The organism is bacterium (assembly GCA_035308905.1).
Taxonomy (GTDB): Bacteria; Sysuimicrobiota; Sysuimicrobiia; order Sysuimicrobiales; family Segetimicrobiaceae; genus DASSJF01.
In genome coordinates this window covers 1-113,631 of the sequence record DATGFS010000030.1, presented here as the reverse complement: position 1 = coordinate 113,631, position 113,631 = coordinate 1, and the positions used below count along the sequence as shown (strand labels likewise).

120 protein-coding genes, 1 tRNA gene, 1 pseudogene and 1 riboswitch (1 of these 123 only partly in view) are annotated in these 113,631 nt (G+C 71.3%); of the genes and pseudogenes, 107 read left to right on the top strand and 15 right to left on the bottom strand.

The window, feature by feature from the left end:
• From VKT83_08995 to VKT83_08915, 17 genes are all read left to right on the top strand, one after another.
• Positions 1-263, top strand: the 3' portion of a protein-coding gene (locus VKT83_08995; protein HLY22590.1) for a YlxR family protein. The gene continues 61 nt to the left of window position 1, outside the view; the window shows 263 of its 324 coding nt (coding positions 62-324); its start codon lies off the left edge, out of view; its stop codon occupies positions 261-263.
• 58 nt (positions 264-321) lie between these two features.
• Positions 322-2,838: a translation initiation factor IF-2 gene (gene infB, locus VKT83_08990; protein ID HLY22589.1), complete on the top strand. Its 2,517-nt coding sequence runs from the start codon at positions 322-324 to the stop codon at positions 2,836-2,838.
• 12 nt (positions 2,839-2,850) lie between these two features.
• Positions 2,851-3,132 carry a DUF503 domain-containing protein gene (locus tag VKT83_08985; GenBank protein HLY22588.1) on the top strand — a complete coding sequence of 94 codons (282 nt, stop codon included), beginning with the start codon at positions 2,851-2,853 and terminating at the stop codon, positions 3,130-3,132.
• A gap of 68 nt (positions 3,133-3,200) precedes the next feature.
• Complete coding sequence (rbfA, locus tag VKT83_08980) at positions 3,201-3,566, top strand: 30S ribosome-binding factor RbfA (protein ID HLY22587.1); 366 nt, start codon at positions 3,201-3,203, stop codon at positions 3,564-3,566.
• Entirely contained in the window at positions 3,563-4,531 is a 969-nt protein-coding gene (locus VKT83_08975) for a DHHA1 domain-containing protein (protein ID HLY22586.1), read from the top strand. The genes rbfA and VKT83_08975 overlap by 4 nt, the downstream gene beginning before the upstream one ends.
• Before the next feature lie 8 nt (positions 4,532-4,539).
• On the top strand, positions 4,540-5,583 hold the full coding sequence (locus VKT83_08970; GenBank protein HLY22585.1) for a tRNA pseudouridine(55) synthase TruB: 1,044 nt from the start codon (positions 4,540-4,542) through the stop codon (positions 5,581-5,583).
• On the top strand, positions 5,558-6,487 hold the full coding sequence (locus VKT83_08965) for a bifunctional riboflavin kinase/FAD synthetase (GenBank protein HLY22584.1): 930 nt from the start codon (positions 5,558-5,560) through the stop codon (positions 6,485-6,487). The genes VKT83_08970 and VKT83_08965 overlap by 26 nt, the downstream gene beginning before the upstream one ends.
• A gap of 127 nt (positions 6,488-6,614) precedes the next feature.
• Positions 6,615-7,037: a transcription antitermination factor NusB gene (nusB, locus tag VKT83_08960; protein HLY22583.1), complete on the top strand. Its 423-nt coding sequence runs from the start codon at positions 6,615-6,617 to the stop codon at positions 7,035-7,037.
• Positions 7,038-7,049: 12 nt separating this feature from the next.
• Positions 7,050-7,316 carry an acylphosphatase gene (locus tag VKT83_08955; protein HLY22582.1) on the top strand — a complete coding sequence of 89 codons (267 nt, stop codon included), beginning with the start codon at positions 7,050-7,052 and terminating at the stop codon, positions 7,314-7,316.
• Between the two features lie 6 nt (positions 7,317-7,322).
• Positions 7,323-8,237 (top strand): farnesyl diphosphate synthase, encoded by a 915-nt coding sequence (locus VKT83_08950; GenBank protein ID HLY22581.1) that lies wholly within the window; start codon positions 7,323-7,325, stop codon positions 8,235-8,237.
• The gene (locus VKT83_08945; protein ID HLY22580.1) at positions 8,234-9,091 is read left to right on the top strand and encodes a TlyA family RNA methyltransferase; all 858 of its coding nucleotides are present in this window, start codon (positions 8,234-8,236) and stop codon (positions 9,089-9,091) included. Before VKT83_08950 ends, VKT83_08945 begins: the two co-directional genes overlap by 4 nt.
• Positions 9,088-9,987 carry an NAD(+)/NADH kinase gene (locus tag VKT83_08940; protein HLY22579.1) on the top strand — a complete coding sequence of 300 codons (900 nt, stop codon included), beginning with the start codon at positions 9,088-9,090 and terminating at the stop codon, positions 9,985-9,987. Before VKT83_08945 ends, VKT83_08940 begins: the two co-directional genes overlap by 4 nt.
• A 58-nt stretch (positions 9,988-10,045) precedes the next feature.
• The gene (locus VKT83_08935) at positions 10,046-11,764 is read left to right on the top strand and encodes a CTP synthase (GenBank protein ID HLY22578.1); all 1,719 of its coding nucleotides are present in this window, start codon (positions 10,046-10,048) and stop codon (positions 11,762-11,764) included.
• Between the two features lie 75 nt (positions 11,765-11,839).
• Entirely contained in the window at positions 11,840-12,739 is a 900-nt protein-coding gene (gene ilvE, locus VKT83_08930) for a branched-chain-amino-acid transaminase (GenBank protein HLY22577.1), read from the top strand.
• Positions 12,740-12,779: 40 nt separating this feature from the next.
• Positions 12,780-13,322: an NUDIX hydrolase gene (locus tag VKT83_08925; protein ID HLY22576.1), complete on the top strand. Its 543-nt coding sequence runs from the start codon at positions 12,780-12,782 to the stop codon at positions 13,320-13,322.
• Positions 13,319-14,500: a phosphopentomutase gene (locus tag VKT83_08920; GenBank protein HLY22575.1), complete on the top strand. Its 1,182-nt coding sequence runs from the start codon at positions 13,319-13,321 to the stop codon at positions 14,498-14,500. The genes VKT83_08925 and VKT83_08920 overlap by 4 nt, the downstream gene beginning before the upstream one ends.
• A complete protein-coding gene (locus tag VKT83_08915; protein HLY22574.1) occupies positions 14,497-15,381 on the top strand; it encodes a purine-nucleoside phosphorylase in 885 nt (294 codons plus the stop codon). Before VKT83_08920 ends, VKT83_08915 begins: the two co-directional genes overlap by 4 nt.
• On the opposite strand, the gene VKT83_08910 is transcribed toward VKT83_08915, so the two are convergent.
• Complete coding sequence (locus VKT83_08910; GenBank protein HLY22573.1) at positions 15,296-15,778, bottom strand: GNAT family N-acetyltransferase; 483 nt, start codon at positions 15,776-15,778, stop codon at positions 15,296-15,298. The genes VKT83_08915 and VKT83_08910 overlap by 86 nt on opposite strands.
• A 230-nt stretch (positions 15,779-16,008) precedes the next feature.
• On the opposite strand from VKT83_08910, the gene VKT83_08905 reads away from it, so the two are divergent.
• The 8 genes from VKT83_08905 to VKT83_08870 all read left to right on the top strand — a co-directional run bounded on the left by VKT83_08905 (position 16,009) and on the right by VKT83_08870 (position 24,829).
• Positions 16,009-17,313, top strand: a complete 1,305-nt coding sequence (locus VKT83_08905; protein ID HLY22572.1) for a thymidine phosphorylase — start codon at positions 16,009-16,011, stop codon at positions 17,311-17,313.
• A gap of 51 nt (positions 17,314-17,364) precedes the next feature.
• On the top strand, positions 17,365-18,228 hold the full coding sequence (locus tag VKT83_08900) for a 3-hydroxybutyryl-CoA dehydrogenase (protein HLY22571.1): 864 nt from the start codon (positions 17,365-17,367) through the stop codon (positions 18,226-18,228).
• Complete coding sequence (locus VKT83_08895) at positions 18,225-19,610, top strand: serine hydrolase domain-containing protein (GenBank protein ID HLY22570.1); 1,386 nt, start codon at positions 18,225-18,227, stop codon at positions 19,608-19,610. The genes VKT83_08900 and VKT83_08895 overlap by 4 nt, the downstream gene beginning before the upstream one ends.
• Positions 19,611-19,662: 52 nt before the next feature.
• Positions 19,663-20,811 (top strand): acyl-CoA dehydrogenase family protein, encoded by a 1,149-nt coding sequence (locus VKT83_08890; GenBank protein HLY22569.1) that lies wholly within the window; start codon positions 19,663-19,665, stop codon positions 20,809-20,811.
• The gene (locus VKT83_08885) at positions 20,808-21,581 is read left to right on the top strand and encodes an electron transfer flavoprotein subunit beta/FixA family protein (GenBank protein HLY22568.1); all 774 of its coding nucleotides are present in this window, start codon (positions 20,808-20,810) and stop codon (positions 21,579-21,581) included. The genes VKT83_08890 and VKT83_08885 overlap by 4 nt, the downstream gene beginning before the upstream one ends.
• Entirely contained in the window at positions 21,578-22,642 is a 1,065-nt protein-coding gene (locus VKT83_08880; protein ID HLY22567.1) for an electron transfer flavoprotein subunit alpha/FixB family protein, read from the top strand. The genes VKT83_08885 and VKT83_08880 overlap by 4 nt, the downstream gene beginning before the upstream one ends.
• Positions 22,642-24,246, top strand: coding sequence for a methylmalonyl-CoA mutase family protein (locus VKT83_08875; GenBank protein HLY22566.1), 1,605 nt, complete (start codon positions 22,642-22,644; stop codon positions 24,244-24,246). The genes VKT83_08880 and VKT83_08875 overlap by 1 nt, the downstream gene beginning before the upstream one ends.
• 100 nt (positions 24,247-24,346) lie before the next feature.
• Complete coding sequence (locus VKT83_08870; protein HLY22565.1) at positions 24,347-24,829, top strand: hypothetical protein; 483 nt, start codon at positions 24,347-24,349, stop codon at positions 24,827-24,829.
• 97 nt (positions 24,830-24,926) lie between these two features.
• Here the strand turns inward: VKT83_08870 and VKT83_08865 are convergent, their stop codons facing one another.
• Positions 24,927-25,745, bottom strand: coding sequence for an MBL fold metallo-hydrolase (locus VKT83_08865; protein ID HLY22564.1), 819 nt, complete (start codon positions 25,743-25,745; stop codon positions 24,927-24,929).
• A gap of 75 nt (positions 25,746-25,820) precedes the next feature.
• On the opposite strand from VKT83_08865, the gene VKT83_08860 reads away from it, so the two are divergent.
• The 4 genes and pseudogenes from VKT83_08860 to VKT83_08845 all read left to right on the top strand — a co-directional run bounded on the left by VKT83_08860 (position 25,821) and on the right by VKT83_08845 (position 28,147).
• Positions 25,821-26,234: a cobalamin B12-binding domain-containing protein gene (locus tag VKT83_08860; protein ID HLY22563.1), complete on the top strand. Its 414-nt coding sequence runs from the start codon at positions 25,821-25,823 to the stop codon at positions 26,232-26,234.
• Positions 26,231-26,452, top strand: coding sequence for a MoaD/ThiS family protein (locus VKT83_08855; GenBank protein HLY22562.1), 222 nt, complete (start codon positions 26,231-26,233; stop codon positions 26,450-26,452). The genes VKT83_08860 and VKT83_08855 overlap by 4 nt, the downstream gene beginning before the upstream one ends.
• Positions 26,452-27,408, top strand: a complete 957-nt coding sequence (locus tag VKT83_08850) for an ATP-binding protein (protein ID HLY22561.1) — start codon at positions 26,452-26,454, stop codon at positions 27,406-27,408. The genes VKT83_08855 and VKT83_08850 overlap by 1 nt, the downstream gene beginning before the upstream one ends.
• 34 nt (positions 27,409-27,442) lie before the next feature.
• Positions 27,443-28,147: pseudogene (locus tag VKT83_08845) on the top strand (tRNA (adenine-N1)-methyltransferase).
• 114 nt (positions 28,148-28,261) lie between these two features.
• On the opposite strand, the gene VKT83_08840 reads toward VKT83_08845, so the two are convergent.
• Positions 28,262-28,396 (bottom strand): DUF3096 domain-containing protein, encoded by a 135-nt coding sequence (locus VKT83_08840; GenBank protein ID HLY22560.1) that lies wholly within the window; start codon positions 28,394-28,396, stop codon positions 28,262-28,264.
• Between the two features lie 87 nt (positions 28,397-28,483).
• Here VKT83_08840 and VKT83_08835 point away from each other — a divergent pair, with 87 nt between their 5' ends.
• The 8 genes from VKT83_08835 to VKT83_08800 all read left to right on the top strand — a co-directional run bounded on the left by VKT83_08835 (position 28,484) and on the right by VKT83_08800 (position 36,041).
• Positions 28,484-29,659, top strand: coding sequence for an acetyl-CoA C-acyltransferase (locus VKT83_08835; protein ID HLY22559.1), 1,176 nt, complete (start codon positions 28,484-28,486; stop codon positions 29,657-29,659).
• Between the two features lie 130 nt (positions 29,660-29,789).
• The gene (gene lysA, locus VKT83_08830) at positions 29,790-31,121 is read left to right on the top strand and encodes a diaminopimelate decarboxylase (protein ID HLY22558.1); all 1,332 of its coding nucleotides are present in this window, start codon (positions 29,790-29,792) and stop codon (positions 31,119-31,121) included.
• Between the two features lie 25 nt (positions 31,122-31,146).
• Complete coding sequence (locus VKT83_08825; protein HLY22557.1) at positions 31,147-31,764, top strand: site-2 protease family protein; 618 nt, start codon at positions 31,147-31,149, stop codon at positions 31,762-31,764.
• 140 nt (positions 31,765-31,904) lie between these two features.
• Entirely contained in the window at positions 31,905-32,672 is a 768-nt protein-coding gene (locus VKT83_08820) for a segregation/condensation protein A (GenBank protein HLY22556.1), read from the top strand.
• Positions 32,669-33,382, top strand: coding sequence for an SMC-Scp complex subunit ScpB (gene scpB / locus VKT83_08815; GenBank protein ID HLY22555.1), 714 nt, complete (start codon positions 32,669-32,671; stop codon positions 33,380-33,382). Before VKT83_08820 ends, scpB begins: the two co-directional genes overlap by 4 nt.
• 4 nt (positions 33,383-33,386) lie before the next feature.
• On the top strand, positions 33,387-34,694 hold the full coding sequence (locus VKT83_08810) for a D-alanyl-D-alanine carboxypeptidase family protein (protein ID HLY22554.1): 1,308 nt from the start codon (positions 33,387-33,389) through the stop codon (positions 34,692-34,694).
• A 28-nt stretch (positions 34,695-34,722) separates the two neighbouring features.
• Complete coding sequence (locus tag VKT83_08805) at positions 34,723-35,604, top strand: CoA ester lyase (GenBank protein ID HLY22553.1); 882 nt, start codon at positions 34,723-34,725, stop codon at positions 35,602-35,604.
• Positions 35,605-35,627: 23 nt separating this feature from the next.
• Positions 35,628-36,041, top strand: a complete 414-nt coding sequence (locus VKT83_08800; GenBank protein HLY22552.1) for a PspC domain-containing protein — start codon at positions 35,628-35,630, stop codon at positions 36,039-36,041.
• Between the two features lie 26 nt (positions 36,042-36,067).
• On the opposite strand, the gene VKT83_08795 is transcribed toward VKT83_08800, so the two are convergent.
• The gene (locus VKT83_08795) at positions 36,068-37,549 is read right to left on the bottom strand and encodes a glycosyltransferase family 39 protein (protein HLY22551.1); all 1,482 of its coding nucleotides are present in this window, start codon (positions 37,547-37,549) and stop codon (positions 36,068-36,070) included.
• Positions 37,550-37,644: 95 nt separating this feature from the next.
• Here VKT83_08795 and cmk point away from each other — a divergent pair, with 95 nt between their 5' ends.
• Together cmk and VKT83_08785 are read left to right on the top strand one after the other, a co-directional pair.
• A complete protein-coding gene (cmk, locus tag VKT83_08790; GenBank protein HLY22550.1) occupies positions 37,645-38,346 on the top strand; it encodes a (d)CMP kinase in 702 nt (233 codons plus the stop codon).
• A gap of 12 nt (positions 38,347-38,358) precedes the next feature.
• On the top strand, positions 38,359-38,964 hold the full coding sequence (locus VKT83_08785; GenBank protein HLY22549.1) for a lysophospholipid acyltransferase family protein: 606 nt from the start codon (positions 38,359-38,361) through the stop codon (positions 38,962-38,964).
• On the opposite strand, the gene VKT83_08780 is transcribed toward VKT83_08785, so the two are convergent.
• Positions 38,961-40,361, bottom strand: a complete 1,401-nt coding sequence (locus tag VKT83_08780) for an HD domain-containing phosphohydrolase (GenBank protein HLY22548.1) — start codon at positions 40,359-40,361, stop codon at positions 38,961-38,963. The two genes, VKT83_08785 and VKT83_08780, sit on opposite strands and share 4 nt — an antisense overlap.
• Before the next feature lie 134 nt (positions 40,362-40,495).
• Between VKT83_08780 and VKT83_08775 the strand changes: the two genes are divergently transcribed.
• Positions 40,496-41,836 carry an MEDS domain-containing protein gene (locus tag VKT83_08775; GenBank protein HLY22547.1) on the top strand — a complete coding sequence of 447 codons (1,341 nt, stop codon included), beginning with the start codon at positions 40,496-40,498 and terminating at the stop codon, positions 41,834-41,836.
• Here the strand turns inward: VKT83_08775 and VKT83_08770 are convergent.
• Positions 41,833-44,121, bottom strand: a complete 2,289-nt coding sequence (locus VKT83_08770; protein ID HLY22546.1) for an HD domain-containing phosphohydrolase — start codon at positions 44,119-44,121, stop codon at positions 41,833-41,835. The genes VKT83_08775 and VKT83_08770 overlap by 4 nt on opposite strands.
• Positions 44,122-44,371: 250 nt before the next feature.
• Here VKT83_08770 and VKT83_08765 point away from each other — a divergent pair, with 250 nt between their 5' ends.
• The 7 genes from VKT83_08765 to VKT83_08735 all read left to right on the top strand — a co-directional run bounded on the left by VKT83_08765 (position 44,372) and on the right by VKT83_08735 (position 51,693).
• The gene (locus VKT83_08765; GenBank protein ID HLY22545.1) at positions 44,372-45,640 is read left to right on the top strand and encodes an MEDS domain-containing protein; all 1,269 of its coding nucleotides are present in this window, start codon (positions 44,372-44,374) and stop codon (positions 45,638-45,640) included.
• Between the two features lie 28 nt (positions 45,641-45,668).
• Positions 45,669-46,511 carry a 4-hydroxy-3-methylbut-2-enyl diphosphate reductase gene (gene ispH, locus VKT83_08760; GenBank protein ID HLY22544.1) on the top strand — a complete coding sequence of 281 codons (843 nt, stop codon included), beginning with the start codon at positions 45,669-45,671 and terminating at the stop codon, positions 46,509-46,511.
• Positions 46,512-46,573: 62 nt separating this feature from the next.
• Positions 46,574-47,914, top strand: a complete 1,341-nt coding sequence (gene der, locus VKT83_08755) for a ribosome biogenesis GTPase Der (GenBank protein ID HLY22543.1) — start codon at positions 46,574-46,576, stop codon at positions 47,912-47,914.
• 2 nt (positions 47,915-47,916) lie between these two features.
• The gene (gene plsY, locus VKT83_08750) at positions 47,917-48,513 is read left to right on the top strand and encodes a glycerol-3-phosphate 1-O-acyltransferase PlsY (GenBank protein ID HLY22542.1); all 597 of its coding nucleotides are present in this window, start codon (positions 47,917-47,919) and stop codon (positions 48,511-48,513) included.
• On the top strand, positions 48,513-49,589 hold the full coding sequence (locus VKT83_08745; protein ID HLY22541.1) for a 2-dehydropantoate 2-reductase: 1,077 nt from the start codon (positions 48,513-48,515) through the stop codon (positions 49,587-49,589). Before plsY ends, VKT83_08745 begins: the two co-directional genes overlap by 1 nt.
• Before the next feature lie 25 nt (positions 49,590-49,614).
• Positions 49,615-49,691 (top strand) — tRNA-Pro (locus VKT83_08740).
• Between the two features lie 1,144 nt (positions 49,692-50,835).
• A complete protein-coding gene (locus VKT83_08735; GenBank protein ID HLY22540.1) occupies positions 50,836-51,693 on the top strand; it encodes a phosphatase PAP2 family protein in 858 nt (285 codons plus the stop codon).
• Between the two features lie 187 nt (positions 51,694-51,880).
• On the opposite strand, the gene VKT83_08730 is transcribed toward VKT83_08735, so the two are convergent.
• Together VKT83_08730 and VKT83_08725 are read right to left on the bottom strand one after the other, a co-directional pair.
• Positions 51,881-52,108 (bottom strand): hypothetical protein, encoded by a 228-nt coding sequence (locus VKT83_08730; protein HLY22539.1) that lies wholly within the window; start codon positions 52,106-52,108, stop codon positions 51,881-51,883.
• A gap of 155 nt (positions 52,109-52,263) precedes the next feature.
• The gene (locus tag VKT83_08725) at positions 52,264-53,028 is read right to left on the bottom strand and encodes a GAF domain-containing protein (GenBank protein ID HLY22538.1); all 765 of its coding nucleotides are present in this window, start codon (positions 53,026-53,028) and stop codon (positions 52,264-52,266) included.
• Between the two features lie 337 nt (positions 53,029-53,365).
• Between VKT83_08725 and VKT83_08720 the strand changes: the two genes are divergently transcribed.
• The 26 genes from VKT83_08720 to VKT83_08595 all read left to right on the top strand — a co-directional run bounded on the left by VKT83_08720 (position 53,366) and on the right by VKT83_08595 (position 79,434).
• Positions 53,366-55,003: a thiamine pyrophosphate-requiring protein gene (locus VKT83_08720; protein ID HLY22537.1), complete on the top strand. Its 1,638-nt coding sequence runs from the start codon at positions 53,366-53,368 to the stop codon at positions 55,001-55,003.
• A 264-nt stretch (positions 55,004-55,267) separates the two neighbouring features.
• Positions 55,268-56,128 carry a lytic transglycosylase domain-containing protein gene (locus VKT83_08715; protein ID HLY22536.1) on the top strand — a complete coding sequence of 287 codons (861 nt, stop codon included), beginning with the start codon at positions 55,268-55,270 and terminating at the stop codon, positions 56,126-56,128.
• Between the two features lie 115 nt (positions 56,129-56,243).
• Positions 56,244-56,630 carry a hypothetical protein gene (locus tag VKT83_08710; GenBank protein HLY22535.1) on the top strand — a complete coding sequence of 129 codons (387 nt, stop codon included), beginning with the start codon at positions 56,244-56,246 and terminating at the stop codon, positions 56,628-56,630.
• A 107-nt stretch (positions 56,631-56,737) separates the two neighbouring features.
• Positions 56,738-57,553, top strand: a complete 816-nt coding sequence (gene lsrF, locus VKT83_08705; GenBank protein HLY22534.1) for a 3-hydroxy-5-phosphonooxypentane-2,4-dione thiolase — start codon at positions 56,738-56,740, stop codon at positions 57,551-57,553.
• A complete protein-coding gene (locus VKT83_08700; protein ID HLY22533.1) occupies positions 57,550-58,617 on the top strand; it encodes an alcohol dehydrogenase catalytic domain-containing protein in 1,068 nt (355 codons plus the stop codon). The genes lsrF and VKT83_08700 overlap by 4 nt, the downstream gene beginning before the upstream one ends.
• A 79-nt stretch (positions 58,618-58,696) precedes the next feature.
• Positions 58,697-60,304, top strand: a complete 1,608-nt coding sequence (locus VKT83_08695) for a carboxyl transferase domain-containing protein (protein HLY22532.1) — start codon at positions 58,697-58,699, stop codon at positions 60,302-60,304.
• A 5-nt stretch (positions 60,305-60,309) separates the two neighbouring features.
• On the top strand, positions 60,310-61,848 hold the full coding sequence (locus tag VKT83_08690) for a biotin carboxylase N-terminal domain-containing protein (protein HLY22531.1): 1,539 nt from the start codon (positions 60,310-60,312) through the stop codon (positions 61,846-61,848).
• Positions 61,841-62,386, top strand: coding sequence for a biotin/lipoyl-containing protein (locus tag VKT83_08685; protein ID HLY22530.1), 546 nt, complete (start codon positions 61,841-61,843; stop codon positions 62,384-62,386). Before VKT83_08690 ends, VKT83_08685 begins: the two co-directional genes overlap by 8 nt.
• Positions 62,386-63,354, top strand: coding sequence for a hydroxymethylglutaryl-CoA lyase (locus VKT83_08680; GenBank protein HLY22529.1), 969 nt, complete (start codon positions 62,386-62,388; stop codon positions 63,352-63,354). Before VKT83_08685 ends, VKT83_08680 begins: the two co-directional genes overlap by 1 nt.
• Before the next feature lie 75 nt (positions 63,355-63,429).
• On the top strand, positions 63,430-64,437 hold the full coding sequence (locus VKT83_08675; protein ID HLY22528.1) for an LLM class flavin-dependent oxidoreductase: 1,008 nt from the start codon (positions 63,430-63,432) through the stop codon (positions 64,435-64,437).
• 25 nt (positions 64,438-64,462) lie between these two features.
• On the top strand, positions 64,463-65,827 hold the full coding sequence (locus tag VKT83_08670) for a dihydroorotase family protein (GenBank protein ID HLY22527.1): 1,365 nt from the start codon (positions 64,463-64,465) through the stop codon (positions 65,825-65,827).
• A 17-nt stretch (positions 65,828-65,844) separates the two neighbouring features.
• On the top strand, positions 65,845-66,297 hold the full coding sequence (locus tag VKT83_08665; GenBank protein HLY22526.1) for an SRPBCC domain-containing protein: 453 nt from the start codon (positions 65,845-65,847) through the stop codon (positions 66,295-66,297).
• 15 nt (positions 66,298-66,312) lie between these two features.
• On the top strand, positions 66,313-67,407 hold the full coding sequence (locus VKT83_08660; protein ID HLY22525.1) for a quinone-dependent dihydroorotate dehydrogenase: 1,095 nt from the start codon (positions 66,313-66,315) through the stop codon (positions 67,405-67,407).
• A gap of 10 nt (positions 67,408-67,417) precedes the next feature.
• Positions 67,418-68,791, top strand: a complete 1,374-nt coding sequence (locus VKT83_08655; protein ID HLY22524.1) for a glutamate-1-semialdehyde 2,1-aminomutase — start codon at positions 67,418-67,420, stop codon at positions 68,789-68,791.
• 1 nt (position 68,792) lies between these two features.
• Complete coding sequence (locus VKT83_08650; GenBank protein HLY22523.1) at positions 68,793-69,731, top strand: LLM class F420-dependent oxidoreductase; 939 nt, start codon at positions 68,793-68,795, stop codon at positions 69,729-69,731.
• On the top strand, positions 69,728-70,270 hold the full coding sequence (locus VKT83_08645; GenBank protein HLY22522.1) for a GNAT family N-acetyltransferase: 543 nt from the start codon (positions 69,728-69,730) through the stop codon (positions 70,268-70,270). The genes VKT83_08650 and VKT83_08645 overlap by 4 nt, the downstream gene beginning before the upstream one ends.
• Before the next feature lie 71 nt (positions 70,271-70,341).
• Complete coding sequence (locus VKT83_08640; protein ID HLY22521.1) at positions 70,342-71,571, top strand: amino acid ABC transporter substrate-binding protein; 1,230 nt, start codon at positions 70,342-70,344, stop codon at positions 71,569-71,571.
• 13 nt (positions 71,572-71,584) lie between these two features.
• Complete coding sequence (locus VKT83_08635) at positions 71,585-72,472, top strand: branched-chain amino acid ABC transporter permease (GenBank protein ID HLY22520.1); 888 nt, start codon at positions 71,585-71,587, stop codon at positions 72,470-72,472.
• The gene (locus tag VKT83_08630; GenBank protein HLY22519.1) at positions 72,469-73,503 is read left to right on the top strand and encodes a branched-chain amino acid ABC transporter permease; all 1,035 of its coding nucleotides are present in this window, start codon (positions 72,469-72,471) and stop codon (positions 73,501-73,503) included. Before VKT83_08635 ends, VKT83_08630 begins: the two co-directional genes overlap by 4 nt.
• Entirely contained in the window at positions 73,503-74,255 is a 753-nt protein-coding gene (locus VKT83_08625) for an ABC transporter ATP-binding protein (GenBank protein HLY22518.1), read from the top strand. The genes VKT83_08630 and VKT83_08625 overlap by 1 nt, the downstream gene beginning before the upstream one ends.
• A complete protein-coding gene (locus VKT83_08620; protein ID HLY22517.1) occupies positions 74,252-74,995 on the top strand; it encodes an ABC transporter ATP-binding protein in 744 nt (247 codons plus the stop codon). Before VKT83_08625 ends, VKT83_08620 begins: the two co-directional genes overlap by 4 nt.
• A gap of 12 nt (positions 74,996-75,007) precedes the next feature.
• On the top strand, positions 75,008-76,054 hold the full coding sequence (locus VKT83_08615; protein HLY22516.1) for a GTPase: 1,047 nt from the start codon (positions 75,008-75,010) through the stop codon (positions 76,052-76,054).
• Positions 76,047-76,802, top strand: coding sequence for an SDR family oxidoreductase (locus VKT83_08610; protein HLY22515.1), 756 nt, complete (start codon positions 76,047-76,049; stop codon positions 76,800-76,802). The genes VKT83_08615 and VKT83_08610 overlap by 8 nt, the downstream gene beginning before the upstream one ends.
• Positions 76,803-76,863: 61 nt before the next feature.
• The gene (locus VKT83_08605; GenBank protein ID HLY22514.1) at positions 76,864-77,307 is read left to right on the top strand and encodes an SRPBCC family protein; all 444 of its coding nucleotides are present in this window, start codon (positions 76,864-76,866) and stop codon (positions 77,305-77,307) included.
• A 76-nt stretch (positions 77,308-77,383) separates the two neighbouring features.
• Positions 77,384-78,508, top strand: coding sequence for a DegT/DnrJ/EryC1/StrS family aminotransferase (locus VKT83_08600; GenBank protein HLY22513.1), 1,125 nt, complete (start codon positions 77,384-77,386; stop codon positions 78,506-78,508).
• Positions 78,505-79,434 (top strand): Gfo/Idh/MocA family oxidoreductase, encoded by a 930-nt coding sequence (locus VKT83_08595; protein ID HLY22512.1) that lies wholly within the window; start codon positions 78,505-78,507, stop codon positions 79,432-79,434. The genes VKT83_08600 and VKT83_08595 overlap by 4 nt, the downstream gene beginning before the upstream one ends.
• A gap of 3 nt (positions 79,435-79,437) precedes the next feature.
• On the opposite strand, the gene VKT83_08590 is transcribed toward VKT83_08595, so the two are convergent.
• Positions 79,438-79,674, bottom strand: a complete 237-nt coding sequence (locus VKT83_08590) for an Lrp/AsnC ligand binding domain-containing protein (GenBank protein HLY22511.1) — start codon at positions 79,672-79,674, stop codon at positions 79,438-79,440.
• 36 nt (positions 79,675-79,710) lie between these two features.
• On the opposite strand from VKT83_08590, the gene VKT83_08585 reads away from it, so the two are divergent.
• From VKT83_08585 to hslO, 14 genes are all read left to right on the top strand, one after another.
• Positions 79,711-80,721, top strand: a complete 1,011-nt coding sequence (locus VKT83_08585) for an AIR synthase family protein (protein ID HLY22510.1) — start codon at positions 79,711-79,713, stop codon at positions 80,719-80,721.
• Positions 80,718-81,008, top strand: a complete 291-nt coding sequence (locus tag VKT83_08580) for a hypothetical protein (protein ID HLY22509.1) — start codon at positions 80,718-80,720, stop codon at positions 81,006-81,008. The genes VKT83_08585 and VKT83_08580 overlap by 4 nt, the downstream gene beginning before the upstream one ends.
• Positions 81,009-81,016: 8 nt before the next feature.
• Complete coding sequence (locus VKT83_08575) at positions 81,017-82,048, top strand: dipeptidase (GenBank protein HLY22508.1); 1,032 nt, start codon at positions 81,017-81,019, stop codon at positions 82,046-82,048.
• Positions 82,049-82,107: 59 nt separating this feature from the next.
• A riboswitch (TPP riboswitch) is annotated at positions 82,108-82,226 on the top strand.
• Positions 82,227-82,283: 57 nt separating this feature from the next.
• On the top strand, positions 82,284-83,027 hold the full coding sequence (locus tag VKT83_08570) for an ABC transporter ATP-binding protein (GenBank protein HLY22507.1): 744 nt from the start codon (positions 82,284-82,286) through the stop codon (positions 83,025-83,027).
• Positions 83,024-83,923, top strand: coding sequence for an ABC transporter permease (locus VKT83_08565; GenBank protein HLY22506.1), 900 nt, complete (start codon positions 83,024-83,026; stop codon positions 83,921-83,923). Before VKT83_08570 ends, VKT83_08565 begins: the two co-directional genes overlap by 4 nt.
• 26 nt (positions 83,924-83,949) lie before the next feature.
• Positions 83,950-84,903, top strand: coding sequence for an ABC transporter substrate-binding protein (locus VKT83_08560; GenBank protein ID HLY22505.1), 954 nt, complete (start codon positions 83,950-83,952; stop codon positions 84,901-84,903).
• Entirely contained in the window at positions 84,900-86,192 is a 1,293-nt protein-coding gene (locus VKT83_08555) for an acetylornithine deacetylase (protein ID HLY22504.1), read from the top strand. Before VKT83_08560 ends, VKT83_08555 begins: the two co-directional genes overlap by 4 nt.
• On the top strand, positions 86,189-86,854 hold the full coding sequence (gene tenA / locus VKT83_08550) for a thiaminase II (GenBank protein ID HLY22503.1): 666 nt from the start codon (positions 86,189-86,191) through the stop codon (positions 86,852-86,854). The genes VKT83_08555 and tenA overlap by 4 nt, the downstream gene beginning before the upstream one ends.
• Positions 86,851-87,360, top strand: coding sequence for an energy coupling factor transporter S component ThiW (thiW, locus tag VKT83_08545; GenBank protein ID HLY22502.1), 510 nt, complete (start codon positions 86,851-86,853; stop codon positions 87,358-87,360). Before tenA ends, thiW begins: the two co-directional genes overlap by 4 nt.
• Positions 87,360-88,256 carry a hydroxyethylthiazole kinase gene (thiM, locus tag VKT83_08540; protein HLY22501.1) on the top strand — a complete coding sequence of 299 codons (897 nt, stop codon included), beginning with the start codon at positions 87,360-87,362 and terminating at the stop codon, positions 88,254-88,256. The genes thiW and thiM overlap by 1 nt, the downstream gene beginning before the upstream one ends.
• On the top strand, positions 88,253-88,927 hold the full coding sequence (thiE, locus tag VKT83_08535) for a thiamine phosphate synthase (GenBank protein HLY22500.1): 675 nt from the start codon (positions 88,253-88,255) through the stop codon (positions 88,925-88,927). The genes thiM and thiE overlap by 4 nt, the downstream gene beginning before the upstream one ends.
• Positions 88,911-89,999, top strand: coding sequence for a thiamine-phosphate kinase (thiL, locus tag VKT83_08530; GenBank protein ID HLY22499.1), 1,089 nt, complete (start codon positions 88,911-88,913; stop codon positions 89,997-89,999). The genes thiE and thiL overlap by 17 nt, the downstream gene beginning before the upstream one ends.
• 19 nt (positions 90,000-90,018) lie before the next feature.
• On the top strand, positions 90,019-90,858 hold the full coding sequence (gene thiD, locus VKT83_08525) for a bifunctional hydroxymethylpyrimidine kinase/phosphomethylpyrimidine kinase (GenBank protein HLY22498.1): 840 nt from the start codon (positions 90,019-90,021) through the stop codon (positions 90,856-90,858).
• 125 nt (positions 90,859-90,983) lie between these two features.
• Complete coding sequence (gene hslO, locus VKT83_08520; protein HLY22497.1) at positions 90,984-91,892, top strand: Hsp33 family molecular chaperone HslO; 909 nt, start codon at positions 90,984-90,986, stop codon at positions 91,890-91,892.
• A 6-nt stretch (positions 91,893-91,898) separates the two neighbouring features.
• Here hslO and rpmB read toward each other — a convergent pair whose 3' ends face one another.
• A complete protein-coding gene (gene rpmB, locus VKT83_08515; protein ID HLY22496.1) occupies positions 91,899-92,090 on the bottom strand; it encodes a 50S ribosomal protein L28 in 192 nt (63 codons plus the stop codon).
• Positions 92,091-92,246: 156 nt separating this feature from the next.
• On the opposite strand from rpmB, the gene recG reads away from it, so the two are divergent.
• From recG to coaD, 3 genes are read left to right on the top strand one after another with little or no spacing between them, the layout of a single operon-like run.
• Positions 92,247-94,457 (top strand): ATP-dependent DNA helicase RecG, encoded by a 2,211-nt coding sequence (gene recG, locus VKT83_08510; protein HLY22495.1) that lies wholly within the window; start codon positions 92,247-92,249, stop codon positions 94,455-94,457.
• The gene (rsmD, locus tag VKT83_08505) at positions 94,454-95,017 is read left to right on the top strand and encodes a 16S rRNA (guanine(966)-N(2))-methyltransferase RsmD (GenBank protein ID HLY22494.1); all 564 of its coding nucleotides are present in this window, start codon (positions 94,454-94,456) and stop codon (positions 95,015-95,017) included. Before recG ends, rsmD begins: the two co-directional genes overlap by 4 nt.
• A complete protein-coding gene (gene coaD / locus VKT83_08500) occupies positions 95,014-95,529 on the top strand; it encodes a pantetheine-phosphate adenylyltransferase (GenBank protein HLY22493.1) in 516 nt (171 codons plus the stop codon). Before rsmD ends, coaD begins: the two co-directional genes overlap by 4 nt.
• A 51-nt stretch (positions 95,530-95,580) precedes the next feature.
• Here coaD and VKT83_08495 read toward each other — a convergent pair whose 3' ends face one another.
• Positions 95,581-95,778, bottom strand: coding sequence for a hypothetical protein (locus VKT83_08495; protein ID HLY22492.1), 198 nt, complete (start codon positions 95,776-95,778; stop codon positions 95,581-95,583).
• 5 nt (positions 95,779-95,783) lie between these two features.
• On the bottom strand, positions 95,784-96,065 hold the full coding sequence (gene rpoZ / locus VKT83_08490; protein HLY22491.1) for a DNA-directed RNA polymerase subunit omega: 282 nt from the start codon (positions 96,063-96,065) through the stop codon (positions 95,784-95,786).
• 263 nt (positions 96,066-96,328) lie between these two features.
• Here rpoZ and VKT83_08485 point away from each other — a divergent pair, with 263 nt between their 5' ends.
• From VKT83_08485 to VKT83_08410, 16 genes are all read left to right on the top strand, one after another.
• Complete coding sequence (locus VKT83_08485; GenBank protein ID HLY22490.1) at positions 96,329-96,853, top strand: DUF177 domain-containing protein; 525 nt, start codon at positions 96,329-96,331, stop codon at positions 96,851-96,853.
• Between the two features lie 40 nt (positions 96,854-96,893).
• The gene (rpmF, locus tag VKT83_08480; protein HLY22489.1) at positions 96,894-97,091 is read left to right on the top strand and encodes a 50S ribosomal protein L32; all 198 of its coding nucleotides are present in this window, start codon (positions 96,894-96,896) and stop codon (positions 97,089-97,091) included.
• Between the two features lie 115 nt (positions 97,092-97,206).
• Positions 97,207-98,238 carry a phosphate acyltransferase PlsX gene (gene plsX / locus VKT83_08475; GenBank protein ID HLY22488.1) on the top strand — a complete coding sequence of 344 codons (1,032 nt, stop codon included), beginning with the start codon at positions 97,207-97,209 and terminating at the stop codon, positions 98,236-98,238.
• A 16-nt stretch (positions 98,239-98,254) separates the two neighbouring features.
• Positions 98,255-99,253 (top strand): beta-ketoacyl-ACP synthase III, encoded by a 999-nt coding sequence (locus VKT83_08470; GenBank protein ID HLY22487.1) that lies wholly within the window; start codon positions 98,255-98,257, stop codon positions 99,251-99,253.
• Positions 99,250-100,227: an ACP S-malonyltransferase gene (fabD, locus tag VKT83_08465; protein HLY22486.1), complete on the top strand. Its 978-nt coding sequence runs from the start codon at positions 99,250-99,252 to the stop codon at positions 100,225-100,227. The genes VKT83_08470 and fabD overlap by 4 nt, the downstream gene beginning before the upstream one ends.
• On the top strand, positions 100,224-100,970 hold the full coding sequence (gene fabG, locus VKT83_08460) for a 3-oxoacyl-[acyl-carrier-protein] reductase (protein HLY22485.1): 747 nt from the start codon (positions 100,224-100,226) through the stop codon (positions 100,968-100,970). Before fabD ends, fabG begins: the two co-directional genes overlap by 4 nt.
• Before the next feature lie 105 nt (positions 100,971-101,075).
• The gene (gene acpP, locus VKT83_08455; GenBank protein ID HLY22484.1) at positions 101,076-101,324 is read left to right on the top strand and encodes an acyl carrier protein; all 249 of its coding nucleotides are present in this window, start codon (positions 101,076-101,078) and stop codon (positions 101,322-101,324) included.
• 32 nt (positions 101,325-101,356) lie between these two features.
• Positions 101,357-102,598 carry a beta-ketoacyl-ACP synthase II gene (gene fabF / locus VKT83_08450; protein ID HLY22483.1) on the top strand — a complete coding sequence of 414 codons (1,242 nt, stop codon included), beginning with the start codon at positions 101,357-101,359 and terminating at the stop codon, positions 102,596-102,598.
• A gap of 1 nt (position 102,599) precedes the next feature.
• On the top strand, positions 102,600-103,334 hold the full coding sequence (rnc, locus tag VKT83_08445; GenBank protein ID HLY22482.1) for a ribonuclease III: 735 nt from the start codon (positions 102,600-102,602) through the stop codon (positions 103,332-103,334).
• Entirely contained in the window at positions 103,331-103,834 is a 504-nt protein-coding gene (locus VKT83_08440; protein ID HLY22481.1) for an HIT domain-containing protein, read from the top strand. Before rnc ends, VKT83_08440 begins: the two co-directional genes overlap by 4 nt.
• A 29-nt stretch (positions 103,835-103,863) precedes the next feature.
• Positions 103,864-104,682 (top strand): FtsX-like permease family protein, encoded by an 819-nt coding sequence (locus VKT83_08435; GenBank protein ID HLY22480.1) that lies wholly within the window; start codon positions 103,864-103,866, stop codon positions 104,680-104,682.
• A 4-nt stretch (positions 104,683-104,686) separates the two neighbouring features.
• Positions 104,687-105,895 (top strand): FtsX-like permease family protein, encoded by a 1,209-nt coding sequence (locus VKT83_08430; protein HLY22479.1) that lies wholly within the window; start codon positions 104,687-104,689, stop codon positions 105,893-105,895.
• Complete coding sequence (locus VKT83_08425; GenBank protein ID HLY22478.1) at positions 105,892-106,635, top strand: ABC transporter ATP-binding protein; 744 nt, start codon at positions 105,892-105,894, stop codon at positions 106,633-106,635. Before VKT83_08430 ends, VKT83_08425 begins: the two co-directional genes overlap by 4 nt.
• Entirely contained in the window at positions 106,632-108,209 is a 1,578-nt protein-coding gene (locus tag VKT83_08420) for a hypothetical protein (protein ID HLY22477.1), read from the top strand. Before VKT83_08425 ends, VKT83_08420 begins: the two co-directional genes overlap by 4 nt.
• Positions 108,206-108,910: an HAD family hydrolase gene (locus tag VKT83_08415; GenBank protein ID HLY22476.1), complete on the top strand. Its 705-nt coding sequence runs from the start codon at positions 108,206-108,208 to the stop codon at positions 108,908-108,910. The genes VKT83_08420 and VKT83_08415 overlap by 4 nt, the downstream gene beginning before the upstream one ends.
• Before the next feature lie 7 nt (positions 108,911-108,917).
• Positions 108,918-109,562, top strand: coding sequence for a LysE family transporter (locus VKT83_08410; protein ID HLY22475.1), 645 nt, complete (start codon positions 108,918-108,920; stop codon positions 109,560-109,562).
• Here VKT83_08410 and VKT83_08405 read toward each other — a convergent pair whose 3' ends face one another.
• The 3 genes from VKT83_08405 to VKT83_08395 form a co-directional block, all read right to left on the bottom strand.
• Entirely contained in the window at positions 109,563-110,843 is a 1,281-nt protein-coding gene (locus tag VKT83_08405; GenBank protein ID HLY22474.1) for a glutamate-5-semialdehyde dehydrogenase, read from the bottom strand.
• Entirely contained in the window at positions 110,840-111,925 is a 1,086-nt protein-coding gene (gene proB, locus VKT83_08400; GenBank protein HLY22473.1) for a glutamate 5-kinase, read from the bottom strand. Before proB ends, VKT83_08405 begins: the two co-directional genes overlap by 4 nt.
• A gap of 101 nt (positions 111,926-112,026) precedes the next feature.
• On the bottom strand, positions 112,027-113,283 hold the full coding sequence (locus VKT83_08395) for a hypothetical protein (protein HLY22472.1): 1,257 nt from the start codon (positions 113,281-113,283) through the stop codon (positions 112,027-112,029).
• A gap of 174 nt (positions 113,284-113,457) precedes the next feature.
• Between VKT83_08395 and VKT83_08390 the strand changes: the two genes are divergently transcribed.
• Positions 113,458-113,631: SDR family NAD(P)-dependent oxidoreductase (locus VKT83_08390; protein ID HLY22471.1), on the top strand; the 174-nt coding region annotated here is incomplete at its 3' end.

Sequence of the window (113,631 nt, the reverse complement as noted above, 5' to 3'; positions counted from 1 at the left end):
AGCGCGATCTTGTGCGGGTGGTCCGGACGCCCGGGGGCGATGTTCGCGTCGACGCCACGGGGAAGGTCTCGGGACGCGGCGCCTACGTTTGTCCGGACGGCGCGTGCATCGATCGCGCCCTGCGGGGCGGACGCCTCGCCGGCGCGCTCGCGCAGCCCCTGGCGGAGGACATCGCGCAGCGGCTGCGAGAAGCGATCGTGCGGCCCGCGGCGCCTCGCATGCCCGTCGTTCGCCGCGTCTCGCTCAAGGAGCAGCAGCAATGAGTGAAGCGCAGGAGGCCGCGAGGCCGGAGGTCCTGCGCCCGACAGGGGAGGGGTTCTGGTGAAGGTACACGAGCTGGCCAGGGAACTCGGCCTGACCAGCAAGGAACTTATCGACCGGCTGGAGACCCTCAAGGTCTCGGTTCGCAACCACATGTCCGTTCTCGACGACGACACCGTGGCGCGGGTCCGCCGCGCCGTCGTGTCGGGGTCGGCCGCGGCCGGTACACCATCCTCCTCGCCTGAACCCGCGCGTGGGCCCGCCCGCGTCGTGGCCGACGATAAGGTGCGGCAGAGCGACTTTCTCCGCGAGAAGTACGGAGCCGACGTAAAGGGCGTCCGGGTGTTCCGCGCGCCCCGGCCTGAGCCGGCGGCGCCTCCCGCCCCGGAACCGGCGCAGCCGGCGGCGGCCGGCACCGCCGCACGGCCCGCGGCCGGCAAGCCGGCGGAGACCGCCGGGCGAAGCCCGGCGGCGCGTCCTGCCGCGGCGTCCGCCGGCGGCACGGCGGTGAAGCGTCCCGCGGAGGGCAAGACCGACGCGAAGCGGCCCGCGACGCCGGCACGGGAACGGCCGGCCGCCCACGCACCCGCGGGTGCCGCGCCCGCGGCCCCGGCCAAGGAAAAGACGATCCGGTTCGGCGACGTGCGCAAGACGCCGCGATACGAGCCCGGCACGACGGCCGCGCCGCCGAGGCCGGCGCTCGAACCGCTGCCGGCGGCCCCTGAACCCGCGCGTCCGGTCGAGCGGGCGAGGCCCGTCGAAGCGCCGCCGCCTCCGCCGCAGGCGCCCGCCGAACCGGCGGCTCCGCAGCCGGTCCGCTATCTCGAGCTCGGCGGCCCGATCCAGGTTGGCGACCTGGCGTCCCGGATGGGCGTCGGCGCGGGCGAAGTGGTGAAGAAGCTCGTCGAGAACGGCGTGCTGGCCGGCGTCAACCACATGATCCCGCTCGAAGTGGCGGCGAAGGTCATGGCGGCGTTCAACTACGCGCCGAAGGCCAGAGTCGTCGAGCAGGTCCAGGAAGTGGCGCCGACCCTCGAGGTGTCCGAGACGACGCCGCAAGAGAAGGGCACGACGCCTCGGCCGCCGATCGTCACGGTGATGGGGCACGTCGATCACGGCAAGACGAGCCTGCTCGACGCGATCCGCAAGACGTCCGTCGCCGCGCGCGAGTTCGGCGGGATCACGCAGCACATCGGCGCGTACACGGCCGAGGTGAACGGGAAGAAGATCGCGTTCATCGACACCCCGGGCCACGAGGCGTTTACCGCGCTGCGCGCCCGCGGCGCCCAGGTGACCGACATCGCCGTGCTGGTGGTCGCGGCCGACGACGGTGTGATGCCGCAGACGATCGAGGCCATCAACCACGCCAAGGCGGCGCGCGTGCCGATCGTGGTGGCGATCAACAAGATCGACATCCCGCAGGCCAATCCGGACCGCGTGAAGCAGCAGCTCTCGGATCTCGGGCTGGTGCCGGAGGACTGGGGCGGCGACACGATCATGGTGCCCGTCTCGGCGCGGCAGGGCACGGGGATCGACACGCTGCTCGAGATGATTCTGCTGGTCGCGGAGCTGCGCGATCTGCGCGCCACGCCCGAAAAGCCGGCGCGTGCCACGGTCGTGGAGGCGCGCCTCGACAAGGGGCGCGGCCCGGTGGCGACCATCTTGGTCCAGGACGGGACGCTGCGCGTGGGCGACGCGGTCGTGGTGGGCGAGACCTACGGGCGCATCCGCGCGATGCAGAGCGAGGCCGGGGTGCGCACCGAAACGGCCGGCCCGAGCACCCCGGTTGAGATCATCGGCCTGAGCGACGTGCCGCAGGCCGGCGACCTGCTCGAGTCCGTCTCCAACGAGCGCATCGCCAAGGCTGTGGCGGAAGAGCGGCGGGAGCGCCGCCGCGCCGCGGAGCAGGCCCGGTCGCGCCAGCTCAGCGTCGAGGAGATCTCGCGCGAGACCGGCACCATCACCGAGCGCCGCGAGCTGCGCGTGATCGTGAAGGGCGACGTGCAGGGCTCCGTCGAGGCGCTCGTCCCGGCGATCGAGCGGGTCACCACCCCCGAGGTGCTGATCACGATTCTGCACGCCGCGGTCGGCAACATCAGCGAATCGGACGTGATGCTCGCCGCGGCCAGCCAGGCCGTGATCGTCGGCTTCAACGTCCGGCCGGAGCCCCAGACGCGGAAACTCGCCGAGCAGGAGCATGTCGACATCCGCCTCTACCGCGTGATCTACGAGGTGTTGGACGACATCAAGAAGGTGACGACCGGCATGCTGGCGCCCAAGATGGTCGAGGTGGTGCTGGGCCGCGTGGAGGTCCGGCGCGTCTACTCGATCAGCCGCGTGGGCACGATCGCCGGCAGCTACGTGACCTCGGGCCGCATCACCCGCGGCGCGAAGGTGCGCGTGATCCGGGACGGCATCGTCGTGCACGAGGGCGTCGTCGGCTCGCTGCGGCGGTTCAAGGAAGACGTGCGGGAAGTGCTCGAAGGCTTCGAGTGCGGCATCCAGATCGAGCGGTTCAACGACGTGAAGGAAGGCGACGTCTTCGAGGTGTTCGCCGTGGAGGCGGCGCCGGCCTAAGCGCGGCGGGCCATGGTGGTGGGGGTGCTGCACGTCGAGTGCGGCCTGCCGGGCACGCAGAGCATCAAGGACAAGCGCCGGATCGTCAAGTCGATCCTCGACCGGCTCCATCACCGCTTCAACGTCGCGGCGGCCGAAGTGACGTATCAGGACTCCTGGCGGCGCGCCGGGCTGGCGGTCGCCTGCGTCAGCACCGACACCCGCCACGCCGACTCGGTGCTGGCCCGCGTGGCGCGCGAGATCGAGCATCACGGCGAGCTGGTGCTGCTCGACTACAGCACCGAGATGCGATGAGCCGGCAGGAGGCTGCGAAGGCGGCCGGAGGTCCTGCGCAGACGGGAGCGGTAAGGGAGGGGCCGGTCATGACGAGTCCGCGCATCGCCCGTCTCCGCGAGCTCTTCAAAGAGGAAACCAGCGCGATTCTGCAGCGCAACATGCGGGACCCGCGCATCGGGTTCGTCTCCGTCACCGACGTCGAGCTCAGTCCCGACCTCCGCCACGCCCGGATCTTCGTGAGCGTGTACGGGGACGCCGAGGCGAAGGCGCGCACGATGGAGGGCCTGCGGAGCGCGGAGGGGTTCGTGCGCACCGAACTGGCGCACCGGATCCGGCTGCGCTACACGCCCGAGGTGACCTTCCGGATCGACGAATCGATCGAGCAGGGCGACCGCGTCAACCGCCTGCTGCGGCAGGTTACCAAGGAGCGCGACGACCGGGACCCCGAATGACGCCGGCCGAACGGATCGCGGAAACGCTTCTGGGCCGGCGGGTGCTGCTCCTCAACCACGTCTCGCCCGACGGCGACTGCCTCGGATCGACGCTCGCGCTCGCGCGCGCGCTCCGGGCGCGCGGCCAGCAGGCGGTGGTCGCGAGCAGCGACGGGGTGCCGGAGATGTACCGGTTTCTGCCCGGCGCGAACCAGATCGTGACGGCGCTCGCCGCGGATGAGCCGTTCGGGGCCGCGGTGTTCATGGAATGCAGCACGCCGGACCGGGCGGGGGCGCTGGCGGCGCGGGCGGTCGGCGTGCCGCTGTGGATCAACATCGATCACCACATGAGCAACGGCGGCTACGGCGATCTGATCCTCTACGATCCGGCCGCCGCGGCGGTCGGGGAACTCGTGACGCCGATCGTCCAGGCCCTCGGCCCGATCGACGCCGACGGCGCAACGTGCCTGCTCACCGCCCTCCTCACCGACACCGGCAGCTTCCGGTACGCGAGCGTGACCCCGCGCACGCTGCGCATCGCCGCGGATCTGGTCCAGGCCGGCGCACGTCCCGTGGACATCTACACGCAGGTGTACGAGAACCGTCCCGCCGCCGCGCTGCGGCTGCTGGGTATGGCGCTGAGCCGCCTCGAGGTATCGCCCGACGGCCGCATCGCCTGGACGTCGGTGACGCAGGAGATGCTGCGGACGTCCGGCACGTCGATGGAAGAGTCGGAGGGGATCGTCGGGATGCTGCGCGCCATCGGCGGCGTCCAGGTCGCACTGTTGTTTAAGGAAGAGCCGGACGGGATCCGGGTCAGCATGCGCGGCCGTCCCGGGGTGCGGGTGAACGTCGTCGCCGAAGCCTTCGCCGGCGGGGGCCATGCAGCCGCGGCCGGGTTCACCGCGACCGGGCCGCTGCCCGAGGTGGTGCGCCGCACGCTGGACGCGGTGCAGCGCGAGCTCGCGGCCGGCGCGGTCTCCTGAGGCGCGCCGTGGACGGCGTTCTCAACGTCCTGAAGCCGCCGGGGATGACGTCGCACGACGTCGTCGATGCCGTGCGACGCCTTGCGGGGCTCCGGCGCGTCGGCCACACCGGCACGCTCGACCCCGGCGCCGCCGGGGTGCTCGTGCTGTGCCTGGGACGGGCGACCCGGCTCAGCGAGTTCCTGATGGACGTCGATAAGGAGTATCGTGTCGAGCTGCGTCTCGGCGTGCGCACCAGCACCGGCGACGCCTACGGCGAGATACTGCCGCCGCCCGCGGCCGGCCACCGTGAGATTACAGCGCGAGACGGGGCGCCGCCGGCAGGAGGGCGCGGAGCGACCGGAGGTCCTGCGCCAGACAGGGCGCGGCGGGCCGCCGTGGAAGGCGTCCTCCGCCGGTTCACCGGGGAGATCCTGCAGGTGCCGCCGATGGTGTCGGCCATTCACCACGAAGGGGCCCGGCTCTACGAGCTTGCGCGGCGCGGCGAGGTGGTGGACGTCCAGCCGCGGCCGATTGTCGTCCACGAAATCGAGATCGTAAGCCACGACCGCGACTGGATGCGCCTCCTGCTGCACGTGACGTGCGGCAAGGGCGCGTACATCCGCAAGTTGTGCGCCGACGTCGGGGATGCGCTCGGTGTGGGCGGCTACGCGCACTTCATGGTGCGCACCCGCACGGGCACGTTCGAGATCGAGCACGCGCGCACCCTCGAGGAGTTGGGCGCGCTCGCCGCGGCGGGCGCGCTCGAGGGCGCCCTGATCTCGATGGACGACGCCGTGGGGCACCTTCCGGCCGTCGATCTCTCCGACCAGAGCGTGAGCGACGTGCTGCACGGGCATCCCGTGCCGGCCTGGAAGGCGGGACACGCGCTCGCCGATGAGCTGCCGGTGCGACTCCGCAGCCGGCGCGGCACGCTCGTCGCCCTCGCGCGGGTGGAGCAGGGATTGCTCCGTCCGTTCAAGGTATTGGCCGGCGGGGGCGGCGCTCCGGCACCGCAGTCGCGCCCGGCGGGACCCGGGAGGCCGCGTGCGCCGCATCTTCGGCCTCGCTGACTGGCCGGCCGAGGTCCGGGCGCCGGTCCTCGCGCTCGGCACGTTCGACGGGGTTCATCTCGGCCACCGGCGCGTCATCGGGCTCGCCGCCGAGCGCGCGCGGGCGCGCGGCGGGCCGGCCGCGGCGCTGACGTTCGAACCGCATCCGCTCGAGGTCCTGCGGCCGGGCCGCGAGCCGGTCCTCCTCAGCACAATCGACGAACGGCTCGAACAGTTCGAGACGCTCGGCCTGGACGCGGCCCTCGTGCTGCCGTTCGACGACGCGTTCTCGCGGATTTCCGCCGCGGCGTGGCTCGGCGACGTGCTGCGCGGGCGCCTCGACGCCCGCGAGATCGTCGCGGGGTCGTCGTATACCTTCGGGTTCCGCCGCGAGGGGACGGCGCGCCAGCTGGAGGCGTGGGGCCGGGAGGCGGACGTCCCGGTCCATCTCGTCCCCGCCGTGCTTATCGGCGGTGAGCCGGTCAGCAGCAGCCGCATACGCGCCGCGCTGCGGGAAGGCCTCGTCGAGGACGCCGGGCGCCTGCTCGGCCGGCGCTACCGTCTGGCCGGACGGGTGGTCCCCGGCGAAGGACGCGGCCGTACGATCGGCGTGCCGACGGCCAATCTCGCGGTCGAGCCGCGCAAGATCGTCCCGGCGCACGGCGTGTACGCGACCGTCGCCACCGTGCGCGGCCGCCCCTACGGCGGCGCGACCAACATCGGCACCCGCCCGACCTTCGGCGGGGGCGGGGTCAGCGTCGAGACCTTCCTGCTCGATTTCGACGGCGACTGCGCCGGCGAACCGATGACGCTCGAGTTCGCGCGGCGCGTCCGCGACGAGCGCGCGTTTCCCGACGCGGCCGCGCTCACCCGTCAGATCGCCGTCGACGTCGACGCCGTCCGGCAGTTGCTCGCCGAAGGGTGAGCGGGTATAATACGGTGGTGCAGGAGCATGTGACACCGATGTTGCGCGCTGTGGGGCGCGACACGCCCCGAAAAAAGCCGTCTCTGACCACCGTCTCGGTGGTCAGTCTGTTTTCGGCGGGGCCCGCATGAGTACGCGCCACCAGGCCCGTGAGGCCGCGCTCGGCGTGCTCTTTCAGGTCGACCTGGGCAAAGGCCGCATCGACGACGCCCTCGAACCCCTGCGCGCAGAGGGCTGGCCGCAGGACGATTGGACGCTCATCGACGGGCTCGTGCGCGGCACGCGGCGGCACGTCGAGGAGATCGACGCGTTGATCCGCAGCGTCGCGGAGCACTGGACCCTCGAGCGCATGGCGACGGTGGACCGGAACGTGCTCCGCATGGCGATCTTCGAGCTGCAGCACACCGACACCCCAGTCGGCGTCATCATCAACGAGGCGGTCGAGCTGGCGAAGCAGTACAGCACGGAAGAGTCGGGGCGGTTCGTCAACGGCATGCTCGGCCGAATCGTCCGGCTCGACCCGCGCCTGGTTCGGCAGGCCGCTCCGTAGTGGCGCCTCGGAGTGCGGGTGCGTCTTTTGGTATCCGGCCGGGTCCAAGGCGTCGGCTTTCGTGAGTTCACCCGCCGGACGGCGCACCGGTTGGGCGTGGGGGGCTGGGTGCGCAATCTGTCCGACGGGCGCGTCGAGGTCGTGGCGGACGGCGAGCGTCCCGCGCTCGATGCGCTGGTGAACGCCGTGAGCAGCGGGCCGCCGGGGGCCTTCGTACGCGACGTCCACCAGGATTGGCAGCCGGACCCGGGCCAGGGAAAGGAGTTCGAGATCCGCTAAGCCAGGATGCCGGAAACGTCCCGCCGACCGGTCGCCATCGAGAGCGTTCTCGCCGAGCACGGCCGGCTCGTCGAGAGCGCCCTGGACCGGTATCTCCCCTCGGAAAGCGCCCCCCCGGCCGACGTCCACCGCGCCATGCGGTACAGCGTGTTTGCCGGCGGCAAGCGGCTGCGTCCGATGCTGGTCATCGCCGGCGCCGAGGTCGCGGGCGCCCCGCCCGAGGCCGTGCTGCCCTCGGCCTGCGCGGTCGAGCTGATCCACACCTACTCGCTGATTCACGACGACCTGCCGTCCATGGACGACTCGGCGGTCCGGCGGGGACGGCCGACCTGCCACGTGGTCTTCGGCGAGGCGATGGCCGTGCTGGCCGGCGACGCCCTGCACGCGCATGCGTTCGAGCTGCTGGCGCGGAACGCCGACGTGCCGGGATGTCCGCCGGACCGGGTGGTGCGGGCGATTCGCGAGTTGACGCTCGGCATCGGCAGTGAAGGGATGGTCGGCGGCCAGGTGCTCGACCTGCTCGCCGTCCACGCCGTGCCGGCCGAGGCCGAGGTCCGTCAGATTCACCGTCTGAAGACCGGCGCGCTCATCCGGGCCTGCCTGAAGATCGGCGCTGTGCTTGCCGGAGCCGAGGAGGGTGATCTCCGCGCGCTCGACCGCTACGGGGAGCACATGGGCCTCGCCTTCCAGATCATCGACGATATCCTCGACGTCGTCGGCGAGAGCGGCAAGCTCGGCAAGGGAACCGGGGCCGACGCCAGCCAGTCGAAGGTGACGTTCCCGGCCGTGTTCGGCCTCGAGCGGTCGCGGCGGCTCGCGGCGGAGGCGACGGACGACGCGGTGCTGGCCCTCGCACCGCTCGGCGCGCGCAGCGCGCGGCTCGAAGATCTTGCGATCTATCTGCTGGAGCGGGACCGGTGAAGCGGGGGACCGGCGTGCGGCTGGACGAACGGCTGGTGCTGGAGGGCCTCGCGGACACCCGGGCCCGTGCGCAGGCCGCGGTCCTCGCGGGACGCGTCACCGTCGACGGCGCCGTCGCGGATAAGCCGGGCCGCCGCGTGACGCCGGAGATGCGCGTCGGCGTGGTCGCTCCGGCGCACCCGTACGTCGGCCGGGGCGGCGTCAAGCTCGCGCACGCGCTGGCGGCGTTCGGGATCGACGCGCGCGGCGCCGTGGCGATCGATCTCGGCGCCAGCACCGGCGGCTTCACCGACTGTCTGCTGCAGGCGGGGGCCGTCCGGGTCTACGCCGTGGACGTCGGACATGGGCAGCTCGCCTGGAGTCTCCGGCGGGATCCGCGGGTGATCGTCATGGAAGGCACGAACGCACGGCAGCTTACACCCGACCGGTTTGCCGCCGCCGCCGATCTCGTCACCGCGGACCTGTCGTTCATCAGCCTGCGCCTCGTGTGGAACGTGATCGCCGGGCTCGTCCGGCCGGGCGGAAGCGTCGTCGCGCTCGTCAAACCGCAATTCGAAGCGGGCCGGGCCGCGGTGGGGCGCGGCGGGGTCGTCCGCGATCCCGCGGTGCACGCCGCGGTCGTCGAGGACGCGCTCGCCGCCGCCGCGCGGTCGGGGCTCACGCCGGCGGCGGTGACGCCGTCACCAATCACCGGTCCGGCCGGGAACATCGAGTACCTGGCGCATCTCATCAGGCAGGGGACGGCGGCGGTGCCGGCGCGCCCCCGGCCGGCCGCCTGGCGGCCGACTCCGGCGCTCGACATCGATGCCGCCGTCGCGGACGCGCACCGACGCCTCGGAAGGCGCGGCGCATGAACGCCGTCGGCCTGATCGTCAACATCGAGAAATTGCGGGGCGACCCCGAGGTCGGACACCTGGCGCGGCACGCGGTGACGCTGCTGACCTCGCGCGGGGTCGACGTGATCGTCAACCAGGAGAGCGCGCAGACCCTCGGCCTCTCCGAGCTCGGCGCGCCGGCCGCCGAGCTCGCCGGGCGCGTGGAGATGCTGGTCGTTTTCGGCGGAGACGGCACGATCTTGAATTCGGCCCGGCAGGCCGCACCCAACGGGATTCCTATCCTCGGCGTGAACCTCGGCGGGTTCGGCTTCCTGGCCGAGGTGCACGACCGGGCCGTCGACGACGCGCTGCTGCGCGTCCTCGCCGGCGATTACCGCGTGGACGAGCGGATGATGCTGCTGGCGCAGATCTGCCGCGTCAAGTCCACGGCGGCCGGCGCCGGAGAGGAACGGATCGTCCGCGAGCTCCTGGCGCTCAACGACGTCGTCGTCACGAAGAGCGGCTACGCCCGAATTCTACGGATCCGCACCGACATCAACGACGACCACCTGGCCACGCACCTGGCGGATGGACTCATCGTCGCCACCCCGACCGGCTCGACGGCGTACTCGCTCTCGGCAGGCGGCCCGATCCTGCACCCCGATCTCGACGCGATCGTGCTCACCCCGATCTGCGCGCACACGCTGAACGCCCGCGCCGTCGTGCTTTCCGGCAACGAGGCGATCACGATCCGCGTCGAGCCGACCGGCGCGCCGTCCGTGCTGACGGTCGACGGCCAGGAGGGCGAACCGCTCGAGCCGGAAGATATCGTGCGGGTGGCGCGGGCGCCGTGCCGGACGCGCCTCGTCCGCCTCGGGCGCACGGGCTTCTATCGGCTGCTGCGCACGAAGCTGTCGTGGGGCGGCGAACGATGATGGGCGGACCGGAAGGACTCGGCCGGACGAGGCGGTACTCTGCGGGGGGACGCAGCCGATGACGCAGCAGCAAACCAAGTACATCTTCGTCACAGGGGGCGTCGCCTCGGCGCTCGGGAAGGGCATCACGTCGGCCTCGCTCGGCCGTCTGCTCAAGAGCCGCGGGTGGCGGGTCAGCGCGCTGAAGTTCGACCCGTACGTCAACGTGGACGCCGGGACGATGAACCCGTTCCAGCACGGGGAGGTCTTCGTCACCGACGACGGCGCCGAGACCGACATGGACCTCGGGCACTACGAGCGGTTCATTGACGAGAGCCTCGGGCGCGACAACAACACGACGACCGGCAAGATCTACGGCGCCGTGATCGCCCGCGAGCGCCGGGGGGAGTACCTCGGCGGGACCGTGCAGGTCATTCCGCACGTCACGAACGAGATCCGCGACGAGATCAGCCGCGTCGCGCGCCTTCAGCGCGCGGATGTGATGATCGTCGAGGTCGGCGGAACGGTCGGCGACATCGAGAGCCTGCCGTTCCTCGAAGCGATCCGGCAGTTCCGGCGCTTTGTCGGCGAGGCCAACGTGATGTACGTGCACGTCTCGCTCGTCCCGTACCTCCGCGGCGCCGGCGAGCTCAAAACCAAGCCGACGCAGCACAGCGTCAAGGAACTGCGCAGCATCGGCATTCATCCGGACGTCATCGTGTGCCGGGCGGAGCGTCCGCTGTCGCGCAGCCTGCGCGACAAGCTGGCGTTGTTCTGCGACGTGACGCCCGAGGGCGTGATCCAGTCCATCGACGCGCAGAGCGTGTACGAAGTCCCGCTGGTCCTGGAGGACGAGGGACTCGCGCGCATCGCCGAAAAGCGCCTCGACCTGCCGGTCCGCGCGCCGGACCTGACGGACTGGCGCGTAATGGTCGACCGCCTGCTGAACTCGCCCGAAGTGGTCGAGATCGCGCTTGTCGGGAAGTACATGGGCAACGACGATTCCTACATCAGCATCGAGGAGGCGCTGCGGCACGGCGGGATCGCGACCGGCTGCCGTGTGCGCATCGTCAGGCAGGACTCCGAGGAGCTCGAGGCGCTCGACGAGGCCGGCGTGGCGGCGCGGCTCGGGCGGTTCCACGGCATCCTCGTATGTCCGGGGTTCGGCGCCCGCGGCGTGGAGGGCAAGGTGAAGGCCGCGCAGTTTGCGCGGACGTACGGCGTGCCGTTCTTCGGGGTCTGCTACGGCATGCAGTGGGCCGTGGTCGAGTTCGCGCGCCACGTCTGCGGACTCGAGGGCGCCAACACGACAGAAGTGGACCCGGCGACGCCGCATCCGGTGATCGATCTGCTGCCGGAGCAGAAGGCCGTGACGGACAAGGGCGGCACGATGCGGTTGGGCCTCTATCCCTGCCGGCTTGCCCCGGGTTCGCTCGCGCACGCGGCGTACGGGACGGACGACGTCGAGGAGCGCCACCGGCATCGGTTCGAGGTCAACAACGAATACCTGCCGGTTCTGACGCGCCACGGGCTGCGCGTGACCGGGCTCTACCCGGAGCGCAATCTCGTCGAGATCGTCGAGCTGCCCGGACACCCGTGGTTTCTCGGAACGCAGTTCCACGCGGAATATCGGTCGCGGCCGACGCGGCCGCATCCGCTGTACCGGTCGTTCGTGGCGGCGGCGCTCGCGCGGCAGCACAGCGTGGGCGCGGACGCCGCCGGGGACGGTCTCCGGCCGGAGGTCCCCCGGCAGACGGGGCATACAAAGGAGGCCTCCGCGCCAAGGGCGAACCGCTGACCGTACCGAGACCCGCGCCGCTCGAAGGGGTCGTGGCGGCGCGGTTAGTTTTCACTCTGGGTGGAGGGACACCGTATGGGACTGGTCTTCGTCAACGGCCGCTTCGTCTCCAAGGAGGAAGCCAGCGTCTCGGTCTACGACCACGGCTTCCTGTACGGCGACGGGGTGTTCGAAGGGATTCGCTGCTACAACGGCCGGATCTTCAAGCTGACCGAGCACGTGGACCGCTTGTTCGAGTCCGCCCGTACCCTGAAGCTCGAGATCCCGATGAGCCGCGACGAGGTCAGCGGCGCGATCGTGGAGACCGTCCGGCGCACCGGGCTGCGCGATGCCTACATCCGCCCGGTTGTGTCCCGCGGCCGCGGTGATCTCGGCATCGACCCCCGCAAATGCCCGAAGGCGAGCGTCGTGATCATCGTCGACACGATCCAGTTGTATCCGGAAGAGGCGTACCGCAAGGGGCTTCGGCTCGTGACGACCTCGACCCGGCAGCGGCCGGTCGACGTGCTCAACCCGCGCGTCAAGACCTGCAACTACCTCAACAACATCATGGCGCGCCTCGAGGTGAACCTGACCGGCGCCGACGAGGGCCTGATGCTGACGACGGAAGGCTACGTCGCCGAGTGCACCGCCGACAACGTCTTCATGGTGCGCAACGGGCGCGTCGCGACGCCGCCGGCGTACCTCGGCATTCTGCAGGGCGTGACACGCCAGACGGTGCTGGACCTCTGCGCTGCGATGGGCGTGCCGGCGGCGGAACAGGTGCTGACGCTGCACGACATCTACACCGCCGACGAGTGCTTCCTGACCGGCACCGGCGCGGAACTCGGGCCGGTCGTCGAGGTCGACGGACGGGCCGTCGGCACCGGCAAGCCGGGGCCGATCACGATGAAGGTGCTGGCCGCGTTCCGGGACCTCGCCACCCGCGAAGGCACCCCGGTCTACGAGACCACCGGAGCGCGAGGCGGCGACTGACCGAAGCGGTCGCATCCCTTCGGCGAATGCTCGAGGCGGGATGACGGGCGGCGCGCGCGTGCTCGGCAGCCGCCGGGTGTTCGCCGGCCGCGCCTTTTCGGTGCGCGTGGACGAGATGGAGAACGCCGGCGGCCGCCGGTGGGCGCTGGAAGTGGTGGAGCATCCCGGCGCGGTGGCGATGGTCGCGATGCTCCCCGACCGGGAGATCGTGCTGGTCCAACAGACACGGCACGCGGTCGGCCGGATGCTGTTCGAAATTCCCGCCGGGACGATCGAACCGCCCGAGACCCCGGAAGCCTGCGCGCGGCGCGAGCTCGCCGAAGAAGCCGGCTACGCCGCGCACGCGTGGGAGCGGCTCGCGACGTTCTATCCGGCTCCCGGTTTCTCCAACGAAGAGATGCATCTGTTTCTCGCGGAGGATCTGCATCCCGCGACGGCGGAGCGGGAGGAAGAGGATCTTACGGTGCACCGCGTCCCGCTCGCCGTCGCGCGGCGCCTCGTCGCGACCGGCGAGATCCGCGACGCGAAGTCGATCGTCGGCATCCTGCTCGCGGCGGAACGATTCGGCGTGCCGACGGCGTGAGCCGCTGCGCCCGCGTGGTGGTGCTGGTGCTCGACAGCTGCGGAATCGGGCCGGCCCCGGACGCGGCCCGCTACGGCGACGAGGGCTCGAGCACGCTGCCGCACACCGCGGCCGCCTGCGGCGGACTGCGGCTCCCCGTGCTGGGACGTTTCGGCCTGGGCCGCCTCGCCGAGATCGCCGGCGTTCCGCCGGCCGAGCATCCGGAGGGGGCCTTCGGCATTCTGACCGAGGTCTCGGCCGGTAAGGACAGTACGACCGGTCATTGGGAGCTGATGGGGCTCGTCCTCGACCGGCCCTTTCCGACGTACCCGCACGGCTTCCCGCCCGAGGTCATCAACGAGTTCGAATCGCGGATCGGCCGCCGGGTCCTCGGCAACCGGCCGGCGTCGGGCACGGTCATCATCGCGGAGTTGGGCGACGAGCACATGCGCACGGGGCGGCCCATCGTCTACACCTCCGCCGACAGCGTCTTCCAGATCGCGGCGCATGAATCGGTCATCCCGATCGACGAGCTCTACCGCATGTGCGAGACGGCGCGGGCCATTCTCACCGGCCCCCACGCGGTCAGCCGGGTCATCGCCCGCCCGTTTGTCGGCGAGCCGGGGCGGTTTGTCCGGACCGACCGCCGGCGGGACTTCTCGGTGCCGCCGCCGCGGGACACGGTGCTCGACCTCCTCGCGGCCGCCGGCGTGGCCGTGGTGGGCGTCGGCAAGATCCCGGACCTCTTCGCCGGACGCGGCGTCACCGCGGCCGTGCACACGCACGATGACATGGACGGGCTCGCACAAACGGTGCGGGCGCTCGACGGCCTCGACCGCGGATTCGTCTTCACGAACCTCGTCGATCTGGATACGCAGTACGGCCACCGGAACGACCCGAAAGGCTACGGCGCCGACCTCGAGCGCATCGACGCCAGGCTCGACGAGGTGTGCCGGCGCCTCGGTCCAACGGATCTCCTCGTGATCACCGCGGACCACGGCAACGATCCGACCACGAGCAGTACGGATCATTCGCGGGAGGTCGTGCCGCTGCTCGCCGCCGGTCCCGGGATTCGGGGCGGCGTGGACCTCGGCGTCCGGCGCACGTTCGCCGACGTCGGCGCCACGGTCGCCGAGGCGCTCGGCGCTTCCGGGACCGGCGCCGGCACGAGCTTCCTCGACCAGGTGCTCCGGGCGTGACGGGGTCCGAGCCGGATCCGGGGCGGGCGGCGCTTGACGAAGCGGTTGCGGTGGTGCGGGCGCACGCCCGGATCGCGCCGGGCTGCGGCATCGTGCTCGGCAGCGGCCTCGGCGGCCTGGCCGAGGAGATCGAGGCCGAGGCCGTCGTGCCGTACCGGACGATTCCGCACTTTCCGGTGCCGACCGCCGAGGGCCACGCGGGCGAATTGGTGCTGGGCCGGCTCGAGGAGCGGCCGGTCGCGGCGCTTCGCGGCCGCGCGCATCTATATGAAGGCTACACAGCGCGGGAGGTCGTCTTTCCCGTGCGGCTGCTCGCGGCGCTCGGTACCTCGGCGCTCATCCTGAGCAACGCGGCGGGCGCGTTGAACCCGGCGTTTCGGCGCGGCGACCTCATGCTGCTCACCGATCACATCAACTTCACCGGCACGAATCCGCTCGTCGGTCCGAACGACGACCGCCTCGGGCCCCGGTTCCCGGACATGTCGCAGGTCTACGATGCATCGCTGCGGAGGCTGGCCGAGGCCGCGGCGCGGGCGGACCGGACGCCGCTGCGCGCCGGCGTGTATGCCGGGGTGATGGGTCCGTCCTACGAGACGCCGGCGGAAATTCGGATGCTTCGCGCCTTCGGAGCGGACGCGGTGGGCATGTCGACGGTGCTCGAGGCGATCGCGGCGCGGCACGCCGGCATGCGCGTGCTCGGTATCGCGGCGATCACCAATGCGGCGGCCGGGGGGGAGGGGACCCTTTCGCACCAGGACGTTCTGGCGGCGGCCGCGGCGGTCGGCCCCCGTTTCGTCAGCCTCGTGCGAAGGATCGTGCGCGACCTCCCCGGCGACGGGGACGTCGGGCGCGTGCCGAGGCGGACGCGGCAAGACGCCTGATCTCGTCCGTCCCGAGGCCCATCGACGCCCACGCGCTGACCTTGTGCGCGCCGAGCCGCCGGTAGAACCTGATCGCCGGCGTGTTCCAGCGCAGCACGCTCCACGCCATCCGCCCGCAGCCGGTGCGCACGGCGATGCGGGCGAGCGCGCGCATCATCGCCTGCCCGGCGCCGTGTCCGCGCTCGCGCGGCAGCACGAAAATATCCTCGATGTACAGCGTCGGCCGGCCCGCGAACGTCGAGTAGGTCATGAGGTAGATTGCCACCCCGACGGGCGTCGCGCCGCGGCGGCAGATCAGCGCCCTGAAGTAGGGCCGCCGCCCGGACCCGTGCCGGCGCAGCCGCGCGGGCGTCGCCTCGACCTGCCGGCGCCGCCGTTCGTACACGGCGAGGCCCATCAACAGCGTCCAAACGATGGGGAATTCCCGGGCGGAGGCGGGTCGAACGGTGATCGGGACGTCGGCCGCGCGCGCGATAGCGATGTCCTCCCGGAGCCAGGGTCCTGCATCACTCGAGTCGCAAACGGCCGTCGGTTCGACGCGACGCGCACCTGGGCCTGCGGCGCGGACTAAAGATGCGCCTCCTGCCCGGAGGTTTTGTCCGGCGCCAAGGGTAAGAACGTTCGACGATGCGAGCGTACGACGTCATCCGAGCGAAACGGGACGGCGAGGCCCTCGCGCCGGAGACGGTCCGGGAGTTTGTCGGCGCGTTCGTCCGCGGCGACGTCTCGGACGCCGAGATGGCGGCGTTTCTGATGGCGGTCTACTTCAAGGGCCTCTCCGCGGCCGAGACGGCGGCACTCACCCGGGCGATGGTCGAGAGCGGGGAGACGCTCGATCTCAGCGGCATCGCCGGCCCGACGGTCGACAAGCACAGCACCGGCGGCGTCGGCGATAAGACGTCGCTGGTCGTCGTGCCGCTCGCGGCCAGCGCCGGCGCGCGCGTCGCCAAGTTGTCCGGGCGCGCCCTCGGCCACACCGGCGGGACGCTCGACAAGCTCGAGGCCATTCCGGGCCTGCGCGTCGAGCTCGAGCCCCGCGCGCTCGTCGCGCAGGTCAACCGCGTCGGGTGCGCGATCGCCGGCCAGTCGGCGAAGCTCGTGCCGGCGGACAAACGGCTGTACGCGCTGCGCGACCGCACCGCGACCGTCGACAGCGTCGCCCTCATCGCTTCGAGCGTGATGAGCAAGAAGATCGCCTCCGGCAGCCGGGCGATCGTGCTGGACGTCAAAACCGGCAGCGGCGCGTTCATGAAGACCGCCGCCGAATCGCGGGCGCTGGCCGCGGCCATGGTGGAGATCGGGCGGGCCGCCGGCCGCCGCACCGCCGCGGTCCTGAGCAGCATGGAGCAGCCGCTCGGCCGGACGGTGGGCAACGCCGTCGAGGTCGAAGAGGCGATCCGCACGCTGCGCGGCGAAGGTCCCGACGACCTCAAAGAGCTCTCGTTGGCGCTCGGGGCGCAGATGCTCGTCCTCGCGGGCGTGGCGGCCGACGCCGCCGGCGCCCGCGCGCGCCTCGAGAGCGCCCTTGCGAGCGGCGACGGCGCCCGAACGCTGGCCGCGATGGTCGAGGCGCAGGGCGGGGATCCCGAGGTCGTCGAGCACCCGGAGCGGCTTCCGCGGGCGAAGGTGGAGCGGCCGGTGGCCTCGCCGGCCGACGGCTTTGTCACCGGCATCGACGCGGAAGCAATCGGGTACGCGGCGATCGCGCTCGGAGCGGGCCGGTCGAAGGCCGGCGACCGGATCGATCCCGCGGCGGGGATCATTCTCGAGCGGAAAACCGGTCACGCCGTGCGCCGGGGCGAGGCGCTCGTGCGGCTGCGGGCGGCCGACGAAGCGCGGACGGCCGAGGCCGGCCGCCGGATCCTCGACGCGTATCGCATCGGGCCGGAGGCGCAGGGCGCGCCGTCCCTCGTGCTGGACGTCATCGCGTAGCGCCGACGGCGTGCCGCCGGTGCGGCACGCGGAAACGCGGGGAGGTGCACCGTGGCGTTTCGAACAATCGGCGTCGCCGGCTTCGGGCTCATGGGCTCGGGGATTGTGGAGGTCTGCGCCAGGACCGGCTACGACGTCGTCGTCCGCGAAGTCTCCGACGACCTGCTCGCCCGGGGGCTCGACCGCCTCGATCGGTCGCTCGGCCGGGGCGTGGAACGCGGCAAGCTCTCCGCCGCGGACCGGGACGCCGCCCGGAAGCGCGTGCGCGGAACGACGCGCCTTCCGGATCTGGCGGGGTGCGACCTCGTCATCGAGGCGATCGTGGAGTTGATGGACGCGAAGAAGGCGCTCTACACGCAGCTCGACCGGCTGTGCCCGCCGGGGACGGTGTTCGCCAGCAACACAAGTTCCCTCAGCATCACCGAGATGGCGTCGGTGACGCGCCGGGGCGACCGGTTTATCGGCATGCATTTCTTCAATCCGGTCCCGGTGATGAAGCCGGTGGAACTCGTGCGCGGGTTCCTGACGTCGGACGAGACGCTCGGTGCGGCGCGGGCCTTCTGCGAGGCGCTCGGCAAGACCGTCGTCGTCTGCAAAGACTCGCCCGGCTTCATCGTCAATCTGCTGCTGGTGCCGTATCTGCTGGACGCGGTGCGCGCGCTCGAGCTGGGCGTCGCGACCCGGGAAGACATCGACACCGCGGTCCAGCTCGGCCTCAACCATCCGATGGGGCCGCTCACCTTGCTCGATTTCGTCGGCATCGACACGACCTACTACATCGCCGAGGCGATGTATCAGGAGTTCAAGGACGCGCGGTACGCGGCGCCGCCGCTCATGCGCAAGATGGTGCTGGCCGGGTACCACGGACGCAAGACCGGACGGGGATTCTACGAGTATCCCGAGGGGCGCCGGTGAAGACGTTCGAGGCCTACGCGGAGGACCTGCTGGCGCGCTCCGGGGTGCCCGGGGCCGCGGCCGCGGCGGCCCGGAACGACGCCGTCGTCTACGCGCGCGGATTCGGGGCGGCGGACCTCGAGCGCGCGGTCCCCGCCGGGCCCGAGACGATCTTCGGCGTGGCTTCGGTCACCAAGTCCTTCACCGCGGCGGCGATCATGCGGCTCGCGGACGAGCACCGGCTCTCCGTGGACGACCCGGTGGTCCACTATCTGCCGGAGTTCCGGGTGCCGCGCGGCGACGCCGCGGCGATCAGGATTCACCACTTCCTGACGCACACCCCCGGGTTTCCGCCCCTTCCGTCGCGCTGGTACGCCTTCGGCGCGAGCGCCCGCGAGGATCCGGACGGCCCTCCCCCGCCGGTGCGCGTCGAGGACCGCCCGCCGTTCGCGACCGCCGGCGATTTGATGGCCTACCTCGCCGAGAGCGACTGGATGCCGCTCGGGCCGCCCGGCGCCCAGTTCAGCTACTGCAACGAAGGGTACGCCCTGCTGGGCGAGATCATCGCGCGGGTGAGCGGCCGGCCGTATGCGCGCTTCGTGACCGAGGAGGTCATCGGCCCTGCCGGGCTCGCGCACACGACGTTTGGACCGGCGTCGGAGCCGTTGGACGGCGTCACGACGCCGTATGTGGCGCGGACCGGCAACGGGACGCGCGGCGCCGTCCCGGCGCGGACCTGGTGGTACTCCGAGGTCTGGAACCCCGCCGGCGGCATCTGCGCCACCGCCACGGACCTCCTGCATTACCTGACGCTCTACCGTACAGGCGGTGTCGCCGGCGGCCGGCGGATTCTGTCGGAACGCGCGGTCGCCGCCATGACCCGCGCGCACATCGCGATCGCGCCGGGGCAGGGCTACGGCTACGGCCTCGCCGTCCTGCCCGACTACCGGGGCGGCGCGCTCGTCGAGCACGGGGGCGGCCGTCGCAGTATCTCGGCGCACGTCGCCCTGGTACCCGCGCACGGGCTCGCCGTCGCGGTCCTCGCCAACCTCGCGGACGCGCCGGTCCGCACGATCGCCCACGGCCTGCTGAACGTCCTCCAGGGCGCTCCGCCGGAGACGCCGGCGATCGCCTATCCCGACTACGTCTGCGCGCCGGAGCGCCTCGCGGCCTACGCGGGCGAGTATCGCTCAGGCGAAGGCATGGTGCTGCGCGTCCGGGCCGCGGACGGCCGTCTCCTGGTCGAGGTCGACGGCGAGCCGCTGACGGCGCGCGCGGTGGGGCCCGACGCGTTTGTCGTGAGCCCGCGCGGCGCGGAGCAGTACCTGCACTTTCAGATGGACGGGGCGCCGCGGGCCCGCGCGGCGGCCTACGGCCTCCGCATCATCCGGCGGACGAGGTAGGAGAAATACAGCACGTAGGTTCGGGTCGCGGCCGCCACGAACGAAAGGTGCGATGGAATTCACCCTGAACGAAGAGCATCGCTTGGTGCAGACCACGGTGCGGGAGTGGGCCACGACGCGCCTGCTGCCGATCGCCGCGGAGATGGACCGCCGCGGCGCCTATCCGCGGGAGCTCTTGCGCGAGCTGGGCGAGATGGGCCTCATGGGCGTCTTCATCCCCGAGGAGTACGGGGGCGGCGGGATGGACACGGTCTCCTACGCCGTCGTCCTCGAGGAGGTCGCCCGCGCCGAGGCCGCGCTCGCGGCGGTGCTCTCGGTCAACAACTCGCTCGACTGCTTTCCGATCTTCGCCTTCGGGACGGAGGCGCAGAAGCGGACGTATCTCACCGAACTGGCGCGGGGCCGGAAGCTGGGGTGCTACTGTCTCACCGAGCCCACCGCCGGATCGGACGCGGCGGCGCTGCGCGCCACGGCCCGGCGCGACGGCGATCACTGGGTGCTGAACGGCACCAAGATCTTCGTCACGAACGGCGTCGAGGCCGACGTGCTGATCATCTACGCCCGGACCGGCGGGGAGGGAGCGCGCGGGATCAGCGCCTTCATCGCCGAGCGCGGCGACCCCGGGCTCAGCGTCGGCAAGATCGAGCACAAACTCGGGATTCACGCCAGCAGCACGTGTGAGATCGTCTTACAAGACTGCCGGCTTCCCGCGGCCCGCCTGCTCGGCGAAGAAGGGAAGGGCTTCACGGTCGCGATGGCCACGCTCGACGGCGGCCGGATCGGGATCGCCGCGCAGGCCCTCGGCATCGCCCGTGCCGCCATGGAAGATGCCGTCGCCTACGCGAAAGAGCGCCGGCAGTTCGGGCGAACGATCGCGGACTTCCAGGCGACGCAGTGGAAGATCGCGGACATGGCGACGCGGATTCAGGCCGGCCGGCTCCTCATGTACCGGGCCGCGTGGATCCGCGACCAGGGCCGGCGCCACACGCTCGAGGCATCGATCGCCAAGCTGTTCGCCTCCGAGACGGCGATGTGGGCGGCGACCCAGGCGGTGCAGATCTTCGGAGGGTACGGGTATATTCAAGACTACCCGGTCGAACGGCATTTTCGCGACGCCAAGATCACCGAATTGTACGAGGGAACGTCCGAGATCCAGCGGCTCGTGATCGCTCGGAGCGTCCTCGGCGGAGGGCAGGCGTGAACATCGTTGTCTGCGTCAAGCACGTTCCCGACACCGAGGTCCCGATCCGGATCCGCGCCGACGGGCGGGGCATCGAGGAGAGCGGGCTCAATTTCGTCCTCAACTTCTATGACGAGCACGGCGTCGAGGAGGCGCTGCGGATCAAGGAGCGCTTCGGCGGCACCGTGACGCTCGTGACGGCCGGGCCGGCGCGGGCGGTCGAAGCCCTGCGTACCGGTCTGGCGATGGGGGCCGACGCGGCGATCCACATTCAGGAGCCGGCGCTCGCCTCGCTCGATCACATCGGCACGGCCCGGGTGCTGGCGGCGGCGATCAAGTCCGTGCCGTGCGACCTCGTGCTGTGCGGGAAACTCTCGACCGACGACAACGCGGCGATCGTGGGGCCGGCCCTCGCGGAGTTCCTCGGGCTGCCGCAGGCGACCGCGGTCACCAAGTTGGACCTGGGCGACGGCAACGCCACCGCGCACCGCGAGGTCGAGGGGGCCGTCGAGGTCCTCGAGGTGACGCTGCCGGCCGTCATCACAGTCGAGCGCGGGATCAACGAGGCGCGCTATCCGTCGCTTCCCGGCATCATGCGGGCGAAGCGGACCCCCGTGACCGTGCGCACCCTCGCGGACCTCGGGATCACCGCGCCACCGCCCGCGCACGTCGAGCTGCTGGGATTGACCCCGCCCCCCAAGCGGCAGGCCGGACGGCGCCTGGAGGGCGAGCCGGCGGCAGTCGTCCACGATCTCGTCCGCGCGCTGCGCGAGGAGGCGAAGGTGCTGTGAGCGCGGCCTCCGACGTCTGGGTCATCGCCGAGCACGCGGGCGGCCGTCCGCGCAAGATCACCTACGAGCTCCTGGGCCTGGCCAAGACGCTGGCCGGGCCGATGAAGGTCCACGCCGTCGCCGCCGGACGGGGCATCGCCGCCCTGGCCGACGATCTGGCCGCCCACGGCGCCCACGTGGTCCACGTCGCCGAGTCGCCGCTGCTCGAGCCGTACACGACGGACGCGCACGCGCAGGTCGTGGGCTCACTGCTCGCCGGCGCCGCGCCGGGGCTGGTGCTCGTCGGCAGCACGGCCGCGGGCCGCGATCTGGCGCCGCGGCTCGCCGCGCGCCTCGACGCAGGCATCGTGACCGACTGCGCGTCGGTCGCGGTCGAGGACGAGCGGGTGGTCGCCACGCGACCGGTCATGACCCGCAAGGCGATCGCGCGGGTCGCCTACGGCGATGGGATGCGAATCGCGGTGGTGCTGCCGAACATCTACCCGCCCGCGCCCGCGGAGGCGGGCCGGTCCGCCGAGGTGCGGACCGTTCCCGTCGGCCTCGACCCGGGGTCGATCCGCACGCGCGTCATCGAGGTCTCGGCGATCAAGCGCGAGACGGTGCCGCTGACCGAGGCCGACATTATCGTCTCGGGAGGGCGCGGGCTCCGGGGCCCGGAGAACTTCGCTCTGCTCGACAAGCTCGCCGGGATCCTCGGCGCCGCGGTGGGTTCGAGCCGGCCGCCGGTCGATTCCGGGTGGGTCCCGCACGATTACGAGATCGGCCAGACGGGCAAAACCGTCAATCCCCAGCTGTACATCGCCTGCGGCATCTCCGGTGCGCCGCAGCACCTCGCCGGCATGTCCGGGTCGCGCTGTATCGTCGCGATCAACAAGGACCCGCAGGCTCCGATCTTCGGCATCGCGACCTACGGCGTGGTGGGCGACGTCTTCGAGATCCTGCCGCTCCTGACCGAAGAGGTCCGGAAGCTCAAGGGGGCGGCCACGGACGGGGGCCGCACGGCCCCGTCTGACCCCGGCTCCGCGGGGCGGGACGGCGCGGGGCGAACGGCCGGCGGCTGATGGCGGAGCACGGCGAACGCGCGGCCCAGTTCAGCACGATCTCGAATCTCGAGATCAAACGGCTGTACACCGCGGACGACCTCGCGCAGGACGACCCGGCGCGCGACCTCGGCGCCCCCGGGAAGTATCCGTACACCCGCGGCATCCACGCCACCATGTACCGCGGGCGGCTGTGGACGATGCGGATGTTCGCGGGGTTCGGGTCGGCCGAGGACACGAACGCGCGCTTTCACTACCTCCTGCGGCAGGGCCAGACGGGCCTCTCCACCGCCTTCGACATGCCGACCCTCATGGGCTACGACTCCGACCACCCGCGCTCGCTGGGAGAGGTGGGGCGCGAAGGCGTCGCGATCGACAGCGTCGAGGACATGGACCTCCTGCTGCGCGACCTGCCGCTCGACGAGGTCACCACCTCGATGACGATCAACGCCCCCGCGAACGTGCTGCTCGCGATGTACGTGGCGGTGGCGACGGCGCGCGGCCTCAGCCCGGCGACGCTGGGCGGGACGACGCAGACCGACATCCTGAAGGAGTTCATCGCGCAGAAGGAGTGGATTGTCCCGCCGCGCCCGAGCATGAAGCTCATTCAAGATCTCATGGTGTACGGCACGCGGGAGCTGCCGCGCTGGAACACGATCAGCATCAGCGGCTACCACATACGGGAAGCGGGCGCCACCGCGGTCCAGGAGCTCGCCTTCACGCTCGCCGATGGGATCGCGTACGTGCAGGCAGGCATCGACGCCGGGCTCGAGGTGGACGCGTTCGCGCCGCGGCTGTCGTTTTTCTTCGACGTCCACAGCGATTTCTTCGAAGAGATTGCCAAGTTCCGCGCCGCCCGCCGGATGTGGGCCCGGTTGATGCGGGAGCGGTTCCGCGCGCGCAACCCCCGGTCGCTCACGCTGCGGACGCACGCGCAGACGGCCGGCGTGAGCCTGACCGCGCAGCAGCCGCAGAACAACATCGTCCGGACCGCGCTCCAGGCGCTCGCCGCGGTGCTCGGGGGCTGCCAGTCGCTGCACACGAACTCGCTCGACGAGACCTACGCGCTGCCGACGGAAGAAGCCGCGACGCTGGCGCTGCGGACTCAGCAGATCATCGCGCACGAGACCGGGGTGACCAACACCGTCGATCCGGCCGGCGGCGCCTATTTCATCGAGGCGCTGACGGACCGCGTCGAAGCGGACGCGGCCGCCTACATCCGGACGATCGACGAGATGGGCGGGATGCTGCCGGCGATCGAGCAGGGGTACCCGATGCGCGAGATCGCCGAGGCGAGTTACCGGTACCAACAGCAGATCGAGCGGCGCGAGAAGGCGATCGTCGGGGTCAACGAGTTCGCCGACCACGCCACGGTGCCGATCCCGCAGTTGCGGATCGATCCCGAAGTCGAGCGCCGGCAGATCGAGCGCGTGCGCCGGATCCGCGTCACGCGCGATCAGGCCGCCGCGCGGCGGGCGCTCGATGCCCTCCGGCGCGTGACCGACGCCGGGGGCAACACGATGCCGGCGATCGTGGACGCCGTGCGCGCCCGCGTGACCATCGGCGAGATCTGCGACGTGTTCCGGCAGGCCTACGGAGAGTACCGCGAGCAGGCGGTCTTGTAGCCTAACAGATTACTTCCGCGCTGGGTAAAATGCCCTTTGCGCGCTGTGTCGCGCAAGAACGGACCGGCGCCGCCGGTCCGGAAGGGCAGGTGTCTTCGGGGTGAGATCCGTTCTCGTTGTCGCACTGGCGGCCATGCTGGCGACCGGCATCGTGTCGCCGAGGCCCGCGGCCGCCCAAACGCCGCTCTCGTACAATCTCACACTGACCGGGGCCTCGTACTCCGGCGCTCGTCCATCGGGCACGATCTCGGGAACGTTCGGCGGGGTGGCCGCCGGCGGTACCTACTCGGGCGGCGTCTGGACCCTCGCGGTCTACGGCCGTCCATTTGCCACCGGCACGTACGCGTGTCTCCGGATCTGCCGGTTCGACGGAACCACCCTCGCGGGGCGCGCGGTGGTCTACGCGTGGACCTCGCAGGTGCCGACGTGGGACGCGCGGGTGCAGGTGAGCGCGGGGGAGATCAGGGGGCTACTTTTCTCCCGCAACGATTGGTCCGCGCTGGTAGGGGCGTGGGCACGGGCGAACGGCCTCCCGCCCGGGCTGCAGACACGGCTCATCGTAGACGCCCAAACCGGGATGTAGGCTCGACCGGGACCGCTCGAAGCGGACACGTAGACGAGGCCGCGGCGGAACGCCGCGGCCTCGTCATATTCACCGCCGACCTCGCGACCGGCCGCCGTTACGCGGGCGCCGTCCCGAGGGCGCGCACGTACCGCGCCGCCGAACGCGCGACCGCCGCCTTGGCGCCGGACGGTACGCTCCGGTCGAACCAGCCTCCGTAGATCCGATCGAACTCCAGGCGCTCGACCGCCCCGGCGATACGCTGCACCGTCTGGGCGGGCAGCGGGATATAGTTCGGATAGGAATACATGAAGCTCACGGCCTGCCGGTCGGGGACGGCCTGAATGGTGTCGCCCGTCAGCAGCGCGCCGCGCTCGCCGGCCCCCGCGGGCCAGTGCAGCACCGTCGACCCGCGGAAGTGGCCGCCGCAGCGCACCAGCATAAGGCCGCCCGGCAGCGCCCGGCGGTCGCCGTCCCAGAACTCGATCACCGGATCGGGCCGCATCACGTACCGGCGGTCCGCCTCGGCCAGATAAATCGGCACGCGCCCGAACGCGCGGCTCCAGTCGACCATCGCCGCGTAGAAGTGCGGGTGCGAGATCGCGATCGCCGCCAGTCCCCCCATCGCCGCGATGGCCTCGACCACGGCGCCGTCGAGAAGGCTCGTGCAGTCCCACAGCACGTTGCCCTCCGGGGTCCGCACGAGCAGCGCGCGCTGCCCGATCGCAAACGACGGCTCCATCCCGATGCCGATCAAGCCGGGCTCCTCGGCCCGGAGGACGCTGCGGTGGGACCGGCGGAGGGCCTCCGGCGTCGTCCAGGCCTGTCCCCGCGGGTTTACGAACTGGCGCTCGTCTTCGCAGATCGGGCACGACGCGGGCGGCTCGGGCCGCTCGCCGTGCTGGACGCCGCAGGTGACGCAGATGTAGGCGGGCATGCGGGCAGGTTCGCGGCCTGTCTGCCACGGGACCTCCCCGTCCCGTTCCCCGCCGAAACATGGGATAATAACGGCGTGACACAGGCGCGCATTCGGATTCTCGTCGCGAAGCCCGGGCTCGACGGCCACGATCGCGGGGCCAAGGTCGTCGCGCGGGCGCTCCGGGACGCGGGCTTCGAGGTTATCTACACCGGACTGCACCAGACCCCGGAGATGATCGCGACCGCGGCGATCCAGGAGGACGTCGACGCGATCGGGCTCAGCATCCTCTCCGGCGCGCACAACGTGCTGCTGCCGAAGATCGTGGAGCTGCTGCGCGCGCAGGGCGCGGGGGACGACAAGGTCTTCGCCGGCGGGATCATTCCCGACGAGGACATGGCCGGCCTGGAAGCCGCCGGCATCGCCGCGGTGTTCACGCCCGGGACGACGCTCGAGCGCATCGTGGCCTGGGTGCGGGACAACGTCAAGCCGCGGGGCGTCGCGGCATGAAAGTGCTGATCCGCCACCAGAAGCGCGAGGTCGAGGTCCAAGGGGCCCGCCGCGTCCGCGAGCTCCTCGTCGAGCTCGGCATCAACCCGGAGTCCGTGCTGGTCATCCGCGGCGCCACGCTGCTCACCCACGACGCCCGCGTCGCCGACGAAGACACCGTGGAGCTGCGGCCGGTCGTCTCCGGCGGCAGTTCGGCGCGTACGGGAGGCATCGCCTGATGCGCTGTCAGAAAGAGAAGTGCACCGCGGGGGCGACGGTCGAGATCCGCCGCCACCACACCGCGTTCTGCAACGAGCACTTTCTCGAGTTCTTCGAGCGGCAGGTCGCCCGCGCGATCGAGCATGAGCGCATGTTCACGCGCGACGACCGGGTCCTCGTGGCGGTCTCCGGCGGGAAGGACAGTCTCGCCCTCTGGGACGTCCTGCGCCGTCTCGGCTACCAGACGACCGGCCTGTACATCAATCTGGGCATCGGCGAGTACTCGGCGGAGTCGCAGCGCAAGTCCGTCGCGTACGCCGAGGCCCAACAGGCCGAACTGGTGCTCGCGGATATCCCCGCGACCTACGGCATGGGCGTGGAGGCGTTCGCGCGGGCGACGGGACGCGTCAGTTGCTCGGCCTGCGGTCTCAGCAAGCGGTACTTGTTCAACAAGGTCGCGCGCGACGGCGGGTTCACGGTCGTGGCCACCGGGCACAACCTCGACGACGAGGCGGCGGTGCTGCTCGGCAACCTGCTGCACTGGCAGACCGAGTATCTCGCCCGGCAGGCGCCGGTGCTCGACAGCACGCATCCCGCCCTCGTCCGGAAGGTCAAGCCGTTCTTCCGGATCGCCGAGCGGGAAACCGCCGCCTACGCGATCATCCGGGGCATCGACTATATCCTCGACGAGTGCCCGAACAGCGTCGGCGCCCGCAGCCTTCTATATAAAGAGGCGCTCAACGTCCTCGAGCAGGCGGCGCCCGGCACCAAGCAGAGCCTGTACTGGGGGTTCCTCGAGCGCGGGCGGCCGCTTGTTCAGGGACAGGACAACGTCGACCTTCGCGCCTGCCTCCACTGCGGACAGCCCACGACCGGGGAGGTCTGCGCGTTCTGCCGCATGACGGAGCGCGCGGCGGAACGCATGCGCCTCCGGCGGGCCGGCGCGGCCGCGATCTCGCCCGCTTCAACGTCATAGTGGCCGGCCAGTTCGCCCCGGGCGATCGGCCGGCATGAGGGGGCTCGCCGAAGGCGATTCCGTCGTCCTCTACGACCGCCGGCGGCGCCGCTACATGATCACGCTCCGGCGCGGCGGCACCAGCGACCTGCGGGGCGGCCGGGTCGCGCACGACGACCTGCTGGGACGGACCGAAGGCGGAACGATCCGGTCGACTCGGGGCGAGCGGTTCCTCGTGCTGCGGCCGACCCTCGGCGAGTTCGTGCTCGAGATGCCGCGGGGCGCCCAGGTCGTCTATCCCAAGGATCTCGGCGCGATCATCGTGGCGGCCGACGTGTTTCCGGGGGCGCGCGTCCTCGAGGCCGGGACCGGATCCGGCTCGCTGACGATGGCCTTGGTCCGTGCGGTGGGGCCGGAGGGCCGCGTCGTAAGCTATGAACTGCGCGAGGATTTCGCGCGCGTCGCCGAGCGCAACATCACCCGCTATCTCGGGGAGACCCGGTCGCTCGTGCTGCGGCGGCGGGATCTCGCCGACGGCGTCCTTCCCGACGACGCGCCGGTCGACCGCGTGGTCCTCGACCTGCCGGAGCCCTGGCGGATGGTGCCGCAGGCCGAGGGCGCGCTCCTCTCGGGCGGAATTTTCCTCAGTTACCTGCCGACCGTCCCTCAGGTGATGCAGATCGCGGAGACCCTGCGCGCCGCGGGGACGTTCGGGCTCATCGAGACCGTCGAGATCCTACTGCGACCCTGGAACGTCGACGGGCGCAGCGTCCGGCCGGCTCACCGCATGGTCGCCCACACCGGCTTCCTCGTGACGGCGCGCCGGGTGGAGCCCGGCGCCGATCCCTCGGGCATCATGGCCCGCGCGGCGGCGTTATCGTCCGAGGAGGCCGATCAGGCCGACCACGATGAGATAGAGCGCGACGATGTAGTTGAGGAGCCGCGGGATAAGCAAGATGAGAATACCCGCGATGAGGGCGACGAGCGGTGAGAGCCGGGCGAACGTCACAACGGTCTCGTGCGGCACGGTGTCCCTCCGGGACGCCAAGGTGCGCGGCGTACACGCTTCTACTTACCCAGAGGGCGGGTGGCGGCCATGCGTGATGTGGTGATCCTGAGCGCAGTCCGGACCCCGATCGGCCGCTTTCAAGGCGCGCTCGCGGCCGTGCCGGCGCCGCGTCTGGGCGCCGCGGCGATCGCCGAAGCCGTGCGCCGGGCGGCGGTCCCGCCGGATCAGGTCGACGAAGTCTACATGGGCATCATCCTCGCCGCCGGCGTCGGCCAGGCTCCGGCACGCCAAGCCTCGATCTACGGCGGGCTGCCCAACACCGTCCCCGCGACGACCGTCAACAAGATGTGCGGCTCGGGGCTCAAAGCGGCGATGCTCGGCACGCAGGCGATCCAGGCCGGCGACGCCGAGATCATCGTCGCCGGCGGCATGGAGAACATGAGCGCGGCGCCGTATCTGTTGGACAAGGCGCGCACGGGCTACCGGATCGGCCACGGACAGCTCGTGGACACGATGATCCGCGACGGGTTGTGGGACGCCTACACCGACCAGCACATGGGCAGCTGCTGCGAGCTGCTGGCGCGCGAGTACCGGATCTCGCGGGAGGCGCAGGACGAATACGCGCGGCGGTCCTACACTCGCGCGCTCGAGGCGCTCGACTCGGGGCACTTCCGGCGGGAGACGGTCGCGGTCGAAGTGGCCAACGGGCGTGCGCCCAAAACGGTGGCCGAGGATGAGGAACCCCGCCGCTTCCAGCCGGAGAAGCTCTCGTCGCTGCCGCCGGTGTTCGAGCGGGACGGCACCGTGACCGTCGCCAACGCGTCCTCGATCAGCGACGGCGGAGCGGCGCTGATCCTCGCGTCGGCCGACGCCGCGCGGAAAATGGGGGCCAAGCCGCTGGCCCGGGTCGTCGGCCAGGCGGTGTCCGCCCGCGCGCCGGAGTGGTTCACGATCGCGCCGGTCGGCGCCATCCAGAAACTGCTGGCCAAAGTCGGCTGGTCCGCGGACGGCGTGGATCTCTACGAGATCAACGAGGCCTACGCCGCCGTCGTGCTGGCGGTGACGCGCGAGGCGGGCATCGATCTCGACCGGGTCAACGTCCACGGCGGCGCCGTGGCGCTCGGCCACCCGGTCGGGGCGAGCGGAGCGCGGATCCTCGTAACGTTGCTCAACGCGATGGCGGAGCGCGGCGCGAAGCGCGGCGTCGCCGCGGTCTGCCTCGGCGGCGGCGAAGCGGTCGCGCTCGCCGTGGAGCGCGCCTGACGGAGGCGCAATTTGACACGCCCTCGCGGCGCGTGATATCGTGTGTTTCGGCGGCGCCGGCTCCAGTCTTGGGGCCGGCGGTTGTTTATCGGAGGACCACAGAGCGCCGGGGCTCGGAGGGAAGAAGCGCGTGGACGGGGTGTCGACGACCACGATCGGCCAGGACGTCCTGCTCGGCGACGTGCAGCACCATCGGCTCGTCGTAGGCGGGGTGCCGGCCGCGGAGCTCGCGCGCGAGCACGGCACCCCCGTGTACGTCATGGACGAGGCGCGCCTGCGGGCGAACTGCCGCGCCTACGTCACCGCCCTGCGCGCCGCCTACCCGCGCTCGCGCCCGATCTTCGCCAGCAAGGCGCTGTGCTGCGTCGCGACGTGCCGGCTGGCCTACGACGAGGGCCTCGCGGTCGACGTCGTGTCGGCCGGCGAGATCCATACCGCCCTGCGCGCCGGCGTGCCGGCCGCCGATCTCCTCCTGCACGGCAGCAACAAGACACCCGACGAGATGCGGCTCGCGCTCGAGCGCGGGGTGGGGCGGATCGTCGTGGACAATTTCTACGACCTGGAGCTGCTCGACGGGCTGACGCGGGGCACGGGCCGCACCGCGGACGTCCTGCTGCGTCTCACGCCCGGCATCGAGCCGCACACCCACCACGCCATTCAGACGGGCGGCGTCGACAGCAAGTTTGGATTCGGCGTCGTCGACGGCACCGCCCGGGAGGCCGTGGCGCGCACGCTCGCGCTGCCGGGCATCCGGCTGCGCGGTCTGCACTGCCACATCGGATCGCAGGTCATGGATCTCGACCCGCTCGTCCGCGCCGCGGAGGCGATGATGGATTTCGCCGCGTGGATGGCGCGCGACCATCAGGCGCCGGTGGACGAGCTCGACCTCGGCGGCGGCCTCGGGATCCGCTACCTGCCGGCGGACGAGCCGCCGGCGATCGACGCGTACGTGAACGCGCTGGCGGGGGTCGTGCGCCGGCGCGCGGAGGAACACCGGCTCCCGCTGCCGCTTCTCATGGTGGAGCCGGGCCGGTCCATCGTCGGCGACGCGGGGATGACCCTCTACACGGTCGGCGCGGTCAAGACGATCACCGGCGTGCGCACCTACGTGTCGGTGGACGGCGGCATGTACGAGAACCCGCGCCCGGCGCTCTATCAGGCGCGATATCAGGCGGTGCTCGCGGACCGCCTCGGGGAGCCGGCGGCCGAGAAGGTGACCGTGGCGGGCCGGTGCTGCGAGTCCGGCGACGTGCTGATTTGGGAGTCGCACCTGCCGCGGCCGCGCCCGGGCGACCTCCTCGCGGTGTTCAGCACGGGCGCCTACAACTACTCGATGGCCAGCAACTACAACCGCTACCCGCGCCCGCCGATCGTCTTCGTGCGCGACGGGCGGTCCCGCGTCGTCGTCGCCGGCGAGACGATCGACGATCTGCTGGCGCACGACCGGCCGCTCGCCCCGTAGGGCGCCGCAGCCCTCCGCCGCGCCGGTGCTTGGGTTCGGCGATCCGCTCGGGATCGCGATCACGCTCGCGGCGGTGCTGGTCGCGGCGACCTTCCACGAATTCGCCCACGCCTTCGTCGCCGACCGGCTCGGGGATCCCACGCCGCGGGCGCTCGGACGGCTGAGTCTCAATCCGCTCGTCCATCTCGACCTGCTGGGGACGTTGTTCTTCGTGGTGTTCGGGTTCGGCTGGGCGCGCCCCGTGCCGGTCAACCCGCGCCATTTCGCCGATCCGCGCCGCGGCATGCTGCAGGTGGCGCTCGCCGGCCCGCTCGCGAACATCACGCTCGCCTTCGTGGTGGGCGCGCTGCTCAAGGTGCCGGACCTGCCCGGCGGCCCGCTGGCTGCGGAGGTCCTGTCGGCCCTCATTTGGATCAATGTCATTCTCGCGCTTTTCAACCTGATTCCGATTCCGCCCCTCGACGGCTCGCGAATTTTGGAGTCTCTGTTGGTCGGCCGTCAGGCGCTGACCTACTCGAGGCTGCAGCCATACGGGACGCTCCTGCTGCTGGTGCTGCTCTACACCGGGGTGGTGGGCCGGATCATGCTGCCGGCCGCGCGCTGGCTCTATCACGCCTCGACCGGCGGCCTGCCGGGGCTCTAGAACCGGCCGCGACCGGGGCAGGAACGCCGCCGGGAACCTCGAATATGCGGCGGAACCACTGCTCGGGGTCACCGACGGGCTTTTCGACGCAGCAGAGGACGCAGCACCGACTCGTTGCAGCAGCGGATGGAGGAACGGACGTGGCCTACCACGTGCAGTGCGAGGTCTTCGAAGGCCCCATTGATCTGCTCGTCAGTCTCGCCCACCGCGGTCAGATCGATCTCTCGCGCGTCCCGCTCCGCCGGCTCGCCGAAACGTACCGGGAGCAGGCGCGTGTCAATCCCGCGCTCGATGAAGCGACCGACGTCCTCGTGCACCTGGCCGTCCTGGCGGACCTGAAGGCCCGCACGCTGGTCCCGAAGGCGCCGCCCGCGGAGGCTCCGCCGCCCGTGGAAGAGGCGGCCGGCGATCTCCGGGACCGCCTGGGCGCGCAAATGGCGGAATATCTGCAGTTTCGCGAGGCCGCGCAGGCGCTGCGGCACCTCGAGCAGGTGCAGGGCCAGATCTTCGGCCATCCCACGGCCGCGGCCGACCTCGGCGATGAGGTGCTCCTCGACGGGGTCACCATCGAGGACCTCTTCACCGCCTTCAACCAGGTCCTGCACCGGGCCAAAGACGCCCCGAAGGAGATCGCAGGCGAGCAGTTCACGGTCGAGCAGAAGATGGCGGCGGTCGTCCGCGCGCTCGACGTCGCCGGGGGAACCGTCCTGTTCGGCACGCTGTTCCGGACCGGCGCGAGCCGGCTGGAGATCATTGTCACGTTTCTGGCGTTGCTCGAGCTCATCAAGTCGCGGCGGATCCGCGCGCGGCAGTCGAAGGCGTTTGACGAGATCGAGATCGTTCTGGTGCAAGCTCGTGGGACCGCGGCACCGGCCAAAGATGCCGGGACGGGGGTGGAGCCGCGATGAGCGCCGCCGGCCACACCAACGGGTTCGGGGGCAACGGCCGCCGCGCCACCGGGGGATCGGTCTCGGTGGAATCGCCGCATCACATCCCGGCAGGAGGCCTCGGAGCGGCCGGAGGTCCCGCGACAGACGGGGCGGCCTCGGACGGTCCGGCGCGCTCCGCGGGCCGGGCGGGCGAACCGGTCGAGGCGCGCAACATTATCGAGTGCCTGCTCCTCGCGCGTGGGGGCATCCTCAAGATCGGGGAAATCAAGAAAGTACTGGATATCCCGGAGCCGGAAATCCGCGCGACGCTGGCCGCGCTGACCGTCGAGTACGGCGGTCGCGGGCTGCAGATTCAGGAAGTGGCCGGCGGCTATCAGCTGTGCACGCGGCCGGAGTACGGCGCGCACGTCCAGCGCCTGCTGCGGCTCGACGAACTGGACCCGCTGACCCGTGCGACGCTCGAGGTGCTGGCGATCGTCGCGTACCGGCAGCCTGTCACCCGGGCCGAAGTCGATGTCGTACGAGGCGTGCAATCGGTGCATCATCTGATAAAATTGCAGGATCGGCGGCTGATCCGCGAGATCGGCCGGCGGCCCGGTCCGGGGCGGCCGATTCTGTACGGGACCACGGAGGGATTTCTACGCTACTTCGGTCTGAGGGATATCGCGGCGCTGCCCGCGGCCGGGAATGGTAATGGAACGCCGACGCTCCCGCCCACGGCACCCTAGGTCTGTGACCACGGCCCGCCGGCTCGCCGCGCTCGCGATGACCGCGGCTCTGGTCATCGGCGTGACCGCGGGGTCCACCGGTCCGCTGGAGCCGCCGTTGACCGCCGGCCTGCCGGGACGCGTCGTTACGACCGGCCCGGCGTCCACCCCCGCGCCGGCGGTGCTGCCGCTGATCTTGTCGGTCAGCCAACCGGCCTACCGGCCCTGGGACGTTCCGTCGATCCGCTATCAAGTAGCATCAACGGCGCCGGTGCGCGTGACCGCGACCGCCGCCATCCTGGTCGACGGCCGGTCCGGTCAGGTGCTCTATGGACACAACCCCCATCTGATCTGGCCCCCGGCCAGCACGACCAAGATCATGACCGCGCTGGTCGCCGCCGAGTCGACGCCGCTGTCCACCCTGATCACCATCAGCCCGCAGGCGGCGCACTTCCGCGACGGCTCGGTCGTCGGCCTGCCCGAGGGCGCGCGCATTCCGCTGCACGATCTGCTGTACGCCCTGTTGCTGCCGTCCGGAAACGACGTGGCCCTCGCCATCGCGGAGGGCACCGCCGGCACGGTGAACGCGTTTGTCGCCAGGATGAACGCGGAGGCCCGGCGGCTCGGCGCGACCCAGACCCATTTCGGCTCGCCGCACGGCCTGTACACGCCGGACAACTACACGACGGCGTACGATCTCACGGTGATCACGCGCGCCGCCCTGCGCAATCCGACGATCGCGGAGATCGTGCGGACGAAGAAGTGGACGTTCCAGCCGGCCGGGTACGCGCCGCGCGTCCTCTACAACCACAACAGACTGCTCGCCCGCTATCCCGGCGCCGACGGCGTGAAGACGGGGTACGTGGACGAGAGCGGGCTCACCCTGGTCGCCTCCGCGACTCACGGAGGGTGGCGTCTGATCGCGGTCGTCCTGCATACCCGCGACATGTGGGGGGATGCGACGCGGCTTCTGTCGTACGGCTTCGCGCACTTCCACCCGACGACGCTGGCCCGCGCCGGTGAAAGCCTCGCCGTCGTCGAGCTGCCCGCCTCGAAGCGCGCTGTGGTCGGGATCGTTGCGAGCGACGTGACCGCCGTCACGACGCCTGGGGAGAACGTCGTTCGCCGTGTCAGCCTGGCCACGGACCTGAACACCCCCCTCCGCCGGGGCGACCGGATCGGCGAAGTCGTGTTCTCCGCCGGCGGCCGGCTCGTCGGCGTCTCGCCGCTCGTGGCGGCCGAGGACGTGACGACCGAGCGTACCGGGATCGAACAGTTCGTCGACTGGATCGGACACGCGGTGGGATCCATCCTGGGAGCCGCGATCCTCTAGCACGATTTCATACGATAGGGTGGGGTGAGTGACCGACTCCGCCTGGGTGCTGCGCAGCCTCCTCTTCGTCCCGGGGCACCGCCGTGAGATGATCGCCAAGGCGGCCGCCGCGGGCGCCGACGCCGTCATTCTGGATCTCGAAGACGGCGTCGCGCCCGGCGAGAAAGACGCCGCCCGGCGGACGGTCGCCGCCGCCCTCGACGGTTCGCTGCCGGAGCATCTGGTGGTCTTCGTACGCGTCAACAGCACCGGCTCCGGCCTCCTGGACGCCGATCTTCGCGGCGCGGCGCGCGCCCGGATGGACGGCGTGTGCCTGCCGAAATGCGAGTCGCCGGCCGACGTCCAGGCGCTCGCGGCGCGCCTGCTCGCCGTGGAAGACCGGCTCGGGCTGCCGCGCGGCCGTCTCAAGATTCTCGCCCTCGTCGAAACCGCGCGGGGCGTGCTGAACGCGGCGGCGGTCGCCCGGGAGTCCCCGCGGGCGTGGGGGGTCGTCTTCGGGGCCGAAGACTTCACCGCGGACGCCGGCCTGCCGCGGACCCGCGAAGGGACCGAGCTCGCCCCGGCGCGGACCGCGGTCAGCCTCGCGGCGCACGCGGCCGGTGTGGAGGCGATCGACGGCATCTTCGCCGATTTCCGCGACGGCGCGGGGCTCGCCGCCGACACCGCCGAGGCGCGCCGGCTCGGGTATACCGGCAAAACCGTCATTCACCCGGCCCAAATCGCGCCCGTACACCGCGTGCTCGCTCCGGCCGCGGACGAGATCGCGAAGGCGCGCCGTATCGTCGACGCCTTCGAGCAGGCGGAGGCGGCGGGATCGGGCATCGTCGTGGTGGACGGCGCCATGGTGGACCGGCCTGTCGCCGTGCGGGCGCAGCGCGTGCTGGCGCGTGCCGGCCGCGCCGAGACGTGATCCCCGGGCCCGGCGCCCCGTAGATGCGGCCGCGGCTGTACCGATCCCGCACGGACTACTGGATCGCCGGCGTCTGCGGCGGCCTCGGCCGCTATTTCGGCGTCGACAGCAACCCGATCCGGCTGGGGTTTGTGGTGCTGGCGGCGTGGAACGGACTCGGGGTGCTGCTCTATCTCGTCACGGTGCTGATCGTCCCGGAGGAGCCGATCGAGCAGATCGCCGACCCGGGGGCCGTGCCGCCGGCGCCGGGGGGCGCGCCGGCGTCCCACGAGGGCCGCCGGATGCGGATGCTGGGGTGGCTCCTCATCTTCGGCGGCGCCTATTTGTTTTTGCGCAACCTGCACCTGTTCATCCCGATCGTGCAGGACCAGGTCTTTCCGATTGTGCTGATCCTCGGCGGGCTCGTGCTGCTCCTGATGCGCGAGTCGCGGCGGTAGAGCCCGGCCCCGGCGCCTGATCCAAATCAGCGCAACGGGCGAATCGGCCGGCCCAGAAAGTCGCGGCACCACACGAGATCGAGCGTCCGCACGACGACGCCGCGCCGCACGACCGGCACGGTCGGTCCGCGTTCGACGGCGGCGCATCCCTGCCGGAGGTCGACGCGGCGCGGGTAGCGACCGTCCTGGATGAACAGGCCGTCGCGGCCGCGCAGATCGCTCCATCGCGTCCAGTACCCATACTCGTCGCGGCCGGTCACGGTCGCCGACGGATAGCGTCCGCCCGTGCTGAAGTCGAACTGCGCCAGGACCTGGTAGCGGTCGCTCGTGATGAAGAAGGGCCGATGCGCGCCGCGCTGGGCCACTCCGGCGATCATGGGAGCGGCGGTCCGCCAACCGTAATAGTCCACGGTTGGATCGAGGCGCGGCGGCAGCACCGCGCCCGCGATCACCGGCAGCGCGTGGGCCAGCGCGGTCACGAGCACCGCGGACGCGATCCCGGCGGCCAGGCCGGACTGCCACGCGCGGGAGCGCCGCGACCACGACCGCTCGGTCATGAGCGCCGCGAGGGCAATCGTCGCGGTCATGTACCCGGGCGCCGCCCAGTGTCCCTTCGCCGCGCCGATGAAGCTCGCGGCGGCGATGCCGGCGATCACGGGGATGCCGGCCGCCGCGAGAAACAGCCAGGCCGGATCCCCGGCGAGCCCGCGCCGGCCGGCGACGACGAGCGCCCACACAAGCCACGGGAACAGCAGCGGCGCAAGATACACAAACTGCAGTCCCAGGAAGATGGGCGCGTTGGGTCCCGCGGACCACCCGGGACGACCCGCCAGAGTAAAGTAGAACGACGCCCAGTGGTGCGTGGCGTTCCACCAGACGACGGGCGCAAAGAGCAGGGCCGCGATCGCCAGGCCGGCGTACGGCTCCGGCCGGCGCAGCCACCGGCGGTACGGCGAGGCGGCGAGCCACAGCCCGATCGAAATCGGCAGCGCGGCGGCCGTGTACTTGCTGTCGAGCGCCAGACCGAGCCACAGGCCGGCGTGGAGCCAGGCCCGCCCGCCCGCCTCGTGGGCCGCGCGCCAGGTCCACAGCAGCGTCAGCACCCAGGCGAGGCCGAGCGGTCCGTCCGGCACCGCGAGCAGGCCGCCCGCCGCGAAGACCGGGATGACATTGAACAAGGCGACCGCGGCGGTCGCGGCGTCGTCGCGGCCGAGCACCTCGCGGGCCAGCAGCCACAGCGCGAGTGAGGTGATGCCGAACAAGACCGCGGCCACGAGGTGCACGGCGAACGTGGTGTTGCCGAACAGCGCCGTGCTCGCGTGGATCAACCAGGCGATGGCGGGGGGTTGATCCAGGTAGCCCGCCGCGAGATGGCGGGACCACTCCCAGTAGAAGGTTTCGTCGTCCCCGAGCGGGAGCACGACCGCGATTGCCAGCCGGAGCAGCGTGACGAGCGCAACCCCGGCCACGACCGCGCGCGGAATCCCCCGAAGCTCGCGTCGGACCATCGCGTACGATCCTACCGTTGGGGCCGCGGTGCGTCAACGCGCGGACCGGCCTCACCGCGAGGCGTTCGCGGAGGAGCCGACGAAGTCGTTCCGTCGTGACGGGGGAAGGCGCAGACATCGCGGTGGCGATCGACGGCCCGATGGGGTCCGGCAAGAGCACCATCGCCCGCGAAGTCGCCCGCCGTCTCGGCTACCGGCACGTCGACACGGGCGCGATGTATCGCGCGGTCGCCGCCGCGGCGCTGCGCCGCGGGGTCGATCCCGACGATGCCGCCGCGCTGGCCGCGCTGGCCGGCCGCGTCCGCGTCGAGCCCGGAGCGGCCGGGCCGGGCGCCCGCGTGTACGTCGACGGCGAGGACGTCACGCCGGCGCTTCGCACGGTCGAGGTCAACCGGATCGTCGGGCAGGTCGCGCGCGTGCCCGGCGTGCGCGCCGCGCTGCGCGACACCCAACGGGAACTCGGCGCGGCGGGCCGAGTCGTGATGGAAGGGCGCGACATCGGCTCGGTCATCCTGCCGGAGGCCCGCATCAAAGTGTTTCTGACCGCCTCGCCGGAAGAGCGGGCCCGGCGGCGCCAGGCGGAGCTCGCGGCGGCCGGGGAGATGGTGCCGCTCGACGAAGTCCGGCGCATCGAAGCGGAGGACGACCGCGCGGCCACGACGAGGGAGGTCGCCCCCCTCGTCGTGGCCGCGGACGCCACGGTGATCGACAGCACGAACCTCCCCGTGGACGACGTCGTCGCCCGGGTCCTCGCCCTGGTCGCCCGTGCGGTCCGGCTCCGCGGCCCGCAACCATGAGATTAAAGCCCGATGGTCTTTAGCATCTCGAGGTTCCTGCTGCGCGTGATCCTCACCACGCTCTTTGGATTTCGCGTCGACGGCCGCGGCTACGAGCCCGCCGCGGGTCCGGTCATCGTCGTGAGCAACCATTTGAGCGATCTCGATCCGCTCGTCGTCGGCTCCGCGCTGCGGCGGCGGGTCACCTTCATGGCAAAGCACGAGCTGTTCCAGGTGCCGGGCGTGCGCTGGTGGGTCACGAAGTGCGGCGCGTTTCCGGTGCGGCGCGGCGCCCCGGATCGACAGGCGCTGCGCACGGCGCTCGGGATTCTACAGGAGGGCGGGGTGCTCGTCATGTTCCCGGAGGGTACGCGCGGCCGGGACCGCACCCTCCGCGAGCCGGAGCCCGGCGCCGCGCTGCTCGCCCGGCGCACCGGCGCCGCGCTGCTGCCGGTCGCGGTGCTCGGCACCGACGTCGTGCTGCCGCGCGACGCGCGCGGGCTGCGCCTCGGCCGGATCACCGTCCGGATCGGCCCGCCGCTCTACGTCACCGCGACCGGCGGGGAGCGCGGGGGACGCGATGAGCTCGACGCGATCGGCCGGCTCTACATGACGGAGATCGCGCGGCTGCTGGCCTAGCCGGACCGCCGTTCGATGACCGCGCAAAACGCCGCCACCACGCGAGGATCAAACTGGGTCCCGGCGCAGCGCTTGATCTCCGCCACGGCCTCGGCGCGGGTCCGCGCCGGTCTGTACGGACGTGCTTCGGTGATCGCGCCGAACGCGTCGACGACGGCCAGGATGCGCGCGCCGAGAGGGATCGCCTCGCCCCTGAGGCCGTCCGGGTAGCCGCTGCCGTCCCACGCCTCCTGGTGATGACGCACGAGCTTCGCCGGTCCGCGCAGGCGGTGCACTGGACGCAGGATCTCCTCGCCGAGCAGCGGGTGCTGCCGCATGACGGACCATTCTTCGTCCGTCAGGGCCGTCGGTTTCCTCAACACGGCGTCGGGGAGCCCGACCTTGCCGATGTCGTGCAGCCGCGCGGCGCAGCGGATATCGCGCACGTCGCGGTCCGAACATCCCAGCTGCCGCGCCACGCGCTCCGCCAGCGCCGCGACCCGTTTGCAGTGGCGGGCCGTATACGCGTCGCGCGACGACACCGTGTGCGCCAGAGCGACGACCATCTGCACGTTGGCGTCTTGCAGCTGCCGGTGCAGGCGCGCGCGCTGGATCGCCATGCCGGTGATCTCGGCGATGCCGTCGAGCAGGTGCACCTCGGCGCCGGTGAAGGCCGCGCCGTCCGATCCCCTCGCGCGCGCCACGCACAGCGTCCCGATGATTCCTTCGTCCGTCGGCACGGGCACGATGGCGAGCGGGCCGAAGGCCCGGTAGCCGCCGGCGGCCATCCAGTCGGGAATTCGCTCGCGGCTGAAGTCCGGGCTGACGAACGGGGTGCCGGCGCTCGCCACCCGTCCCGATCGCGTCCCGGGGCTCGGAAACGTCGAGCCGATCTTTTCCCCGACGACGCCGACCGTGTAGACCCTCGTGAACACCTGCCCTTCGGGGTTGAGGAGGGCAAGACACCCGTGGTAGGCGCGGAGAAGCGCCCGTGCCTGCTCCACGATCACCGGATACATCTCCTCGGCCGCCCGCGCCGTCCGCAGCCGTCTCGAGAGATCGTAGACGGTCTGGAGCCCGGAGAGCCGCGGCGGGCGCCGCGCGATCGTGTGCGCGACGACCAGGATGGCATCGCGGCCGCGGGTGCGCACCGCGCGCGCGGCAGATTTGACGTCGATCGCCTTCCCATCCTTGAGACGGAGGCGCCACTGCGCCGGCATTCGGAAGCCGGTCCGTGACCCGGCGGCGTCCACGCAGACGTCGCTGACCTTCATCGCGAGGAGCCCGCGGCGCGTATAGCCGCTGATCGAGACCGTCGCCTCGTTCACGTGGAGAAATCGCAGGGTGCCGGCGTCGTACAGCCACGCCGGGAGCGGGTGCGAGTCAACACGTTTCTCGAACCGATCGGTTCTTGCCAACGAGGACGCCTCCACGAACGAAGCCTAGCGTCCTCGATGGCGATCGTCGCTGCCGCCGGACAAGTGGTGGGCGGACGCACGCGGTGCGCCGACACACGCGCAGGGCCGCAATCGAACGGCGCGAAGTTGGTTCTATGCCCGGCCAGCGGAAGCCAGGCGAACACGCGTTCGGCCGCGCCCGCCCGGAGGTAGCGGCGGTAGCGCCGAAGGAGGGCCGGCGCGCGTTCCCGGAGCCGGCGGTCGGGGATCACGTCGTTTTCGTCTACGACGACCCGTCCGAACTGTTCGCGTTCGTCGTGCCGTTCATTAAGGAAGGTTTGGCCGGCGGCGAACGCTGTCTATATGCCACCGCCGAGTCACGCCCGGCTGATGTGACCGACGCGCTGTCCGCGGCCGGCGTGCGGGTTGATCGAGAGATGAAGCGCGGGGCCTTCGCGCTGATGACCGCCGGCGAGTACTATGGATCGTCCTCATTCGACCCCGCACGCGCGATCGACCGCCTCCAGGCCGGGCTGAGGGAGGCCGTTTCCGCGGGGTTCGCCGGACTGCGGGTGGCCGGTGAAATGAGCTGGGCCGGGAAGCAGGGGCTGCCCGACGAGGTACTTGGAGAGTACGAGACGCTCCTTGAAAAGACGGCGGGCGCGGGCCGCCGTACGCTCGCCTGCATCTACCGGAGAGATCGCTTCGATCCGGCGATTCTGGAACGACACGTTCGGATTCACGGGAAAGTCATCGCCAATGACTACGTGTACCTAAGCCTCAGCGCGCTGTTCCGAAATCTCGCCCGGACGGATCTCGAGGGACTGGCGCGCTCCGCCCATGAACGGACCGTTCATAGGCGGGGACTCTTCTTCAGCCAAGGCGATCGGGCCACGGAGGTTTTCTTCCTGACGGCCGGCCTGGTGAAACTGGTTCGAACCGACGCCGACGGGCGAAGCGCAATCCTCCGCCTCATCGCGCCGGTGGAGTCGTTCGGAGAGCGCGTCGTTGCGCTCGGGGGTGACGTCCGGCCCTCTTCGGCAGAGGCCCTGGAGCGCTGCCGGGCACTCGCCTGGGACGGCGCGACGCTCATTCAATTCATATTGAACCACCCCGCGGTCTCGAAGAACGCGCTTCGCTTGTTGGAGGACCGGGTCGAGGCAGAGCGGGACCGGCTGCAGGACTTGATGTCACCGGATGTCCGCCGGCGACTCGCGCGGCTGCTCGTGCGCCTCGGCCACTACGTGGGCCGGAAGACCCGCCGCGGCACGGTCATCGATGTGCCGTTCTCGCGCCGGGATCTGGCCGAACTGACCATCACCTCGCCCTATACGGTAAGCCGAATTCTCGCGGAATGGCGGCGCTTGGAGATCCTCGACGCGCAGCGCACGCGGATCATCGTCCGAGACCGGGAACGTCTCGCGGCGATCGCCGAGCAGCGCGCATCCGGGGGCAAAAGCAGATCAAGATTGCGCAGCACCGCGGCGCGAGGCTAACCCGACTCGTCCTCCAGCACCCGCAGGGCCACGTCCACGATGGCAGGATCGAAGTGCCGGCCGGCCTGCCCGCGAATATGTTCTCGCACGCGCTCGATGGGCCACGCCCGCCGGTACGGCCGGTCCGACCGCAGCCCATCCCATACGTCCACGACGGCGAAGATACGGGCCGCGAGTGGAATCTCCTCGCCGCGCAGACCCCGCGGATACCCCGTACCGTCCCACTTCTCGTGGTGGCAGTATGGGATCGCGCGCGCCGGCCGGAGGTATTCAATCGGCGTCAACAGCCGGTCGGCATAGTCCGGGTGACGGCGCATCACGGTCCACTCGTCGTCGGTGAGCGGGCCGGGCTTGAACAAGATCGAATCGGGGATGCCGATCTTGCCGACGTCGTGGAGCAGCGCCCCGCGGCGGAGATGCGCGAGCTCTTCCCCGCCGACGCCCATCGCGCGCGCCACTTTGACCGTCAAGTCCGTGACGCGCTGCGTATGCCCCTCGGTGTGTTTGTCCCGCAGGTCGAGCGCGCGCGCCCAGCCCTCCAGCGTGGTATCGTACGCGCGCACCAGCTCGGTGTTCGACCGCTGGAGATCGGCGAACAGGACGGCGTTTTCGATCGCAAGCGCGGTCTGTCCGGCGAGCGCCTCGAGGAACTCCAGCCATTCCGTGTCGGGGAAGAACGGCTGCCGGTGGAGCACCTCCAGCACGCCCGTGACCTGTCCTTTCGCGACCAGCGGCGCCACAAAGTACGCCGCAAACCCCAGGTCCCGGAGGGCGGGCTCGTCCGCCCGGGCGGCCGGGTCCGTGGCGGCGTCGCCGACCGCCACGATTCGGGACTCCGCGACCGCCCGATCCACCAGCCCCTGCGCGGCCGGCCCCGCGGTCCCGTCCGCGCGCAGGGGGCGCGACGGCAGACCGCGCGCCGCGGTCCGCGTCAGCGTCCCCGTCTCCGCGTCGGAGAGGAGGATGGCGGCCGCGTCCGCCCCCAGCTGCGCGGTCACCTGGTCGAGCAGCACGCTGAGCGTGACCCGGGGATCGAGACTCGCCGTGATCGCCAGGTCGATCGTCCGCAGGCCGGCCAGCCGGTTCAACTGCCGCTTGACGGCTTGTTCCGCGTCCTTCCGCGCCGTAATGTCCTCGATTGCGCCGTCGTAGTACCTCGTCGCGCCGCCGTCATCGCGCGCGGCACGGGCGGTGTCACGGGTCCAGATGATCCTTCCATCTCGTCGCCGCATGCGGGCTTCGTGGCCGAGGACGACCGCGGTGCGCTCAATCTGCGCGAGCCACCTGCGACGGTCGTCCTGATCGACGTACCAGTCTCCGGCGTTCGCGGCAACGACGGCCTTCCGCTCGGGGTACCCCAGCATTTCCAGAAGCGCGGCGTTGGCGTCGACCACCCGGCCGTCCGGTGTTGTCCGATAGAGGCCGATCGGCACCTGCTCAAACAGACCGCGGAAGCGCTCCTCGCTCGCGCGCAGGAGATCGGTCGCCCGCTTCTCGTCCGTGATATCGAGCAGCGCGCCTTCGAAGCAGATGACGGCGCCCGAGGCGTCGCGGATCGCCTGCGCGCGGAAGCGGACCCAGATCGGCGTCCCGTCGTACCGGCGCAGCTGATCGACGAACTCGTGGGTGCCCGTGCTTCGCTCGAGCAGGGCCACCCGCGCCGGGCGCAGCCCGGGATTGATGTAAAGCGACGTCATGTTGGTCGCGAGCAGCGTCTCGCGGTCGGGGAAGCCGAGAATTTGCACCATCGCCGGATTGGCGTCGAGGATCTCGCCCGCGGCCGTGGTGCGGTACAGGCCCATCGGAACGTTGGTGACAAGATCGCGGTACCGGCGCTCGCTTTCCCGCTGCTGCCGGCGGAGCTGCCATACCGACAGCGCCCGCTCGACGGCCGGTCCAAGACGAGCCAGACGGTCCTTGAGAAGATAGTCCGCGGCGCCTCGACGCATCATCGACACCGCGGCCTCTTCGCCGATCGTACCCGACACCGCGATGAACGGGATCTCGCGTCCGTGCTTCTGTAAGAGTTCGAGCGCCCGCTCGCCGCCGAACCGGGGCAGGGCATAGTCGCTCAGAACGAGGTCCGGCGACCGTGCGAGTTGTTCGAGGTATGCCGTCTCGGTGTCGACCCGGGACCACTCGACGACGAACCCCGCGCGGCGGAGCTCCGCAATCATGAGCTCCGCGTGCGCGGGCTCGTCCTCGACAACGAGCACGCGCAGCGGCGCGCCCCGGCCGGGCGGCGGCGGTGGCGTCTCGGAAGGTGTCCGGGACGGTCCGGTCACTCCGGCGCACCCGCCGGCCGAACAACGGTCATTTTGTGCACGACATCTCTGCGGCCCCCCGATCCCGGGAAACCGTAACACCCCGGCCGGACGACCGTCGCTGCCGCGGGGCACTCCGTGCGCCGGAACACTTGGTGCGCGGGCGCACGGGTCCGCAGGGGGCTACCGGAGAGGCGCGAACTGTTGGTGAAATCGGCTGGCCGAATCGCCAACGCGCGGGAGCGCCGACTCTGCGGGAGGACCAGCGGCGATGAAACACGATCGGCAGGTGAGGCCCGGCCGGCAGACGTTCGCGCGGCCCCGCACCGGGGACCACGCCATTTTCATCTACGAGGACACGGCGGCGCTGTTTCGGTTCGCCGCCCCCTACATCAACGACGGGCTCGCCAAGGGCGAACGTTGCGTGTACCTTGCGGCCGACTCAAGCCCGGGCGAGATCCTGGAGGCGCTCTCCGCGCACGGGGTGCGGACGAGCCGGGAGGTCAAACGCGGCGCCCTCGCCGTCACGACGGCGCGCGAATTCTTCGGGTTCCCGTTCAATGCCCCGCGGGCCATGGAACATATGCTCCGGACCGGGACGGAAGCCGCCTCCGCCGGCTTTGCGGGCCTGCGAGTAGCCGGCGATTGGGCCTGGAGTCTGGAGAAAAGCGTCCAGGACAACGAGCTGGGGGAGTTCGAATCGCTGCTGGAACGGGCGACCGCGCCCAGCCGCCTCACGTTGGCCTGCATGTATCGACGGGACCACACCGATCCCGGCACGCTGGAGCGGCTGATCCGCCTCCACACCAAGGTGATTGCGAGCGACTATGTGTTCGTGAGCATGAGTGCATTGTTTCGGAGCCTTCCGCCGAAGGATCTGCAGAGCCTGGCCAAGTCTGCGCGCCAGCGCGTGATACGCAAAGGAGAGTTCTTCTTTCACCAGGGAGCTCCGGCCCGGGACGTCTACATGCTGACGAGCGGCATGGTGAAGCTCGTTCGCACAGCCCCCGGCGGGGAAAGCGTGATTCTCCGCGTCGTCGCGCCGGTGCAGCACTTCGGCGACGGCCGCATTGGGCTCGGGGAGGCCGTGCGATTTGCCGCCGCGGAGGCACTGGAGGACTCCCGGGCGCTCGTTTGGGACAGCTCGGCGATTGGTGAAGTAGTCCTGGCGCACCCGGCCGTTGGCGTAAACGTCATTCGCTGGCTGCAGGAGCTGATGGAGGAAGAGCGGACCCGGCTCGAAGACTTCTTGTCCGCGGACGTAAAGCGGCGGCTGGCGCGGCTCTTTCTCCGGCTCGGGCAATCGATAGGCCGCAAGACGCGCCGCGGCGTCGTCATCAACGTGCCGCTCTCCCGGCGCGATTTGGCGGAATTGGTCATCACGTCCCCCTACACGATAAGCCGAATTCTCGCCGAGTGGAGGCGTCTCGATATCCTCGACGCACAGCGGACGCGGATTCGCATCCAGGACGGTGAGCAGCTCGCCGCGATCGCGGAACAGCCCGTCCCCGGGTCCGACGTGGCGTCGAGGATTTCATAGCCGCGCGTTCTGCTATGATGGAACCGCCATGAAAATCGTCGTCGGCAAACACACGGGCTTCTGCGGCGGGGTCCGGCGGGCCGTGGACATCGCGCAGAAGACCGCCGCGGGCGCCGGCGGCCCCGTCACCACGTGGGGCCCGCTGATCCACAACCCCCAGGTGGTGGCGCGTCTCGAAGCGGCCGGCGTCAAGGTCGCCGACCGGCCCGAGGGGCTCGGGGGCGAGGCGTTCGTCGTCTCCGCCTACGGGGTGGCGCACGCGGTGCTCGACGCGGCGCGCGGGCGAGGACTTCGGATCGTCGACGCCACCTGTCCCGTCGTGATCCGCGCCCACGCCGTGGCGAAGCGGCTCGCGGACGAGGGGTATCAGGTCATCTGCGTCGGCGACCACGGCCACCCCGAGATGGTGACGCTCAAGGAGATGCTCGGCGACCGCGTCACCGTCGTGCACACCCGCGAGGAGGCCGCGGCGGTCAAGATCACGGGCAAGCTCGGCGTGGTCTCACAGACCACGCAGTCCCTCGACAACTTCCGCCAGATCGTCGGCGACCTGGCCATCCGCGTGCGCGAGCTCAAGGTGCTCAACACGCTTTGTCCCGCGATCACCGTGCGCCAGGAAGAGACCGACGTCATGGTCGAGCACGTGCAGGCGCTGCTCGTGGTGGGCGGCCTCGGCAGCTCCAACACCACCCGGCTCGCGGAGATCGGCCGGGCGCGCAGCCTCCCGACGCATCACATCGAGACGGCGGACGAAATCGTCCCGGACTGGTTTCGCGGCGTGGAATCGGTCGGCGTAGTCTCCGGCGCCAGCACGCCGGATTGGATCATCAAAGACGTGCTGCTGCGCCTGCAAGACCTCGGGACGCACTGACCCCGCTCGAGGGCGGTGAGAACCGCCGTGACCGGGCCGTGACGCGCGACGGGCCGCCTGTGGTGGCCATTGTCGGCCGTCCGAACGTCGGCAAGTCCTCGCTCTTCAACCGTCTGCTGCACCGCCGGCTGGCGATCGTCGAGGCCGTGCCCGGACTGACCCGCGACCGGCTGGAAGCCGCGTGCGAATGGCGCGGCCATACCTTCGCGCTCGTGGACACGGGAGGCCTGGTGCTCGGGAAGACCCAGGGCCTGACCGCGTCCGTGCGCCGGCAGGCCGAGCACGCGATCGCCGACGCGGCGCTGATCCTGTTCGTCGTCGATGCCAAGACCGGCCTCACGCCGCAGGACGCGGAGATCGCGGACGTCCTGCGCCGCCAGGCACGGCCGGTGCTGCTCCTGGCCAACAAGGCCGACGATGCCGCCGCCGAGCTGAACGCAGCGGAGTTCCATGCGCTCGGCGTGGGCGATCCCGTCCCGGTCTCCGCCACGGCGGGCCGCGGCGCCGGGGACCTGCTGGACGCGATCGTCGCGGCGCTGTTCGGGGGGGCGCCGGCCGGCCGCCGGGAGCCGAACGCCGCCGAATCCCCTCCCGTCCGCATCGCGTTTCTGGGACGCCCCAACGTCGGCAAGTCTTCGCTCGTCAACGCGCTGCTCGGTCAGGATCGCGTGGTCGTCGACGAGCAGCCCGGCACGACGCGCGACGCGATCGACACCGCCCTCACGTACGACGGCCGCGGCGTCGTGCTGATCGATACGGCGGGACTCCGGCGGCGCACCCGCGTGGTCGAATCCGTAGAGTACTACAGCACCCAGCGCACGCACCAGGCGCTGACCCGCGCCGACGTCGTGGTGCTCGTGATCGACGCGACGGAGGGCATCACCGACCAGGACCAGCGCATCGCCCGCACCGCGTATGAGGCCGGCCGCGGCATCGTGGTCGCCGTGAACAAATGGGATCTGCTGCGAGGATACTCGGTGGAGCAGGTGCAGCGCGTCGCGCAGCGCCAGCTCCGGTTTCTCGCCGCGGTGCGCGTCTGCCCGACGTCGGCCGTGCGTCGCGAAGGCATCGGCGCGCTGATGGACGCGGTGTTTCACACGGCGGCGGTGCGGGCGAGCCGGATTCCGACGGGCCCGCTGAACCGGGCGCTGACCCAGGCCGTCGCCGCCGCCGCCCCGGCCGCCGACAGCCGCGGGCACCGGCTGCACGTCTACTACGCGACGCAGCCGGAGTCGGAGCCGCCCACCATCGTGCTCTTCGTCAACGATCCGCGCCTCATGACCGCGGACTACCAGCGCTACCTGGAGCGCCGGATCCGCGACGCCTTCGACCTCGCCGGCACCCCGATCCGCTGGACGCTGCGGGGGAGGAGACCTCCGGAGACCGCGCGAACGTCCGGATAACGATGGCGCCCGCGGTCATCGTCCTCGCGTACTTCATCGGCGCGCTGCCCACCGGCCTGATTCTGGTGCGCGTGCTTCGTGGGGAAGACATCCGAAAGTACGGCAGCGGCAACATCGGGGCGGCCAACGTGCTGCGCGTCGCGGGGCCGGCCGTCGCGGCGGCGGTGCTGCTCGTCGACGTGCTGAAGGGGCTCGTGCCCGTGTTGGTGGCGCTCCGGGCCGGCCTTGCGCCCTGGGCGGTCGTCGCGACCGGCCTCGCCGCGATCGCCGGCCACAACTGGTCGATCTTTCTCGGATTCCGCGGCGGCAAAGGCATCGCGACGTCGGCTGGAGTCCTCGCGGGGCTGTCGCTCCAAGCCGCCCTCGTCGCCGCGGCCGTCTGGATCGTGGTCGTCGCGATCAGCCGGTTCTCCTCTCTGGGATCGCTCGTGGCCGCGGTATCCGTCCCGATCACGCTGTGGCGCCTTCGCACGCCGCCCGAATATGTGGCCTTCGGCCTCATCGCCGCGCTCCTCGCGATTTACCGGCACCGCGCGAACATCGAGCGGCTCGTCGCCGGCACCGAACTCCGGGTCACGGACCGCGTCGCGAAACCGTAGTGCCTGACCGCGATCAAGTTCTCGTCTACGGCGCCGGGGCCGTGGGGTCGCTCGTGGCCGCCGCCCTCGCGGAATCCCGTTCCACCGATGGGACGAGCCCCGCCGTCACCGTGCTCGGCCGCCGCCCGCACGTCGCCTCGATCCGGACATGGGGGCTCGTCGTCGAGTCGTCCGGCGGACGGACCGTGTCGAAGGCCGTGGACTCGGTCACCTCGCTCGACGATCTCGCGGCGCCTCCAGATCTCGTCATTCTGACGGTCAAAGCGTACCAGGTCCCGGAGTCGCTCGCGCTGCTGTCCGGGGTGCTGGCACGGCCCGATGTCGCCGTCGTGGTGTTGGAGAACGGGATCGGCAGTGAGGAGACGGTGGCCGGGGTGATCGGCGGCGACCGTACCGTCTCCGGCGCCGTCACGATCGCCGTGGAGATGGAACGGCCGGGCACGGTGAGACGCCACACGAGCGGCGGAGGTGTCGCGCTCGCGCCCGTCGGGACCGCGGCGCCGGCCGGCCGCGTTGCCGAGATGTTCCGGGCGTCGGGTCTGCCTATCCGCATCTATCCCGACGCCGCGCAGATGAAGTGGAGCAAACTACTGCTCAATATCCTGGCGAACGCGGCGGCGGCGATTCTTGACCTGCCGCCCGGGGCCATCGCGCACGATCCGCGGCTCTTCGCGCTCGAGCGGGCGGCGTTCCGCGAGGCGGTGGCCGTGATGCGGGCGCTCGGTCTGCGGCCCGTGGCGCTCCCGGGCTACCCGGTCCCGCTGCTCGTTCGGCTGATGGCCGCGCCGCCGTGGGCCGGGCAGACGGTGCTGCGCCGCGCGCTCGGCCGGGGCAGGGGAGAGAAGATGCCGTCGCTCTGGCACGATCTCGAGCGTGGGCGGCGCCAGAACGAGGTCACGGTGCTGAACGGCGCGGTCGCCCTCGAGGGCGACCGTCACCGCGTGCCGGTGCCGGTCAACCGTACCATCACCGACGTGCTCCTCGCGCTCGCCGAGGGCCGGGCGGATCGTGAAGCGTACCGCCACAAGCCCGCGGCGCTGCTCGACGCGTGCCGCAACGCGGGCGCGGGCCTGTAGGCGGGTGCTATAATAAGGAAGCCGTCGGGCCGTAGCGCAGCTTGGTAGCGCACCTGAATGGGGTTCAGGTGGTCGCCGGTTCAAATCCGGCCGGCCCGACCAAAGATAAGCAGGGCAAGGGCTCCAGCGAGTTTTCGACCTCCGGTTTAGACTCCAATACTGGCAACCTTTGTGGTTCGAAGGTCGTGTCTCCTCGTTTGAGGTGACCTACTGGCTCGACTACAAAGTGTGGTCGCCGGCGGTGGTGCCTTAGACGCCCCCGCGGAGCTAGTGACCGTGCCGGCGAACGCTCAATTATCCGCGCGCGCGGACGTGCGGGAGGTTGTTTTTTGTACACTTCTGGGCCGCGCCTTCGAACGATGGCGGGCCAAACCCCTTGACAAGAATCACCCCTTTGCCGAAGGCGCGCACTGTGCCAGCCCGAAGGCGCTTACGCGAAAAGTGTCCAGGCCCATCCAGCGCGCAATCCGAGTTTCACCGAGCGGACCCCGAGCCTCTCCTTGGCGCGGCGCAAGGGGCTCGGAGCGATTCGGGCCTCGTGTGCCGCCACGGCCACCTCAGCGACACGGCGGGGACCGCAACTGAGCGCGTCGAGGAGGAACAGGCAAGCGCGCCGTTTACAGATGGTGATTCTAGATCGTTGAGGGGGCAATTCCCGCGCGGGCCTACGCCACGGGCGACTTCGCGGAACCAAACCTACGTTCGAAGCCGAGTGACCGGTGTCATAATAACCTCTCGATTGATCCCTCCGATTCTTGCAGTCTGCCACACTGCGGGCAGGGGCCGTGAGCACAGAATATTCTGCGCGGGGGAGTTCTCCGCTCCTCAGAATAGCAGGGGTAATCCCTGCACGGCCCCCCAACGATCGCTCGTGGAGTAGAGATGCGCCGAGGCCGACGGCGTCGGGACTGGCACGGTGACGGCCAACTGGAACAGTGCGTGGCACTCCACTCAGTACGTGCCCGTTCAGGTGACGCGTGAAGCCAGTATGATCGGCGTCACCGCTGTGCCTGTACCTCTCCACGACGACGGCTCGGCAAGCCCGCTGTGGGAATACAATTACATCGACGTCGATCATGCTGGACCGTTCCTGTGGAACCACCGGTACCACTTGACGATCTCGCCAAGAAATACTTCGACGGCCTCGCCAAAGCGTTCCCGGTTCACTAGCCGCAGTTTGAGAACAGATCCTTACGAGACTTCAGGCCGCCGACGGGTGCGTTCGTTTCGGCTATAGTGGTGAGAGATGATCCGGCATCTCCGTCCCGCCGCAATCCGCTTCCTCGTTGCGCTCCTTCTGTTCGCTGTGCTGGGGATTGCATCCGGACAGCCGGCCGCCGCGCGCATCGATCGCACGATCACGATTTCGATGCAGAACACCTCGATCCAGAATGCGTTCCCGGGTGCTGCCCGCGCCGCCGCCGATCTCGTTTCTCTCGCAGATGCCGCGATCATGATTCCGGGACTCGTTGCGAGCGGGCTTCTCGTTCTACTTCTCGGTGAAGTTTGGCACGCCGGCAGGCTCCTGCTGCTGGCGGCTGGAGCGATTGGTATTAGCGCGATTGCCGCCTATTTCGAGCACGTGATCGTGCACCCAGGCCCCGACCTGAGGATTCAAGTGCCGCGGTTCGCGGATGCGCCCGTCATCTCGGATGTGTCGGTTTCGAACGCCGTTGCCGCGATCGCCCTCATCGCTGCGGCCGGGCTCTCGATCATACTCCTCCAGGATGGGCATCGTCGTCCCCTGTCGCTCTGGCCGACGGTCGCAGCATTCGCCACTTGTGCGATGGTCGTGCTCTTCAGGGACGCCGTGACTAGAACGATTCTCGCGCTGACAGCGGTGATGCAGGGGTACACTCCGTACGGGTTCCCGTCCGGCCATGTGACACGGACGGTATTGTTCGCTGGCACGGCGCTTCGACGCGTTCCCGCCTTGAGCGTAGCCGTTGTCGCCGTCCTGGCGTTGTCCTTAGTCTATCTCGGCGATCACTGGACGTCCGAGGTGCTCGGCGGGCTGTGCCTGGGCTGGGCTGGCGCCGACGTCTTGTGGGAAGTCTGGCGCTGGCTGGACGCACGGTTTGTTGGAGCACCGCGCGGCGTTTAGCTGGTTTCGGTGCCTGTTCCCGGGGCGCCCTACGAGCCCGTACCCTACTACACTTCGGTGGATCGACCCCCTGGTCCCCGTAATCAATTGCTTGAACCTCTCAGTGCTCTCACGCAGGCGTTCTTGGCGGTTCACCGTCCGTGGGTTCAGGTGGTCGCCGGTTCAAATCCGGCCGGCCCGACCAATCTCACCGTGGCCAGACCCTGAGATTGCCTTGGAGATCTCGTGCGGTGGCCGCGATCGTGCCTTCGAGAAGGTTCTCCACCAACGACACGTCCTCGTGGTTCAACCCCCGGAACATGTCGTCTTGCGTTGTCCCGCCGGCCGCATGAATCGCTTTGTCTGCAGGCATGCGTTCGAGCAGTCCGGCGACCCGGATGATGATTTCCGTCTTCCTTTGCCGAGAGAGCGCCATGGACGCAGCCTCCGCGATACGACCTGGACACTGAAGTACCGTTGCCACACCGTGACTCCTGCCGAACAAAGGAAAAGGAGGCCCTTCGGGCCTCCTTTTCCTTTTCTTAACATCGCCTTCTGATAAGGGCGGGTAGGTGGTCGCCTACGCCTGCTTCAACCCGCCTCCTGGAGTTCGAGCGCTTGGCGCTCGGCGGTGAGCCGGGCGGTCTCCGCGGACAACCGCTGGTACTCCGCTTCGAGTGACGCGCGCTGCTGGACGATCCGCGCCTGTTTGACCGCGAGCTCCCGCTCCAGCGCCGCGAGACGTTCACACGCGTCGCGCGGCGTTTCCCGAACGCGGGGCGCGGTGGCGGGAGGGATCGTGGCGGCCGCCTGCAGCGCGAACGTGCGCATGGTGTCCTCGTCTTCCGTAGACCACACCCGGGGGGCATCGAAGTAGCAGGAGATCGCTCCGATCACCCGGCGGCCGTGCAGCAGCGGCCACGTACTGATCGAACGCAGACCCTCCCGCGCGATCCGTTCACGAACGGCCGTGCCGTAGGGCAGGTCCCCGACGTGCTCGAGGTGCCGCGCTTCGGGGCTCTGAGACCAGCCTCGCTTCGGCAAATCCATGCACTCGAGTTCAGGGTAGCGCAGCAGATGCGCCCACGGATTCACGCCGTCCGGCGTGACGAGCCCTCGAACGTACGCGTCCGACAGGTTGTGGGACCAGGGACACGTCACGGCGCCGCTCAGCGAACGAAAGAAGACCGCGGCCCGCGGCGCCCCGGTCACCAACAGGAGCGTGCGCCCGATCGCCGCCGCGGCCGCCTCCGGGGAAGAGGCGCCGGCCAGCATCTCGCGGATCCACGTATCGCTGGCCCGCACGGAGTCTGCGCTGCTCTGGACTTCGTTGGCTACCGCCGATACCACCGCCATCTCAGACGACCTCCTCTGCCCCCGATGTTCGCAGACGGGTTGGCCGCGGGCACCAGTCGGATGAGTGTCGAGACGTCGCCCTCGGACGGCGTGGCCAAGAGTCGTTTCACGAGCCCGTCCTCCCCCCACCTAGTCAAGGTTGCGAGCAGGCTCATCGTATACGCGGCCGGCATCGCGCGCGAGAGAATAGGCCCCCCAAGCGGTCTGGGTGCCGGTACATGTAGCGACGGAAGATTTGCGTAACTTTCAACGAACGCGGCGCGCGCCGAGGAACCGCGCGCCGCCCCCCAGAACCTGCCTGCGGAGAACCATCCGGCACGCGGACTGGAGGCCCAAGATGAAGGTCGCGGCGGCGGTCGCTCAGATCTTGAAGCGCGAGGGCGTGGAGTTTCTGATCGGCTACCCGGTCAATCCGATCATCGAGGCGGCCGCGGCGGCCGACATCCGCACGATCATCGTCCGGCAGGAACGCACCGGCCTCCACATGGCGGACGCGGTGAGCCGGATGTCGTCCGGGCGGCGGATCGGCGTGTTCACGATGCAACACGGACCGGGGGCGGAGAACTCGTTCGGCGGCGTCGCGCAGGCGTACGGTGACTCGTCGCCGATCGTCGTGCTGCCGGCTGGCTATCCCCGCCGCCTCACCAACGTCGCGCCCAACTTCAATTCCGCCCTCAACTACCGGCACATCACGAAGTGGGCCGAGCAGGTGCTCCTGCCCGCGGAAGCGCCGGCGGCGATGCGCCGCGCCTTCACCCAGGTGCGCAACGGGCGCCCCCGGCCGGTGCTGATCGAGTTTCCCACCGACGTCCTCTCCTCGGATATTCCGGAACCGGCCGACTACCGGCCGCCGGCGGCCGTGCGGGTGGGACCCGATCCACAGGCGATCGAGACGATCGCCGGTCTGCTGGTCGAAGCGAGCCGGCCGGTGATCTACGCGGGACAGGGCGTGCACTACGCGCGCGCCTGGGGCCAACTCAAGGATCTCGCCGAGTGGCTCGGCGCGCCGGTCACCACGAGCCTTCAGGGCAAGAGCGCGTTCCCCGAGACACACCCGCTGTCGCTCGGTTCCGGCGGGCGATCCATGCCCAAACCCGTGCATGACTTCCTCGCAAAGAGCGACGTCATCTTCGGCATCGGCTGCAGCTTCGCGACGACCAACTACGGCGTCGCGATGCCGGAGGGGAAGACAATCATCCACGCGACGCTCGACGCGGCCGACGTCAACAAAGACCTCCCGGCCGACCACGTGGTGATCGGCGACGCCGGGCTGGTGCTGGAGGCGCTGCTCGCCGCGGTCAAAGACCGGGTGCGCGCGCCCCGTCAGGACCGCGCCGCGTCCGTCGCCCGCGAGATCCAGAGCGGACGCGAAGCGTGGCTCGCGCAGTGGAGCCCGAAACTCAACTCCGACGAAACGCCGCTGTCGCCGTACCGCGTGATCCGCGATCTCCTGCGGACCGTCGATGTGGCCAACACCGTCATCACGCACGACGCCGGAAGTCCGCGCGATCAGCTCTCGCCGTTCTGGCAGGTGGAGGCCCCGCTGTCCTACATCGGCTGGGGCAAGACCACGCAGCTCGGCTACGGCCTCGGCCTCGCGATGGGCGCCAAGCTCTTCGCCCCTGAGAAGCTCTGCATCAACGTCTGGGGCGACGCCGCCATCGGGTTCACCGGCATGGACTTCGAGACGGCGGTCCGGGAGCGGATCCCGATTCTCTCGGTCCTGCTGAACAACTCGTGCATGGCCATCGAGCTGCCCGTGATGCCGGTCTCCACGGAGAAGTACCGGAGCACCGACATCTCCGGCAACTACGCGGCGTTGGCGCAGGCGCTCGGCGGGTACGGGGAGCGCGTCACCGAGCCGGGCGAGATCGTACCGGCGATCAAGCGGGCGGTCCGGAAGACCGATGACGGCGTCCCGGCCCTGCTCGAGTTCATTACCTCGCGGGAGATCGAAACCTCGGTCTTCAAGTAGCGGACACGCAGCCGGCCGGTCGTCCGGCACCCGTCCGCCTCCCTGGACGCCTGCGGGATGGCGGGGGTGCACCCGTGCGGCGATCTGGGGCCGGGCGGCGAACATCTGTTGTGCTCTTCATGACTTGAGGACCGTCCCCGGCAGCGAGAAGCCGCCACAGCCCGATTTTGCCTGTAAGACTCGGGTCTTCGCAGTATTGTGCCACTCTGCGGGCCCATGCTAGGTTCTTGGGAGTAACAAACCGCTCGTACGGGGGAGAAGGGCATGTTTCACGTGGTGGGCGGCGGTCGTCCGTCCAATCGGCGCCGCCTGTACATCAGCCTCACACTCGTCGGAGTATCCCTGCTTATCGCCCTTACCGGATTCCACCAGCCTGTGGACGCCCAGAGCTGGCTGCAGACCGGGTGGCAGGCCTATCAGGCCGGACACATGGCCCAGGCGCAGACCGCGTTCGCCAAGGCTGCGGCGAGCACGCCCGAGTCCGCGACTCCCGCCGTGTGGATGGGCGCGGTGATGATGGCCCGCGGCGACAACGTGCACGCCGGCCATTGGTTCCGGCTCGCGCTCTTGCTCCACCCCTCGACCGCGCAGGCCCGGTACGCGCTGGCTTGGCTCGGCCGCCTCGGCCAGCCCGCCACCGTGCAGACCGCGGTGAAGAGCGTACTGGGGCGCTGGGACACCAGCAGCTCGCGGGGCATCGCTCAGTTCATCCGCGCGTCGAACCCGGACATTATGCCGAAGCAGGCGCAGTGGGAGGGCCAGGCTATTCATGAGGCCGCGACCCAGGAAGGCGTCGATCAGCGCCTGATGACGGCGGTGGTCTGCGTGGAGAGCGCGTTCGATCCCGGCGCGGTGTCGCCGGTCGGCGCGCTGGGTCTCGGTCAGCTGATGCCGCAGACGGCCGCGGAGCTCGGCGTGAATCCGCGTGATCCGTGGCAGAACCTCGTGGGCGCCGCGAGACTGCTGCGCCTCGACCTCGCGGAGTTCCACACGCTGCCGCTCACGCTCGCCGCGTACAACGCCGGCGGCGGCGCGGTGCGCCAGTACGGCGGGATTCCGCCGTATCCGGAGACCCGCTCCTACGTGTGGAAAGTGCTCTCGATCTTTGGAGGTCTCCTCGTCTAGCCAACCGTGACAGATCGGCCGCGGCGGGCCGGCGCGGGAACGCGCCGGCCCGCCGCGTTTTTCCCGCGCAGTTGGGGATATACGGGATTGACGATATCGAATCGAAAGGGGATGTATGAAACACTTCCTCGTTTCGAGCCTCGTGGCGTGCGCCGTGCTCTCCTCAGTCGCGCTCGGCCCCGCCGGCGGCTTTGCGGCCGCGCGCCAGATCCCGATCACCCGCTCGCCGGCGCCGCCGCTGCGTACGGCCGTGCACCATGTCGCGGTCACTCCCTCGCCGGCGCCGCGGCTGCGTGTGGCCGTGCGCCACATCCCGATCAACCACTCGCCGGCGCCGCCGCTGAGTACGATTGAGATAAGCAACCGCAATCCCACGCCGACGATCGCCTCGCCGGCAGCGTCCGCCTGCACGGGGTGCCCGCCGAACGCCCAGGCGAGCTGTGTGGCCTGTCCGCCCGAAGGTCCGACCGTGCAACTCAACCTGGTGCAGCTGCCGCTCTGATCCGCCGGGAGCACGATATCTCGCGGCACGAACCCCGACGCCGCGGGCGGCCGCCGCCCGCGGCGTCGGGGCAGGCGTGCGCGGCCTCTAGCCCGAAAGCAGGCGCCATGGACTGGGGCATGCGCAACCGGCTGAACCGCATCATCCGGCCGGACACCGGCCGGACCGTCATGCTCGCCGTGGATCACGGCTACTTCATGGGACCGACCTCCAAGCTCGAAGTCCCCCGCACGACGATCGAGCCGCTGCTGCCGTTCGCGGATTCGCTCATGGTCACGCGCGGCGTCGTGCGGTCGTCCGTGGCGCCGGCCGCCGCCGTGCCCATCGTGCTGCGGGTGTCCGGCGGCACGAGCATCCTCACCGAGGACCTGTCCGGCGAAGGCATCATGACCACGATGAAGGACGCGGTGCGGCTGAACGCGGCCGCCGTCGCGCTCTCGATCTTCGTCGGCACGCGGCACGAACGGGAGACGCTGCTCAACCTCGGCGCGCTCGTGAGCGAAGGCCAGGAGTACGGCATGCCGGTGCTGGCCGTCACGGCCGTCGGCAAGGAGCTCGAGAAGCGCGACGCCCGCTATCTCGGCCTGTGCTGCCGGATCGCGGCGGAAGCGGGCGCGCAGATCGTCAAGACGTACTACTGCGACGGGTTCGACAAGGTCGTGGAGGGCTGTCCCGTCCCGCTGGTCGTGGCCGGCGGGCCGAAGCTCGACACGGAGATGGACGTCTTCGAGCTGACTTCGCGCGCGATCAGCCTGGGGGCCGCCGGGGTCGACATGGGCCGCAACATCTGGCAGCATCCCGCGCCCGTCGCCATGATCAAGGCGATCCGCGCGATCGTGCACGAGGACGCGTCGCCGGAAGACGCCTTCGCGCTGTTCCGGCGCGCCGCGGCGGAGGGAGCCCAGCACGCGGCGAGACGATGACGCCGCCGGGCTCTAACCGCCCGGGCGCGCAGATGCGCGCGGCCGTCTACTATACGAACCGCGACGTCCGGCTCGAACGCCGCCCGGTCCCCGCGATCGGCCCCGGCGAGATCCTGATGCGCGTGGAGCGCAGCGGGATCTGCGGCAGCGACGTGATGGAGTGGTACCGCCGCCATCGGGCGCCGCTGGTGCTCGGCCACGAGGTCGGAGGGACGGTCGCGGCGGTGGGGGACGGCGTGCACGCCTACCGCGCCGGCGATCGCATCACCGCGGCGCATCACGTCCCCTGCGACGCCTGCCGGTTTTGCCGGCGCGGCCGCCACACGATGTGCCACACGCTCCACACCACGAACTTCGATCCCGGGGGATTCGTCGAGTACACCCGGCTGAGTCCGATCCACGTGGACCGCGGCGTGTTTCGGCTGCCGGACGGCGTGTCGTTCGACCAGGCCGTCTTCGTGGAGCCCCTCGCCTGCGTGGTGCGGGCGCAGCGCCTCGCGCCGGTCCGGGAGGACGACACCGTGTTCGTCGCGGGCAGCGGGATCATCGGGCTGCTGCACATCAAGCTCGCGCGCGCCGCCGGCGCCCGGCGCGTCCTGGCGAGCGATATCTCGGAGTACCGGCTGGCCGCCGCCGCGCGCTTCGGCGCCGACGCCGCGTTCCGGCCCGGCGCGGACCCCGCATCCCAGGTGCGCGAGGCCAACGAGGGCCGCCTCGCGGATCTCGTCATTGTCTGCACGGGCGCCGGGCCGGCGATCACCCAGGCGCTGCGCTGCGCCGAACCCGGCGGCACGGTGATGCTTTTCGCGCCGTCGGGGCCCGAGTTTGCGTTTCCGGCCCTCCCGTTCAACGAGACGTTCTTCCGGACGGACCTCACCGTCACGACGTCCTACGGCGCCGCGCCGGCCGACTACGCCGAGGCGCTGGAGCTGATCGCGCGCGGGCGCGTGCACGTCGACGACATGATCACGCACCGGCTCGGGCTGTCCGAGGCCGCGGCGGGATTCCGGCTCGTCGCGGCGGCGGACGACTCCGTCAAAGTGATCCTCGACCACACGCGCTGAGCGCGGCCGGCCCACCCGGCCGTCCGGGACGGCGTTCGCGGAAGGGGCGGTCCGCCGCCGGGCGGAATACGTCGCGGCGATGGCCGTCCTCGAGTCACACGCCAACGCCGACTCCGCGGAATTCCAGAGCAATCGCGAGCACCACGCGGGCCTGGCGCGCCTTCTGGCGGACCGGCTCGCCCAGGTGCGGGCCGGGGGCGGCGAGCGGGCGCACCGCCGGTTGCGCGACCAGGGCAAGTTGAGCGCGCGCGAGCGGATCGACCTCCTGCTCGATCCGGGCTCGCCGCTGCTCGAGCTGTCGCCCCTGGCCGCCTGGGAGATGTACGGCGGCGAGGCGCCGGGGGCGGGCCTCGTCACGGGCATCGGGCGCGTGCGGGGACTCGAGTGCGTCATCGTGGCCAACGACCCGACCGTCAAGGGCGGGACGTACTATCCGCTGACCGTCAAGAAGCACCTGCGCGCCCAGCGGATCGCGCGCGACAACCGCCTGCCCTGCATCTACCTCGTGGACTCGGGCGGGGCATTCCTGCCGCTGCAGGCCGACGTCTTCCCGGACCGCGAGCACTTCGGCCGCATCTTCTACCACCAGGCGGTGCTCTCGGCCGAAGGCATCCCGCAGATCGCCGCGGTCGTGGGCTCGTGTACGGCCGGCGGCGCCTACGTTCCCGCGATGGCGGACGAGACCGTGATCGTCCGCGGCACGGGGACGATCTTCCTCGGCGGGCCGCCGCTCGTCCGGGCGGCGACCGGCGAGGAAGTGTCCGCCGAAGAGCTCGGCGGGGCCGACGTGCACACCCGGCGCAGCGGCGTCGCCGACCACATGGCCGACGACGACGCGCACGCGATGGAGATCGTGCGCGAGATCGTGGGCGCGCTCAATCGCGTCAAACAACCGGCGCTCGCCCTGGTCCCGCCGGAAGAGCCGCGGTACGATCCGCGCGAGATCTACGGCGTGCTGCCGCGCGATCTGCGGCGGCAGTTCGATGCCCGCGAGGTCATCGCCCGCGTCGTCGACGGCAGCCGCTTCCGGGAGTTCAAGGCCCTGTACGGGACGACCCTCGTCACCGGCTTCGCGCATATTCACGGGATCCCGGTCGGCGTCGTCGCCAACAACGGCGTCCTCTTCGTCGAGAGCGCGGAGAAGGGCGCGCATTTCATCGAGCTGTGCGGGCAGCGGCGGATTCCGCTCGTCTTTCTCCAGAACATCACGGGCTTCATCGTCGGCCGGCAGTACGAAGCCGCCGGCATCGCCCGGGCGGGCGCCAAGATGGTGCACGCGGTCGCGACGTCCGGCGTGCCGCGTCTGACGGTCATTATCGGCGGCTCCTACGGCGCGGGCAACTACGCGATGTGCGGACGGGCGTATGATCCGCGCTTTCTGTGGACGTGGCCGAACGCGCGCATCTCAGTCATGGGCGGCGAGCAGGCCGCCACGGTCCTGCTTACGGTCAAGCGCGATCAGCTGCGGCGGGAGGGCCGCACCTTGTCGCCGGAGGAGGAGCAGGCCCTGGTCGAGCCGATCCTCGCCAAGTACGAGGCGGAAGGGGATCCGTACTTCAGCACCGCGCGCCTCTGGGACGACGGCATCATCGATCCGGCCGAGACCCGCACGGTGCTCGCGCTGGCGCTGTCCGCGACGCTCAACGCGCCGATCGAGGGCATGCACCCCGGCGTCTTCCGGATGTAAATGAAATGAAAGGCCTGCGCCGCGTTCTCGTGGCCAACCGGGGCGAGATCGCCGTGCGCGTCATCCGCGCGTGCCGCGAGCTCGGGCTCGAAACCGTCGCGGTCGCGAGCGACGCCGATCTCGACGCGCCGCACGCGCGCCTGGCCGACCGCACCGAGCATCTCGGTCCGTCCGATCCGCGCGAGAGCTACCTGCGCCAGGACCGCCTGATCGACGCGGCGCGCCGGTCGGGGGCCGACGCGGTCCATCCGGGGTACGGGTTTCTCGCCGAATCCGCGGCGTTCGCCGACGCGGTGACCGCCGCGGGGCTGCGCTTTGTCGGCCCGCCGGCCGAGGTCATCGCCCGCCTCGGCGACAAGACCGCAGCGCGGGCGATCGCGGAGCGCTCCGGCGTACCGGTCATCCCCGGGTTCACGCCCGAAGGGCGGGCGGGGGGCGGGGGGCCGGACGCGTTCGCCGCGGCGGCGGAGCAGCTCGGCTATCCGCTGCTCGTCAAGGCCGCCGCCGGCGGCGGCGGCCGGGGCATGCGGGTCGTCGAGCGTGCGGACGACCTGCGCGGCGCGCTTGCGTCCGCCGAGCGCGAGGCGCGCGCGGCCTTCGGCGACGGCCGGCTGTTCCTTGAGCGTCAGCTGCCCGAGGTCCGGCACGTCGAAGTCCAGATCGTGGCCGACGGGGACGGGCGCACGGCCGCGCTCGGGGAGCGCGAGTGCAGCGTGCAGCGGCGCCACCAGAAGCTGATCGAGGAAGCCCCGTCGGCGCGGGTCGACCCCGCCGGGCGCGCCCGCCTGGCGGCCGCGGCCGTCGCGGTGGCAAATGCCGCCGGCTACGTCAACGCCGGGACGGTGGAGTTCCTCATGGAGCCCGGCGGGCAGTTCTATTTTCTCGAGGTCAACACCCGGCTGCAGGTCGAGCATCCGGTGACCGAGTTCGTCGCCGGCGTCGATTTGGTGAAATCGCAGCTCCGGATCGCGGCGGGGGAGCCCCTGGATGCCGCCGGGATTCCGTCCGCGGACGCGGCCGCCCCGCGAGGCCACGCGCTGGAGTGCCGTGTCTGCGCCGAGGACCCCGCGGACGGCTTCCGGCCGTCGCCGGGGCCCATCCTCGTGCTGGACGAGCCGGCGGGGCCGTGGATCCGGGTCGATTCCGGGATCCGCGAAGGCTGGCAGGTGCCCGCGGTGTACGATTCGCTGCTCGCGAAGGTCATCGTCTGGGACCGCACCCGCGCCGGCGCGGTGGCGCGGATGCAGCAGGCGCTGGGCCGCTTCGTCATCCTCGGCTGCGGCACGAACCTCGAGTTTCTGCGGGCCGTGATCGCGCACGAGGCGTTTCGCCGGGCGGAGACCACGACCGACTTCCTCGAACGGCATTTCACCGGATGGCAGCCGGACCCGTCGCCGCGCGCCCTGGCCGTGGCGGCGGCGATCGCCGTCACGCAGCCGCGGCCGGCGCCGCCGGCTGGCGGCGCCGCCGGCCGCGTGGACCCGGTCGCGTGGGATCCGTGGGAGACCGCCTCCGGCTGGCGGATCGGCGGGCCGCATGACTGAGATCGTGATGCGGGCGGGCGACCGACGCGTCCGCGCGCAGGTCACCCCGTCTCCACGGGACGGCGCCGGCGCCCAGGCGGTGGCGGTGCGCGTCGCCGGCCGTGAGATCCAGCTCCGCCTCGAGCGGCTCGGTCCGACCACGTGGCGTGTCGTCGACGAGCAGGGGGCGGCGCACATCGTCCGGTCGGTGGAGCACGCCGGCGTCCGCTGGCTGCAGGTCGGCGGAGAGACGCTCCCTGTCCGGATCGGGGACGCCGTCGCGCGGCGTCCGACGGCGCGCCGGCCGGAAGGCCTGGAGGTCCCGATGCCGGGGACGGTGACGCGCGTCGCCGTGAGCGAGGGTGAGACCGTGACGGCCGGGCAGCCGATCGTCGTGGTCGAGGCGATGAAGATGGAGCACGTCATTCGCGCGCCGCACGCCGGCCGGGTCGTCGCGCTGCGCGTCCGGCAGGGCGAGCAGGTAGAGGCCGGCGCCGTCGTGGCCGAACTGCACGCCGCCGGCGCGGCCCCGGCGGACGCGACGGAGCACGGTCCGTGATGCCTGTGCCGCGGCATGTGCGCGTCGTCGAGGTCGGCCCGCGCGACGGGCTCCAGAACGAATCGGCCGTGCTCTCGCTGGACCAGAAGGTGGAGTTCGTACGGCGGCTCGCCGCGTGCGGGCTGCCCCAGATCGAGGCGGGAGCGTTCGTCCGGGAGGACCGCGTTCCGCAAATGGCCGGAACGGACGCGCTGTTCCGGCGCCTCACCGCGGCCGCGGACGGGACGCCGGGGCCGACCGCGCACGCCGGCGCCCCGGTGCTGTCGGCCCTGGTTCCCAACCGCCACGGCATGGAGCGCGCGCTCGCATCCGGCGCCGGTGAGGTCGCGGTGTTCACGGCCGCGTCCGACGCGTTCGCCCGCCACAACATCAACATGACCATCGCGGAGTCGCTGGTCCGGTTTCGCGACGTGCTCGCGATGGCGGCGGAGCACGGGCGGCGCGTGCGCGCCTACGTCTCCACGGCGTGGTGGTGCCCGTACACCGGCCGGGTCGCGCCCGATGCGGCGCGCCGGGTCGCCGCGGCCCTGGCCGAGATGGGCTGCTATGAGATCGCCCTCAGCGACACGATCGGCGCCGCGACGCCGGGCGAGGTGGCGGCGCTCGTAGAGCGGGTAGCGGGAGACATTTCGGTCGCGCGCGTCGCGGTCCACCTGCACGACACCCGCGGCACGGCGCTCGCGAACGTGCTCGCCGCCCTCGAGGCCGGCGTCACCACCGTCGACGGCGCCGCGGGCGGGCTCGGGGGCTGTCCGTACGCACCCGGCGCCTCCGGGAACCTCGCGACGGAAGATCTCCTCTATATGTTGCACGGAGTGGGGGTGGAGACCGGCGTGGAGATCGACGCCGTCGCCGGCACGTCGCGCTGGCTGGCCGGCGTGATCGGTCGGACGCTGCCGGGGCGGTATCTGGCCGCGGGCCCCGCGACCCCCGCGGAGGCCGGACGCCCGCCCCAACGAATTCGCTGAACCGACGCGAATACGCTGGGGGCCCCGGGTTCTTCTGACGAAGGCCGGGTCCTTCGCCGACGCGAAGGTGTAGGCATGCGGGTCGGCCTGATGCTGGTCAATCAGCACCCGCCGGGTGATTCGCTCGCGGACCGGTGGAACGAGATCCTCGAACAGGTCCGCCTCGCGAGGAGCCTCGGCTTCGATCTCATCGTACTCGGGCAGCACTACCTCATCAGCGAGTTCGCGATGCTGCAGCCGGCGGTCTCGGTGGCCCGGGCGGCGGCCGAGGCCGGCACGATGCGCATCGGCGTCTCCATCTACCTGCTGCCGCTCCTCAACCCCGCGGCGCTGGCCGAGGAAGCGGCGTCCCTCGACGTGATCACCGGCGGCCGGTTCATCTTCGGCGTGGGCCTCGGCTACCGAGACGTCGAAGATCGGGCCTTCGGCGTCGGTAAAGGCGAGCGGGTCCGGCGCCTGCGGGAGCATCTCCGCGTGATCCGGCAGCTGTGGGCGGGCGAACCGGCGACGCTCGACCGGCCGTACTGCCGGCTCGACGGCGTCCGCATCGGCCTGCGGCCGCTGCAGCGTCCCGGCCCGCCGGTGTGGATGGCGGCGAACAACGACCGCGCCGTGGAGCGCGCGGCGGAGCTCGGCGACACGTGGGTCATCAATCCGCACGCGACGCTGGCGACGATCGTCCGGCAGACCGGCATCTACCGCGCGGCCCTCACGCGCGCCGGCAAGCCGTTTCCCGCGGAGCTGCCGATGCGCCGCGAGTTGTTCGTCGCGGACACCGCCGCCCGCGCGATCGAGCTCGCGCGCCCGTACGTGGAGAAGAAGTACGAGGCGTACGTGGCCTGGGGGCAGCACCGCGCGCTGCCGGCGGGCGACGACATGACGCAGGCTTTCGAGGGGCTTGCGCAGGACCGCTTCATCCTCGGCGATCCAGCGCGCTGCGCTGACGAGGTGAACCGGTGCGCGGCGCTGACCGGCGCTACGACGATGATCTTCCGGGTGAACTTCCCCGGGATGCCGCACGAGATCGTGACGGGCGCCATGCGGCTCCTCGCCGAACGCGTGCGGCCGCGTCTTCGTCCGTGAGCGGACCCGCGTCAGGGAGGCGCGAATGGCGGTCGATCTGATCGTCAAGAACGGCACGATCGTGAGCCCGGCCGCGAGCCGCCGCGGCCATCTGGTGATCCAGCGCGGCCGGGTCCTCGAGATCCTGGTCCGCGACGACCTGCCCGCGGCCGCGCGCACCATCGACGCGACCGGACTGCACGTGCTGCCGGGGCTCATCGACCCGCACGTCCACTTCCGCGTGCCGGGCCTCGACTACAAAGAGGACTTCTCGACCGGGTCGCAGGCCGCCGCCGCGGGCGGCATTACCACCGTCATCGACATGCCGAACACGAACCCGCTGACCTCGAGCGTGGAGGGCTTTCACGCCAAGGTCGCCTGCGCGCGCGGCGTCTCGTACGTCGATTTCGGCCTCTACGCGGTGATCGTCGAAGGCAACGGCCGGGAGATTCTGCCGCTCGCCGACGCCGGCGTCGTCGGCTACAAGGTCTTCATGGGCGAGACGGTGGGCAACGTCCCCGCGCCGCAGGACGGCGAGATCATCGACGCGTGGCGGATCGTCGCGCAGACGGGCCTGCGGTGCGGCGTGCACGCCGAGGACAACGGGATCATCCTCTATCTGCGGAAAAAGCTGCAGGACGCCGGCCGGACGGACCCGCTCGCGCACCTCGAGTCGCGGCCGTCCGTCGCGGAGGCCGAGGCGATCTCCCGGGCGATCCTGTTCGCGCGCGAGGCCAAGAGCAAATTGATGATCTACCACATGAGCGCCGCGGAGGGCGTGGACCTCGTGCGCCGGGGAAAGGACAGCGGCGTCGACGTGACGGGCGAGACGACCCCGCACTACCTCCTCATGGAAGGGCAGGACATGGTGCGGATGAACCTCGGGTCCATGCTGAAGATCAATCCGCCGGTGCGGTCCCGCGAGCACGCCGAGGCGTTGTGGCGCGGCCTGCTCGACGGGACCATCGAGGTCCTCGGGACCGACCATTCCCCCCACACGCGGGATGAGAAGATGTTCGACGACCGGATGGGCGACATCTGGAAGGCGGCCGCGGGGTGGCCCGGCGTGGAGACCAACGTGCCGCTCATGCTGACGCAGGTCAACGCCGGACGGATGACGCTCAATCACTACGTCAAGGTGCAGGCGGAGGGCGCGGCGCGGGCGTGGAACCTCTGGCCGCGCAAGGGGCATCTCGGCCGCGGCGCCGACGGCGACGTCACGATCGTGGACATGACCAAGGACGGCACAATCGACCAGGACCGCCTCCACAGCAAGAACAAGCTCACGCCGTTCCACGGCTTCAAGGTCAAGGGCCTGCCCGTCTACACGATCGTCCGCGGCCAGGTGGTCATGGAGGGCGGCGAGATCGTCGGGAAGCCGCGCGGCGAACTGCAGACGCCGGCCGTCTAGATGCCGGGGGCCGCGAGATGAAATTCGAGAAAGAGCTCGCGGTGGGCGCGCCCCGCGACCGGGTGTGGGCCTTCCTCTGGGACGTCGAACGGGTCACCCGGTGCCTGCCGGGATGCCGCGACGCGCGCACCGTGGTGCCGCACGAGCGCTATGAGTGCGTCGTCAGCGAGCGGGTGGGGCCGTTCACGGTGCGGTTTCCGATGGACATCCGCGTCCTCGAGGTCGAGGAGCACCGCCGCCTGAAGGCGCAGGCCACCGGCCGCGACTCCGCGATGGGCAGCTCGCTCAAGGTCACGCTGGACCTCACGATCGAGGGCGACGGCGCGGCATCGACGCTTCGCATCGCGTCCGAGACCACCATTCTGGGGAAATTAGGCACGCTCGGACACGGCATCATCCAGCACAAAGCGGACGGCATCATGACGCAATTTGCCGACGCCGTCCGCCGCGAACTGGAGCAGGCGGGGTAGCGGCGGACGCCCGCGATGTACGACCGGCTGGTCAAACCGGCGCTGTTCCGGCTGGACCCCGAGCGCAGCCACGAACTCGCGCTCGCGGCGCTCGGCGCCGCGGGGACGGTGTGGAGCCGGCTCGGGGTCGCCGCGGCGCCGGCCGATCCCCGGCTCGCCGTCGAGGCCTGCGGGCTGCGATTTCCCTCGCCGATCGGCCTCGCCGCCGGCTGCGACAAGGCCGCGCGCGCGCTGTGGGCGTGGCCCCGCCTCGGATTCGGCTTCGTCGAAGTGGGCACCGTCACGCCGCGGCCTCAGCCGGGCAACCCGAGACCGCGGCTGTTCCGGCTGCCGGAGGACGGTGCGCTCATCAACCGCCTCGGGTTCAACTCGCCGGGCGCGGACGTCGTCGCCGCCCGCATGGCGGCGGCCCGCCGGACCGGCCGATATCCGATCCCGCTCGGCGCGAACGTCGGCAAGAACAAGGACACGCCGATCGAGGACGCCGCGGCGGATTACGTGCGGGTGTTGGAGCGGCTTCATCCGCACGCGGACTTCATCGTCGTGAACGTCTCCTCGCCCAACACGCCCGGGCTGCGGTCGCTTCAAACCCGCGAGAACGTTGTGCCGCTGCTCGACGCGGTCGCCGCGCGCAACCGCGCGCTCGGCGAGAAGCCCGTGTTCGTGAAGGTGGCGCCCGACATGACGAGGGACGAGCTGGAGGCGGTCGCGGACGCGGTGCAGGGCCGGGCGCACGGCCTGGTCGCCACCAACACCACCGTTCGCCGCGAAGGGCTGGGGAGCCCGGCCGCGCGCGAACCGGGCGGTGTCAGCGGGCGGCCGCTCCGGCAGCTCGCCACGGACGCCGTGGCCGTCCTCTACCGCGCCACCGGCGGGCGGGTGCCGATCATCGGCGTCGGAGGGATCATGACCGCCGAGGATGCCTACGAAAAGATCAAAGCCGGCGCCACCTTGGTGGAAGTGTACACCGGCTTCGTCTACGGCGGCCCCGGCATGCCGCGGCAGGCGGCGCGGGGCCTGGTACGCCTGCTGGATCGGGACGGAATCGGGCGGCTGCAGGATGCGGTGGGGGTCGACGCGGCGCGATACGGCGTCGAAATTTCGCGGTGAGGGGGAGCGCATGGCCAGCATCTTCGAAGAACGCGTGAGGAGCCGCACCCAGAAGTCCCGGGCGGTGTACGAGGAGGCCAAGCTCGTACTGCCGGGCGGCGTCGCCGCCAACACCAAGGCCATTTCGCCGTACCCGCTGTACTTCCGGGACGCCCGAGGCGCCTACGTGACCGACATCGACGGCAACACGTACATCGACCTCGTGATGGGCCTCGGCATCCACATTCTCGGCCACGCGCCGGCTCCCGTCATGGCGGCGGTCCGGGAGCGGCTGTCCTCGGGGCCGCTGCCCGGCATGGCGACGGAGCTCGAGGTGGAACTCGCGCGCAAGGTGCGCAGGCACATGGCCTGCGCCGAGATGGTCCGCTTCGTCAACACCGGCACCGAGGCCACGCTGATGGCGATCCGGGTCGCCCGGGCCTACCGGAAGCGCGACAAGGTCGCCAAGTTCGAAGGCAACTACGACGGCCAGCACGATCTCGTGCAGGTCAGCACGAGCACCATCGCCGGTCCCGTCGACGCCCCCGAGCCGTCCCTCAATCACAGCGGCGTCGCGAAGAGCACCCTGCGGGATTTGGTGATCCTGCCCTACAACGATCCCGAGCGGGCCACCGCGCTCATCGCCGCGCACGCCGACGAACTGGCCGCGGTGATCATGGAGCCGGTCGCCGGCTTTGGGATGGGCTGCGTGCCGGCGACGCGCGAGTTCATCCACGCGATCCGCGAGGCGACGGCCAAGCGCGACATCCCGCTCATCCTGGACGAGGTGGTGACCAACTTCCGCTTGGGACTCGGCGGGGCGAGCGAGCATTACGGCATCAAGCCGGATCTCGTGACGCTCGGCAAGATCCTGGGCGGCGGCTTCCCGATCGGCGGGTACGCCGGCCGGCGCGACCTGATGGACCGGCTGGTCACGCCGACGGGCAGACCGTCCGAGGACCAGGGGCGGATCAGCCAGTCCGGCACGTTCTCCGGAAACGCCGTGTCCATGGCCGCCGGCCTCGCCACGATCAAGGTTTTGGAAGAGGGGGACGTGTACCGCCAGCTCGACGTGATGACCGAGCGGCTGTGCGGCGGTTTGAAGCGGCTCGCGACGGATCACGGGATTACGCTGGCGATCACGGGCGTGAAGTCGATGTTCCAGGTGCATTTTGGTCTGGACCACCTGACGACCATCCGCGAACGGTCCGGCGAAGACTTCGCCCGCGCGACCGAGTTCTCGCACGGGCTGCTCGCAAACGGCGTCTTCGCGGTGCCGCGCCCGTGGTTCATGTCCGCAGCCCACACGCAGGCGGACGTCGATAAGATCCTGGACGTCGCAGACGGGGTGTTCAAGGAGATGAAGCACGCCAAGCCAGCGGGCGTCGCGGGCGGCAGCCGGTAGCATGCACATCGGCTTGAGCGTGGCCAACTTCACCGCGCCCGGCGGGCCGGCGAAGCTCGGCCCGGAGATCGCGGCGATGGCGCGGCGCGCCGAGGCCGCGGGGTTCGAGAGTCTCTGGGTATGGGACCATTTCTTCTGGGACGAACCGCCGGTCGGGTCCGGCGTGACCGACCGCGAAATGCTCGAAGCCTACGGCGTCCTGGCGTTTATGGCCGGCGTCACGAGCACGATCAAGCTCGGCACCATGGTCGTTTCCGCCACCTACCGGCATCCCGGCGCGCTGGTCAAGCAGGTCACCAGCCTCGACGTGCTGTCGCGCGGGCGCGCCATCTTCGGCGTCGGCGCCGGGTGGTTCGAGGAGGAGCATCGCGCGCTCGGGATCCCGTTTCCAGCCCGCGCCGAGCGCTTCGAGCGCCTCGAAGAGACCCTGCAGATCGCGCTGCAGATGTGGGCGGACGAGGGGAAGTACGACCGGGCGAAGCCGTTCCGCGGCAGGCACTACCAGCTCGAGCGGACCCTTAACGTGCCGCAGGCGCTGCAGCGGCCGCATCCGCCGATCCTGATCGGCGGCGAAGGCGAGCGGAAAACCCTGCGCATGGTCGCCCAGTATGCCGACGCCTGCAATCTTCAGGACCGCCTCACCTTCGAGCAGCTCGCCCACAAGCTGGCCGTGCTGCGCGGGCACTGCGAGCGGCTCAGCCGGCCGTACGACGCCATCGAAAAAACGGTCCACGTCTCGCGGCGCGCCACGCCGAATGAGACGACGTCGATCACACAGGCGATCGACTACTGCCGGACCCTGGCCGGCCTGGGCATCGACACGGTGATCCTGGGATCGGAGAAAGCGAAGGTCTACGACCCCGCCGTCCTGGAGCGCTGGGGCGCAGAGCTGGTCCCCGCAGTTCGCGCGCTGCCGGTCGCCGGACGCGGCCGGGGGTGACGGTGCCCCGGGCGTATTTTCTCACGACCGCCCGGCTCGGCTTCGCGCGCTGGCAGCCGGACGATCTGCCGCTGGCCCTGGCCCTCTGGGGTGATCCCGGAGTGACACGCTTGATCGGGGGCCCGCTGTCCGCCGACGCCGCGGAGGCGCGGCTCGGCTCCGAGATCGCGTCGATGCGCGCGCACGGCGTGCAGTACTGGCCGATCTTTCTGCTCGCGGGCGGCGAGCACGCCGGCTGCGCCGGCCTGCGGCCGTATCGCCCGGAGGACCGCATCTACGAACTCGGCTTTCATCTTCGGACCCCGTACTGGGGGCAGGGGCTTGCCACGGAGGCCGCGCAGGCGGTCGTGACGTTCGCGTTCGAGACGATTGGCGCCGCGGCGCTGTTTGCCGGTCACCATCCGGACAACGCGCCCTCGCGGCGGGTGCTCGAGAAACTCGGCTTTCGGTTCACGCACCACGAACTCTATGCGCCGACGGGCTTTCACCATCCATCCTATCTGCTGACCCGGGCAGGGACGGCCGCGCCTCGCGAGTAAAGCCTCCTAACTCTACCGGCACCGGCGGGGCGCCGTTCGGGGGGCCGGGTGGCCGGCCGGGAGGGATGGGCATGGTGCGTTCCAAGAGCCGCGTACCGATCGCGATCGCCGCGATCATCGTCGTGGGGGCCCTCGGCGTCACCGCGGGCGCGCTGCACGGCGAGGAGATACTGAAGCTCGGCGCGCCCCTCGCGGCGACGGGCGCGGACGCGCGGGAAGGCGCGCTGGCCAAGCAGGGCTACGACCTCTGGGCCTCGGCCGTAAACGCCCGCGGCGGCATCAAGGCGGGCCCGCACACCTACAAGGTCCAGATCGTCTACTACGACGATCAGAGCAAGCCGCAGACCTCCGCGGAGCTCACCGACCGTCTCATCACGCAGGACCGCGTCGCGTTTCTGCTCGGGCCCTACGGCAGCCCGGCCACGTTCGCCGACGCCGGCATCGCCGAGAAGTACAAGATGCCGATGGTCGACTCGAACGGTGCGGCCGCGAAGATCTTCGAGCAGGGGTACAAGTACACATTCGGCGTCAGCAGTCCGGCCGCGGACTACGCGGCGGCGATGCTGCAGTGCGCGGCCTCGCTGTCGCCGCGGCCGGCGACGGTCGCCATCATCGCCGCCGACGACCTGTTTTCGCTCGAGGTCGCGAACGGCGCCCGGGACTGGGCCGACCGCAACGGCATGCGCGTCGTCTACTTCCAGAAGTATCCGGTCGGCGCGAACGATCTCAGCGCGCCCTTCACCGCGATCAAGGCCGCCGGCGCGGACGTCATCATCGAGTCGGGCCACCTGCAGGAATCCCTCGTCGCGATGCGGCAGGCGCAGAGCCTCGAGGTCAACGCGAAGTTCTTCGGATTCACGGTCGGCCCGACGACGCCGGACTTCGTCAAAGCGCTGGGCCCCGCGGCCGAGTACGTCTTTGCCTCGTCGCAGTGGACGCCCGATGTGAAGTACAACGGGCCGCTCTTCGGGACCACGCGGCAGTACAGCGAAGCGTTCACGAAGCGGTACGGCTTCGAGCCCGACTACCACGCCGCGAACGGCTCCGCCGGCGGCCTCGCCCTGCAGCTCGCAATCCAGAACGCCGGCGGCATCGACCGGCAGAAGGTAAGGGACGCGCTCGCCGCGCTCGACCTGGTCACGTTCTACGGCCGGATCAAATTCAACGACAAAGGCTACAACAGCTACAAACCGATGGTCACCGTCCAAATCCAGCACGGCAAAGTGGTGACGGTCTGGCCCGGGAACGTGGCGGCCGCGAAGGCGATGTACCCGACGCCGGTGTGGACGGCGCGCAAGTAACGGCCCCGTCCCCGTGAGCCCGGCTGTTCAGATCGCGCTGCAGAACGCGGTCAACGGCCTCCTGATCGGCGGCACCTACGCGACCGTCGGGCTCGGCATGTCCCTCGTCTGGGGCGTGCTCAACGTGATCAACATCGCGCACGGCGCGTTCGTCATGCTGGGCGCGTACACGACGTACTGGCTGTTCACGCTCTACGGCATCGACCCGTTCGCGACGCTGCCGATCGCGGGCGCGGCGCTGTTCGTCCTCGGCTACGGGTTGCAGCGCGTGGTGGTCAACCAGGTCATCCGCGCGTCGTTCCTGATCACGTTCCTGCTGACGTTCGGCTTCGATCTCCTGATCACGAACGGGGCCCTCGCGGTCTGGACCGCCGACGTGCGGGCCGTGACGACGGCCTACTCGGGCCGCGCCCTCCACCTGGGTCCGGTCATCGTGCCGGCCGTCCGCCTGATGACCCTCGCGGTCGCGCTCCTCGTCGCCCTCCTGCTGCACCTGCTGATGAGCCGGACCCGCCTGGGGACCGCGATCCGCGCCACGGCGTCCGATCAGGACGCCGCGCGCCTGATGGGCATTCCGATCGGCCACGTGTACGCGCTCACCTTCGCAATCGCGCTGGCGACGGCGGGCATCGCCGGGGGCCTGGCCGGCATGAGCTTTCCGATCTACCCGGCGATGGGTGCCAACTTCACGTTCATCGGGTTTGTCGTCTGCGTGCTCGGCGGGCTCGGCAGCGTCGCCGGGGCGCTGACGGGCGGGCTGATCTTCGGCCTGCTGACGACGTACGCGGCGGGCTGGCTCGGTCCAAACTACGACTACATCGTCGCGTTCAGCGCGTTGATTCTGGTCCTGCTGGTGCGTCCCGCGGGGCTGTTCGGGCGCGCGGCGCGGTTCCGCGGATGACCCGCCGCGACGCCGGCGCAGGCCTACGGCGTGAGCCAAAGCGTCCCGCCTCGCTAGTCCCTCACAGGGGGGACGCGCGCGGCCTCGCCGTCGCGGCCGCGGCGCTCGTCGTGGCGCTCGTGCTGCCGGGACTCCTCAACACGTACTACGTCCGGATCATCACCGGCATCTTCCTGTTCGGGATCCTCGCATCGGCGTGGAACCTGATCGGCGGCTACACCGGCTACCCCGACTTCGGCGGCGCGGCGTTCATCGGCATCGGCGCCTACACGACCGGGATCCTCATGGTGCGGGCGCATCTGCCGTTTCCCGCGGCGCTGCCGGCCGGCTGCCTGCTGGCCGCGGCCTCGGCCGTGGCGATGGGAGCCCTGCTGCTGCGGCTGCGCGGCCACTACTTTGCGATCGCGACGCTCGGGTTCATGCTCGTGCTGCGCCAGCTCACCGCGAACCTCGAGCTTACCGGCGGCGGATCCGGGATGAACCTGCCGCCGGCGGGCGACTTCAAGGTCTTCTACTACTGGATGCTGGCCGGCCTGGCGCTGGCGGTGCTCGCCGGGTTCGCGCTGCCGCGGACGCGCGCCGGCTACGCGATCGCGGCGATCCGCGAGAACCAGGACGCGGCCCAGGTGCTCGGCATCGAGCCGCTCCCCTTCAAGATCCTCGCGTACGCGGCGAACGCGTTCCTGTTCGCCGCCGCCGGCGGCATCTACGCGTACTGGCTCACCTTTATCGACCCGCCGACCGTCTTCAACATCGACTTCACCGTCCAGGCCGTGGTCATGGCGCTGTTTGGCGGACCGGGCACGGTCCTCGGGCCCGCCGCCGGGGCGGTCATTCTGAAGAGCCTCGACGTCACGCTGACCAACGTCTCGCTGTTCCTCCACAACGTCTTCTTCGGCGCGCTGGTCTGCGCGCTCGTCATCTTCGCGCCGCGGGGCCTCGCCGAGCTCTTCCAGGCCCGGCCCGGCAGCGGACGTGCCGCGGCGCTGCGCGCGTCGATCCGCGAGGCTCTCCAGGAGAACCGCGTCTGATGCCGCTGCTGGCCGCGACGGGAGTGAGCAAGTTCTTCGGCCGTCTCGCGGCGATCAATCGGGTCGACGTCGCGATCGAGGCCGGCGAGATCGTGGGACTCATCGGGCCGAACGGCGCCGGCAAGAGCACCCTTGTGAACGTGATCACCGGCATGGAGGCGCCGGCCGCCGGCCGCGTCGAGTTCGACGGGACCGACATCACCGGACGCCGGCCGGCGGCGATCGCGCGGCTCGGGATCGCCCGGACGTTCCAGATCGCCCAGCCGTTCCGCAATATGTCGGTCCGCCAGAACGTCGCGGTCCCGATGCTGTTCCGCGCGCAGCCCGCCGCCGGGGTCGCCGACGCGCTCCGCCGCGCCGACGAGGTCTTGGACGGGGTCGGCCTCGGCGCGAAGCGCGACCTTCCGGCGCGCGCGCTGACGACCCCGGACCTCCGCCGCCTCGAGCTCGCGAAGGCGGTCGCGCTGCGTCCCCGCCTCATGCTGCTCGACGAGGTGATGGCCGGCCTCACGCCCGCCGAGACCGAGGCGGACATGGCGCTCCTGCGCCGCATCAACGAGCAGGGGATCACCCTGCTCGTCATCGAGCACGTGCTGCGCGTCGTGATGGGGCTGTGCCGCCGCGTCGTCGTCCTGCACCACGGCTCGAAGATCGCGGAGGGGCCGCCGCAAGAGGTCACGTCCGATCCCGCCGTGATCGCGGCGTACCTCGGACCGCGCCACGCCGCGCGGGGCGAGGCGGACCCACGATGACCGAGCCGCTCCTCCTCGTCGAGGGACTCGGCGCCGGCTACGGCAGCGTCCAGGTGCTCTGGGAGGTCGCGCTGGAGGTGCGGCGGGGAGAGGTGGTCGCGCTCGTCGGCAGCAACGGCGCCGGCAAGTCGACGCTGCTGCGGGCGATCTCCGGACTCTTGCGGCCGTGGCGCGGCCGCGTGCGCTGGGAGGGACGGCACATCACCGGCCTGCCGCCGGAGGCGATCGTGCGACTGGGCATGGCGCACGTACCGCAGGGCCGCCGCCTCTTCGCGGATCTGACGCTGCGGGAGAACCTCCTCGTCGGGGCATACGCGCGCTCAGACCGCGCCGCGGTCGCCGCGGATCTGCGCGACGTCCTCGACCTCTTCCCCGTCCTGGGCGAGCGCCTCCATCTCCCCGCCGGCCAGTTGAGCGGCGGCGAGCAGCAGATGGCCGCGCTCGCCCGGGCCCTCATGGCGCGGCCGCGCCTCCTGCTGATCGACGAGCCGTCGCTCGGCCTCGCGCCGATCGCCGTGCAGGCGCTGATGGAAACGGTCGACCGGCTGCGCGGGCGGGGGACCAGCCTGCTGCTCGTCGAGCAGGACGTCGCCGTCGCCCTCGAGCACGCCGACCGGGGGTACGTGATGGAGACGGGCCGCATCGCGCTCGCCGGCACCGCGGATGCGCTGCGGCACAGTCCGCGCGTCCGAGAGGCGTATCTCGGGGTGGCCGCCGGGAGCGCCGACACGCTACAATAAAGCGCGAGCGCTATGCCCGCCAACCTGACACCGCAATATCTCGAGGCCGAGCGCCGGTTCCGGCAGGCCACGTCGCCCGACGAGCAGCTCGAGGCGTTGGACGCGATGATGGCGACGATCCCCAAGCACAAGGGGACGGAGCACATGCGCGCGGACATCCGCCGCCGCATGGCCAAAATCCGGACGGAGGCGGCGCGCAGCAAGAAGGCCGCGGCGAAGGGGCCGACGTGGCACCACGTGCCGCGCGAGGGAGCCGGCCAGATCGCGCTCGTCGGCGCCCCGAACGCCGGGAAGTCGCGCCTGCTCGCCGCGCTCACGAACGCGAACCCGGTCGTCGCGCCGTATCCGTTTTCCACACGAACGCCGCTGCCCGGGATGGTGCCGTTCGAAGACATCAACATCCAGCTGGTGGACCTGCCGCCGATCGCGCCGGAGACGGCGGAGCCGTGGCTCTTCGCGCTGATCCGGCAGGCCGACGGGGCGCTGCTCGTGGCGGATCTCGCCGACGACGACCTGCTCGCCTCGATGGACGCGGTCATGGCGCTCACGACAGAGGGCCGGGTCGAGTTCGGGCCCGCCCGCGGGCCGCAGGGGCCGATGCCGTCCGCGCCGCCGCCGTCCGCTCCGCTCCCGGCCACGATGGAATCAAAGCCGGCCGCCACGAAACCCACGCCGACGCTCCTCGTCGCCACAAAGAGCGACGCGCCGGACGCGGGCGTGCGCCTCGAACTGCTGCGTGAGGCGTACGGCGCGCGGTTCGAGATCCTGCCCGTGTCGCCGGAGACGGGCGAGGGGCTGGAGACGCTGAGGCTGGAGCTGTTCCGGCTGCTCGGAGTGATCCGCGTCTACACCAAGGCGCCCGGCCGGCGCGCCGACAAGTCGGTGCCGTACGTATTCCGTCGCGGCATCACGGTCGAGGAAGTCGCCGCCGTCGTCCACAAAGACTTCGCCGAGCGCTTGAAGTACGCGCGGGTCTGGGGAAGCCACACCTACGAGGGCCAGATGGTCCAACGCGAGCACGTCCTCGACGACGGCGACGTGCTCGAACTGCATGCCTAGCGGCGATCAGGTCCTGGTCGTCACGGGCGCGGGCCGTGGAATCGGGGCGGCGGTGGCCCGCCTCGCCGGCGCGCGCGGCTATGCGGTCGCGGTCAACTACGTCCGGGACGAGCGGGCCGCGGTGGAGGTGGTCCGCCGCATCGAAGCGGCGGACGGCCGGGCCCGCGCGATCCGGGGCGACGTGTCCAACGAAGCGGACGTCGTCGCGCTGTTCGCGGAGGCGGCCCGCGTCCTCGGCCCGGTGACCGCGTTGGTGAACAACGCGGGCGTGTCGAGCCGGCCGGGGCGGCTCGACGGCCTTGCGGCGGGCGACCTCTCGCGCGTCCTGGGCACCAACGTGGCCGGGACCATCTTGTGCGCGCGCGAGGCGGTCCGGCGGATGTCCCCGCGGCACGGCGGCCGGGGCGGCGTCATCGTCAATATCTCATCGGCGGCGGCGCGCCTCGGCGGACCGGGCGAGTGGGTGCATTACGCCGCCTCCAAAGGCGCGGTCGATACTTTCACGATCGGGCTGGCGCGAGAGGTCGCGGCGGAAGGCATTCGCGTGAACGCGGTCCGCCCCGGACTGATTCTGACCGACATTCACACGACCGCCGGCGATCCGGACCGTCCGGCGCGCCTCGCTCCCACCATCCCGATGGGGCGGGGGGGAACGGCCGACGAAGTCGCTGAAGCGGTTCTCTGGCTGCTGTCGCCCGCGGCGTCCTACACGACCGGCGCCATTCTCGACGTCACGGGCGGGCGATAATCAACTGTCGCGGCGGGCCCGCGGGCCCGCCACGTAATTCACGCCCCGGACGGGAGGCTCCATGCCCGAGGTCAGCGCATCGATCGTCATCCGCGCGCCGCTCGACACGGTCTATGCGCGTGCGCGGCGGGTCGAAGACTTCCCGAGCTTCATGCCGGACCTCGAGCGCGTGACCGTCCTGGAACGAAACGGGGAGGTGCCGACGCTGACAGAATGGGTCGGCATCGTCGAAGGCCGCCGCATCCATTGGGTGGAGGAGGACGAGTGGGACGACGCCGCCCACCGCTGCCGCTTCCGGCAGCGGGACGGGGATTTTGACAGCTACGAGGGCACGTGGGAGTTCGCCGCCGACGGCGGCGGCACGCGCACCACGATCACGGTCCGGTTCGAGTTCGGGATTCCGCTGATCGGCCGGTTGCTGACCGGACTGCTGCGGGTGAAGATGCGGGAGAACATCGACGGCATGCTCAAGGCGCTCCAGCAGCAGATCGAGGGCGGCAAGTGACGCGGGGGCGCAGGAAATGCCCGCCGGGTGGAGAACAATCGTTCGGATTCACGAGCATAGCCCGGCCAATCGGATAATGCCGACGACCTCGCGCCGACTCATCCCAATCGCCCAGCCTCTGATCTCCGACGAGGACAAACGCCGAGTCCTCGAAGTCCTGGATTCCGGACATTTCGTCGCCGGACCGCGGGTCGCGGACTTCGAGCAGGCCTTTGCCGCCTACGTGGGAGCCTCCCATGCGGTGGCGGCCAGTTCGGGGACCACGGCGCTCATGGCGGCGCTTCGGGCGGCCGACATCCGGCCGGGAGACCGCGTCATCACGACCGCCTTCTCATACGGCGCGACGGCCGCCACGATCCTGTCGTGCGGGGCGGAACCGGTCTTCGCCGACATCGATCCGCGCACATTCAACCTGGACCCCGAGTCGACCGCGGACGCGCTGGGGCGGACGCCCGGCGCGCGGGGCGTCCTCCTCGTGCACCTGTACGGGCTGCCGTGTGCCATCGACCGGTTTGAGGCGCTGGCGGCCTCCCACGGCCTCACGCTGATCGAGGACGCGGCGCAGGCGCACGGGGCCGCGTTCCGCGGCCGCCGCGCCGGGGCCCTCGGCCGCGCGGCGGCCTTCAGTTTCTATCCGTCAAAGAACATGACCACGGGCGAAGGCGGCATGGCCACGACTTCCGACCCGGACGTGGCCGACCGGGCGCGACTCTTCGTGCGCGGCGGGGAACGCCAGCAGTACCTGTACGAGGCGGAGGGCTACAACTACCGGATGACCGAGATGGCGGCCGCGATCGGCATCGGCCAGTTGAGCCGCCTGGACGGCTGGAACGACCGGCGGCGGCGAAACGCCGCGCGGCTCTCGGACGGGCTCGCCGGCCTCGACTGGCTGCGATGCCCCGTCACGCCCGACGGGTACACGCACGTCTTCCACCAGTACACGGTGCGGGTGGCGCGGGGCCGCGACCGCCTGCGCCGGCACCTCGAGGAAGAAGGGATCGGCTCGCGCGTGTACTACCCGACGCCGATTCATCTGACCCCATTCTACCGGGCGCGCTTCGGTGAAAGCCGGTGTCCCGAGGCGGTCCGGGCGGCCGAGCAGGCGCTGAGCGTCCCGGTCCATCCCGCCGTCACGGACACGGACCTCGAGCGGATCATCGAGGCCGTGCGGCGCTTCGACCCGGGAAAGAGTTCGTCGTGACCGGACCGATCCGCATCGGCGTCGTCGGCCTGGGCCAGTGGGGGCAGCACCACGTCCGCATCTATCATCAATTGCCGGGCGCCATGCTGGCCGGGGTGGTCGACACCGCGGCACGCGAGGCCGCCGGCTTCGCGCGCCGCTACAGCACGACGGGCTTCAGCGACTACCGCGACCTGTTCGGGCGGGTGGACGCGGTCAGCCTCGTCGTCCCAACGGCGCTCCACTACGAGATCGCGCGCGACTTCCTCGAGCACGACATCCACGTGCTGGTCGAAAAGCCGATCACGACCAGTGTGGACGAAGCCGCGGAACTGGTGGAGCTCGCGCAGCGGCGAGGGCTCGTGCTGCTGGTCGGGCACGTGGAGCGGTTCAAACCCGCGGTGCAGCGCCTGCGCGACCTCGTCACCGATCCGCTGTTTGTGCAGGTGCGCCGCGTCCGGCCCTGGAACCCGCGGCGGATCATGGACGTCGGGGTGGTGCTCGACCTCATGATCCACGATCTCGACATCATCCTTCACCTGATGCACGCGCCGGTGTCGCGTGTCAGCGCGGTGGGAGCGGCGATCCACGGCGACGACGAGGATCTCGCGGTCGCCCATCTGACCCTCCGCAACGGGTGTATGGCCAGCTTCGTCGCGAGCCGGGTCTCGCCGGTCAAGGCGGCCGAACTCGAGATCACCCTGCCGGACGGCTTCATCCACCTCAACTACCTCGGTCAGCAGCTCACGGTCCGGCGCGGCGGGGACGAACGGCGGCTCACCGTGCCGGCCGGCGAGCCTCTGCGGGCGGAACTGACGCACTTCATCCAATGCGTCCGCGGCGAAACGGTGCCCCTGGTGTCGGGAGAGGACGGCCTCAGGGCCCTCGAGGTGGCCCTCAAGATTCTTCAGACGATGACGGTGATTACGCCCCGAGTTGCGGTGTAGCGGCTACGTCGGCACCGCGACGCAGGTCACGACCTTCGCCACACCGTCGATCGTTCGGATGTGCGCGTCCACGAGCGTCGAAATCTCCCGCGTGACTTCCGCGTGAATCACGGCCAGCACGTCATAGTCGCCCATCACGGCGTGGGCCTGCGTCACTCCGGGGAGCGCGCGGACCAGACGCGCGACCTCGGCGGGCGTGCCGCGATTGAGATTGATGAGCACGAACGCCGTCTGGGGCATCGCCCGCGTTGATTCGGCGCAGCCGCGGGGGTTCCTATGACGGGTGACGCGACCGGGCGCCCGCTTCCGGTCGGCAAAGTGCCGCCGGACGTGCTCGACGCGCTGGTGTACCGGCATCTCGGCGCGCGGCGCGCCGACGTGCTCGTGCACGCGTCGTTCGGCGAGGACTGCTCGGTCATTGATTTCGGCAGCGGCCTCGCGGCCGTCACCACGGATCCCATCACCGGCGCGGGAGCAGACCTCGGCTGGTACGCGATCCTTATCGGCACCAACGACCTCGCGGCCGCCGGCGCGGAGCCGGTGGCGGTCGTCCTGACGATCCTCCTGTCGCCGGCGCGCGCCGCGGACGACCTCGCCCGGATCATGCGCGACGCCGGCGCGGCGGCGGCCTCGCTCGGCGTCGAAATCGCCGGCGGCCACAGCGAAGTGGTAGGCGGTCTCGCGCGGACGCTCGTGGTCGTCACCGCGCTCGGCCGGGTGATGCGCGACCGGCTGCTCCGAAGCGGGGCGGCGCAGAGCGGCGACGCCCTGTTGCTCACCAAGGCCGCGGGCGTCGAAGGGACGGCGCTCCTCGCGGACCTGCGCCGCGCCGATCTGACCGGGGCCCTCGGCGAGGCCGGCGTCTCCCGGGCCCGGGCATTTCGCGAGCGGCTGAGCGTGCTGCCGGAGGCGCGCGCCGCCGCGGCCGCCGGAGCCCACGCGATGCACGACGTCACGGAGGGCGGCGTACTCGGCGCGGTCTACGAGCTTGCCGCGGCGTCCGGCCTCGGCGTGCTCCTCGACGCCGACCGCGTGCCGGTGCTCCCGGAGACGAGAGCGATCTGCGACGCCCTCGGCGCCGATCCGCTCGCCCTTATCGGCAGCGGGGCCCTGCTGGTGGCGACCCCGCAGCCGGACCGGACGGCCGCGGCAATCGCGGACGCGGGCGTCCCGGCGACGGTCGTCGCCACCCTCGGACCGGGCGACCGACGTGTCCGCCGCGCGGGGCGCGAAGGGCCGCTTGTTCCGCCCGAGCGCGACGAGTTGTGGCGGGTGCTCCGCCAATGACGCGATCCCGCCGCCGTGCGGCGCCGAAGAAGCGGAGGGCGCGTCCGGCGCCGCGGGCCAAGCGAGCCACGACGCCGAAGGCCGCATCCCCCCCAAAGCCCGTCGCGCACGACAGCCCCGGCCCGGGGAAGCCGACCCTGCGGTCGCAGGCGCAGGTCGAGGTCCGGCTGGAGCGCGGCGCCCGCGCGCTCACGGCGACCGAGCAGGCGGCCCGCCTGGCGAGCGCGCAGATGGAGCGCCGGATCGGCCGCCTCCTGTCGCGGCGGGTCAAGTTAAAGTTTCGTTAGGAGGCATCATGCCACAGACGGCTGCGTATCCGCCGATCTTCGACGGTCACAACGATACGATCCTCAGCGTGACGCGGACCGGCCGCTCGTTCTTCGAGCGGTCGGCCGAAGGGCACATCGACCTGCCCCGCGCGCTGGAAGGCCGTCTCGGCGGCGGGTTCTTCGCGATCTACGTCCCGCCGCCCGACACGCAGGCGCCCGCCGGCGGCGTGCCGGCGGGTCCGGACCTCGGGCCCGCGCAGAGCGAGATGCTGTCGATGTTCGGGCGGCTGCTCGAGATCGCGCAGGCGTCGGGCGGCCGGGTCCGAATCGTCCGGACCGCCGGCGAGATTCAGACCTGCCTCGACGGCGGGACGTTTGCGATGCTGCTGCACCTCGAAGGCGCCGAACCGCTGGATCCGGAGGGCCGCGCGCTGGAGGTCTTCTACGCCGCCGGACTCCGGTCGGTCGGCCTCACGCACGCGCGCCGAAACGCGTTCTCCACCGGCGTGCCGACACGCGCCTTCCCGAGCAGCCCCGACCTGGGCCCCGGACTTACGGAGGCGGGCAAGACGCTCGTGCGCCAGCTGAACAAGCGCAAGGTGATGATCGACCTCTCGCACATCAACGAGCGGGGGTTCTGGGACGTCGCGGCGATCACCGACGCGCCGCTGGTCGCGACCCACTCGAACGCCCACGCGCTCTGCCGCAACCCCCGCAACCTCACCGACAAGCAGCTCGACGCGGTACGCGACACCCGCGGCGTCGCGGGGCTCAATTTCGCCGTCGGGTTCCTGCGCGAAGACGGCGCGCGCAACCCCGATACGCCGATCGTCCGAATGGTCGACCACATCGAGTACATGGTGGAACGCATGGGCATCGACCACGTCGCGCTGGGGTCCGACTTCGACGGGACGACCGTGCCGGCGGAGCTGCGGGACGCCGCGGGGCTCCCGCGGCTCGTCGACGCCGTCCGGGCGCGCGGGTATACGGACGGCGATCTCGGGAAGCTGCTGCAGGGCAACTGGGTCCGCGTGCTCCGGGAGACCTGGGGGGCGTGACGCCGCCGCGCGGGGCGTTTGCGTTCGTGGGCCGTGTGATATACTGAAATCGACAATCGAATAGCACGTGGGGGAGCTTGGGACAACCAGGCTGAGAGGATGGCTGCGACCGACCCTGCCATCGACCCCGGAACCTGATCTGGGTAATGCCAGCGGAGGGAAGGTTGTGACGCGCCGCCCGGGGTTCCGGGCCGGCGCGTTGCGTTTTTTTCGGGAGGACGCAGGACAGGGGCCCATGCCGGCAGCGTTGGAGATCAAGGGTCTTCGGAAGCGGTTCCGGCACGACGGCGAGTGGCTGGACGTGCTGGCCGGCGTGTCGCTCGACGTCGGGCCGCGCGAGTTCGTGACGCTGGTCGGTCCGAGCGGCTGCGGCAAGAGCACGATCTGCAACGTCGTGGCCGGCCTCGTCCGCCCGGACGCCGGCACCGTGGCGATCGACGGACAGGTGGCCTACATGCAGCAAAAGGACCTGCTGCTGCCCTGGCGCACCGTGCTCGACAACGCCATCCTCGGGCTCGAGATTCAGGGCGCGCCCCGCGCGGCCGCGCGCGAGGAAGCGCGCGCGATGCTGCGGCGGTTCGGTCTGGAGGGCTTCGAGCGGGCGTACCCCGCGACGCTCTCCGGCGGAATGCGCCAGCGTGTCGCGCTCGTGCGGACGCTGCTGTGCCGGCGGGATTTGCTCGTGCTCGACGAACCGTTCGGCGCGCTCGACGCGATGACCCGCGCGGCGATGCAGGGCTATCTGCTCCGGCTGCGCGAGGAGTTCGGCCGCACGGTCCTCTTCATCACGCACGACGTGGAGGAGGCGGTGCTGCTCTCCGACCGCGTCTATGTGATGGCCGCGCGGCCCGGCCGCATTCGCGCCGAGCGCCGGCTCGATCTGCCGCGGCCCCGGCGTGCCACGGACCCCGGTATCGTCGCGGAGAAGGCGGCGATCCTCGACCTGCTGCACGCCGAGATGTCGGAGGCGTTCGCGTGAGCGTCCTCCGCGCCGCAGGCCCAGAAACGGCCGGAGGTCCGGCACCGGACAGGGCGGGCTCCGCGGCGCCGGGCCCCGCCCGGGCGTCCGGCGGCGCCGCGGCGGGCGCCCGCCTGCGCGCGTACGCGGCACGGATCGTCCCGCCGCTCGTGCTCCTCGCGATCATCCTGACCGCCTGGGAAGCGGCGGTGCGCGTCTTCGATATCCCGTTCTACATCCTGCCGGCCCCGAGCCGGATCGCCGGTGTGCTCGCCGGCGACCGCGCGCTCTTGCTTGGAGAGGCGGCGGTGACGCTCGGCGAAGTCATGCTCGGCTTTGCGATCGCGTTCGTCGTGGGCGTCGTCCTGGCGCTCGCGATCTTCTCGTCCCGGACCGTGGAGCGCGCCGTCTACCCGCTCGTCATCGCGAGCCAGACGGTGCCGGTGTTCGCGATCGCCCCGCTGCTCGTCGTTTGGTTCGGCTACGGCACGCTCTCGAAGATCGTGATGGCCGCCCTCATCGTCTTCTTTCCGATCGTCGTGAACACGGTGGACGGGCTGCGGGCGGCCGATCCCGACATGGTGAACCTGCTCGTCATTCTCGGCGCCGGGCCGGCGGAGATCGTCCGGCGCGTGCGGGTGCCGGCGGCGCTGCCGTTTGTGTTCTCCGGCACGCGCATCGCGATCGCGACCAGCGTGATCGGCGCCGTGATCGGCGAATGGGTCGGGTCCACCCGCGGCCTCGGCTACCTCATGATCCACGCCAACGCGCAGCTGCACGTCGACCTGGTCTTCGCCGTCATCGTCTATCTCAGCGTGATGGCCACCGCGCTGTTCTGGACGGTGTCGTTCGTCGAGTGGACGGCGCTGCCGTGGCGCCGGGCCGAAGCGGCCGCGCAGGCGGAATGGGAGGCCTAGGAGTGCGGATCGGGCGGAGACACCTGGTGGCCGGAGGCGCGGCGGCGGCCCTCGCCGGTGTGCTCGGCGCGGGCGGACGCACCGAGGCGGCCGCGCCGGGCACGCCGCTCACCTTCATGCTGGACTGGTTTCCCAATCCGGACCACGTCCCGCTGTACGCCGCGCTCGGCGCCGGCTACTTCACGCAGGCCGGCCTCATCATCAACCTCCAAGTCCCGGCGAACGCGGACGATCCGCTCAAGCTCGTCGCCGCGCGCAAGGTCGACGTCGCGGTCAACTACGAGTCCGGCGTCATCTTCGCCCGCGCCCAGGGCCTGCCGGTGCGCAGCATCGGCCTCGTCGTCGCGCAGCCGCTGACGACCGTGATGTTCCTGCGGAGCTCGGGGGTCCGCCGGCCACGCGATCTCGCCGGCCGGCGCGTCGGGTTCGCCGTCTCCGGCCTCGAAGACGCGATGATCGACCAGATCCTCCGCTCGGACGGGGTGACGAAGGCCAACGTCACGCTGGTGAACGTCGGCTTCGATATCGTGCCGGCGCTCTTGTCGCGGAAGGTCGACGCCGTGATCGGGGGCTACCGCAACGTGGAGCGCATCCAGATCGAGATGCAGGGGCAAGCCGTCGGCATGTTCGAGCCGGAGCGCTACGGCGTGCCGCCCTTTTACGAGCTCGTCCTGATCGCGGGCGACGCCGCGGTCGGCTCGCGCCGGGACGTCCTGGCGCGATTTGTCCGCGCGGCCGGCCGCGGGCTCGCGCTCACCGTGGCCCATCCCGAGGAGGCGTTCAAGCACTACATCCGCCTCAACCCGAAGCTCGACGATGCGTTCAACCGCCGGTCGTTCGAGGCGACGCTGCCCGCGTACGCCCGCAGCCAGCGCCAGCTTCGCGAACGCTGGGCGGCCTTCAGCGGGTGGATGGCCGCGCAAAAGGTCATTTCCTCCCCCGTGCCGGCGGATCAGTTGTACGCGAATCTCGCGCCGTGACGGCCCGCAAGGACGGCTGGCCCTGGGGGCCGGCGCTGGACGCGGTGCTCGAGCGCCGGCGCGAGGAGCTGTTCGCGCTCACCGAACGCCTCATCGCCTTCGAAACGCCCTGTCCGCCCGGCCGCAACACCGGGCCGATCCAGGAGTTTCTCGCGCAGCGGCTTCGCGCGCTCGACGCGGAGGTCGGCGTCTTTCCGCTGTATCCGGGCGACCCGCAGCTCGTGGCGCGGCTCTCCGGCCGCGGCGGAGGGCGCTCGCTGGTCCTGAACGGCCACGTCGACGTCGCGTCGACGGCCCCGGATGAGCCGTGGACCACGCCGCCGTTCCGGCCGGTCCGCCGGGAGGGCCGGATCTACGGCCGCGGTGCTGCGGACATGAAGGGCGGCATCGCCGCGGCGCTGGTCGCCCTCGAAACGGTTGTCGCGACCCTCGGCCGGCCGCGCGGCGATATCTTCGTCCAATCGGTGACCGGCGAGGAGATGGGGGAGGCGGGGACGCTGACCGCGATCGAGCACACGCCGCGGGCCGATCTCGCCCTCGTGCTGGAGCCGAGCAGCGGCGAAATCTCGCTCGGCCAGGGCGGGGTCGTGACCGGATGGATCACCATCCAGAGTCCGCAGACCTTCCATGACGCGATGCGCCGGCGGATGATTCACGCGGGCGGCGGCGTGTTCGGCGGGAGCGCGATCGAGAAGATGGTGGTCGTGCTGCAGTCGCTGCAGACGCTCGAACGCCACTGGGCCGTCATGAAGTCCCACCCCGGTTTCCCGCCCGGCACGACGACGATCAATCCTGCGGCGATCGAGGGCGGCCGGCATCCGGCGTTCGTCGCCGGCCGCTGCGCCCTGTGGATCACCGTGCATTTCTATCCCGGCGAGACGATGGAGGGGGTGACCCGCGAGATCGAGGCGGCGGTGCGCGCCGCCGCCGCGGCGGACCCGTGGCTGCGGGAGCATCCGCCGGCCTTCCGCTGGGGCGGATCCTCGATGATCGAGGATCGGGGCGAGGTCTTCCCGGCCTTCGAGACGCCGGCGAAGCATCCCGGGGCGTTGGTGGTGGCGCGGGCCCACGCGGATGTCTGCGGCGCCGCCTCAGGCTACCGGACGTCCGGCGGCGTGTGCGATGCGGGCTGGCTCGCCGAGCGCGGGATCCCGGCGGTCGTCTACGGTCCGGGCGGCTGGGGACAGGCGCACGCGGTGGACGAATACGTGGCGCTCGACGATCTGGTGCGCTGCGCCCGGGTGTACGCCCGCGTGATCGCCGGATGGGCGGGCATCGACGAGACATGAGCCTCTTCGCGCGGCTGCAGGAAGACGCGGCGCCGATCCGCGGGCGGATTCTCGCGCACCCGTTCGTGCGCGGCCTCGGCGACGGCACGCTGCCCGGCGATCAGTACCAGTACTATCTCCGGCAAGACTACGTCTTTCTCATCGAGTACTGCCGGGTGCTGGCGCTCGCGTCCGCGCGCGCCGCCGAGGTCGCGGTCGCCGGACGCTTCTCCGACCTGCTCAACCAGACCCTCAACGTGGAGATGGACCTGCACCGGGAGACGTGCTGGTCCTGCGGCATCTCCCCGGAGGCCCTCGAAGACACGCGCCCCGCGCCGACGACGCTCGCGTACACGAACCACCTGCGCCTCGTGGCGGAGACCTCGGAGCTCCCCGCGATCGTGACGGCGATTCTGCCGTGCGCCCACGGCTACTGGGAGATCGCGAGCACCCTGCGCTCGCGCGGACTGCCGCGCGTCCCGGCCTACGAGAACTGGATCAAAGCCTACACGTCCGACGAATACGCCGCGGCGGCCCGCTGGCTCGCCGGGCAGCTGGACCGCCTCGGGGAAGAGATCTCGGCCGAGGGCGAAGCGGCGCTTCGCGAGATTTTCGTGACGAGCGCCCGGTACGAGTACCTGTTCTTCGATATGGCACAGCGAATGGAGGAGTGGCCGATATGACCGATCAGGGTCTGCATCTCCGGCGTCTCATTCTTGCCGCGATGTTCGCGGCCATCGCAACGGTGCTCGGCCCGCTCAGCATCCCGCTGCCGCTCGGGCCGCGCGTCTTCCCGCTGCAGCACACGGTCAACGCCATCGCGGGCGTTCTTCTTGGGCCGTGGTACGCGGCCGGCGCCGCGCTGGTGGCGGCAATATTACGGAACGCGCTGCACACGGGAACCGTCTTCGCATTCCCCGGCAGTCCGTTCGGCGCCATCGTCGTAGGCTACGCCTACCGCTGGCTCCGCAACGACGCGGCGGCGGTGTTTGAGCCGCTCGGAACGGGCCCCATCGGAGCGACCCTGGCCGTTCTCCTGGTCGGGCCGCTCGTCGGCAAACACCCCGCGTTTTGGGCCTTCCAGGTGGCATTCCTGGAAGCCAGCATTCCGGGCGCCATTCTCGGCTACGTGGCGCTGCGCGTGCTGCGGCCCGCGCTGCACATGGCCAAGGTGGACGCGCGGGCGTGATGGACGGCGGCATCGATCCCGCCACGGCAGCCGCGCTGCTGGCGCGCGTGCGGGAAGCGCGGCCGCTCGTCCATCACATCACCAACACCGTCACGCAGAACGACGTCGCCAACGCGACGCTCGCGATCGGCGCCTCGCCGGTGATGGCGCACGCGCCGGAAGAAGTCGAGGCGATGGTGGCGCAGGCGCGGGCGCTCGTCCTGAACGTGGGGACGCTCACCGTCGCCGCGGTGGACGCGATGGTGCGGGCCGCCCGCCGCGCCAACGCCGGGGGGATCCCCGTCGTGCTGGACCCGGTCGGGGTCGGGGCGACGCCTTTCCGCACGGCCCAGGTCGAGCGGCTGCTCGCCGAGGCGCGCGTGGCCTGCGTGCGAGGCAACACCGGCGAGATCGCGGCGCTGGCCGGCCGGCCGGGGATGGTGCGGGGCGTCGACGCCGTGAGCGACGGCGGCGCGGATTCCGCGGACGACCGCGTTCGCCTTGCCTCGGCGTTGGCGGTCCGGCTGCGCTGCGCCGTCGCCGCGACGGCCGAGGTCGACGTGCTGACGGACGGCGCACGCCTCGTGCTCCTCCCGCTCGGACATCCCTGGCTGGGACAGATCACCGGCAGCGGGTGTATGGCCACCGCGTGCATCGGCGCGTTCGCGGCGATCGAGGAGAATGCGCTCGCCGCGGCGGTGGCGGGACTGGCCTGCTTCGAGATCGCCGCGGAGCAGGCCGCGAAGATCGCCTCGGGACCGGGCTCGTTCCGCGTCGCGCTGTTCGACGCGCTGGCGGCCCTGGATCCCGGCACGGTGGCCGCGCGCGGGACGTGGCGCGTCGAGCGTGTCATACCGGCCGGCGGACCCGCTGCCGGCCACGACGACACGAAAGCGGGCCGGGGGAGCCGATCGTGACCGCGCCGGGCGCGGGGCGGCGGACGCTCCGCGGGGATTGGCGCGTGTACGTGATCACGGCCGGATCGTCGCAGGCCCGCGGGCGCTCGCATCTCGAGATCGCCGAGGCCGCGATCCGGGGCGGCGCGACGGCCGTGCAGTTGCGGATGAAGGACGCGCCGGCCGGTACCATCGTCGAGACGGCCCGTCGGATCGGCGCGCGGTGCCGCGAGGCCGGCGTCGCCTTGATCGTCAACGATCGGGTCGACGTCGCCCTCGCGTCCGAGGCGGACGGCGCGCACGTGGGACAGCAGGATCTGCCGGCGGCGGCCGCGCGCGCGCTGCTCGGCGCCTCCCTGTTTCTCGGTGTGTCGGCCGCCACGGCCGACGAGGCGCGCGCGGCCGCGCGAGACGGCGCCGACTATCTCGGCGTGGGCGCGGTGTACGCCACGGCCACGAAGGCGGACGCCGGCGACGCCGTCGGACTCGCGCGGATCCGCGAAGTCGCCGCAGCCAGCGATCTGCCCGTGGTCGGCATCGGCGGGATCACCGTCGGCAACGCGGCGGCGGTCATCCGCGCGGGGGCGGCCGGCGTGGCGGTCATCACGGCGGTGACGATGGCGGAGGACATGGCCGAGGCGACGCGGCTCCTCAGACAGGAGGTCGACCGCGCTCGTGGCGGCACGGCCTGACGGCGGACCGCGCGGGCCCGCGCCCGTCTCGGGGGCCGCGCGCGCGGAGTGGGCGCCGCGCGGACCGGCGCTCGGCGAGTTTGCGCTGATCGAACGGCTTCGGGCGATCGTCCCGGGCGGCGGGGCAGGGGTGATCCTCGGCATCGGCGACGATACCGCGGTGCTGCGACCCGGCGCCACGATCCTCGCGACCTGCGACGCGCAGGTGGAGGGGATCCACTTTACGCGCGAGACGTGCACGCCGGCCGACGTCGGCTGGCGGGCGCTCGCGGTGAACCTCAGCGACGTCGCAGCGATGGGCGGGGTGCCGCGGTACGCCCTCGTCTCGCTGCTGATTCCGGCCTCCGCGGACTCGGCGGCGCTCGAGGACCTGTACGGAGGGATGGCGGAGCTCGCCGGCCTTCACGGCGTCGCCGTGGTCGGCGGCAACGTCTCGGCGACGCCGGGTCCCCTCGCGGTCGACGTCACAGTGCTCGGCGAGGCGGAACACCCGGTGCGGCGGAGCGGCGCCAGGCCGGGCGACGGGATCTGGATCACGGGGCAGACCGGCAAGGCCGCGGCGGGCCGGTTCCTGCTGGAGCGCCGCGACGCCACCGTGCACGGACGTGAGACGCTCGAGGTGGCCTACCGCCGCCCCGTCCCGCGCGTCGCCGCGGGCCGGACGCTCGGCGCGCTTGCGCGTTCGGGACTCGTGACCGCGATGATCGACACGAGCGACGGCACGGCGAGCGATCTGCTGCATCTCGCGGAGGCCTCGCACGTCGGGGTCCTCCTCGGCGCGGGGCGCCTGCCCGTGCCGCGCGGGCTGCCGGAGGCCGCCCGCGCGGCCGGAGTCCCGATGGAGAGTTGGACGCTCGGCGGTGGCGAAGACTACGAACTGCTCTTCGCCGCCGGGGCGGCGTTTGACGGACGGGCGGACGAGATCGCGAAAACCGCGGGCGTCGACATCACGCGGATCGGCGACGTGCTGCCCGACCTCGAGGGCCGGTGGATGGTCACGGCCACCGGAGAACGGCAGCCCCTCCGGGCCGCCGGCTGGGACCACCTCGCGCGCGGGAGCGCGCCGACATAGAGTTAGGAGGACAGGGATGATGCCGATCCCACGCGCGCTCACGATCGCCGGGTCGGACTCCGGCGGCGGGGCGGGCATTCAAGCCGACCTGAAGACGTTCTCCGCTATGGGCGTATTTGGCATGACGGCCGTCACCGCGGTCACCGCCCAGAACACGCGCGACGTCACCGGCATCGCCGAGATCGCGCCGGAGATGGTGGCGCGGCAGATCGACGCGGTCGTGTCTGACATCGGCGTCGACGCCGCCAAAACGGGCATGCTGAGCAGCGCCGCCATCATCGAGGCCGTCGCCGACCGCATCCGGCACCACCGCCTCGAGCGGCTCGTCGTCGATCCGGTGATGATCGCGAAAGGCGGCGCGGCGCTGCTGCGGCCGGAGGCGGTGGACGCCCTTCGGCGCCACATCCTGCCGCTCGCGCTCGTCGTGACGCCGAACCTCCCGGAGGCGGAGGCGCTGTGCGGCGCGACGATCACGACGCCGGCAGAGATGGACGACGCGGCGCGGCGGATCGCCGCGCTGGGCCCGCGGTACGTCGTCGTGAAGGGCGGCCATCTCGAGGGCCCCGCGGTGGACGCCGTCTACGACGGCGACCGCGTCGAACATCTCGAGGCGCCGCGCGTGGCCACGCGGAACACGCACGGCACGGGCTGCGTGTTCTCGGCGGCGATCGCCGCCGGCCTTGCGCGCGGCGAGGACGTGCCGGCGGCGATTCGCGCCGCGAAGATTTTTGTGACCGGCGCGATCGAAGCGGCGCTGGCCCTCGGCGGGGGGCACGGTCCGGTCAATCCGATGCACCGGCAGGAGGCGCATCTTTGGCCCGCGCCGCGGGCTCAGAAGCGGCCGGAGGTCCCGCGTTAGACGGGGCAGGAGGCGCATCTTTAGCCCGCGCCGCAGGCTCAGAGGCGGCCGGAGGTCCCGCGTTAGACGGGGCAGGAGGCCTAGAGCCCGGCCCGCACCAACAGAACATAGGAGGATCTCGCAACATGGGTGACTACATGGTCCGCGCGACCGTGGCCGGCGAGCGTGTCCGGGCGGTCGCGACGGTCACGACGGAAATGGTGGAGGATGCGCGCATCCGGCACGCGACGTCGGCGACCGCGACCGCGGCGCTCGGCCGCACGCTGACCGCCGCGGCCCTGCTGTCGGCGGCCCTCAAGGACGGACAGTCCGTCACGCTGCGCGTGCTCGGCGACGGTCCCGCCGGCGGCATCATCACGCAGGCCGATGCCGGCGGACGGGTGCGCGGCTACCTCATGAACCCGCAGGCGGATCTCCCGCCGACTCCGGCGCGCAAGCTCGACGTCGGCGGGCTCGTCGGGCGCAACGGCACGCTCCACGTCACGCGCGATCTCGGGATGCGGACGCCGTACTACGGCTCGGCGCCGCTCGTCTCAGGCGAGATCGCCGAGGATCTGGCGGCCTATTTCGCGCGGTCCGAGCAGGTCCCGTCCGCGGTCTCGCTGGGCGTGCTCGTGGGACGGGATCTCCGCGTGCTCGCATCCGGCGGCCTGTGCGTGCAGGCGCTGCCCGGGGCGGACCCCGACGTCGTGGCGCGCCTCGAGGAGCGCGTCCGGGCGCTCCCGCCGATCACGGACCTCGTCGCCGCGGGGCAGACGCCGGAGCAGCTGCTCGGGGCGGCGCTCGACGGTTTCGCGGCGGAGCCCCCGAGCGCGGGCCCCGTCACGTTCACGTGCCGGTGCAGCCGGGAGCGGGTGGAGGGGATGCTGAGCGTGCTCGGCGCCGACGAGCTCGAAGCGCTGCTGGCGCAGGAAGGACAGGCTGAGGTGACGTGCCGCTTCTGCGGGGACCGCTACGTGCTGACCGAGGACGAAGTCCGGGCGTTGATCGACGCGCTCCGGCGCGGGACGGGGACCGGCGAAGCGGTCGTCTAGCGGTACCTAGGCGACGCGCTTCACCTTCCCGCCTTTGAGGCAACGCGTGCAGACCATGATCCGCTTGGCCGAGCCGGACACGAGCGCCCGGACCTTTTGGAGATTTGGATTGAACCGGCGCTTGGTCTTGTGATGCGAGTGGCTCACTCTGTTTCCCGTATGCGGCTCCTTGCCGCATATGGCGCAGCGACGTGCCATTGGACGTGCCCCCTCTCGAACAGCGCCGTTGAGTGTAGCACACGGCATCCGGGAGGGGCAATGCCGGTCGCGTAGAACATGGTCCGCCGAACGCGCGGATCGGCCAGACGCGTCCCGGCAGACGGCGCACATCAACGCAGGAGGGCGGGCGGCGGGATGGCGAGCGCAGGGAAGGCACGGGCTCGCGAGACCGCGGTCGCATCTCCGAAGATCCCGTCCGCCGCGCCGGACGTGACGCCGGATTCGGGCACCCCGCAGCCGTCCGGTCACCCCCTCGACACGTCCCTCCGATTCCTGCCCGGCGTCGGTCCGAAGCGGGCCGAGCGGCTCGACGAAGGCCTCGGACTGCGCACGGTGGGCGACCTCCTGTACCGGCCGCCCCGCCGCATCGAGGACCGGCGCACGCTCCACCGGATCTACGATCTCACGCACGGGGCGGTGGAAACGGTCGAGGGCACGGTGGCCAGCATCCGGGCGTTCCGGGTGCGGCGCCGCCGCAACTTCGTCATCGTCAAAGCGGCCGTCACCGATGGAACCGGCGTGCTGCACGCCGTCTGGTACAACCAAGGGTACATCGTCCGGCAGCTGCCGGCCGGGGCGCGCGTCATCCTGCACGGGCGCGTGCAGCGCCAGGCGGGTGAGATCCAGATGATCGCCCCGGAGTTCGAAGTTCTGGAGCCCGGGGAGGACACGCTGCACGCGGGCCGGATCGTGCCGGTCTACCGCGCGACCGAAGGGGTGACGCAGCGCGTGCTGCGGACGATGGTCATGCGCGCACTCGACGAGTACGCGCCGTCCGCCGTCGACTGGCTGCCGGACGAGCTGCGCGACCGGTACGCGTTTCCGGCGCTGCCGGGCGCCCTCCGGGCCCTCCACTTCCCGGAGACGGAAGACGAACAGACGTCGGCGCACGGCCGGCTGGCGTACGAGGAGCTGCTGCTCTTTCAAACCCTGCTGCTGCGGCACAAGCAGGCGCGGCAGCGGGAGCCAAAGGGCATCCGCTACGGCGACGCGGCGCCGCTGCTCGAGCGGTTCGAGGCGCGCCTGCCGTACCGGCTGACCCGCGCGCAGCGGCGCGTGGTGAACGAGATTGCCCACGACCTGGGCGCGCCGCACCCGATGAACCGGCTGCTGCAGGGCGACGTGGGTTCGGGGAAGACCGTCGTCGCCGCGGAGGCGCTGCTGCGGTGCATCGGCGGCGGCGCGCAGGGGGCGTTGATGGCGCCCACCGAGATCCTGGCCGGGCAGCACTATCTCACGCTGCGGGCGCTCCTCGACCCCATCGGCGTGACGGCGGTCCTGCTCATCGGCGGCCTCGGCCGCGCCGCCCGGAGCGAGGCGCTCGATCTGATCCGCGACGGCGGCGCCGACCTCGTCATCGGCACGCACGCGCTGATCGAAGAAGACGTCGCCTTTGCCCGCCTCGGACTGGTGGTGGTCGACGAGCAGCATCGCTTCGGCGTGGCCCAGCGGGCGGCGCTGCGGGCGAAAGGCAGCCGGCCGGATGTACTGGTGATGACCGCGACGCCGATTCCGCGGACGCTTGCGCTGTCGCTGTACGGCGACCTCGACGTCTCGGTCCTCGACGAGCTCCCGCCGGGGCGCTCGCCGATCCGGACCCACGTCCGTACCGGCGCGAGCCGTCCGCAGATTTACGCGTGGGTCGCGGAGCAGGTCCGCGGGGGACGGCAGGCCTACGTGGTCTGTCCGCTCATCGAAGAGAGCGACAAGCTGCAAGTCGAAGCGGCCACCGGCCTCGCGGCCCGGCTCGCCGCCGGGCCGCTCGCGGGCCTGCGCGTCGGGGTGCTGCACGGGCGCATGAAGGTGGACGACCGCGACAAAATCATGGGGGAGCTGCGCGCCGGCACGATCGACATCCTGGTCGCGACGACGGTCATCGAAGTCGGCATCGACGTGCCCAACGCCACCGTCATGGTGATCGAGGACGCGGACCGGTTCGGATTGTCGCAGCTGCATCAGCTGCGGGGCCGCGTCGGCCGCGGCCAGCACGCGTCGTACTGCGTGCTGGTCGGCGATCCGAAAACCGATGACGGCGGCGTGCGCCTCCAGGCGATGCGGGAGACGACGGACGGCTTCGTGATTGCGCAGCGCGACCTGGAACTGCGGGGCATCGGCGAGCTCCTCGGGGAGACCGGACGCGAGGCGCTGCGGCAGCACGGGCTGCGGGGCGATCTGCGGATCGCGGACCTCATCCGCGATCGAGACTGGCTTGAACGGGCCCGCGGCGACGCCGCGGCCATGCTGGCGAAGGATCCCGCGCTGCGCCAGCCGGCGCACCGGCCGGTCGCCGACGCGCTCCGGGCCCGGTTCGCGGCGGCGCCGGTGGCGAACGTGCGGGTGGGATGATGCGCGTCACGTCGGGGCGGGCCAAGGGGACGCACCTCCGCGCGCCGGGCTCGGGCGTGCGGCCGACGTCCGACCGGGTGAAGGAGGCGCTGTTCAACGCGCTCGCGCCGCGCCTCGCCGATGCGCGGGTGCTGGACCTCTTCGCCGGGACCGGGGCGCTGGGGATCGAGGCGCTGAGCCGCGGGGCCGCGCGGGCGGTCTTCGTCGAGCGGGACGCGCGCGCGGTCGCGGTGATCCGCCGCAACCTCGCCGCGGCGCACGTGGACGGGCAGAGCGAAGTGCGGCGCGGCACGGTGCCGGGCGCCCTCGACGGGCTCGAGCGCGACGGCGCGGTGTTCGACCTCATCGTGCTCGACCCGCCGTACGGCCAGGACCTCCCGGCGCGCACCCTCCGGCGGCTGGCCGCCTCGGCGCTGCTGGCGGACGGGGGCGTGATCGCCGCGGAAGGGCACTGGCGCGACGACCCGGGCGAGATTCCCGGCCTCCGGAGAACGCGGGATGCGCGCTACGGTGAGACCGGACTTTGGTTCTATTCGAGAGAGGGTGGGGAGGCGGGATGACGACGTCCGACGGTGTCACCGCGCTCTATCCCGGGAGCTTCGACCCGGTGCACAACGGCCACCTCGACATCATCGTCCGGGCGCGCCGCGTCTTCGGCCGCGTGGTCGTGGCGGTCGCCACGAACGTCGGCAAGCAGGCGATGTTCTCGACGGAGGAGCGCGTCGAGATGCTGCGCGGGGCGATGACCGGGCAGGAGGGCATCGAGGTGCGCGCCTTCGAGGGCCTCACCGTCGAGTTCGCCGCGTCCATCCGCGCCGGTGTGATCGTCCGCGGACTGCGCGCCAACGAGGACTTCGAGTTCGAACTCAAGATGGCGGCGATGAACAAGCGGCTCCATCCCGAGATCGAAACCGTCTTCATGATGACGAGCCCGGAGTACGCCTATCTCAGCTCGACGCTCATCCGGGAGGTCACACAGTTCGGGGGATCCGTCGCCGGGCTCGTTCCCGCGGCGGTGGAACAGCGCCTCGCGCAGCAACGCGGGCGCACACCGCCGGCTGGTCCCGCGTGAGCGGGGCTGCCGAAGCCGCGCCGTCGCGAGTGACGCCGCGACGACGGGCGGTCAGATGGGTTTGGTGTCTCGGGTGATGCCGCTCTCGCTCGGCCGGTAAAGGGCGATCCGGTCCGGTGCGGTGCGGTCGCCTCGCGGCGCGCCCTCGCTCAGCGGTTTGGCAGGGACGGCCACCACGGCGGGCAGTTTGAACTTGACGCCGTAGAACGATAGGGGCTTGATAGAGCCTCGCTGGCGCCGCGCCGTCACAGCGATCACACCCCGGCGGCGGCGGGGCGCTTCTCGTCCACGAACGGACCAATTGCCGGCGCGGACTCTGTCACGACCGGGTCATTCGCCGGCGAACGGCGGGGGACGATGTGGAACTTCCCCAATGCGAGTTCTTCCATCGCGACAAGCACCGGATTGCGAGTCGTGGTCTCGATCGCGGGGATGTCGCCGCGGATCAACTGCTCGGCCCGCGCGGCCACGGCATTCACCATGGTGAAGCGCTTGGGGATTCGTTCCAGAAGTACTTCGGTGGGCGGCTGGCGCATATGTTCCCTCCCGGAGAATGAAACTACTGGTGCGCTCGCCTCCGAGGGGGGCCAATCCCAGTTCGCGAGGATTGATCGAGGACACAAGGAAGAGAGGAGAGCCTTCTTCTTCATGGTACGCCTGTTCGGCCGTGAAAGCAAGGACAACGCGCGACGGGCCCGCCGCCGCCTTGACATCGCAAACCGGGCATTCGTATAATGAACGCGTGTTCGTGTGCCCGGCGGTGCCCGCCGGGCACATGTTGTGAGGTGCGGCTGTGCGCGTGAACGTGGCTGAGCTCCTGGCGGACCGCGACGGCGTCCGGGTGCTCGCGTTCGCGGAAGAGTTGTCGGCGCCCAGCGAGGACATCGCCTTCGCCGAACCGGTCACCGGCGAGATCACCTTGACCGGCGCGGCGGGCGGCGTCTCGCTTCGCGGCCGGGTCCGCACGGTCGCCGGCTGCGTGTGCGGGGCGTGCCTGCGCCGGTTCGAGCTGCCGATCGCGGTCGACGTCAGCGAGGAGTTCGGGCCGCGCGGGGAGCGGCCGGAGGCGCCCGGCGAGGAACACGAACTGACCGCCGGCGATTTTCTGGTTCCGGTTGAGGCCGGCGACACGATCGACGTGACGGAAGTGGTCCGCCAGCACGTGCTGTTGGCGCTGCCGCTGGCGCCGCGGTGCCGGGACGGCTGCCCGGGCCTGTGTCCCCGGTGCGGCGCGGATCTCAACGACGGACCGTGCGGGTGCGATCCGCGCGAGGTGGACCCCAGGCTGGAAGGACTGCGGCGCTGGAGCGCCGGGCAGGCGTGAGATGATCCTCGCGCCGGCGACGTTCAAGGGAGTGTGACGGATGGGACTGACCAAACGGCGATTCAGCAAGGCCCGCACCGCGTCGCGCCGCGCCGGGTTCCGCGCGCAGCCGGTGACGCTGGTCGACTGCCCGCAGTGCCACGCGCGGATGGTGCCGCACCGGGTGTGCCCCACGTGCGGCTACTACGCCGGCCGGCAGGCGATCCAAATCAAGACGAAGGAAGACAAGAGCGCCTAGTGCACCAACGCCGCCGTCGGGGGACGGCTTCCCGCGATATCGACAGCACGGCGTCGCGGATGCCCCTGCCCGATCCCCGCGGGGCGGCTGAGGTCACGAACGCCGGGCGCCGATGATGCGGGTGGCGCTCGACGCGATGGGCGGCGATCACGCGCCGCGCGAGATCGTCGCCGGCGCCGCGGACGCGGCGCGGGAGTTGGACGTCGAGGTCATCCTCGCCGGCCCGGCCGACCGCCTCAAGGAAGAGCTCCGGCACGTCCCCGCGCCGCACCGGTCCGAGGCCCTGCGCATCGTCGACGCCCCTGAAGTCATCGGGATGGCCGAGGCGCCCGCGATGGCGCTGCGGCGGAAGCGCCGCTCGTCGATCGCCGTGGCGCTCGACCTGGTCCGCCGCGGGGAGGCCGACGCCATGGTGAGCGCCGGCAACACCGGCGCGGTCATGGCCGCCGCGCTGTTGACGCTGCGGCCGATCGAAGGCATCGACCGGCCGGCCATCGCGGCCGTGCTGCCGACGCAGCGCGGCCGCGCGATCATGCTGGACGCCGGCGCCAACGTGGACTGCCGGCCCAAACATCTGCTGCAGTTCGGCGTCATGGGCAGCGTCTACGCGGCGCGGGTCCTCGGCATCGAATCGCCGCGGGTGGGCCTGCTCAGCAACGGCGAGGAGGACACGAAGGGCAACGAACTCGTGATCCGGGCGGCGGAGCTGCTCCGCCGGTCGGGCCTGCGGTTCATCGGGAACGTCGAGGGGCGCGGCGTCTTTGCCGGCGCCGCCGACGTCGTGGTGTGCGACGGGTTCGTCGGCAACGTCGTCCTCAAGTTCGGCGAAGGTCTCGCCCTCGGCATCTTCAGCCTGCTCCGCGAAGAGTTGAGCCGCGGCCTGCTCGTGCGCCTCGGCGTCGCGCTCGCGCGCCCGCGCCTCAAAGCGCTCGCGCTGCGGCTCGACCACACCGAGTACGGCGGCGCGCCGCTGCTGGGCGTCGACGGCATCTGCATCGTGAGCCACGGAAGTTCCAAAGCCAGAGCGGTGCGCAACGCCATCGGTCTGGCCGCCGAATCGGTCCGCGCGCGCATGGTCGACGCGATCCGGGCCGACGTGGCACGCCTGGCGGAGCTGGCGCTCGCCCAGGGATTCTCCGCAATCTAGTCCGGGGAGGAGACGCGTGCGAAGCGGATCCACGATCGTGGGCATGGGCCGGTGCGTGCCCGAGCGCGTGCTGGCCAACGCCGAGCTCGCAGCCTCCGTCTCGACGACGGACGCGTGGATCGAGTCGCACACCGGGATCCGCGAGCGCCACATCGCGGGGCCCGAGACCGCGACCTCCGATCTGGCGTACGGCGCCGCGGTGGAGGCGCTCGGCGCGGCCGGGATCACCGCCGCGGACGTGGACCTGATCGTCGTCGGCACGACCACGCCCGACATGGTCTTTCCGAACGTGGCGTGCCTCTTGCAGAAGCGCCTCGGCACGCGCACCGTCGGATGTCTCGACGTCTCGGCGGCGTGCTCCAGCTTCATGTACGCGCTCAGCGTCGCCCACGCTTCGATCGTCGCGGGCCAGGCCCAAACCGTGCTCGTCGTCGGGGCCGAGACGCTGTCCCGGATCACCAACTGGCAGGACCGGTCGACGTGCATTCTCTTCGGGGACGCCGCCGGCGCGGCGGTGGTCCGGCCGGCGCGGGACGGCTACGGCTTCCTGTCCTTCGCGCTCGGCGGCGACGGCGCCGCCGGGGGCCACCAGCTCTACCTGCCGGCCGGCGGTAGCCGGAAGCCCGCGTCGTTCGAAACGGTCGAGCAGAACGAGCACACGATCCGCATGGAGGGGCCGGAGGTTTACAAGTTCGCCGTCCGGACGATCCCGCGGGCGGCGCTGGAGGCGATCGCCAAGGCGGGGCTCGCGCCGGGCGACATCGACTTCGTGATCCCGCACCAGGCCAACCTCCGCATCATCCAGTCGGCGGCCCACTGGCTGCGCGTGCCGATCGAGAAGTTCTACATCAACGTACAGCACTACGGCAACACGTCCGCGGCGTCCGTGCCGGTGGCGCTCTACGAAGCGGTGGCCGCCGAGCGCGTGCGCGAGGGCGACGTCGGCGTGATGGTCGCGTTCGGCGCCGGGTACACCTGGGGCGCGTGCGCGATCCGGTGGGGCGGCGCGGCGTGAAGGTCGCCGCCGTCTTTCCCGGCCAGGGCGCGCAGCACGTCGGGATGGGCCGCGAACTCGCGGAGCGGTTCCCCGAGGCGCGCGAAGTCTTCCGCCGGGCGAGCGACGCCGCCGGGATCGATCTCTACGCGCTCTGCGCGGACGGCCCGGAAGACGCGCTGCGGCAGACCGCGAACACGCAGCCGGCGATTCTGGCCGCCAGCCTCGCCTGTCTCGCGACGGTGCCGCTTGCGCCGGCGTGCGCGGCGGGGCTGAGTCTCGGCGAGTACACCGCGCTCGTGTGCGCCGGCGCCGTGTCGCTCGAAGACGCGGTCCGCCTGGTGCGGCTGCGCGGACAGTACATGCAGGAGGCCTGCGACGGACTTGACACGATGATGGCCGCGGTCGTCGGGCTCGATGGGGAGCGCGTGCGCGCGGTGTGCGAGGCGCACGCCCACCTCGGCGTGGTCGAGCCGTCCAATTTCAACAGCCCCGGACAGGTGGTCGTGGGCGGGGAAGCGGCGGCCGTGCGGGCCGTCCTCGACGCCGCCCGCGCCGCCGGCGCGCGGCGGGCGATTCCGCTCGCCGTCAGCGCGCCGTTCCACACGCGGCTCATGGCCCCGGCCGCATCCAGGCTCGCCGCCGATCTCGAGCGGATGCCGCTGCGCGACGCGCGCATCCCGGTGATCGCCAATGTCTCGGCGGCGCCGGTGCGCACCGCGGACGAGATCCGGCGGGCGCTGCTCGCCCAGGTCGCCTCCCCGGTGCGGTGGGAAGAATCGGTGCGCGCGATGCGGGCGGACGGCATCGAGGTGTTCGTCGAAGTCGGCCCCGGCACGACCGTGAGCGGGATGATCCGCCGCACCGTCGACGCCGTGACGTGCCACGTCGAGGACGCCGCGTCGCGCGAGGAGACGCTCGCCCTGCTGGCCGCGGGCGGGACCCCCGCGCCGGGACCCGGCACGGCGGCGGGACGTGAGGGGGTCGCTCGGTGATCGCCGCCGGACGGGTGGCGCTCGTGACCGGCGCCTCCGGCGGGATCGGCCGCGCGATCGCCGTCCGGCTGGCGCGCGAGGGCGCGGCCGTCATCGTTCACTACGGCCGCCGGGCGGAGGAAGCGGAGGAGACGCTGCGGCAGATCACCGACGGCGGCGGCGAGGGCATCATCCTCCAGGCGGATCTGACCGACGTGGAGGCGTGCCGGCAGTGCGCGGACGCGGCCCACGGCTGGCGCGGACGGCTCGACATCGTGGTGAACAACGCGGGCCTCACGCGCGACGGCCTATTGATACGGATGCGGGACGAGGACTGGCACGATATCATGGCGATCAACCTGCACGCGACGTTCTATCTGACGCGCGCAGTGCTGCGGGAGATGCTGCGGCAGCGGTGGGGACGGATCGTCAACATCACGTCCGTCGTCGCGGAGGTTGGGAACCCGGGGCAGGCGAACTACATCGCGGCCAAGGCCGGCGTGATCGGCTTCACGAAGGCGGTCGCGCGGGAAGTGGCTACCCGCGGCATCACGGCCAACGCCGTGTCGCCCGGCTACATCGAGGCCGGGCTGACCGGCAAGCTCACCGACGCGCAGCGCGCGCGCTTCACCGAGCACATCCCGGTGGGGCGCACCGGCCGGCCGGAGGAAGTCGCGGCCGCGGTGGCGTTCTTCGCGGCCGAAGACACAGCGTACATCACGGGGCAGGTCCTGAACGTCGACGGCGGATTGGTCATGCGCTAGTGGAGCATCGACGCGCTGGGAAGGTCCGGGGTCCCCAAGGATTCGCATCGTTCCAGCGAAACCTTGGGGTGGACTGGCGTTAGTCACCGAGGAGGTGCACGAACGATGGCATCGGCATTTGACCGGGTAAAGGCGATTGTGGTCGAGCAGCTTGGCGTGGACGCCGCCCAGGTGACGCCGCAGTCGAAGTTCGTCGAGGACCTGGGCGCGGATTCGCTCGACGTCGTCGAGCTGGTCATGGCGCTCGAGGAGGAGTTCGACATCGAGATTCCGGACGAGGACGCGGAGAAGATCGCGACCGTCGGCGAGGCGATCAAGTACATCGAGAGCCATGTCGAGGCGCCCGCGGAGTAGCCGGACGCCGGGGCGGGCCCGCACGTACCGCAATGACTGAGACACGGGTGGCCGTGACCGGCCTGGGCGTGGTGTGTCCCATCGGCACCGGCGCCGACGCATTTTGGAACGCGATGATGGAGGGCCGGTCGGGCGTCCGCCGCATCACGTCGTTCGATCCGGCGGGTTACGATGCGCAGATCGCGGCGGAGGTCCCCGATTTCGACCCGGCCGCCTACCTCGACCGCAAGGAAGTCCGCCGCAACGACCGATGCGTGCATTTCGCCGTGGCCGCGTCGCGCATGGCGCTCGACGACGCGCGCCTCGCAATCACGCCGTCGATCCGCGACGACGTCGGCGTCATCATCGGGACCGGCACCGGCGGGGCGATCACGTGGGAGGCGCAGCACCAGCTGCTGCTCGAACGCGGGCCCGGCCGCATCAGCCCGTTCTTCGTTCCCATGATGATGCACAACAGCGCCTCGGCCATCGTCAGCATGCTGACCGGCGCGCGCGGGCCCAACTTCTCCGTCGCGTCCGCCTGCGCCACCGGCGGCCACGCGATCGGCGAGGCGATGCGGAAGATCCAGCGCGGGGACGCCGTGGCGATGCTGTGCGGCGGCACCGAAGCGGCGATCACCCCCCTCAGCCTGGCGGGGTTTTGCGCGGAGAAGGCGCTCAGCACCCGCAACGACGCCCCGACGAAGGCCGTCCGGCCGTTCGACCTTCACCGGGACGGGTTCGTGATGGGCGAGGGCGCCGGCGTCGTGGTCATCGAGGCGTGGGACCACGCCGAGCGGCGCGGGGCCCGGATCTACGGCGAGCTCGTCGGGTACGGTGCGAGCGCCGACGCCTTCCACATCACCCAGCCGGACCCGGAGGGCGATGGGGCCGCGCTCGCGATGCGGCGGGCCCTTCGGGACGCGCGGCTCGAGTCGCACGAGATCGGCTACATCAACGCCCACGGCACGAGCACCGAATACAACGACAAATTCGAGACGTTCGCGATCAAGCGGGTCTTCGGCGAGGCCGCGCGGCGCATCCCGGTGAGCTCGACCAAGTCGATGACCGGGCATCTCCTCGGCGCCGCGGGCGGGGTCGAGCTGATCGCCTGCGTGCTCGCGATCGCGCGCGGAGCGCTGCCGCCGACGATCAACTATGAGACCCCGGATCCGGAGTGCGACCTCGACTACGTCCCGAACGTGCCGCGGGCGGCCCGCATCACCACGGCGATGTCGAACGGCTTCGGCTTCGGCGGCCACAACTCGATCCTGATCGTGCGGAGCCCCTCCTGAGATGGTGGAGCTGTTCGAACCGCTCGCCCCGGATCGGGACGCGCAGCTCGCCGAGCTGGAACGCCGGCTCGACGTGCACTTCCGCGATCGGACGCTCCTGCACACCGCCCTCGTGCACGGCTCGGTCGGCACGGACGCGCGGAGCCGGCACGGCGACAACTACGAGCGCCTCGAGTTCCTCGGCGACGCGGTCCTCAACCTCGTCGTCGCAGACCACCTCTACCGGCTGTTCCCGACCCGCCTCGAGGGGGACCTGGCGCGCCTGCGGGCCTCGGTGGTGAGCGAGGGGCCGCTGGCCCGGATCGCGCGCGTGATGGACCTCGGCCGCTACATGCTGCTCGGGCGGGGTGAGGAGAAGGGCGGGGGACGGTCGCGGGCGTCGCTCCTCGCGGACGCGCTGGAAGCGGTCGTCGGCGCGGTGTACGTGGACGCGGGGTACGGCGTCGCCCACCACTGCGTGACGCGGTGGTTCGCGGAGGACCTGTCGCGCCTCGAGGAGCCGGGCGGCAGCGATTACAAGAGTCTGCTCCAAGAACTCGTGCAGCAGCGCGAACGCCGCCTGCCGCGCTACCGCATCACCGGCCAGGAGGGTCCGGAACACAGCCGCGCGTTCGTGGCCGTGGTGGAAGTGAGCGGCCGCGTCATCGGCGAGGGCCGGGGCAAGAGCAAGAAGGAGGCGGAGCAGGCCGCGGCCCAGCAGGCGCTGGACCACCTCCGCCCGAGCCGCGACGGGTGAAGTACCTCTGGGCGCCGTGGCGGCTGCAGTACATCAAAGGACCGCCGATGACGGATTGCATCTTCTGCACGTTTCCCCGTGAGGGCCGGGACCGCGACCGCGGCATCCTGATCCAAGGCCGGCTGGCCTTCGTCATTCTGAACGTCTACCCGTACAACTCGGGCCATCTCATGGTCGTGCCGCACCGGCACGTCGCCGATCCCGGCGATCTGACGGACGACGAGCAGCTCGAGATGCAGCGCCTCGTCCAGGCGTCCATGCGCGCGCTGCGAGAGGTCTACCGGCCGGAGGGATTCAACATCGGGATGAACATCGGCCGCGCCGCCGGCGCCGGCATCGCGGACCACCTCCACACCCACATCGTGCCCCGCTGGGTCGGGGACACGAATTTTATGCCCGTCCTCGGGGAGACCAAGGTGCTGCCCGAGGAACTGACGGCCACGTACGATCGCCTCGCGGCGGCGCTCCGCGCGACGCCGCCGGCGGGCCCGGAATCCTGACGCGGCTTCGTCTTGCCGCCGGATGCGGCGTGCTGGCGGCCGCGCTCGCGGCTGCGGCCGTTGCCGCCGCGCCGTGGGAGCCGGCGCCGGAGATCGACGTCGCCGTCAGCGACCGGACCGCGCGCGCCCTCGGTGTTCGGGCCGGCGACGAGATCGAAATTGCCTCGACCGCCGCGGGCCCGTGGCGGCGCGTTCGGATCGCGCATCTGTACCGGCCGCTCCTGTACCCGACCGAGGTCGCCGATCGGGAGGCCGACGTCCGGCTGCATCTGAGCGACCTGCAGGCGCTCACGGGAAGCGCCGACGAGGTCGACAGCATTGTCGTCCGGCTGCGCGATCCGTCGCGCGCCTCCCGCGTCGCTTCGGATCTGACGTCGATGGGCGTCGGGGTGCACGCGTACACCTCCGCCGACCTCGCCCGCCGCAATTCCAGCTCGTTCGAGGTGGTGGCGCGGTTCCACCGCGCGATCGGGGCCGTCGCCGTCCTCGCCGGCAGCGTCTTCCTGGTGACGATCATGACGCTGCGGGGCGAGGAGATGAGGCGCGAAGTCGGCATGATGCGGCTCATGGGCGTCGGCACGCGCACGGTGGCCGCCGCCGTGCTGCTCGTCGCGACGGCCGTTGCCACCGCGGGCAGTCTGGCCGGCGCGGGCCTGGCCTACGCGCTCTCGTTCGCCATCAACGGGTACTACCGGCGCCTGTTCGAGACGGACATCGTCTTTTCGCAGGTGACGTGGGGCCTCGTCGCGGACGCCGGCGCGCTGTCGGTGGTGCTCGGGGTCGCGGCGGGCGCGCTCACGGCGTGGCGCCTCTTGCGCCGGCGTCCGCTCGACCAGATGGGACGGTAGGCGCATGGCGTCGCTCGTCTTCCTCGCCCGCCGCACGCTCGGGCGCAGCCGCGCCCGCACCGCGCTCGTCCTGCTCGGCCTCGCGGTCACCGGGGCGCTGCTGCTCGACATGACGATGCTCGCCCACGGCCTCGAGACGAGCCTCGGCGCCGTGCTCGGCCGGATCGGCTTCGCGCTCCGCGTGCTGCCGAAAGGGTCGCTGCCCTTCGCGGGTGACGAGGAGATTCCCGCCGCCGACGGACTGGCGGGCGCGATCGCGCGGCAGCCCGGGGTGACCGCGGCGGTGCCGGTGGCCGCCACCAACGTCTACGTCGAGCACGGCGGCGCGCGCTTCCCGTCGTTCGTGCTGGCGGTGCCGCGCGGCGGCGTGGGCGCCTACGCGCTCCTCGAGGGGACGGACCTGCCCGCCGCGCCGTCCGCCCTGGGACCTCCGGCCGCCGTCATCAACCCGATCATGGCGCGGCGCGACGGCGTGCGCGTCGGGGACACGGTGGTGCTCTCGGCCGTCCCGTCGCGCGGGCTCGCGCCGCTCGCGGCGCCGCGCGCGTTTCGCGTCGTGGGCATCGCGGACTTCTACGTCGACCTGGCGGCGCAGCGGTCGATCTCGATCGCGACCGCGGATCTGCGCGCCCTGCAGGGCCGGCCGGCCGGCGCGGCGTCGATGATTCTTGTGCGCCTCGGCGATCCGGCGCGCGCCGGCCCCCTGGCGCGCTGGATCGCCGCGCGGGATCCGCGCGTCGACGCGCTCAGCAACGCGGACTTCCTGGCGCGCCTCGCGACGCGGCTCACGTACTTCAGCCAGTTCTCGCTGATCCTCGGATCGCTCAGCGTGGCCGTGTCATTTCTGCTCATTACCGCGATCGTCACGCTTTCGGTCGCCGAGCGCCTGGGTGAAATCGCGATGCTGCGGGCGATCGGATTCACGCGCGCGCGGATCGCGGCCCTCGTCGTGCTGGAAGGGATGGCCCTCGGCGTGGCGAGCCTGCCCGGCACGTTCGTGCTCGGGCTGGTCATCGCGCGCTACCTCGACGCGATCCTGAGGCAGGCGCCGGGGCTGCCGGTCGATCTCCACTTCTTCGTGCTGACGCCGGCGGCCGCGGCGCGAACGGTGATGCTCCTCACCGCCACCGGCGCCGTCGCCGGTCTGTATCCGGCCGCGGTCGCGTCGAGGACCGCGGTCGCGGCCACCCTGCACGCGGAGGTCCTCTCGTGAAGACGTCGCCTGCGGCGGGAGGGACATCTTCGGCCCGCACCGCAGGCCCAGAAGCGGCCGGCCCGCGCCGCGACGCCGCGGTCGTCGTGGCGGCGGCGGTCACGAAAGAGTACCGGACGGCCGGCGACACCGTGCACGCCCTGCGCGGGGTCAGTCTGACCGTGGACGCGGCCCGTATGATCTCGGTCGTCGGTCCGAGCGGCTGCGGCAAGTCCACGCTCCTGCATCTGCTCGGCGGCGTCGACCTGCCCACGAGCGGAACCGTGACGCTGCTGGGACAGCCGACGCACGCGCTCCCCGACGCCCAACTCGCCCGGGTGCGCCTCGCGCACGTCGGCTTCGTCTTCCAGCGGTTCTTTCTGCTGCCGATGCTGACCGCCGAAGAGAACGTGATGCTGCCGATGCTCGAAGCCGGCGTGCCCGCCGGTGCGCGGCGCGCGCGGGCGGCGGCGCTGCTCGAGCGGATGGGCCTCGCCGGCCGCGCCGCGCACCGGCCCGGACAGTTAAGCGGCGGCGAGATGCAGCGCGTGGCCATCGCCCGGGCGCTCGCCAACCGCCCGGCGCTGCTGCTCGCGGACGAGCCGACCGGCGAGCTCGACGACGAGACGGGACGCGAGATCATCCGCCTGCTGCGCGACGCGACGCAGGACGGCTGCGCGGTGGTGGTCGTGACCCACAACGTGGAACTGGCGGCGCTCGCCGATCTGCGGCTCCGCATGCGAAACGGCGTGGTCGTATGACGCCCGCGGCGTGGCTGGTCGCCCGGCGGGCGCTGCTGGATCGGCCGTGGCGGTCCACGCTGCTGCTGCTCGGCTACGGCATCGGCGTGGCGATCATGATCGCGCTGCTCTCGGTCGGCGACGCGCTGCTGCTCGAAGCGAAGGACCGCAACCTCGTCGCGGGCGGGGACGTGGTCGTCCTGCCCGAGGGGATCGACCCCGCGGTCATCAAGGTCAACGGGGTGACGGGCATGTTCTTGACCGTGCCCAACGCCGGCTTTCTCGTGCGCGAGGTCCTCGAGGGCCCGCGGTTCCGCCGCGACGTGATCGCCGCGGCCCCGCAGATCTCGTCCCGGTTGCTGTACGTGCGCGCCCGCGGACGCGTGGTGACGGCGGACGCCTCGGCCGGGATTCCGTCGCTGGATACGCAGGCCCACGCCGCGCGCGCCGTCACGGACGGGACCGACAGCGCGGCGGACAAGACGTGGCTGAACCCGCCGCCCGCGTCGCTTGCGGACCGCCTCGATCACTTCCATCAAGCGCCGGCCCCGTCCGACGCGGGACCTCCGGCCGCGCCCCGGCCTCCCGCCGGGACGGGGGCCGCTCCGAGCCGGCCGGCACGAGCGCGGGCCGCGTGGGTGGAATGGGATTATTTCAACGTGCTCGATCCGGCGACCGGCGGATACGCCTATTTGACGCTCATGACCGGCGCGGATCCGCTGGGCGTGGTGCTGGCCCGGGTGAAGCTGCCCGGGGCGCCGGTCCAGGACGTCTTCCTGCCGAGCGTGCTGCTGCCGGGCGACATCTCCACCGCGACCGCCGAGCAGCACGTCGGGCCGGCCCGGCTCTCGGCCGACGCGGCCGGATACCACCTCGCGGTCGACGACCCACGCCTCCGGGTCCGTCTCACGATCCGGCCGGATCGCGGCTTCGCGCTGCCGGCGACGGAGCTGCGGCTCGGAAGCGTCGTCAGCGGATATGTCGTGCCGGTGGCCCGCGGACGCGCCGACGGGACCATCCAGGCGGGCGGCCGTATCCTCACGCTGACGAACGCGCCGGCCTTCCACGACCACAACTGGGGTACGTGGGGCGGCGTGTCCTGGGACTGGGGGCAGGCATCAAGCGACGCGGGCGCGCTCGTGTACGCGAACGTCCATCTTCCGGGCGGCGCGTCCGCGGTGCGGTCTCCTGCCGGTGACGGAAGCGGGACGCGGGCCACGATGTTTCTCTGGCGCTCCGCCGGCGCCGCCGCGTCGTCCGCGCGGGAGCAGGGGGGCTTCGTCGGCGCGCTCCCGATCACGGACGTCATCTACGCCGGCTGGCGGCCGGGACCGCTGGTGGACGGCCGCCGGGTGCCGGCGCCGTCCGACGTCACCATCCGGGCGGCCAGCGGTCCGGATACGGCGACGGTTCGGATCAGGGTCGTAGACGCGCTCGGCGGCCGGCCGCTCGGATCCCCGAACGCGACCGGGACGTCGCGGGGCACCCCCATCTTTTTACAGCTGCGCGGCGACGCGACCCTTCGCGGGACGGTCGGCGGGGTGCCGGTCGCCTGGCAGGGTCCGGCGGTGTCGGAGACGTTCGTGCGGCCGTGACCGCGCCGAACCCGAGCATGACCGCCGGAGTCCGCGCCGTCATCTTCGACATGGACGGCCTCATCGTCGACAGCGAGACGCCGGAGTTTCTGGCATGGCAGGCGGTGCACGCGCGCCACGGCTGGCCGTTTCCGGTCGAGTCGTGGCGCCGCAACATCGGCAGGAACGACAGCCCGTTCGATCCGCTCGGCCGCTTTCGAGAGCCCGGCAGTCCGATGGCGCCGGAGGCCGCCCGCGCGCTGTGGCAGGATCACCACGACCGTCTCCAGCCGGCGTTTCTCACGCCGCTGCCGGGCGTCGTGGCCCTGCTGGAGAGCGTCCGCGCCCACCGGCTCCGGACGGCCGTGGCCTCGTCGTCGCGGCGCGAGCGGGTCCGCGAGTTGCTCGAGCGGCTCGGGCTGGCGGACAAGTTCGACGCCGTGGCCGGCGGCGACGAGGTGCCGCGGGCGAAGCCGGCGCCGGACGTCTATCGCCTGGCCGCGGAGCGGCTGGGGGTCGCGGAATGGGCGTGCGTCGCGATCGAGGACAGCGAGTCCGGCGTACGCGCCGCCAAGGCGGCGGGCATGCGGTGCATCGCCGTGCCGTCGGCGCTGACCCGCGGGATGGATTTTTCGGCCGCGGACCTCGTCGCGGACAGCCTGATCGAGGTGGGCCTCGAGACGATCACGGCGCTGGGCGGCTCGGCCGGCCCGCTGTCCTGACGATCGTTTGGCGACCCCAGCCGTTTTCTGGACCGCCTTCGCGCTCGGCGTGGTCTTCTGCGCGCCGCCCGGCGCGGTCATGGCTGAAGCCCTCCGGCGAGGCGTCCGCCGCGGATTCGCCGGCGCGCTGCTGACGGAGCTCGGTTCGCTCGTCGGCGATGCCACCTGGGCCGCGCTCGCGCTGTCCGGAGTCGCGTACCTCGCGGTGTATCGGCCGGTTGCGACCGGCCTCACCGCCCTCGGCGTTCTCCTGCTGTTCTACCTGGCGTGGCACGCGCTCCGGGAGGCGTGGGCGGGCGCGCTGCCTACGGCCCGCCGGCCCGCCTCCGGCGGCGACTTTGCGGCCGGTGCCGCGTTGTCGCTGTCGAACCCGCAAAACATCGCGTTCTGGCTTGGCGTCGGCGGCGGCGCCGTGGCCGCCCTGGGAGTCGTGCACCGGCTACACCTGCTCGTGATCTTCTTCATCGCGTTCATGCTGGCGTGTATTGCCTGGTGTTTTTTCATGGCCGGCATGATCGCATGGGGACGGAGATGGTTATCGGCGCGCTTCTACCGATGGATCAACCTGGCCTGCGGACTCGCGATGGCGTACTTCGGGGTCAAGCTCCTGGCCGTGCTGGCCGCGAACGCGGGGATCTTGCGGCGGCCCTGACTAGGCACGGGTCTGTCCCGTGCCCCAGACGATCCACTTTGTCGTCGTCAGGTCCTCCAGGCCCATCGGCCCGCGCGCGTGAAGGCGGTTGGTGCTGATGCCGACCTCCGCGCCCAGCCCGAATTCGCCGCCGTCCACGAGCCGCGTGGACGCGTTGACCAGCACTGCGGCGCTGTCGACCTCCCGCACGAACCGCTCGGCGCGGGCGCGGTCTCGCGTCACGATCGCATCGGCGAGGCCGGTCCCGTGCCGCCCGATGTGCTCGACGGCCGCGTCCAATCCGTCGACCACCCGAATCGCCAGTGTCAGGTCCAGATACTCCGCGTCCCAGTCCTCGTCCGTCGCCGGCGTGACGTCGGGCGCCCACCGGCGGGTCTCGGCGTCGCCGCGCACCTCGACGCCGGCCGTCCGCAGCGCGGCGACGAGCGGCGGGATGACCCGCGGCGACGCCGGCGCGTCGATCAGGACCTTCTCCAGCGCGTTGCACGTGCTGGGACGATTGGTCTTGGCGTTGACGACGAGCCGCACGGCCATCTCGAGGTCGGCGTCGCGGTCGACAAACACGTGCGTCACGCCGCGGTCGTGCTTCAACACGGGGACGCGGGCGTGCTCGACGACGAGCCGGATCAGCGCCGGGCCGCCGCGCGGGATGACCAGGTCGACCAAGCCGTCGAGACGCACGAGTTCGCGGATCGCGTCGTAGTCGCGGCGGGCGAGCAGGGTGACCGCGGCCTCGGGGAGCCCCGCCGCGCGCAGCCCGGCCGCGATCGCCTGTCCCAGCGCTTCGTCGGAGTGGCGGGATTCCGCGCCGCCGCGGAGGATGACCGCGTTGCCCGAGCGAAGGCAGAGCCCCGCGGCGTCCACCGTCACGTTGGGGCGCGACTCGTAGATCATCGCGACGACGCCGATGGGCACGCGCACCCGCCGGACTTCCATGCCGTTCGGCCGCGCGCGCACATCGACCGCGGCGCCGACCGGATCGGTGAGCGCGGCGATCTCCTCCAGCGCGCGCGCGAGCTGCTCGACGCGGCCGGGGGTCAGCGTCAGCCGGTCGCGAAACGCCGCCGGACGATCCCCGAGCGACGCGAGGTCCCGGCCGTTCGCCTCCAAGATCGCCGGCGCTTGCGACCGGATCGCCGCGGCGATGGCGGCGAGGCCGGCCCGGCGCGCCTCGTCGGACGCGTGGTGCAGCGTGCGCGCCGCCTCACGCGCGCCGCGGGCCTGCGCTTCCACGCCGACGACCGCCGCCGTTCGTCCCCGGGCCTCAGACGGGATGCTCACCGTTCCGCCGTCACCACCAGGTTGTCGCGGTGCACGACCTCGTCGTGGGTCCGCTCGCCGAGCACCCGCGCGATCTCGGAGGTCCGGCGTCCCCGGATCTTGGCGAGATGCGCGCTGGAGTAGTTGACGAGCCCGCGGGCCAGCTCCTGCCCGCGGCCGTCGGCGATCGTGACGGCCTCCCCGGCGTCGAACGTCCCGTCGATCCGGACCACGCCGGCCGGCAGGAGGCTCTTGCCGCGGCGCAGCGCCGCGCCGGCGCCGTCGTCGACGACGAGCGTGCCGCGCGCGACGAGCCCGAAAGCGAGCCAGCGTCCGCGGCCGGAGAACCGGCCGGCCGGCAGAAATAGGGTGCCGTGCCGTTCGCCCGCGAGCAGGCGGGTGAGGGGGCGCTCCACGGATCCGCCGGTGACCACCGTCGCCACCCCTGACTCGGTCGCGATGCGGGCCGCGTCGATCTTCGTGGCCATGCCGCCCACGCCTTGCGGGGTCATCGTCCGGCGCGCCACCCGGACGATCTGCGCGTCGATCCGCTCCACGGTGGGGATCAGCCGGGCGGCGCGCTGCCGCCGCGGATCCGCGGTCATGAGGCCTTCGACGTCCGAGAGCATCACGAGCAGGTCGGCGCCGACGAGGCTGGCCACGAGCGCCGAGAGAGTGTCGTTGTCGCCGATCTGAATCTCCTCGGTCGCGATCGTATCGTTCTCGTTGATCACGGGGACGACGCCGTCGGCGAGCAGCGCAAGCAGCGTGAGACGCGCGTTCACGTAGCGCCGGCGGTCGGCGAAGTCCTGGCGCGTGAGCAGAATCTGCGCCGCGCGCAGTCCGAGGCGGTCAAACGCCGCCCCGTACCGCTGCATCAGCACCGGCTGGCCGACCGCGGACAACGCCTGCTTTTCCACGAGGCGCCGGGGCCGCCTGCGGCCGAGCAGCCCGGCGCCGGTGGCGATCGCGCCGGACGAGACGAGCAGCACCTGCCGGCGCTGCCGAACCGCGGCCGCGACGTCCTCGGCCACGGCGGTGATGCGGCCGGCGTCGACGACGGGCCCGCCGCCGGTCAAGGTGGTGGTGCCGACCTTCAGCACGATCCTGGACGCGCCGGTCAGAGGTCCCGCCTCGGCCGGGGCAGGAGGGCGCTTCGCGGCCGGAGGTCCTGCGTCAGACGGGACGACCGGCGTGGCCGGCATCACGGTGCGCCGAGGGTGAGACGCACCGGGTAGTTCGACCCGCTCTCCGGGACGGTGAGGATTCGAATCGTGCGGCGCGTCTGCGGCCGCAGCGGGAAGGTGGCGACGACCTGCGGCGCATTCGGCTGCACGAGTTGGCTTTCGACGACCTGCTCGCCGATCACGAACGTCCCGCGGGCCTGCCCGCCGTCCGCGTGCAGGACGAGCGCCGCCGCGGCCGGTGACGAGGTCGCGTTGACGACGTCGACGTTGAACCGGTAGACGACGCCGTAGTTGCCCTGCAGCAGCGCCCCGGTCTGCCCTTCGTGCAGCAGGTCGGCATCCGCGGCGAGCACCATCATCACCGGCGGGCCGCCGACCGAATAGGTCATTGTCCGTCCGATCTGCGGCCGGACGAACGCCCCGCGCTGATGCACGCGGTCGAAGTCCGGCGCGAAGCTCATCGTCGGCGGCTCTCCTTCGTCCGCGAGCCGCGCCGCCACCTGGACGTTCACGCGGTCGCCATCGAGCAGACCGAACTGCGCGATCCCGCTTGTGATGCCGAGCGGCGGCAGGTCTTCGACAAACAGCGGCACGGTTGTGTTGCCCGGCAGACGGACCAGAAAGCCGGCGTGATGGGCGTACTCGTCGAGAAACGTCCGGGCGGCGTCGTGGCCCGGCGTGACCTCCTCCTGCGACGGCGCGCCGGCGGCGCCCTGGACCCACAGCGACACCGCGTCGCGGGCGGGGTTGCTGAGCGTCACCGTGATGAACATGTGCTGGGCCTTCGAGCCGTTCTGATGGTGGAACAAGAGGCGGACGGTCTGCCCCGACGACAGCGCACCGGTGTAGAGGACCTTGCCGAAGGGGATCGTCTCCGGACTGTTGCTGACGAGCAGGATCTCGGCGTCGTTCCAGGGGATGATCGCGTTGGTCAGCGCGACCCGGACCAGCCGGGTCGCCGGCGGCATCCCGGGCGCGTGGACGGTCAGCCCGGCGAGCACCGTTTCGGCCGCGGACGCGTCGAGCGGCACCAACGCGGGCTGGGTCTGCGCGACCCGGACGACGGCGGACGGCTGAAACCCCAGCGCGAGCCGGGCGGACGTCGTGATGGCGAGCCGCAGCGTGTCGACCGTGGCTGGGCCGCCCGTGACCGAAACCGGCGCCAGCGCCTCGACCGCGGGACCCTGCGCGGCGCCCGGCGGCACCCGGGCGGCGGTGAGGGTCGCGGCCAGCGCGAGCACCGCGGCACAGCGCAGGGCGGTGTTCCGTCTCATCGCTCGTCGCACACAGCTCTGTATACGGACGCGCACGCGTCTGGTGTTTCCCATGTACGCGCCGACTCCTCCACCGTGCGTCGCCGCCTCCCGCGGCCGGAGGAAGCGGCGCGCGACGAGGCCAAGAACCCAACGATGTAGTGTGCCTCCTACCAAACTCGAGGAGGAGCGCGTATGCAGGTGGACCTGTCAGGCCGCGTGGCCGTGGTGTCGGGCGCGAGCGCCGGCATCGGCCGCGCGATCGCGCAGGGCTTCGCCGAAGCCGGGGCCGACGTCGTGATCGGCAGCCGGCGCGAAGACGCCGTCGCGCGGGCGGCGGATGAGATCGCGGGCGCGACGCGCCGTACC

Coding starts and splice junctions, on each gene's coding strand:
- VKT83_08985 (HLY22588.1), top strand. CDS start 2,851: ATGGTGGTGGGGGTGCTGCACGTCGAGTGCGGCCTGCCGGGCACGCAG.
- rbfA (HLY22587.1), top strand. CDS start 3,201: ATGACGAGTCCGCGCATCGCCCGTCTCCGCGAGCTCTTCAAAGAGGAA.
- VKT83_08975 (HLY22586.1), top strand. CDS start 3,563: ATGACGCCGGCCGAACGGATCGCGGAAACGCTTCTGGGCCGGCGGGTG.
- nusB (HLY22583.1), top strand. CDS start 6,615: ATGAGTACGCGCCACCAGGCCCGTGAGGCCGCGCTCGGCGTGCTCTTT.
- VKT83_08950 (HLY22581.1), top strand. CDS start 7,323: ATGCCGGAAACGTCCCGCCGACCGGTCGCCATCGAGAGCGTTCTCGCC.
- VKT83_08940 (HLY22579.1), top strand. CDS start 9,088: ATGAACGCCGTCGGCCTGATCGTCAACATCGAGAAATTGCGGGGCGAC.
- VKT83_08935 (HLY22578.1), top strand. CDS start 10,046: ATGACGCAGCAGCAAACCAAGTACATCTTCGTCACAGGGGGCGTCGCC.
- ilvE (HLY22577.1), top strand. CDS start 11,840: ATGGGACTGGTCTTCGTCAACGGCCGCTTCGTCTCCAAGGAGGAAGCC.
- VKT83_08925 (HLY22576.1), top strand. CDS start 12,780: ATGACGGGCGGCGCGCGCGTGCTCGGCAGCCGCCGGGTGTTCGCCGGC.
- VKT83_08910 (HLY22573.1), bottom strand. CDS start 15,778: ATGGGCCTCGCCGTGTACGAACGGCGGCGCCGGCAGGTCGAGGCGACG.
- VKT83_08905 (HLY22572.1), top strand. CDS start 16,009: ATGCGAGCGTACGACGTCATCCGAGCGAAACGGGACGGCGAGGCCCTC.
- VKT83_08890 (HLY22569.1), top strand. CDS start 19,663: ATGGAATTCACCCTGAACGAAGAGCATCGCTTGGTGCAGACCACGGTG.
- VKT83_08875 (HLY22566.1), top strand. CDS start 22,642: ATGGCGGAGCACGGCGAACGCGCGGCCCAGTTCAGCACGATCTCGAAT.
- VKT83_08865 (HLY22564.1), bottom strand. CDS start 25,745: ATGCCCGCCTACATCTGCGTCACCTGCGGCGTCCAGCACGGCGAGCGG.
- VKT83_08855 (HLY22562.1), top strand. CDS start 26,231: ATGAAAGTGCTGATCCGCCACCAGAAGCGCGAGGTCGAGGTCCAAGGG.
- VKT83_08850 (HLY22561.1), top strand. CDS start 26,452: ATGCGCTGTCAGAAAGAGAAGTGCACCGCGGGGGCGACGGTCGAGATC.
- VKT83_08835 (HLY22559.1), top strand. CDS start 28,484: ATGCGTGATGTGGTGATCCTGAGCGCAGTCCGGACCCCGATCGGCCGC.
- scpB (HLY22555.1), top strand. CDS start 32,669: ATGAGCGCCGCCGGCCACACCAACGGGTTCGGGGGCAACGGCCGCCGC.
- VKT83_08800 (HLY22552.1), top strand. CDS start 35,628: ATGCGGCCGCGGCTGTACCGATCCCGCACGGACTACTGGATCGCCGGC.
- VKT83_08795 (HLY22551.1), bottom strand. CDS start 37,549: ATGGTCCGACGCGAGCTTCGGGGGATTCCGCGCGCGGTCGTGGCCGGG.
- VKT83_08785 (HLY22549.1), top strand. CDS start 38,359: ATGGTCTTTAGCATCTCGAGGTTCCTGCTGCGCGTGATCCTCACCACG.
- VKT83_08775 (HLY22547.1), top strand. CDS start 40,496: ATGCCCGGCCAGCGGAAGCCAGGCGAACACGCGTTCGGCCGCGCCCGC.
- VKT83_08765 (HLY22545.1), top strand. CDS start 44,372: ATGAAACACGATCGGCAGGTGAGGCCCGGCCGGCAGACGTTCGCGCGG.
- ispH (HLY22544.1), top strand. CDS start 45,669: ATGAAAATCGTCGTCGGCAAACACACGGGCTTCTGCGGCGGGGTCCGG.
- plsY (HLY22542.1), top strand. CDS start 47,917: ATGGCGCCCGCGGTCATCGTCCTCGCGTACTTCATCGGCGCGCTGCCC.
- VKT83_08735 (HLY22540.1), top strand. CDS start 50,836: ATGATCCGGCATCTCCGTCCCGCCGCAATCCGCTTCCTCGTTGCGCTC.
- VKT83_08730 (HLY22539.1), bottom strand. CDS start 52,108: ATGGCGCTCTCTCGGCAAAGGAAGACGGAAATCATCATCCGGGTCGCC.
- VKT83_08725 (HLY22538.1), bottom strand. CDS start 53,028: ATGGCGGTGGTATCGGCGGTAGCCAACGAAGTCCAGAGCAGCGCAGAC.
- VKT83_08720 (HLY22537.1), top strand. CDS start 53,366: ATGAAGGTCGCGGCGGCGGTCGCTCAGATCTTGAAGCGCGAGGGCGTG.
- VKT83_08715 (HLY22536.1), top strand. CDS start 55,268: ATGTTTCACGTGGTGGGCGGCGGTCGTCCGTCCAATCGGCGCCGCCTG.
- VKT83_08710 (HLY22535.1), top strand. CDS start 56,244: ATGAAACACTTCCTCGTTTCGAGCCTCGTGGCGTGCGCCGTGCTCTCC.
- lsrF (HLY22534.1), top strand. CDS start 56,738: ATGGACTGGGGCATGCGCAACCGGCTGAACCGCATCATCCGGCCGGAC.
- VKT83_08700 (HLY22533.1), top strand. CDS start 57,550: ATGACGCCGCCGGGCTCTAACCGCCCGGGCGCGCAGATGCGCGCGGCC.
- VKT83_08695 (HLY22532.1), top strand. CDS start 58,697: ATGGCCGTCCTCGAGTCACACGCCAACGCCGACTCCGCGGAATTCCAG.
- VKT83_08690 (HLY22531.1), top strand. CDS start 60,310: ATGAAAGGCCTGCGCCGCGTTCTCGTGGCCAACCGGGGCGAGATCGCC.
- VKT83_08685 (HLY22530.1), top strand. CDS start 61,841: ATGACTGAGATCGTGATGCGGGCGGGCGACCGACGCGTCCGCGCGCAG.
- VKT83_08680 (HLY22529.1), top strand. CDS start 62,386: ATGCCTGTGCCGCGGCATGTGCGCGTCGTCGAGGTCGGCCCGCGCGAC.
- VKT83_08675 (HLY22528.1), top strand. CDS start 63,430: ATGCGGGTCGGCCTGATGCTGGTCAATCAGCACCCGCCGGGTGATTCG.
- VKT83_08670 (HLY22527.1), top strand. CDS start 64,463: ATGGCGGTCGATCTGATCGTCAAGAACGGCACGATCGTGAGCCCGGCC.
- VKT83_08665 (HLY22526.1), top strand. CDS start 65,845: ATGAAATTCGAGAAAGAGCTCGCGGTGGGCGCGCCCCGCGACCGGGTG.
- VKT83_08660 (HLY22525.1), top strand. CDS start 66,313: ATGTACGACCGGCTGGTCAAACCGGCGCTGTTCCGGCTGGACCCCGAG.
- VKT83_08655 (HLY22524.1), top strand. CDS start 67,418: ATGGCCAGCATCTTCGAAGAACGCGTGAGGAGCCGCACCCAGAAGTCC.
- VKT83_08650 (HLY22523.1), top strand. CDS start 68,793: ATGCACATCGGCTTGAGCGTGGCCAACTTCACCGCGCCCGGCGGGCCG.
- VKT83_08640 (HLY22521.1), top strand. CDS start 70,342: ATGGTGCGTTCCAAGAGCCGCGTACCGATCGCGATCGCCGCGATCATC.
- VKT83_08630 (HLY22519.1), top strand. CDS start 72,469: ATGACCCGCCGCGACGCCGGCGCAGGCCTACGGCGTGAGCCAAAGCGT.
- VKT83_08625 (HLY22518.1), top strand. CDS start 73,503: ATGCCGCTGCTGGCCGCGACGGGAGTGAGCAAGTTCTTCGGCCGTCTC.
- VKT83_08620 (HLY22517.1), top strand. CDS start 74,252: ATGACCGAGCCGCTCCTCCTCGTCGAGGGACTCGGCGCCGGCTACGGC.
- VKT83_08615 (HLY22516.1), top strand. CDS start 75,008: ATGCCCGCCAACCTGACACCGCAATATCTCGAGGCCGAGCGCCGGTTC.
- VKT83_08610 (HLY22515.1), top strand. CDS start 76,047: ATGCCTAGCGGCGATCAGGTCCTGGTCGTCACGGGCGCGGGCCGTGGA.
- VKT83_08605 (HLY22514.1), top strand. CDS start 76,864: ATGCCCGAGGTCAGCGCATCGATCGTCATCCGCGCGCCGCTCGACACG.
- VKT83_08600 (HLY22513.1), top strand. CDS start 77,384: ATGCCGACGACCTCGCGCCGACTCATCCCAATCGCCCAGCCTCTGATC.
- VKT83_08590 (HLY22511.1), bottom strand. CDS start 79,674: ATGCCCCAGACGGCGTTCGTGCTCATCAATCTCAATCGCGGCACGCCC.
- VKT83_08585 (HLY22510.1), top strand. CDS start 79,711: ATGACGGGTGACGCGACCGGGCGCCCGCTTCCGGTCGGCAAAGTGCCG.
- VKT83_08580 (HLY22509.1), top strand. CDS start 80,718: ATGACGCGATCCCGCCGCCGTGCGGCGCCGAAGAAGCGGAGGGCGCGT.
- VKT83_08575 (HLY22508.1), top strand. CDS start 81,017: ATGCCACAGACGGCTGCGTATCCGCCGATCTTCGACGGTCACAACGAT.
- VKT83_08570 (HLY22507.1), top strand. CDS start 82,284: ATGCCGGCAGCGTTGGAGATCAAGGGTCTTCGGAAGCGGTTCCGGCAC.
- tenA (HLY22503.1), top strand. CDS start 86,189: ATGAGCCTCTTCGCGCGGCTGCAGGAAGACGCGGCGCCGATCCGCGGG.
- thiW (HLY22502.1), top strand. CDS start 86,851: ATGACCGATCAGGGTCTGCATCTCCGGCGTCTCATTCTTGCCGCGATG.
- thiM (HLY22501.1), top strand. CDS start 87,360: ATGGACGGCGGCATCGATCCCGCCACGGCAGCCGCGCTGCTGGCGCGC.
- thiD (HLY22498.1), top strand. CDS start 90,019: ATGCCGATCCCACGCGCGCTCACGATCGCCGGGTCGGACTCCGGCGGC.
- hslO (HLY22497.1), top strand. CDS start 90,984: ATGGGTGACTACATGGTCCGCGCGACCGTGGCCGGCGAGCGTGTCCGG.
- rpmB (HLY22496.1), bottom strand. CDS start 92,090: ATGGCACGTCGCTGCGCCATATGCGGCAAGGAGCCGCATACGGGAAAC.
- recG (HLY22495.1), top strand. CDS start 92,247: ATGGCGAGCGCAGGGAAGGCACGGGCTCGCGAGACCGCGGTCGCATCT.
- rsmD (HLY22494.1), top strand. CDS start 94,454: ATGATGCGCGTCACGTCGGGGCGGGCCAAGGGGACGCACCTCCGCGCG.
- coaD (HLY22493.1), top strand. CDS start 95,014: ATGACGACGTCCGACGGTGTCACCGCGCTCTATCCCGGGAGCTTCGAC.
- rpoZ (HLY22491.1), bottom strand. CDS start 96,065: ATGCGCCAGCCGCCCACCGAAGTACTTCTGGAACGAATCCCCAAGCGC.
- rpmF (HLY22489.1), top strand. CDS start 96,894: ATGGGACTGACCAAACGGCGATTCAGCAAGGCCCGCACCGCGTCGCGC.
- plsX (HLY22488.1), top strand. CDS start 97,207: ATGCGGGTGGCGCTCGACGCGATGGGCGGCGATCACGCGCCGCGCGAG.
- acpP (HLY22484.1), top strand. CDS start 101,076: ATGGCATCGGCATTTGACCGGGTAAAGGCGATTGTGGTCGAGCAGCTT.
- fabF (HLY22483.1), top strand. CDS start 101,357: ATGACTGAGACACGGGTGGCCGTGACCGGCCTGGGCGTGGTGTGTCCC.
- rnc (HLY22482.1), top strand. CDS start 102,600: ATGGTGGAGCTGTTCGAACCGCTCGCCCCGGATCGGGACGCGCAGCTC.
- VKT83_08430 (HLY22479.1), top strand. CDS start 104,687: ATGGCGTCGCTCGTCTTCCTCGCCCGCCGCACGCTCGGGCGCAGCCGC.
- VKT83_08420 (HLY22477.1), top strand. CDS start 106,632: ATGACGCCCGCGGCGTGGCTGGTCGCCCGGCGGGCGCTGCTGGATCGG.
- VKT83_08395 (HLY22472.1), bottom strand. CDS start 113,283: ATGAGACGGAACACCGCCCTGCGCTGTGCCGCGGTGCTCGCGCTGGCC.